At 69.5% G+C, this 114919-nt stretch carries 110 protein-coding genes and 1 pseudogene (2 of these 111 running past the window's edge); 68 read left to right on the forward strand and 43 right to left on the reverse strand.

Annotated elements, in window-relative coordinates; all coding sequences use genetic code 11:
- A protein-coding gene (gene ypfJ / locus AC1HFH_RS10640; RefSeq protein ID WP_480247263.1) for a KPN_02809 family neutral zinc metallopeptidase crosses the window boundary here: on the reverse strand, positions 1 to 126 show its beginning. 786 nt of this gene lie to the left of the window's left edge; the window shows 126 of its 912 coding nt (coding positions 1–126); it begins with the start codon at positions 124 to 126; the stop codon falls past the left edge of the window.
- A gap of 258 nt (positions 127 to 384) precedes the next feature.
- Here ypfJ and aspS point away from each other — a divergent pair, with 258 nt between their 5' ends.
- Together aspS and AC1HFH_RS10650 are read left to right on the forward strand one after the other, a co-directional pair.
- Entirely contained in the window at positions 385 to 2148 is a 1764-nt protein-coding gene (gene aspS / locus AC1HFH_RS10645) for an aspartate--tRNA ligase (protein WP_480247264.1), read from the forward strand.
- Between the two features lie 104 nt (positions 2149 to 2252).
- Positions 2253 to 3224: a DUF389 domain-containing protein gene (locus AC1HFH_RS10650; protein ID WP_480247265.1), complete on the forward strand. Its 972-nt coding sequence runs from the start codon at positions 2253 to 2255 to the stop codon at positions 3222 to 3224.
- Here AC1HFH_RS10650 and AC1HFH_RS10655 read toward each other — a convergent pair.
- Positions 3196 to 4179, reverse strand: a complete 984-nt coding sequence (locus AC1HFH_RS10655) for a DUF2189 domain-containing protein (RefSeq protein WP_480247266.1) — start codon at positions 4177 to 4179, stop codon at positions 3196 to 3198. The genes AC1HFH_RS10650 and AC1HFH_RS10655 overlap by 29 nt on opposite strands.
- 194 nt (positions 4180 to 4373) lie before the next feature.
- Here AC1HFH_RS10655 and AC1HFH_RS10660 point away from each other — a divergent pair, with 194 nt between their 5' ends.
- Positions 4374 to 5543 carry a phosphotransferase family protein gene (locus AC1HFH_RS10660; RefSeq protein ID WP_480247267.1) on the forward strand — a complete coding sequence of 390 codons (1170 nt, stop codon included), beginning with the start codon at positions 4374 to 4376 and terminating at the stop codon, positions 5541 to 5543.
- A gap of 12 nt (positions 5544 to 5555) precedes the next feature.
- Here AC1HFH_RS10660 and AC1HFH_RS10665 read toward each other — a convergent pair whose 3' ends face one another.
- Entirely contained in the window at positions 5556 to 7214 is a 1659-nt protein-coding gene (locus AC1HFH_RS10665) for an alkaline phosphatase D family protein (RefSeq protein WP_480247268.1), read from the reverse strand.
- Between the two features lie 223 nt (positions 7215 to 7437).
- On the opposite strand from AC1HFH_RS10665, the gene AC1HFH_RS10670 reads away from it, so the two are divergent.
- The 6 genes from AC1HFH_RS10670 to AC1HFH_RS10695 all read left to right on the forward strand — a co-directional run bounded on the left by AC1HFH_RS10670 (position 7438) and on the right by AC1HFH_RS10695 (position 14943).
- Complete coding sequence (locus tag AC1HFH_RS10670) at positions 7438 to 8784, forward strand: replication-associated recombination protein A (RefSeq protein WP_480247269.1); 1347 nt, start codon at positions 7438 to 7440, stop codon at positions 8782 to 8784.
- A gap of 90 nt (positions 8785 to 8874) precedes the next feature.
- Positions 8875 to 11541 carry an alanine--tRNA ligase gene (alaS, locus tag AC1HFH_RS10675; RefSeq protein WP_480247270.1) on the forward strand — a complete coding sequence of 889 codons (2667 nt, stop codon included), beginning with the start codon at positions 8875 to 8877 and terminating at the stop codon, positions 11539 to 11541.
- Positions 11541 to 12113, forward strand: a complete 573-nt coding sequence (ruvX, locus tag AC1HFH_RS10680; RefSeq protein WP_480247271.1) for a Holliday junction resolvase RuvX — start codon at positions 11541 to 11543, stop codon at positions 12111 to 12113. The genes alaS and ruvX overlap by 1 nt, the downstream gene beginning before the upstream one ends.
- A complete protein-coding gene (locus tag AC1HFH_RS10685; RefSeq protein ID WP_480247272.1) occupies positions 12110 to 13606 on the forward strand; it encodes an endolytic transglycosylase MltG in 1497 nt (498 codons plus the stop codon). Before ruvX ends, AC1HFH_RS10685 begins: the two co-directional genes overlap by 4 nt.
- The gene (locus tag AC1HFH_RS10690) at positions 13599 to 14423 is read left to right on the forward strand and encodes a shikimate dehydrogenase (protein WP_480247273.1); all 825 of its coding nucleotides are present in this window, start codon (positions 13599 to 13601) and stop codon (positions 14421 to 14423) included. Before AC1HFH_RS10685 ends, AC1HFH_RS10690 begins: the two co-directional genes overlap by 8 nt.
- Positions 14424 to 14499: 76 nt before the next feature.
- Positions 14500 to 14943, forward strand: coding sequence for a B-4DMT family transporter (locus AC1HFH_RS10695; protein WP_480247274.1), 444 nt, complete (start codon positions 14500 to 14502; stop codon positions 14941 to 14943).
- Positions 14944 to 14969: 26 nt separating this feature from the next.
- Here the strand turns inward: AC1HFH_RS10695 and AC1HFH_RS10700 are convergent, their stop codons facing one another.
- The 9 genes and pseudogenes from AC1HFH_RS10700 to AC1HFH_RS10740 all read right to left on the reverse strand — a co-directional run bounded on the left by AC1HFH_RS10700 (position 14970) and on the right by AC1HFH_RS10740 (position 22210).
- Positions 14970 to 15629, reverse strand: a complete 660-nt coding sequence (locus tag AC1HFH_RS10700) for a response regulator transcription factor (protein WP_480247275.1) — start codon at positions 15627 to 15629, stop codon at positions 14970 to 14972.
- Positions 15626 to 16774, reverse strand: coding sequence for a sensor histidine kinase (locus AC1HFH_RS10705; RefSeq protein ID WP_480247276.1), 1149 nt, complete (start codon positions 16772 to 16774; stop codon positions 15626 to 15628). The genes AC1HFH_RS10700 and AC1HFH_RS10705 overlap by 4 nt, the downstream gene beginning before the upstream one ends.
- 32 nt (positions 16775 to 16806) lie before the next feature.
- Positions 16807 to 17259 carry a hypothetical protein gene (locus AC1HFH_RS10710; protein WP_480247277.1) on the reverse strand — a complete coding sequence of 151 codons (453 nt, stop codon included), beginning with the start codon at positions 17257 to 17259 and terminating at the stop codon, positions 16807 to 16809.
- A complete protein-coding gene (locus AC1HFH_RS10715) occupies positions 17256 to 17759 on the reverse strand; it encodes an anthrone oxygenase family protein (RefSeq protein WP_480247278.1) in 504 nt (167 codons plus the stop codon). The genes AC1HFH_RS10710 and AC1HFH_RS10715 overlap by 4 nt, the downstream gene beginning before the upstream one ends.
- Positions 17760 to 17846: 87 nt before the next feature.
- Positions 17847 to 18194 (reverse strand): hypothetical protein, encoded by a 348-nt coding sequence (locus AC1HFH_RS10720; RefSeq protein WP_480247279.1) that lies wholly within the window; start codon positions 18192 to 18194, stop codon positions 17847 to 17849.
- Positions 18195 to 18320: 126 nt separating this feature from the next.
- Positions 18321 to 19439, reverse strand: a complete 1119-nt coding sequence (gene aroB / locus AC1HFH_RS10725; protein ID WP_480247280.1) for a 3-dehydroquinate synthase — start codon at positions 19437 to 19439, stop codon at positions 18321 to 18323.
- Positions 19440 to 19909: 470 nt separating this feature from the next.
- Positions 19910 to 20461 (reverse strand): annotated as a pseudogene (locus AC1HFH_RS10730) (shikimate kinase); the annotation flags it as partial.
- Positions 20458 to 21666 carry a chorismate synthase gene (gene aroC / locus AC1HFH_RS10735; RefSeq protein WP_480247281.1) on the reverse strand — a complete coding sequence of 403 codons (1209 nt, stop codon included), beginning with the start codon at positions 21664 to 21666 and terminating at the stop codon, positions 20458 to 20460. The gene aroC and the pseudogene AC1HFH_RS10730, both read right to left, overlap by 4 nt.
- A 109-nt stretch (positions 21667 to 21775) precedes the next feature.
- The gene (locus AC1HFH_RS10740) at positions 21776 to 22210 is read right to left on the reverse strand and encodes an A24 family peptidase (protein WP_480247282.1); all 435 of its coding nucleotides are present in this window, start codon (positions 22208 to 22210) and stop codon (positions 21776 to 21778) included.
- Between the two features lie 138 nt (positions 22211 to 22348).
- Between AC1HFH_RS10740 and AC1HFH_RS10745 the strand changes: the two genes are divergently transcribed.
- Genes AC1HFH_RS10745 through AC1HFH_RS10760 form a run of 4 tightly spaced genes read left to right on the forward strand, consistent with a single transcriptional unit; the run spans position 22349 to position 24917 of the window.
- Positions 22349 to 23518, forward strand: a complete 1170-nt coding sequence (locus AC1HFH_RS10745) for a M24 family metallopeptidase (protein ID WP_480247283.1) — start codon at positions 22349 to 22351, stop codon at positions 23516 to 23518.
- A gap of 50 nt (positions 23519 to 23568) precedes the next feature.
- Positions 23569 to 24132: an elongation factor P gene (gene efp, locus AC1HFH_RS10750; RefSeq protein WP_480247284.1), complete on the forward strand. Its 564-nt coding sequence runs from the start codon at positions 23569 to 23571 to the stop codon at positions 24130 to 24132.
- Between the two features lie 4 nt (positions 24133 to 24136).
- Entirely contained in the window at positions 24137 to 24646 is a 510-nt protein-coding gene (gene nusB / locus AC1HFH_RS10755; RefSeq protein ID WP_480247285.1) for a transcription antitermination factor NusB, read from the forward strand.
- A gap of 1 nt (position 24647) precedes the next feature.
- A complete protein-coding gene (locus AC1HFH_RS10760; protein WP_480247286.1) occupies positions 24648 to 24917 on the forward strand; it encodes a YciI family protein in 270 nt (89 codons plus the stop codon).
- A 58-nt stretch (positions 24918 to 24975) separates the two neighbouring features.
- On the opposite strand, the gene AC1HFH_RS10765 is transcribed toward AC1HFH_RS10760, so the two are convergent.
- The 4 genes from AC1HFH_RS10765 to AC1HFH_RS10780 all read right to left on the reverse strand — a co-directional run bounded on the left by AC1HFH_RS10765 (position 24976) and on the right by AC1HFH_RS10780 (position 30763).
- Positions 24976 to 25536: a hypothetical protein gene (locus AC1HFH_RS10765; protein WP_480247287.1), complete on the reverse strand. Its 561-nt coding sequence runs from the start codon at positions 25534 to 25536 to the stop codon at positions 24976 to 24978.
- 22 nt (positions 25537 to 25558) lie between these two features.
- Positions 25559 to 27721, reverse strand: a complete 2163-nt coding sequence (locus tag AC1HFH_RS10770; protein ID WP_480247288.1) for a hypothetical protein — start codon at positions 27719 to 27721, stop codon at positions 25559 to 25561.
- 176 nt (positions 27722 to 27897) lie between these two features.
- A complete protein-coding gene (locus AC1HFH_RS10775) occupies positions 27898 to 28536 on the reverse strand; it encodes an alpha-ketoglutarate-dependent dioxygenase AlkB (protein ID WP_480247289.1) in 639 nt (212 codons plus the stop codon).
- A 244-nt stretch (positions 28537 to 28780) separates the two neighbouring features.
- Positions 28781 to 30763, reverse strand: coding sequence for a UvrD-helicase domain-containing protein (locus AC1HFH_RS10780; protein ID WP_480247290.1), 1983 nt, complete (start codon positions 30761 to 30763; stop codon positions 28781 to 28783).
- Positions 30764 to 31075: 312 nt separating this feature from the next.
- Here AC1HFH_RS10780 and pyrR point away from each other — a divergent pair, with 312 nt between their 5' ends.
- The 7 genes from pyrR to pyrF all read left to right on the forward strand — a co-directional run bounded on the left by pyrR (position 31076) and on the right by pyrF (position 39972).
- Positions 31076 to 31705, forward strand: a complete 630-nt coding sequence (pyrR, locus tag AC1HFH_RS10785; RefSeq protein ID WP_480247291.1) for a bifunctional pyr operon transcriptional regulator/uracil phosphoribosyltransferase PyrR — start codon at positions 31076 to 31078, stop codon at positions 31703 to 31705.
- A complete protein-coding gene (locus tag AC1HFH_RS10790) occupies positions 31702 to 32655 on the forward strand; it encodes an aspartate carbamoyltransferase catalytic subunit (RefSeq protein WP_480247292.1) in 954 nt (317 codons plus the stop codon). Before pyrR ends, AC1HFH_RS10790 begins: the two co-directional genes overlap by 4 nt.
- Positions 32652 to 33956, forward strand: coding sequence for a dihydroorotase (locus tag AC1HFH_RS10795; RefSeq protein ID WP_480247293.1), 1305 nt, complete (start codon positions 32652 to 32654; stop codon positions 33954 to 33956). Before AC1HFH_RS10790 ends, AC1HFH_RS10795 begins: the two co-directional genes overlap by 4 nt.
- Positions 33957 to 34005: 49 nt before the next feature.
- Positions 34006 to 34509: a PH-like domain-containing protein gene (locus AC1HFH_RS10800; protein WP_480247294.1), complete on the forward strand. Its 504-nt coding sequence runs from the start codon at positions 34006 to 34008 to the stop codon at positions 34507 to 34509.
- A gap of 11 nt (positions 34510 to 34520) precedes the next feature.
- A complete protein-coding gene (carA, locus tag AC1HFH_RS10805; RefSeq protein ID WP_480247815.1) occupies positions 34521 to 35693 on the forward strand; it encodes a glutamine-hydrolyzing carbamoyl-phosphate synthase small subunit in 1173 nt (390 codons plus the stop codon).
- Between the two features lie 3 nt (positions 35694 to 35696).
- A complete protein-coding gene (gene carB / locus AC1HFH_RS10810) occupies positions 35697 to 39059 on the forward strand; it encodes a carbamoyl-phosphate synthase large subunit (RefSeq protein ID WP_480247295.1) in 3363 nt (1120 codons plus the stop codon).
- A gap of 73 nt (positions 39060 to 39132) precedes the next feature.
- Positions 39133 to 39972, forward strand: a complete 840-nt coding sequence (pyrF, locus tag AC1HFH_RS10815) for an orotidine-5'-phosphate decarboxylase (RefSeq protein WP_480247816.1) — start codon at positions 39133 to 39135, stop codon at positions 39970 to 39972.
- 34 nt (positions 39973 to 40006) lie between these two features.
- Here the strand turns inward: pyrF and AC1HFH_RS10820 are convergent, their stop codons facing one another.
- A complete protein-coding gene (locus AC1HFH_RS10820; RefSeq protein WP_480247296.1) occupies positions 40007 to 41137 on the reverse strand; it encodes a serine hydrolase domain-containing protein in 1131 nt (376 codons plus the stop codon).
- A 156-nt stretch (positions 41138 to 41293) separates the two neighbouring features.
- Here AC1HFH_RS10820 and AC1HFH_RS10825 point away from each other — a divergent pair, with 156 nt between their 5' ends.
- The 15 genes from AC1HFH_RS10825 (at position 41294) to AC1HFH_RS10895 (ending at position 56770) form a co-directional block, all read left to right on the forward strand.
- The gene (locus AC1HFH_RS10825) at positions 41294 to 41971 is read left to right on the forward strand and encodes a DedA family protein (RefSeq protein ID WP_480247297.1); all 678 of its coding nucleotides are present in this window, start codon (positions 41294 to 41296) and stop codon (positions 41969 to 41971) included.
- Entirely contained in the window at positions 41968 to 43098 is a 1131-nt protein-coding gene (locus AC1HFH_RS10830; protein ID WP_480247298.1) for a sensor histidine kinase, read from the forward strand. Before AC1HFH_RS10825 ends, AC1HFH_RS10830 begins: the two co-directional genes overlap by 4 nt.
- The gene (locus AC1HFH_RS10835; protein WP_480247299.1) at positions 43089 to 43745 is read left to right on the forward strand and encodes a response regulator transcription factor; all 657 of its coding nucleotides are present in this window, start codon (positions 43089 to 43091) and stop codon (positions 43743 to 43745) included. Before AC1HFH_RS10830 ends, AC1HFH_RS10835 begins: the two co-directional genes overlap by 10 nt.
- Before the next feature lie 364 nt (positions 43746 to 44109).
- Positions 44110 to 44430 (forward strand): integration host factor, actinobacterial type, encoded by a 321-nt coding sequence (gene mihF, locus AC1HFH_RS10840; RefSeq protein ID WP_480247300.1) that lies wholly within the window; start codon positions 44110 to 44112, stop codon positions 44428 to 44430.
- An 8-nt stretch (positions 44431 to 44438) separates the two neighbouring features.
- Positions 44439 to 45023 carry a guanylate kinase gene (gmk, locus tag AC1HFH_RS10845; protein ID WP_480247301.1) on the forward strand — a complete coding sequence of 195 codons (585 nt, stop codon included), beginning with the start codon at positions 44439 to 44441 and terminating at the stop codon, positions 45021 to 45023.
- A 26-nt stretch (positions 45024 to 45049) separates the two neighbouring features.
- On the forward strand, positions 45050 to 45328 hold the full coding sequence (gene rpoZ / locus AC1HFH_RS10850; protein ID WP_480247302.1) for a DNA-directed RNA polymerase subunit omega: 279 nt from the start codon (positions 45050 to 45052) through the stop codon (positions 45326 to 45328).
- 46 nt (positions 45329 to 45374) lie between these two features.
- The gene (coaBC, locus tag AC1HFH_RS10855) at positions 45375 to 46592 is read left to right on the forward strand and encodes a bifunctional phosphopantothenoylcysteine decarboxylase/phosphopantothenate--cysteine ligase CoaBC (RefSeq protein ID WP_480247303.1); all 1218 of its coding nucleotides are present in this window, start codon (positions 45375 to 45377) and stop codon (positions 46590 to 46592) included.
- Between the two features lie 221 nt (positions 46593 to 46813).
- Complete coding sequence (gene metK / locus AC1HFH_RS10860) at positions 46814 to 48025, forward strand: methionine adenosyltransferase (protein WP_480247304.1); 1212 nt, start codon at positions 46814 to 46816, stop codon at positions 48023 to 48025.
- Positions 48026 to 48086: 61 nt separating this feature from the next.
- On the forward strand, positions 48087 to 50336 hold the full coding sequence (locus tag AC1HFH_RS10865) for a primosomal protein N' (RefSeq protein WP_480247305.1): 2250 nt from the start codon (positions 48087 to 48089) through the stop codon (positions 50334 to 50336).
- Positions 50337 to 50671: 335 nt separating this feature from the next.
- Positions 50672 to 51328, forward strand: coding sequence for a PadR family transcriptional regulator (locus AC1HFH_RS10870; protein ID WP_480247306.1), 657 nt, complete (start codon positions 50672 to 50674; stop codon positions 51326 to 51328).
- 154 nt (positions 51329 to 51482) lie between these two features.
- Positions 51483 to 52457 carry a lipase family alpha/beta hydrolase gene (locus tag AC1HFH_RS10875; RefSeq protein WP_480247307.1) on the forward strand — a complete coding sequence of 325 codons (975 nt, stop codon included), beginning with the start codon at positions 51483 to 51485 and terminating at the stop codon, positions 52455 to 52457.
- Positions 52458 to 52529: 72 nt separating this feature from the next.
- Positions 52530 to 53075: a peptide deformylase gene (def, locus tag AC1HFH_RS10880; RefSeq protein ID WP_480247308.1), complete on the forward strand. Its 546-nt coding sequence runs from the start codon at positions 52530 to 52532 to the stop codon at positions 53073 to 53075.
- Positions 53075 to 53998 carry a methionyl-tRNA formyltransferase gene (fmt, locus tag AC1HFH_RS10885; protein ID WP_480247309.1) on the forward strand — a complete coding sequence of 308 codons (924 nt, stop codon included), beginning with the start codon at positions 53075 to 53077 and terminating at the stop codon, positions 53996 to 53998. The genes def and fmt overlap by 1 nt, the downstream gene beginning before the upstream one ends.
- A gap of 911 nt (positions 53999 to 54909) precedes the next feature.
- A complete protein-coding gene (locus AC1HFH_RS10890) occupies positions 54910 to 56256 on the forward strand; it encodes an RsmB/NOP family class I SAM-dependent RNA methyltransferase (RefSeq protein ID WP_480247310.1) in 1347 nt (448 codons plus the stop codon).
- A 160-nt stretch (positions 56257 to 56416) separates the two neighbouring features.
- The gene (locus tag AC1HFH_RS10895) at positions 56417 to 56770 is read left to right on the forward strand and encodes an MmcQ/YjbR family DNA-binding protein (protein ID WP_480247311.1); all 354 of its coding nucleotides are present in this window, start codon (positions 56417 to 56419) and stop codon (positions 56768 to 56770) included.
- A gap of 205 nt (positions 56771 to 56975) precedes the next feature.
- Here the strand turns inward: AC1HFH_RS10895 and AC1HFH_RS10900 are convergent, their stop codons facing one another.
- Positions 56976 to 57440, reverse strand: a complete 465-nt coding sequence (locus AC1HFH_RS10900) for a MarR family winged helix-turn-helix transcriptional regulator (protein WP_480247312.1) — start codon at positions 57438 to 57440, stop codon at positions 56976 to 56978.
- A 19-nt stretch (positions 57441 to 57459) separates the two neighbouring features.
- On the opposite strand from AC1HFH_RS10900, the gene AC1HFH_RS10905 reads away from it, so the two are divergent.
- Complete coding sequence (locus AC1HFH_RS10905) at positions 57460 to 58125, forward strand: SgcJ/EcaC family oxidoreductase (protein ID WP_480247313.1); 666 nt, start codon at positions 57460 to 57462, stop codon at positions 58123 to 58125.
- A gap of 21 nt (positions 58126 to 58146) precedes the next feature.
- Here the strand turns inward: AC1HFH_RS10905 and AC1HFH_RS10910 are convergent, their stop codons facing one another.
- Positions 58147 to 58950 (reverse strand): SigB/SigF/SigG family RNA polymerase sigma factor, encoded by an 804-nt coding sequence (locus AC1HFH_RS10910; protein WP_480247314.1) that lies wholly within the window; start codon positions 58948 to 58950, stop codon positions 58147 to 58149.
- Positions 58947 to 59372: an ATP-binding protein gene (locus AC1HFH_RS10915; protein ID WP_480247315.1), complete on the reverse strand. Its 426-nt coding sequence runs from the start codon at positions 59370 to 59372 to the stop codon at positions 58947 to 58949. Before AC1HFH_RS10915 ends, AC1HFH_RS10910 begins: the two co-directional genes overlap by 4 nt.
- A 96-nt stretch (positions 59373 to 59468) precedes the next feature.
- On the opposite strand from AC1HFH_RS10915, the gene rpe reads away from it, so the two are divergent.
- Positions 59469 to 60125: a ribulose-phosphate 3-epimerase gene (rpe, locus tag AC1HFH_RS10920; protein ID WP_480247817.1), complete on the forward strand. Its 657-nt coding sequence runs from the start codon at positions 59469 to 59471 to the stop codon at positions 60123 to 60125.
- A 4-nt stretch (positions 60126 to 60129) separates the two neighbouring features.
- Here rpe and AC1HFH_RS10925 read toward each other — a convergent pair whose 3' ends face one another.
- Positions 60130 to 60600, reverse strand: a complete 471-nt coding sequence (locus tag AC1HFH_RS10925) for a hypothetical protein (RefSeq protein WP_480247316.1) — start codon at positions 60598 to 60600, stop codon at positions 60130 to 60132.
- 470 nt (positions 60601 to 61070) lie between these two features.
- Here AC1HFH_RS10925 and AC1HFH_RS10930 point away from each other — a divergent pair, with 470 nt between their 5' ends.
- The 15 genes from AC1HFH_RS10930 to tpiA all read left to right on the forward strand — a co-directional run bounded on the left by AC1HFH_RS10930 (position 61071) and on the right by tpiA (position 75797).
- Complete coding sequence (locus AC1HFH_RS10930) at positions 61071 to 61694, forward strand: riboflavin synthase (RefSeq protein WP_480247317.1); 624 nt, start codon at positions 61071 to 61073, stop codon at positions 61692 to 61694.
- A gap of 93 nt (positions 61695 to 61787) precedes the next feature.
- Positions 61788 to 63038, forward strand: a complete 1251-nt coding sequence (locus AC1HFH_RS10935; RefSeq protein ID WP_480247318.1) for a bifunctional 3,4-dihydroxy-2-butanone-4-phosphate synthase/GTP cyclohydrolase II — start codon at positions 61788 to 61790, stop codon at positions 63036 to 63038.
- Between the two features lie 37 nt (positions 63039 to 63075).
- Complete coding sequence (ribH, locus tag AC1HFH_RS10940) at positions 63076 to 63558, forward strand: 6,7-dimethyl-8-ribityllumazine synthase (RefSeq protein ID WP_480247319.1); 483 nt, start codon at positions 63076 to 63078, stop codon at positions 63556 to 63558.
- Positions 63559 to 63560: 2 nt separating this feature from the next.
- On the forward strand, positions 63561 to 64076 hold the full coding sequence (locus AC1HFH_RS10945; RefSeq protein WP_480247320.1) for a PH domain-containing protein: 516 nt from the start codon (positions 63561 to 63563) through the stop codon (positions 64074 to 64076).
- Between the two features lie 829 nt (positions 64077 to 64905).
- Positions 64906 to 65226: a type VII secretion target gene (locus tag AC1HFH_RS10950; RefSeq protein WP_480247321.1), complete on the forward strand. Its 321-nt coding sequence runs from the start codon at positions 64906 to 64908 to the stop codon at positions 65224 to 65226.
- Positions 65223 to 65984 (forward strand): hypothetical protein, encoded by a 762-nt coding sequence (locus AC1HFH_RS10955; protein ID WP_480247322.1) that lies wholly within the window; start codon positions 65223 to 65225, stop codon positions 65982 to 65984. Before AC1HFH_RS10950 ends, AC1HFH_RS10955 begins: the two co-directional genes overlap by 4 nt.
- On the forward strand, positions 65984 to 66523 hold the full coding sequence (locus AC1HFH_RS10960) for a hypothetical protein (protein WP_480247323.1): 540 nt from the start codon (positions 65984 to 65986) through the stop codon (positions 66521 to 66523). The genes AC1HFH_RS10955 and AC1HFH_RS10960 overlap by 1 nt, the downstream gene beginning before the upstream one ends.
- A 273-nt stretch (positions 66524 to 66796) precedes the next feature.
- Positions 66797 to 67132 (forward strand): hypothetical protein, encoded by a 336-nt coding sequence (locus AC1HFH_RS10965; protein WP_480247324.1) that lies wholly within the window; start codon positions 66797 to 66799, stop codon positions 67130 to 67132.
- 348 nt (positions 67133 to 67480) lie between these two features.
- Positions 67481 to 69475 (forward strand): excinuclease ABC subunit UvrC, encoded by a 1995-nt coding sequence (uvrC, locus tag AC1HFH_RS10970; RefSeq protein WP_480247325.1) that lies wholly within the window; start codon positions 67481 to 67483, stop codon positions 69473 to 69475.
- 143 nt (positions 69476 to 69618) lie between these two features.
- Positions 69619 to 70578: an RNase adapter RapZ gene (gene rapZ / locus AC1HFH_RS10975; protein ID WP_480247326.1), complete on the forward strand. Its 960-nt coding sequence runs from the start codon at positions 69619 to 69621 to the stop codon at positions 70576 to 70578.
- A gap of 32 nt (positions 70579 to 70610) precedes the next feature.
- Positions 70611 to 71621 (forward strand): gluconeogenesis factor YvcK family protein, encoded by a 1011-nt coding sequence (locus tag AC1HFH_RS10980; protein ID WP_480247818.1) that lies wholly within the window; start codon positions 70611 to 70613, stop codon positions 71619 to 71621.
- On the forward strand, positions 71618 to 72595 hold the full coding sequence (gene whiA / locus AC1HFH_RS10985) for a DNA-binding protein WhiA (protein WP_480247819.1): 978 nt from the start codon (positions 71618 to 71620) through the stop codon (positions 72593 to 72595). The genes AC1HFH_RS10980 and whiA overlap by 4 nt, the downstream gene beginning before the upstream one ends.
- A 161-nt stretch (positions 72596 to 72756) precedes the next feature.
- A complete protein-coding gene (gap, locus tag AC1HFH_RS10990; protein WP_480247327.1) occupies positions 72757 to 73773 on the forward strand; it encodes a type I glyceraldehyde-3-phosphate dehydrogenase in 1017 nt (338 codons plus the stop codon).
- A gap of 4 nt (positions 73774 to 73777) precedes the next feature.
- Positions 73778 to 74992, forward strand: a complete 1215-nt coding sequence (locus AC1HFH_RS10995) for a phosphoglycerate kinase (RefSeq protein WP_480247328.1) — start codon at positions 73778 to 73780, stop codon at positions 74990 to 74992.
- Between the two features lie 55 nt (positions 74993 to 75047).
- Complete coding sequence (gene tpiA / locus AC1HFH_RS11000; RefSeq protein WP_480247820.1) at positions 75048 to 75797, forward strand: triose-phosphate isomerase; 750 nt, start codon at positions 75048 to 75050, stop codon at positions 75795 to 75797.
- A gap of 76 nt (positions 75798 to 75873) precedes the next feature.
- On the opposite strand, the gene AC1HFH_RS11005 is transcribed toward tpiA, so the two are convergent.
- Entirely contained in the window at positions 75874 to 76692 is an 819-nt protein-coding gene (locus AC1HFH_RS11005; protein ID WP_480247329.1) for an META domain-containing protein, read from the reverse strand.
- Positions 76693 to 76775: 83 nt separating this feature from the next.
- Here AC1HFH_RS11005 and AC1HFH_RS11010 point away from each other — a divergent pair, with 83 nt between their 5' ends.
- Positions 76776 to 78374 carry an MFS transporter gene (locus AC1HFH_RS11010; RefSeq protein ID WP_480247330.1) on the forward strand — a complete coding sequence of 533 codons (1599 nt, stop codon included), beginning with the start codon at positions 76776 to 76778 and terminating at the stop codon, positions 78372 to 78374.
- Between the two features lie 34 nt (positions 78375 to 78408).
- A complete protein-coding gene (secG, locus tag AC1HFH_RS11015) occupies positions 78409 to 78642 on the forward strand; it encodes a preprotein translocase subunit SecG (protein ID WP_480247331.1) in 234 nt (77 codons plus the stop codon).
- A 6-nt stretch (positions 78643 to 78648) separates the two neighbouring features.
- Here secG and AC1HFH_RS11020 read toward each other — a convergent pair whose 3' ends face one another.
- The 3 genes from AC1HFH_RS11020 to AC1HFH_RS11030 form a co-directional block, all read right to left on the reverse strand.
- Positions 78649 to 79128, reverse strand: a complete 480-nt coding sequence (locus AC1HFH_RS11020; RefSeq protein WP_480247332.1) for a carboxymuconolactone decarboxylase family protein — start codon at positions 79126 to 79128, stop codon at positions 78649 to 78651.
- Entirely contained in the window at positions 79125 to 80225 is a 1101-nt protein-coding gene (locus AC1HFH_RS11025; protein WP_480247333.1) for an NAD(P)H-dependent amine dehydrogenase family protein, read from the reverse strand. Before AC1HFH_RS11025 ends, AC1HFH_RS11020 begins: the two co-directional genes overlap by 4 nt.
- A 77-nt stretch (positions 80226 to 80302) precedes the next feature.
- Positions 80303 to 81151 carry an SDR family NAD(P)-dependent oxidoreductase gene (locus AC1HFH_RS11030; protein WP_480247334.1) on the reverse strand — a complete coding sequence of 283 codons (849 nt, stop codon included), beginning with the start codon at positions 81149 to 81151 and terminating at the stop codon, positions 80303 to 80305.
- A 55-nt stretch (positions 81152 to 81206) separates the two neighbouring features.
- On the opposite strand from AC1HFH_RS11030, the gene AC1HFH_RS11035 reads away from it, so the two are divergent.
- A complete protein-coding gene (locus tag AC1HFH_RS11035) occupies positions 81207 to 82202 on the forward strand; it encodes an alpha/beta fold hydrolase (RefSeq protein WP_480247335.1) in 996 nt (331 codons plus the stop codon).
- Positions 82203 to 82249: 47 nt separating this feature from the next.
- Here the strand turns inward: AC1HFH_RS11035 and AC1HFH_RS11040 are convergent, their stop codons facing one another.
- Entirely contained in the window at positions 82250 to 84424 is a 2175-nt protein-coding gene (locus AC1HFH_RS11040) for a thiamine pyrophosphate-dependent enzyme (protein ID WP_480247336.1), read from the reverse strand.
- A gap of 152 nt (positions 84425 to 84576) precedes the next feature.
- Here AC1HFH_RS11040 and AC1HFH_RS11045 point away from each other — a divergent pair, with 152 nt between their 5' ends.
- The gene (locus tag AC1HFH_RS11045) at positions 84577 to 85191 is read left to right on the forward strand and encodes a Uma2 family endonuclease (RefSeq protein ID WP_480247337.1); all 615 of its coding nucleotides are present in this window, start codon (positions 84577 to 84579) and stop codon (positions 85189 to 85191) included.
- Positions 85192 to 85230: 39 nt separating this feature from the next.
- Here the strand turns inward: AC1HFH_RS11045 and pgl are convergent, their stop codons facing one another.
- Genes pgl through tkt form a run of 5 tightly spaced genes read right to left on the reverse strand, consistent with a single transcriptional unit; the run spans position 85231 to position 91746 of the window.
- Complete coding sequence (gene pgl, locus AC1HFH_RS11050; RefSeq protein ID WP_480247338.1) at positions 85231 to 86004, reverse strand: 6-phosphogluconolactonase; 774 nt, start codon at positions 86002 to 86004, stop codon at positions 85231 to 85233.
- Complete coding sequence (gene opcA / locus AC1HFH_RS11055) at positions 85997 to 86905, reverse strand: glucose-6-phosphate dehydrogenase assembly protein OpcA (protein WP_480247821.1); 909 nt, start codon at positions 86903 to 86905, stop codon at positions 85997 to 85999. Before opcA ends, pgl begins: the two co-directional genes overlap by 8 nt.
- The gene (gene zwf / locus AC1HFH_RS11060) at positions 86902 to 88470 is read right to left on the reverse strand and encodes a glucose-6-phosphate dehydrogenase (RefSeq protein WP_480247339.1); all 1569 of its coding nucleotides are present in this window, start codon (positions 88468 to 88470) and stop codon (positions 86902 to 86904) included. Before zwf ends, opcA begins: the two co-directional genes overlap by 4 nt.
- Positions 88471 to 88473: 3 nt before the next feature.
- Positions 88474 to 89604 (reverse strand): transaldolase, encoded by a 1131-nt coding sequence (gene tal / locus AC1HFH_RS11065; RefSeq protein ID WP_480247340.1) that lies wholly within the window; start codon positions 89602 to 89604, stop codon positions 88474 to 88476.
- A 3-nt stretch (positions 89605 to 89607) separates the two neighbouring features.
- Positions 89608 to 91746, reverse strand: coding sequence for a transketolase (gene tkt / locus AC1HFH_RS11070; RefSeq protein WP_480247341.1), 2139 nt, complete (start codon positions 91744 to 91746; stop codon positions 89608 to 89610).
- Between the two features lie 394 nt (positions 91747 to 92140).
- On the opposite strand from tkt, the gene AC1HFH_RS11075 reads away from it, so the two are divergent.
- The gene (locus AC1HFH_RS11075) at positions 92141 to 93169 is read left to right on the forward strand and encodes a heme o synthase (RefSeq protein WP_480247342.1); all 1029 of its coding nucleotides are present in this window, start codon (positions 92141 to 92143) and stop codon (positions 93167 to 93169) included.
- Between the two features lie 221 nt (positions 93170 to 93390).
- Here AC1HFH_RS11075 and AC1HFH_RS11080 read toward each other — a convergent pair whose 3' ends face one another.
- Positions 93391 to 94356 carry a quinone oxidoreductase family protein gene (locus AC1HFH_RS11080; protein WP_480247343.1) on the reverse strand — a complete coding sequence of 322 codons (966 nt, stop codon included), beginning with the start codon at positions 94354 to 94356 and terminating at the stop codon, positions 93391 to 93393.
- A 66-nt stretch (positions 94357 to 94422) separates the two neighbouring features.
- Between AC1HFH_RS11080 and AC1HFH_RS11085 the strand changes: the two genes are divergently transcribed.
- Entirely contained in the window at positions 94423 to 94785 is a 363-nt protein-coding gene (locus AC1HFH_RS11085; RefSeq protein ID WP_480247344.1) for a hypothetical protein, read from the forward strand.
- Between the two features lie 89 nt (positions 94786 to 94874).
- Here the strand turns inward: AC1HFH_RS11085 and AC1HFH_RS11090 are convergent, their stop codons facing one another.
- The 6 genes from AC1HFH_RS11090 to mptB all read right to left on the reverse strand — a co-directional run bounded on the left by AC1HFH_RS11090 (position 94875) and on the right by mptB (position 100111).
- Complete coding sequence (locus tag AC1HFH_RS11090; protein WP_480247345.1) at positions 94875 to 95156, reverse strand: type II toxin-antitoxin system RelE family toxin; 282 nt, start codon at positions 95154 to 95156, stop codon at positions 94875 to 94877.
- Positions 95153 to 95437, reverse strand: a complete 285-nt coding sequence (locus tag AC1HFH_RS11095) for a type II toxin-antitoxin system Phd/YefM family antitoxin (RefSeq protein WP_480247346.1) — start codon at positions 95435 to 95437, stop codon at positions 95153 to 95155. Before AC1HFH_RS11095 ends, AC1HFH_RS11090 begins: the two co-directional genes overlap by 4 nt.
- Before the next feature lie 5 nt (positions 95438 to 95442).
- Positions 95443 to 96468 carry a COX15/CtaA family protein gene (locus tag AC1HFH_RS11100; protein ID WP_480247347.1) on the reverse strand — a complete coding sequence of 342 codons (1026 nt, stop codon included), beginning with the start codon at positions 96466 to 96468 and terminating at the stop codon, positions 95443 to 95445.
- A gap of 138 nt (positions 96469 to 96606) precedes the next feature.
- Positions 96607 to 97395, reverse strand: coding sequence for an ABC transporter permease (locus AC1HFH_RS11105; RefSeq protein ID WP_480247348.1), 789 nt, complete (start codon positions 97393 to 97395; stop codon positions 96607 to 96609).
- Positions 97392 to 98324 carry an ABC transporter ATP-binding protein gene (locus AC1HFH_RS11110; protein ID WP_480247349.1) on the reverse strand — a complete coding sequence of 311 codons (933 nt, stop codon included), beginning with the start codon at positions 98322 to 98324 and terminating at the stop codon, positions 97392 to 97394. The genes AC1HFH_RS11105 and AC1HFH_RS11110 overlap by 4 nt, the downstream gene beginning before the upstream one ends.
- On the reverse strand, positions 98321 to 100111 hold the full coding sequence (gene mptB / locus AC1HFH_RS11115; protein ID WP_480247350.1) for a polyprenol phosphomannose-dependent alpha 1,6 mannosyltransferase MptB: 1791 nt from the start codon (positions 100109 to 100111) through the stop codon (positions 98321 to 98323). The genes AC1HFH_RS11110 and mptB overlap by 4 nt, the downstream gene beginning before the upstream one ends.
- 73 nt (positions 100112 to 100184) lie before the next feature.
- Between mptB and AC1HFH_RS11120 the strand changes: the two genes are divergently transcribed.
- From AC1HFH_RS11120 to AC1HFH_RS11155, 8 genes are all read left to right on the forward strand, one after another.
- Positions 100185 to 100508 (forward strand): hypothetical protein, encoded by a 324-nt coding sequence (locus tag AC1HFH_RS11120; protein ID WP_480247351.1) that lies wholly within the window; start codon positions 100185 to 100187, stop codon positions 100506 to 100508.
- 113 nt (positions 100509 to 100621) lie between these two features.
- Complete coding sequence (locus AC1HFH_RS11125) at positions 100622 to 101443, forward strand: helix-turn-helix transcriptional regulator (RefSeq protein WP_480247352.1); 822 nt, start codon at positions 100622 to 100624, stop codon at positions 101441 to 101443.
- Complete coding sequence (gene sufB / locus AC1HFH_RS11130; protein WP_480247353.1) at positions 101440 to 102885, forward strand: Fe-S cluster assembly protein SufB; 1446 nt, start codon at positions 101440 to 101442, stop codon at positions 102883 to 102885. Before AC1HFH_RS11125 ends, sufB begins: the two co-directional genes overlap by 4 nt.
- On the forward strand, positions 102885 to 104063 hold the full coding sequence (sufD, locus tag AC1HFH_RS11135) for a Fe-S cluster assembly protein SufD (RefSeq protein ID WP_480247354.1): 1179 nt from the start codon (positions 102885 to 102887) through the stop codon (positions 104061 to 104063). The genes sufB and sufD overlap by 1 nt, the downstream gene beginning before the upstream one ends.
- 36 nt (positions 104064 to 104099) lie before the next feature.
- Positions 104100 to 104870, forward strand: coding sequence for a Fe-S cluster assembly ATPase SufC (sufC, locus tag AC1HFH_RS11140; RefSeq protein ID WP_480247355.1), 771 nt, complete (start codon positions 104100 to 104102; stop codon positions 104868 to 104870).
- 1 nt (position 104871) lies between these two features.
- Complete coding sequence (locus AC1HFH_RS11145) at positions 104872 to 106146, forward strand: cysteine desulfurase (protein ID WP_480247356.1); 1275 nt, start codon at positions 104872 to 104874, stop codon at positions 106144 to 106146.
- 4 nt (positions 106147 to 106150) lie between these two features.
- Entirely contained in the window at positions 106151 to 106615 is a 465-nt protein-coding gene (gene sufU, locus AC1HFH_RS11150; protein WP_480247357.1) for a Fe-S cluster assembly sulfur transfer protein SufU, read from the forward strand.
- Positions 106615 to 107001 (forward strand): metal-sulfur cluster assembly factor, encoded by a 387-nt coding sequence (locus AC1HFH_RS11155; protein ID WP_480247358.1) that lies wholly within the window; start codon positions 106615 to 106617, stop codon positions 106999 to 107001. Before sufU ends, AC1HFH_RS11155 begins: the two co-directional genes overlap by 1 nt.
- 120 nt (positions 107002 to 107121) lie before the next feature.
- On the opposite strand, the gene AC1HFH_RS11160 is transcribed toward AC1HFH_RS11155, so the two are convergent.
- Positions 107122 to 107760, reverse strand: coding sequence for a TetR/AcrR family transcriptional regulator (locus AC1HFH_RS11160; RefSeq protein ID WP_480247359.1), 639 nt, complete (start codon positions 107758 to 107760; stop codon positions 107122 to 107124).
- 241 nt (positions 107761 to 108001) lie between these two features.
- On the opposite strand from AC1HFH_RS11160, the gene AC1HFH_RS11165 reads away from it, so the two are divergent.
- Positions 108002 to 109066 carry an alpha/beta hydrolase gene (locus tag AC1HFH_RS11165; protein WP_480247360.1) on the forward strand — a complete coding sequence of 355 codons (1065 nt, stop codon included), beginning with the start codon at positions 108002 to 108004 and terminating at the stop codon, positions 109064 to 109066.
- Positions 109067 to 109102: 36 nt separating this feature from the next.
- On the opposite strand, the gene AC1HFH_RS11170 is transcribed toward AC1HFH_RS11165, so the two are convergent.
- The 4 genes from AC1HFH_RS11170 to AC1HFH_RS11185 all read right to left on the reverse strand — a co-directional run bounded on the left by AC1HFH_RS11170 (position 109103) and on the right by AC1HFH_RS11185 (position 114538).
- A complete protein-coding gene (locus tag AC1HFH_RS11170; protein ID WP_480247361.1) occupies positions 109103 to 110566 on the reverse strand; it encodes an MFS transporter in 1464 nt (487 codons plus the stop codon).
- A 277-nt stretch (positions 110567 to 110843) separates the two neighbouring features.
- Positions 110844 to 112697, reverse strand: a complete 1854-nt coding sequence (cysC, locus tag AC1HFH_RS11175; protein ID WP_480247362.1) for an adenylyl-sulfate kinase — start codon at positions 112695 to 112697, stop codon at positions 110844 to 110846.
- The gene (cysD, locus tag AC1HFH_RS11180; RefSeq protein WP_480247363.1) at positions 112697 to 113629 is read right to left on the reverse strand and encodes a sulfate adenylyltransferase subunit CysD; all 933 of its coding nucleotides are present in this window, start codon (positions 113627 to 113629) and stop codon (positions 112697 to 112699) included. The genes cysC and cysD overlap by 1 nt, the downstream gene beginning before the upstream one ends.
- A 9-nt stretch (positions 113630 to 113638) precedes the next feature.
- Positions 113639 to 114538, reverse strand: coding sequence for a helix-turn-helix domain-containing protein (locus AC1HFH_RS11185; RefSeq protein ID WP_480247364.1), 900 nt, complete (start codon positions 114536 to 114538; stop codon positions 113639 to 113641).
- A gap of 82 nt (positions 114539 to 114620) precedes the next feature.
- On the opposite strand from AC1HFH_RS11185, the gene AC1HFH_RS11190 reads away from it, so the two are divergent.
- A protein-coding gene (locus tag AC1HFH_RS11190) for a hypothetical protein (protein WP_480247365.1) crosses the window boundary here: on the forward strand, positions 114621 to 114919 show its start. It continues 865 nt past the right edge of the window; only the first 299 of its 1164 coding nucleotides appear in the window; it begins with the start codon at positions 114621 to 114623; its stop codon lies beyond the right edge, outside the window.

Below are 114919 nucleotides of genomic sequence, written 5' to 3' on the forward strand. Positions count from 1 at the left end.
GAGCAGCACCACGACCACCGCGATGAGCAGCCCGCCCAGGCCGCCGCCGACGGCGACCTTGCCGCCCATTCCGCCGCCGGACGAGGCCCGGCCCGGATCGAACTGCATCCCCTCGTTGAAGGTCATCGTCTTCGTTCCCGTCTCGTTCCCGGCCCGCCGACCATCTCCGCCGCCACGCTCGTCCGCGTCCGCCGCACGGCCGTGCCGCGCCCCGCGTCCGAGCGGGACAAGCTTGACATGTCCGGCCGCGCCGCGCCTGCTCCCCGGCCGGGTGTCGCAGCCGGGCCACGGTAAACCCGGTTCCGGATCCGCGCACGCGATCACTACGATGGAGCGGCACCCGGTCATCGGAGCCGGTGTGCGACTCGTCGAAAGGAATCGTCAGTGCTGCGCACCCACTTGGCTGGTTCGCTGCGAAGCGAGCACGCCGGTCAGACCGTCACCCTCACCGGCTGGGTGGCCCGGCGGCGCGACCACGGTGGCGTGATATTCATCGATCTGCGGGATGCCTCCGGAGTCTCGCAGGTGGTGTTCCGCGAGGGCGAGGCCGCCGAACAGGCGCATCGGCTGCGGGCCGAGTTCTGTGTGCAGGTCACCGGCGTGGTGGAGCAGCGCCCGGACGGCAACGAGAACCCGGAACTGCCCACCGGGCAGATCGAGGTGAACACCAGCGAGCTCGTGGTGCTGAACGAGAGCGCGCCGCTGCCGTTCCAGCTCGACGAGCAGCCCGGCGACGAGATCCGCCTCAAGTACCGCTACCTGGACCTGCGCCGGGAGGGCCCGGGGCACGCCATCCGGCTGCGGTCCAAGGTCAACGCCGCGGCCCGCGATGTGCTCGCCCGGCACGATTTCGTGGAGGTGGAGACTCCCACGATGACCCGCTCCACCCCGGAGGGTGCCCGCGACTTCCTGGTGCCGGCCCGGCTGCAGCCCGGGAACTTCTATGCGCTGCCGCAGAGCCCGCAGCTGTTCAAGCAGCTGCTCATGGTCGGCGGTATCGAGCGCTACTTCCAGATTGCGCGCTGCTACCGGGACGAGGACTTCCGCGCCGACCGGCAGCCGGAGTTCACCCAGCTCGACATCGAGATGAGCTTCGTGCGCCAGGAGGACGTGATCCTACTGGCCGAGGACATCCTGGTCGCGCTGTGGCGCCTGGTGGGCTACGAGATCCCGACGCCGATCCCGCATATGACCTACGCGGAGGCGATGCGCCGGTTCGGCTCCGACAAGCCGGATCTGCGGTTCGGGGTGGAGATCACCGAGCTGACCGATTACTTCAAGGACACTCCGTTCCGGGTGTTCCAGGCGCCGTACGTGGGTGCGGTCGTGATGCCCGGCGGCGCGAGCCAGCCGCGCCGCCAGCTCGACGCCTGGCAGGAATGGGCCAAGCAGCGTGGTTCCAAGGGCCTTGCCTACGTGCTGGTCCAGGAGGACGGCACGCTCGGTGGCCCGGTGGCGAAGAACCTGAGCGAACAGGAACGCAAGGGGCTGGCCGAGCAGGTCGGCGCCGAGCCCGGCGATTGCATCTTCTTCGGTGCCGGTGCAGTGAAGTCGACCCGGGCGCTGCTCGGTGCGGCGCGCGGCGAGATCGCCCGCAAATGCGACCTGATCGACGAGAACGCCTGGGCGTTCGTCTGGATCGTCGACGCCCCGATGTTCGAGCCGGTCGAGGAGGCCACCGCCGAGGGCGATGTCGCGCTGGGCCATTCCGCCTGGACCGCAGTGCATCACGCCTTCACCTCACCGAAGCCGGAATGCCTGGACAGCTTCGACACCGATCCGGGTTCCGCCCTGGCCTACGCCTACGACATCGTCTGCAACGGCAACGAGATCGGCGGCGGCAGCATCCGCATCCACCGCCGCGATGTCCAGGAGCGGGTGTTCGAGGTGATGGGCATCGGGCACGACGAGGCGCAGGAGAAGTTCGGCTTCCTGCTGGACGCCTTCGCCTACGGCGCGCCGCCGCACGGCGGTATCGCGTTCGGCTGGGACCGGATCACCGCGCTGCTGGCGGGCGAGGACTCCATCCGTGAGGTGATCGCCTTCCCGAAGACCGGTGGCGGCGTCGACCCGCTCACCGATGCGCCGGCGCCGATCACCGCCCAGCAGCGCAAGGAGTCGGGTATCGACGCCACGCCGCAGCAGTAGACACACCCCGGCGGATATACCGCCGGACCGGGGCCGGCCCCGCTACCTTCGGGTTGTTTCCCGTTCACGGCCGGTGAGCGGACCGGACAGGAGGTGGCGGGGCCGTGCTGCATCTGCGGGTGATCAGTCCGGCCACCCGGACCGAAGCGGTGCGGCAGCTGCTCACCTCCGCGGCCGGAGTCACGCACCTCACGATCGATGCCGGTGCTGCCTGTGAACCACCCGGGGATCTGGTGCAGGCCGATATCGTCCGCGAATCCGCCGACCCGGTGCTCGACGGCCTGGAGCGGCTCGGCATCCGGCACGGCGGCGCGATCACCCTGCAACCGGTGCAGACGGTGTTCTCCGACAGCGCCGACCGAGCCGCCCGGCAGGCGACGGGCGATGAGGACGACGCGGTGGTGTGGCAACAACTGCTGGCCGAAACGCACGAGGAGTCCACTCTCGGCGTCGGGTTCGTCACCTATCTGACCATCGCCTGCCTGCTGTCGGCGATCGGTGTGGCAACGAATTCGCCGGTCACCATTGTCGGCGCCATGGTCGTCGGCCCGGAATTCGGTCCGCTGGCAGCCCTTGCCGTCGGGCTCGTGACCCGGGATTTCCGGCTGGCGCGGCGGTCGGTCACCGCACTGCTGGTGGCCTTTCCGATTGCGCTGGCGGTGACGCTGGTGAGCGTGACGGCCTGGGAAATGTTCGGCTGGGTGACGGTCGAGCAGGTCCGCGACGCCGACCGGGTGGACTTCATCTATCAGGTCGGCCCGTTCTCGCTGATCGTGGCGCTGCTGGCCGGTACTGCCGGGATGCTGTCGCTGGTGACCGCCAAATCCGCGGCCCTGATCGGCGTGTTCATCTCGGTGACCACGGTGCCTGCCGCCGGTTATGCCGTCGTCGCGGCCACCCTGGGCGAGTGGCGGGTCGCGGCAGGCTCCCTCGGGCAGTTGGCGGTCAACCTGGTCGGCATCGTGGTCGCCGGGGTGGTACTGCTCGGTGTGTATCGCTGCCGCCCGGCGCACCCGCAGCGACACCGGCTGGCAGTGAAACGTCCGTTCATACCGGTGCGACGAGACCGCCGGTGAGGGTGCGGTAGGCGACGGTCACCGCGATCGTGCACACCGGTGCGGCCACGAACAGCCCCAGTCCGCACAGCAGGGCGCCGACGAAAGTGAGCAGCAGCACCGCCAGGGCCAGCAGCAGCACCTGCCAGATGTTGGCCAGCACCAGTTGCACGCTCGCCTTGATCGCCTCGAACGGGCCCATGTCCTGATCGATGACGAACGGGATGGCGAACATGCAGAAGAAGCCGACCACCAGGCCCGGCAGCAGGCACAACAGCGAGGCGATCAGAGTGAGTGCGAACGCGAGCAAGGCGGTGAGCAGCACATTGCCGGCATTCACGAACCGGAAGAAGGCCCCGAATGCGGGTGGCGTGCCGTCGGTTTCGTACAGCGCACCGCGCAGCAACGCCGCCTGCAGCAGCCAGACCGCGGTCATCACCACCAGGAACAGCATCAGCACCGAGAACAGCGAGGTGGGCTCGAATACGCGGACCGCGAGCACGTAGGTCAGGTAGAGCAGGAACCCGATCGCGGTGACACCCAGCCAGGCCAGCGGGTTGGCGCGGAACCGCTCCCATCCGTAGCTCAGGCAGCGGCCGACGTCGAGCGTACCGTCGGGGCCGACCGGCATCGCCGACACGCCGCCGGCGGGGGTGGCTCCGGGTGGTGGGGGTACCGGCGGGATACCGGGTCCGGTGCCGGGGGGGCCGTAGCCGGGCTGGGGGGCCGCGGGGCCCGGCAGCGGCGGTGGCGGGGCCACCGGCTCGGAGCCGTACTGCGCGGCGCCCGGGCCGTCGAACTGCGGGTACCCCGCGGCACCGGGCAAACCGTGCCGGGGCGGCCCGCCGGCGTCGCCACCGGCGGCCGGATCCGGGCCTTTCTGCTGGCCCGGTGGGGTGGCGGGAGGTCGGCCGCCGCCCGGGGCCGGGTGCTCGCCAGGTGAATCGCTCGATGCGGCAGACGGTGTGTCGGTCACTGTGGTAGACCTTTCGACTCAACTGGTTTGCGGTGTGGCGCACAGCAGTTGACGACGAGAAAACCCGACACCGGCCCGCGGTGTCAAGCGGACGGCGACCGTGTGCACCATCGGGTCCTCAACACGCCGGGCGACGCGGAAAGGTTGTGTAACCGCTCGCTAGAAGTGACCCGGACCGAGTAGCTTGAGAGGCGATGACCGCACTATTGGCCGAACGCGCCGCCGACGTCGTGTCCGCAGCACAACAGTTGCTCACAAAGCGAATGGGTGCTCCGGTGAAGCTGAGCGATCCGATGGAACTCAGCGGCAGTGGTAGGACGACCGTCCTACGGGTGCGTGTCGCGGAGAACACCTATTCGTTGCCGCGCACGCTGATCGTGAAACAGGTGCGCGGCGCTGCCCAGGACCGCCGCACCGGTGGTATGGCGCCGGGTGTCGCCAGCATCGACTCGGCATTCCTGCGCGAGGCGGTGTCCTACCAGTTCACCACCGCACTGAGCCGTGATCAGCGTCCCGGCGCCTACCTCGTCGCGCACAGCCTGCCGGACCGGCTGCTGGTGCTGTCGGACCTGGGGGAGAACACCCGGATGACGACGGTGCTCGCCTCGCGGGCCGAACCGGCCGGCCGCAACGCCCAGATGGCCTTCGCTCAGGCACTCGGCCGCATGCATGCGGCCACTGTGGGGCGGGAAGAGGATTTCGTCGCGTTGCTGCGCCGGGTCGACTCCGCGCATCGCGTCGACGGTATCGCCCAGCAGGCGCAGGCCGCGATCGCCGATGTGCCGGGCATGCTGGAACGGGAACTGGGCATCGATGTGCCGGGTGAGATCGCCGAACGCATCGTGCACGGCAACCGGTTGTTCACCGGCGGCCGGCAGCGGGCCTTCAGCCCGTCCGACCTGTGCCCGGACAACGTGATCCTCAACGACGAGGGCGCCCGGTTCCTGGACTACGAGTGGGGCGGTTTCCGGGACGCGACCCTCGACGTCGCGTACGCGCTGGTGTCGTTCCCGGGCTGCCTGTGCGATATGGAGCTGTCCCGGGACCGGGCCCGGCAGATGGTGCACGCCTGGCGCGCCGAGGTGGTCGGTGTCTGGCCGTGGCTGGCCGACGACGACGTGCTCGCCGACCGCATCCTGGAAGCCCGGCTGATCTGGGTCTGGCTGTCGACCTTCTGGTTCCTGCCGGCCGACCACTCGCGGATCGCGACCGCCCGGGAACACGGGCTGTCCGTACCGCGGTCGGCCGCCCTGATCAACCGCTGGGCAGCGCTCGCCGAGGATGCCCGGGTGATCGGCGACGACACCGTCGGCGATTTCGCGGAACGGGTGTCGGCGACGCTCGAGGAGCGCTGGGCCGACTGACCGGGTGCCGGTTCAGCTCATCGGGCTGTTCCGCGGTTCGATCCGGCCGCCGGCCGGCACGGCGAACGAGGCGCCGTGCCGGACACCGCCGGCCGGGTCGGTGACATCGGTGAGGTAGAACCAGTCCATCTGGGCCTGTTCGGTGGTGACGTCGAAGACGCCGTAGCCGTGCGAATCCAGCTCGGTATAGCGGAGATGATGATTGGCCGCGCGGATCGCCTGCTCGACCGGGACCGAGGCGGTGCGCGGTGGCACCTGCAGCAGATCACCGACACTCGACGAGGTGACCGACGGGACCACGAATTCGGCGCCCGCGGTCGGCCCGCCCGGGTAGTTCGCCGCATCCACCGGCAGGTCGGCGGCCCAGGACGTGTGGATGTCGCCGGTCAGGAACACGACATCGGTGACGCCGCGGTCGGTGATGGTGCGGAACAGGGCGTCGCGGTCGGCCGTGTATCCGTCCCACTGGTCACCGTTGACGGTGAGACCGCCGTGCGGAATGCCGAGCGCCGTGGTGATCGCGGTGGTCGTCGCCGGCTCCAGGGGCGGGAAGACGAGTGGGGCGATCATGACCGGGTTGCCGATCAGCTTCCATCGGGTGGGTGCGGAGGTCAGGCCGGCGGTGAGCCAGTCGAGCTGAGCCCGGCCGGTGATGCTGCGGGCCGGGTCGTCGGCGTGCCGCCAGCCGGCCACCGGACCTGCCTCCTCATCGCGGTAGCTGCGCAGATCCAGCATGGACAGTTCGGCAAGGGTGCCGAACCGCAACCGTCGATAGATCTGCACGCTGCCGTCGGTGCGGGTGGCACGGACCGGCATCCATTCCAGGTACGCCCGGGTGGATGCGGCCTTGCGCGCCTGCCACGGGCCCTGGGTCGCCGGATCGTGGTTCTGGGCGCCGTCCCGCCAGGAGTTGTCGGCCGATTCGTGGTCGTCCCAGGTGCAGATGAACGGGGCCGCCGCGTGCAGGGCCTGCAGGTCCGCGTCGGTCTTGTACTGGCCGTGCCGGATCCGGTAGTCCGCGAGGGTGACGATGTCGTGGGCGGGTTCGTGCGCGCGGACGGTGCCGGTGCGGCCGCCGTACTCACCGCGGCCGTATTCGTAGAGGTAGTCGCCGAGATGGACGACGCCGTCCAGGTCGCCGCGCGCGGCGAGGTGACGGTAGGCACCGAAGTAGCCCGCTTCCCAGTTGGCGCAGGAGACCACCCCGAACCGGAGCCGTTCCGGGTTCGTGTCCGGCGCGGGTGCAGTGCGGGTCCGGCCGGTCGGTGAGGTCTGGCCCAGGGCCCGGAACCGGTAGAAGTAGTGCTGCCCGGGGGCGAGCCCGGTGACGTCGACTTTCACGGTGTGGTCGGTCTCGGCGGCGGCGGTTGTGGTGCCGGCCGCGGCGAGGGCGGCGAAGTTCTCGTCGTCGGCGATCTCCCACTGCACGGTCGCCGGTGCGCCGCGTCCGGATCCGGGGCCCGCCTCGTCGGCGACGGTGATCCGGGTCCACAGCACGACGGCGTCCGGCAACGGGTCACCGGAGGCCACACCGTGCCGGAACACCGGTCCGGCGGCGCCGGCGGTCGCTGCGGGGAGCAGGGTCGCCGCGACCGCCGCAGCGGTACCGCCGCGGAACAGCGTGCGGCGGGCGAATCCGGCGGAACCGGGATGATGCACGTTCTCGGCCACGATCGTCGATCCCAGCCGATCCGTCGGCGTGACGCAACTCGGGCGGACGGCGCGTCGCGCGGGCCGAGCGGCACCGTGCCGGCCGAATCGGGCGCACGACGGGCGAGGCCCGAGGGACACGTGCCGCGGCTCCGCACGCCGGTGGCAGTCGGGTGGCGCGAACCGGGTGCGCCGGATGGCGGTGGTCCGCGCAGTGTCGGTGCGGCTCGGTACCCTGCAGCGAGTGAATGAGAGCCTGTTCGACGTGCCGGGGGAGACGTCTGCGCCCGGACACGGCGCGGACGCGGTGGTGCGGCGCGACGCCGGTGCCCCGCTGGCCGTGCGGATGCGCCCACGCACCCTGGACGAGGTGATCGGCCAGCAGCATCTGCTGGGGCCGGGTTCCCCGCTGCGCCGCCTGGTGGAGGGTTCCGGTGCGGCGTCGGTACTGCTGTACGGCCCGCCGGGGACCGGGAAGACCACCCTCGCCTCGTTGCTCTCCCAGGCCACCGGCCGCCGCTTCGAGGCGTTGTCGGCATTGTCGGCGGGTGTGAAGGAGGTGCGTGCGGTCATCGATGTGGCCCGGCGCCGGCTCACGGCGGGGGAGCAGACCGTGCTGTTCATCGACGAGGTGCACCGGTTCTCCAGGACTCAGCAGGACGCCCTGCTGGCCGCGGTGGAGAACCGGATCGTCCTGCTGGTCGGCGCCACGACGGAGAACCCGTCGTTCTCGGTGGTGTCCCCGCTGCTGTCGCGCTCGCTGGTGCTGCAGCTGCAACCGCTGGGTTCCGCCGAGATCCGCGAGGTGCTGGACCGGGCGATCACCGACTCCCGCGGCCTGGCGGGCCGGTGCACGGTCACCGAGGAGGCACTCGAACACCTGGTCCGGATCGCCGGCGGGGATGCCCGGCGCGCGTTGACCGCCCTCGAGGCCTCCGCGGAATCCGCGCCGGACGGCGCGATCGATCTGGCCCTGGTCGAGGCCAGCGTCGACCGGGCCGCCGTGCGCTACGACCGCGCCGGTGACCAGCACTACGACGTGATCAGCGCGTTCATCAAATCGATCCGCGGTTCGGATGTCGACGCCGCGCTGCACTACCTGGCGCGGATGCTCACCGCCGGCGAGGATCCCCGCTTCATCGCCCGCCGGCTGATGATCCACGCCAGCGAGGACATCGGCATGGCGGATCCGACCGCACTGCAGACCGCCACGGCCGCCGCCCAGGTGGTCCAGCTGGTCGGGCTCCCCGAAGCGCGGCTGGCCCTCGCCCAGGCCACGATCCATCTCGCCACGGCCCCGAAATCGGGTGCGGTGGTCGCCGCGATCGGCGCCGCGATGGCCGATGTCGCGGCCGGAAAGGCCGGTCCGGTGCCGCCGCATCTGCGCGACGGGCACTACGGGGGTGCCGCGGCGCTGGGCAACGCCCAGGGATACCGGTATCCGCACGATGCCCGCGACGGCGTGCTGGCCCAGCAGTATCCGCCCGACGACCTCGTCGGTACCGACTACTACCGGGCCACCGACCACGGTCACGAGCGGGAGATCGGCCCCCGGGTGGACAAATTGCGGCGGATCGTCCGCGGCGGCTGACGGGCGGTTCGCCGCGGCGTACCGGTCGGTGGCCGTCACCACCCCGGGCGATGGGGCGGCGCCGCGCAGCGCCCGGTAGGCTGGATAAACGTGCAGACCCACGAGATCAGACGGCGATTCCTGGACCATTTCGTCCGTGCCGGACACACCGAGGTACCGAGTGCCTCGTTGATTCTGGCCGACCCCAACCTGCTGTTCGTCAACGCAGGAATGGTGCAGTTCAAGCCGTATTTCCTGGGCCAGGAGGCGCCGCCGTACGCGCGCGCGACCAGCGTGCAGAAGTGTGTCCGTACCGGCGATATCGAAGAGGTCGGTGTCACCACCCGGCACAACACCTTCTTCCAGATGGCGGGCAACTTCTCCTTCGGGGACTACTTCAAGGAAGGCGCCATCACCTTCGCCTGGGAGCTGATCAGCACGCCCCAGGAGGAGGGTGGCTTCGGTTTCGACCCCGAACGCATCTGGGTGACCGCCTACGAGAACGACCCGGAGGCCGCCGAGATCTGGCACCGGGTCGCGGGCATCCCGCGGGAACGGATCCAGTTCCGGGACGGCAAGGACAACTACTGGGACATGGGTGTGCCCGGGCCCGGCGGTCCGTGCTCGGAGATCTACTACGACCGTGGTCCCGAATACGGCCGCGAGGGCGGCCCGGTAGCCGACGAGGACCGCTACCTCGAGATCTGGAACCTGGTCTTCATGCAGGACATCCGCGGTGAGCTGAGCCCGAAGCTGGGGCATCCGCCGGTCGGTTCGCTGCCGAAGAAGAACATCGACACCGGTATGGGTGTCGAACGGGTCGCGATGCTGCTGCAGGGCGTGGACAACGTCTACGAAACCGACCTGCTGCGTCCGATCATCGACAAGGCCGAGGAGCTGACCGGCCGGACCTACGGCGTCCGGCACGCCGACGATGTGCGCTTCCGCGTCATCGCCGACCACGCCCGCACCGGTTCGATGCTGATCGCCGACGGGGTGAACCCCGGCAACGACGGCCGCGGCTACGTGCTGCGCCGGCTGCTGCGCCGGATCGTGCGTTCCGCGCGGCTGCTCGGGGCCGACCAGCCGGTGATGGCCGAGCTGATGAAGGTCGTCAGCGAACTGATGTCGCCGTCCTATCCGGAGCTGGCCACCGATTTCGCCCGCATCGAGACGGTGGCGGTCGGTGAGGAGACCGCGTTCCTGAAGACGCTGAACACCGGCTCGGCCCTGTTCGACAACACCGCCACCGCGGTGAAGGCGCAGGGTGGCAGCACCATCGCGGGCTCGGATGCGTTCACCCTGCACGACACGTACGGTTTCCCGATCGATCTGACCCTGGAGATGGCCGCGGAGGCCGGGCTCTCGGTCGACGAGGAGGGCTTCCGGTCCCTGATGGCCGAGCAGCGGCAGCGGGCCAAGGACGACGCCGCCGCGCGCAAGCATGCGCACGCCGACCTGTCGATCTACAAGGAACTGGTCGATGCCGGTGCCACCGAGTTCACCGGTTTCGACGAGCTCACCTCCGAAGCGCGGGTGCTGGCGCTGATCGCCGACGGAGTCCGGGTGCCGGCCGCCTCGGCCGGACAGGATGTCGAGGTGATCCTCGATCGCAGCCCGCTCTACGCCGAGGCCGGTGGGCAGATCGCCGATCGCGGCAGCATCACCGCCACCGGGCTGAAAGTGGCGGTCGGCGACGTCCAGAAGATCGCCAAGAAACTCTGGGTGCACAAGGCGACCGTCGAACAGGGACAGATCACCGAGGGCGATGTGGTGCTCGCCCAGGCCGACCCGGCCTGGCGGCGCGGCGCCACCCAGGGCCATTCCGGTACACATATGGTGCACGCCGCGCTCCGGCAGGTGCTGGGGCCGAACGCGGTGCAGGCGGGTTCGCTGAACAAGCCCGGCTACCTGCGCTTCGACTTCAACTGGCAGGGTGCGCTCACCGAGGCGCAGAAGGCCGATATCGAGGCGGTCTCCAACGATGCCGTCGGCGCGGACTTCCCGGTCAACACCTTCGTCACCGACCTGACCCGGGCCAAGGAAATGGGCGCCATGGCGCTGTTCGGGGAGAACTACGGCGACGAGGTGCGGGTCGTGGAGATCGGCGGCCCGTTCTCGATGGAACTGTGCGGCGGCACCCATGTCGAGCATTCCTCGCAGATCGGGCCGATCACGGTGCTCGGCGAATCGTCGGTCGGTTCCGGTGTGCGCCGCGTCGAGGCCTTCGTCGGCCTGGACTCCTACAAGTACCTGGCCAAGGAGCGGGCGCTGCTGGCCGGTGTCGCCTCGGCGCTCAAGGTGCCCTCCGACGAGGTGCCGGGGCGCGTCGAGCAGCTCGTCGACCGGCTCAAGACCGCCGAGAAGGAGCTGGAACGCACCAAGGTGGCCGCTGTGTTGGCCTCGGCGGGCGCCCTGGCCGAACAGGCCGAGCGGACCGGTGCGGTCCGTCTCGTCGCCGCGGCTGCCCCGGAAGGGGTCGGCGCCGGTGATCTGCGCACCCTGGCCACCGATGTCCGCGGCCGGCTGGGCAGTGATCCCGCGATCGTGGTGCTGCTCGGCAACACCGACGGCAAGGTGCCGTTCGTGGTAACGGTGAACAAGGCCGCGCAGGATCTCGGCATCCGGTCCGGCGACCTGGTCGGCAGTTTCGGCCCGAGCATCTCCGGCCGCGGTGGCGGCAAGCCGGAGATGGCGCAGGGGTCCGGGTCGGATCCCGCCGGAATCCCGGCCGCGCTGGCGGCGGTCCGGGCCCGGGTGGCCGAACTGGCCGGCTGATGGCCGGACCGGAGGAACCGGACGCCACCCCCGAGCGGCCCGATCCGGCCGCCGACCCCGGCCGGGGGCGGCGGATCGGGATCGACGTCGGGAGCGTGCGGATCGGGGTCGCGGCGAGCGATCCCGACGGTATTCTCGCCACTCCGGTGGAGACGGTGGCCCGGGCCTCCGCGAAATCCAGGTCCCGGCAACCCGGCCCGGGCCCGGACATCGCCAGGATTGCCGAAATTGTGCGCGAGTACGAGGCAGTCGAGGTGATCGTCGGCCTGCCTCGGACATTGCGCGGGGAAAGCGGCACGTCTGCTGCCATGGCCACCTCGTTCGCCCGGCGTTTGCGGAAGGTGATCGGACCGGTTCCGGTGCGCCTTTCCGACGAACGTTTGACTACGGTGTCTGCTGCACGTGCGCTGCGCGAGAGTGGAGTTCGAGCCCGCGGTCAGCGCCGGGTGATCGATCAGGCTGCGGCCGTATCGATCCTGCAAGGATGGTTGGACGAGCGGAGTGCGGTGTTGAACGACTCGGTGCCGGAAGGCACGGCGGAAACCTCGGACACCTCGGAGGGTCGCGGATGAGTGACCGGTGGGCGCGGGCCGAGGAACGCTACCGGCAGAAAGAGGCCGAGCGTCGGTACCCGCGTCGTGGCGGTGACACCTGGGCCGCCGCGGACAACTACGACGACGACACCACCGTCATTCCCCGCTACGACGACGAGACCTACGGGGACGCCGGCTACGACGAGGCCGACTTCCCGGGCGGTTATGCCGCACCCGAGCCGCGACGTCCGGCGCCGGCGGGTCGCGCCCGGCCACGGTCCCGCACCGGTCGCGGACGGAGCGGTTCGCCGGAGCGCCCGGCGGCATCGCGGCGGGGCAAGCGCTCCCGGATCGCCTCCCGGCGCGCGGCCGAACGGAAACGCCGTCGCCGGGTGCTGTGGCTGGTGGGTGCCGCCCTCATGGTGCTGTTCGTCGCCGCTACCGCCTTCACCGGCTACAAGCTGATGGGCCGCCTGGCCCCGCCCGAGGACTTCGCCGGCCCGCCCGGCCCGCCCGTCGTGGTCGAGGTGCTGTCCGGGGAGACCGCCACCGAGATCGCCGACACCATGGCCGAACAGGGCGTGGTGGCCAGCTCCGCTGCGTTCTACCAGGCCGCCCTGCAGAACGAGGCGATGAGCAGTGTGCAGCCCGGCTACTACGCGATCGGTGCGGGCAGCCCCGCGGCCGATGCGGTCGCGGCGCTGGTCGGTGGTGATGCGCGGGTCGGCAATGTGACCGTCTCCGAGGGCCGGTTGCTGCACGACAAGTTCGATGTGAGTACCGGCGGGCGGTACGACGGCATCTATCGGAAGATCGCCGACGCCAGCTGTATCGGCACCGGCGCCGATCAGCGGTGTGTCACCTACGAAGAGCTCGACGCGGCCGGGGCGAGCCTGGATCTGGCTGCGCTCGGGGTACCCGACTGGGCCGTGCAGGGCGTGCAGGACTGCCCGGACCGGAATCGGCAGCTGGAAGGTCTGATCGCCGCCGGGACCTGGGATTTCGATCCGAGCGGGACACCCGAGCAGATCTTGCGTCAACTCGTCACGGCGAGCGTGCAGAGCTACGAGTCCACCGGCCTGCTGGAATCCGGCGGCGATACCGGTCTGACGCCGTACGAGACGTTGATCGCCGCGTCACTGGTGGAACGCGAGGCCAAGCCCGACGATATGAGCAGGGTCGCCCGGGTGATCGTGAACCGGCTGGAGGTCGGCCAGATGCTGCAGTTCGACTCGACCGTGAACTACACACTGGACCACACCGAGGTGGCGACCACCGATGCCGACCGCGCCCGGGAAACCGCCTGGAACACCTACGCGATGTACGGACTGCCCCGCACCCCGATCGCCGCACCCTCGCTGAACGCGCTGCGGGCGATGGAGAATCCGGAACCGGGGCCGTGGCTGTACTTCGTCACCGTCGACAAGGAGGGGACCACCCTGTTCACCGACAACTACTCCGAGCACCTGGGCCTGGTCGCCCAGGCGCAGCAGAGCGGCATCCTCGACAGCGGCCGGAACTACGGTGGCTGACCGGCGCAAGGCGGCGGTGCTGGGTGAACCGATCGCGCATTCCCGGTCACCGCAGCTGCATCTGGCCGCCTACCACGCGCTCGGGCTGGACTGGAGCTACGAGCGCATCGAATGCTCGGCCGAACGGCTGCCCGGCCTGGTCGACGGGCTCGGACCGGAGTGGATCGGGCTGTCGGTGACCATGCCGGGCAAAGAAGCCGCGCTGGCCCGTGCGGACATCCGGACCGATCGGGCGGTACTGGTCGGCTCGGCCAACACCCTGGTGCGCACGGACGCGGGCTGGCTGGCGGACTGCACCGATGTGGACGGGGTGCTCGGTGCGCTGCGGGGCGGCGGGGTGGACCGGGTGACCGAGGGGGTCGTGCTGGGCGCTGGTGGCACCGCTCGGCCCGCACTGCTGGCGCTGGCGGAACTGGGCGCGGAGTCGGTGACCGTGGTCGCGCGGGATGCCGGGCGGGCCCGCGGCGCACTCGATCTGGCCGAGCGCCTCGGTATGGCCGTGTCGACGACGGGCTTCGACGCCGCCGCCATCGCCGAAGTGTGTGCCCGGGCCGGTGCCGTGGTGAGTACGGTTCCCCCGGCTGCGGCCGCGATCGTCGCCGACGCGGTGGCCGCCGCGCCGGTGGTACTCGATGCGATCTACGACCCGTGGCCGACCCCGCTGGCCGAGGCGGTGACCCGGGCCGGGCACACGGTGGTCGGTGGACTGCAGATGCTGCTGAACCAGGCCTACGGTCAGGTCGAACTGTTCACCGGGCGACCGGCGCCGCGGGCCGCGATGGCGGCGGCGCTGGCCGAATCGCTGCCGGACGCGTGATCGCGGTCCGGTCCGGCCGCAGCCGATTTTCTGATACGTGTTTCAGTTCGGTTCCGGGGCCGTTAGAGTGACCGGCATGCATGCGTGGCTGTTGCGGGCCCTGGGCCTCGGTGTCCTGGTGGTCGGTCTGCGGGTGGTGCTGGGCTTCGCCGCCGGAGTGTGGCCGACGCAGGGCTGGTGGATGCGCGCGCTGTGCCTGCTGACGGTCGTGGGTGCCGCGGCCGCCTGGGGGTGGCTGGACGGCCGCCGCGATCCCGGTCCGGACACCACACTGCGCTGGCTCACCGCTGCCGTCGCCGCGGGTGTCGGCAGCGGACTGCTGGCCTGGGGTGTCGACCGGCTACCCGGTACCGACCTCGGCGACAATCCGCTGTTGTTCGAAGCGACCGCATCCGCCTCGTTCGTCGTCCTGCTGGTATTCCTGCCGGCGCTGGCCGGTGCGGCATTGAGCCGTCGCCGGTCCCGAGGCCGCGGCGAGATACCCGAACCCGCCACCGAGCCGGCTCCCGCACCGGCCTGATCGGCCGTCGCATCGGCCGTATCGGATCAGCCGCTGCCCGGGGTGACCAGCCCCGTCTCGTAGGCCAGCACCACCAGCTGGGCCCGATCGCGGGCGTCGAGTTTGTGCAGCAGCCGTCCCACATGGGTCCGCGCGGTGGCCGGGCTCATCTGCAGGACGGCGGCGATCTCGGCATTCGACCGCGCTGCACCGACCTGGGCCAGCACCTCCCGCTCCCGCCCGGTGAGACGCCCGAGCAACTCGGTGGCCCGCGGATGCGGCCCCGCGGCGGCCGCCCGCATCACCCGGCGGGTGACGGCGGGGGACAGCAGTGCATCGCCGCGAGCCACGGTGCGCACGGCGGCGCGCAGCTCGTCCGGATCGGTGTCCTTCAACAGGAATCCGGCCGCACCCGCCCGCAGTGCATCGAAGAGGTTGTCGTCGGTGTCGAACGTCGTGAGCACCACGACGTGCACGTCCTGCAGTTCCGGCCGGGTGGTGATCCGCCGGGTGGCGGCCAACCCGTCGCCGTCGGGCATCCGGATGTCCATCAGCACCACATCCGGCCGGGTGGCGGTGACGACGTCGACCGCGGCCGAGCCGGTGCCGGCCGCGCCGACGACCTCGATATCGGCGGCGCGGGACAGCAGCGCCTGCAGGCCCTCCCGGATCAGGTGCTGGTCGTCGGCCAGCACCACCCGGATCATGCCGTCTCCGGAACCGGTATCCGTGCCGTCACCTCGAAGCCTCCTTCCGCGCGGGGGCCCGCGGCCAGCCGCCCGCCCAGCAGCGCCACCTGCTCCCGCATGCCCATGATGCCCCAGCCGGTCCCGCCGGCCGGTCCACGACCGTCGTCGGCGATTCGGACGACGAGATCGGACCCCGCCCGCACCAGATCGACCCGGACCGAATCGGCCCGGGCGTGGCGGCGGACATTGCTCAATGCCTCCTGGATCACCCGGTACACGGTAGATCCGACCACGGCCGGCAGCCCGCCGATCTCGGTCGCGCCGGACACCGCCACCGTGATTCCCGCGGCCCGGGTGAGCTCGGCGAGCTCCTCGATCCGGGCCGGCCGGAGTACCGGGGCGCCGACTGCTTCGGGGTCCCGCAGGGCGTCCAGGGTGGCGCGCAGCTCCCCGGTGGCCGCCCGGCAGGCGGTGCGGGCGGCCTGCAGTGACCGTTCGGCCGTCGCCGGATCGTCGTGCAGGGCCTCCCGTGCCACATCGGTGTGCAACGCGATCACCGACACGGTGTGGGCGAGCAGGTCGTGCAGTTCCCGGGCCAGCCGGGTGCGTTGTTCCTCGACCCGGTATTCGGCCTCGCGTTCGTGGGCGGCGGCCACAGCGGCCGTCCGGGCATCGAACTCGGCCTGTCGGCCACGGCGCGCCCGCAGACCGTCACCGAGCGCGATCACCGCGGTCATCAAGGCCGCCGAGGTGGGCAGCTCCAGCCCGAGGACGAAACCGGTGTCGTCGCCCTCGCCCACGCGCACCGCCGTCGACACGACCAGCAGTGCCGACGCCACGCCCACGGCCCAGCGCAGCCGGCCCGCTTCGGCGGCCGAGAACAGCGCGGCCGCGACCGGGAGCGCCGGCCCGATCGGCGGCAGATCCATCATGTAGTACCCGAACAGGGCGAACACCGAGGCAATGAGGACCCCCACCGGCCACCGCCGCCGGAACAGCAGCACACCGGCGAAGAACAGCGCATATGCATAGGCCAGGGGCAGCTGACCGGCGCCCGCACCACCGACATCGGCGGTGATCGCAGCGCCGACGGCGACGAGCACGACGACGGCAAGAATCAGGTCGGTCCGGCCGGATCCGGCCGGTGCCTGCCGATTCGACACACCCGCCTCCGTTCGGCTCCGTGGACCGCCGGTCATCGGCGGATCGGTGGGATCCGGCGCACTGCCGTGGCGACCGCGCCGGCGACCCCGCCCACCAGTGTGCCGGTGATCAGGCTGCTGATCACGGAAGCACCGCGCAACACCACCAGTTCCGCGCCGTGCGGCAGGGCACCGTCGAGGGCGCCACCCAGCCGGGGCGGCCGGCCGTCGAAAGCGGTGTCCCACAGCAGCTGATGGGTGAGGGCGAGCAGAATCCCGTAGCAGACACCCACCGCGACGAGCGCGGCCAGCGGTCGTGGAATCCGCCGCACCAGCACGTATCCGAGCCAGATCGCCGGCGGCGCGAACACCAGTGCAGTGTTGGCGGTGGGCCCCACCAGGTCCAGATCGTGCGCGACCACCCGCGGCACACCCAGCGCCGCCAGGCCGACGAGCTCCGGCACCGACAGACCGGTGGTGCGCCGCAGCGCGCCCGTCCCGGTCATCGCCGGGCCGCCACGGACTGCTGCAGGCGGAGCACGGCGGTGAACGCCAGCACCGCGGTGACCCCGCTCATCGCCAGCCGTCCCCAGTGCCCGCGCTCGAACTGGTCGGCGGCCCGCTGCAGGGTCTCGGCCGAATGCACCGCGACCCCTTCGTCGAACATGATCTCGTTACGCGGCCAGAAGTACAGCACCGAGAACAGGAACTCGCCGAACACCAGCGTCGCGAGACTGCCCAACAGCAACCACCGGGCGCTACGGTGTCGCCACGCGGCCACGACAGCGGCCAGCCCGGTGAGGACGGTGGCCGCCCCGAGCGGTGGGAACAGATCGGCGGGGCCGGTCACGTCGAAGAAGTTCGATGCTTCGGTGAGCGAGGCCGGAACATCGTGGAAGACATTCGGATAGATGACGATCGTCTCCACCGCGATACCGCCGAACGCGACGATGGCGATCCAGGCGTAACCGATCGGGACGAGGGAACGGAGCCGGTGCATCTGCATATCGCCGACGGTAGGTGCGCCGCCGCCGGCCGGCGTCCGTCGAGAGGCGCGGGCCGCGTACGTCATTCGACGTACGCGGCCGCAGAATCAGGCGTGGCAGGGGGTCCGGTCGCCCAGGCGGCGCATGAGCAGGGCGGCGACCAGCAGGTAGACCGCCGCGATCGACAGGTTGAGGATTCCCTGGGCGGGCTGGTCCTGGTCGAAACGGTTCAAGGCCGCGACCGTGATGACGCCGGAGCCGAACACGTAGCCGGTGGTGAGGGCCGGAACGGCCCATCGGGCCGGCAGTGCGGCGGCGACCAGGAGCAGCAGCGAGAATGCCGCGTCCGGTAGCGCGAAGATGTTGTCGGAGCGGTAGTCGGCATCGAGCAGCAGCGCGGCGATCAGCCAGGCGCTGACCGGTACGGCCAGCACTCTGGCGAGGATGAGCAGCACGGAGACCTCCGGGGATAGGCGTTACCTGCCCATCCTGGCGGCGCCCGGGAGGACCGGCAACCGGACGGCTCGACCCGGCGCGGCATCCCGCCGGGGTCGGCATCGGCGTCCGGGAACAGCCCGGGATCAGAGCAGAATCGCCCCGTCGGTGGGGGATTCGTCCCGGGCGATCGCCGAGTAGGCGGCGGCCAGCAGGGACGGGTCCGGACCTTCCAGCCGGCCCGGCTTGGCCAGCCCGTCGAGAACGACGAAGCGGAGCATGCCGGACCGGGACTTCTTGTCGGTCTGCATCGTCTCCAGCAGCTGGGGGAGAGCAGCGGCGTCGTAGCCGGTGGGCAGGCCGACAGCGGCCAGCACGCTGCGGTGGCGGTCCGCCGTGGCGTCGTCGAGGCGGCCCGCCAGGCGGCCCAGTTCCGCGGCGAACACCAGGCCGACCGACACCGCGGCGCCGTGCCGCCAGCGGTAGCGTTCCCGGCGCTCGATGGCGTGGCCCAGAGTGTGGCCGTAGTTGAGGATTTCGCGCAGGCTCGACTCCTTGAGGTCGGCCGCCACCACATCGGCCTTCACCTGGATCGACCGGCGGATCAGTTCCGGCAGGACGTCACCGGCCGGGTCCAGGGCCGCTTCCGGATCGCGTTCGATCAGATCGAGGATCACCGGGTCGGCGATGAAGCCGGCCTTGATGATCTCGGCCATCCCGGCGACGATCTCGTTGCGTGGCACGGTTTCCAGCGTGGCCAGGTCCACCAGCACCGCGGCCGGTTCGTGGAAGCATCCGACGAGGTTCTTACCGGCGTCGGTGTTGATCCCGGTCTTGCCGCCCACCGCGGCGTCGACCATCGCCAGCAGCGTGGTCGGAACGTGCACGATCCGGACACCGCGCATCCAGGTGGCCGCGACGAACCCGGCGAGGTCGGTCGCCGCGCCGCCGCCGAGGCTGACGACCACATCATTGCGGGTCAGGCCGATCCGTCCGAGGACCTCCCAGCAGAAGCCGGCGACCGGAAGTTCCTTACCGGCCTCGGCGTCCGGGATCTCGATGCGGTGGGCGTCGACCCCGGTGTCGGCGATCGCGGCCCGCACCGCCTCGGCCGTCTCGGCGAGCGGTGGCTGGTGGAAGATCGCCACCGTGCGCACACCGCCCTTACCGGTGACGGATTCGACGAGATCGCCGAGCAGGCCCCGGCCGATGATCACCGGGTACGGGTCGGCGGTGCGGACCTGGATCGTGGTCGGCTCAGTCACGTGCGATGCTCCGAATCTTTCTGGTCGATCTGCGTGGTACGTGCACGGGCGCGGGCGCGGGCCCGCCGTGCTCGGGCCCGGCGCGACCGGGCACCGGCTCCGCTGTTGCCGCCGTTGGCCGAGGTCTGCTCACCGGTGGCCTCGCCGCCGGTCGGCGGTGGCGTAGCGGTCTCCGCCCCGGGCACCCGGCGTCGGCTGCCGCCGCGCCGCCCCCGGGCGCGCCGACTGCGTGTGCCGGCGGGTTTGCCGCCGGTCGGCTGCTCGGTCTCGGTGGTATCGCGGCCTGCTTGCTGTTCCGGCTGCGCAGCGCTCTGCGCTGCGGCCCGGGCCCGGCGAGCGGCAGCGCGGGCCCGGGACCGACGGCGGGCGCGGGATCGGTTGCTGCCGGAGCCCGGTTGCGCGGCGGTCGATTTCACCGCGGCCCGGGTGCTGCCGGATTGCTCGGCCGCGGTCCGCACCGAGGCCAGGCCGAGTTCGGCCAGAATCGTGCGTACCACCCGCCCGGGGCTCCGGCCGTCGGTACGGACCCGCACGGTGGCGACCTCGCGGTACAGCGGCCGCCGGATCCGCATCAGCTCCCGGTATTTGGCACCGGGGTCGTCGCCGGCGAGCAGCGGCCGGTTGTTGCTCGCCCCGGTGCGTCGCAGCCCTTCGGCCACGCTGATCTCCAGGTACACCACGGTCCGGTCCCGGAGCAGGGTACGTGTGTTCGCCGACAGCACCGCACCGCCGCCCAGCGACACGACACCCGGGTGGTCCCGGACCGCGTCCCGGACCACCTGTTCCTCGATCGCCCGGAAGCCGGCTTCGCCGTCGGCCGCGAAGATCTCCGGAATCGACCGTCCGGTCTGTTCCTCGATGCCCGCATCGGTGTCGAGAAGTGCGACGCCCAGTTCGCGCGCGAGCTTGCGCCCGATCGTCGACTTCCCGGCACCGGGCGGTCCGACCAGCACCAACCGGGGCTGCGGCGGCCCCGCCGGGCCGCCGGCAGAACCTCCCGCGGCCGGGTCCGGACCGCTCATGCCGGTGGCTGGGCTGCCGGCAGGTGCGGTCGCGCGTTGATCCGTTCCCGGTACCCGTCGATATTGGCGATCGTCTCGGCCAGCGAATCGCCGCCGAACTTCTCCAGCGCCGCCTGCGCCACGACCAGCGCGACCATGGACTCCGCGACCACGCCCGCGGCGGGCACCGCGCAGACGTCCGACCGCTGGTGGATCGCCACGGCTTCCGCACCGCTGGACATGTCGACGGTGCTCAGCGCCCGCGGCACGGTGGAGATCGGCTTCATGGCGGCCCGGACCCGCAACGCCTCACCATTGGTCATTCCACCCTCCAGGCCCCCGGCCCGGTTGGTGGAACGCAGTACGCCGTCGGGACCGGGCCGCATCTCGTCGTGCGCCTGGCTGCCGCGCCGCCGCGCCGTCTCGAAACCGTCGCCGACCTCGACGCCCTTGATTGCCTGGATGCCCATCAGTGCACCGGCCAGCCGGGAATCGAGCCGGTCCGCACCGCTGGTGAAGGAACCGAGGCCGACCGGCAGGCCTTCGACGACCACTTCGACCACACCACCCAGGGTGTCGCCGTCCTTCTTCGCCGCCTCGATCTCGGCGATCATCGCCTGCTCGGCCGCCGTGTCGAAGGCCCGGACCGGGCTGGCGTCCACGGCGGCGAGGTCTGCTGCCGTCGGCGTGACGCCCGTTTCGTTGGCGGCGGCGCCGATCGACACCACATGCGAGACGACCTCGACACCGAAGGCCTGGCGCAGGAAGTTGCGTGCCACGGTGCCCGCGGCGACCCGGGCTGCGGTCTCCCGGGCGCTGGCGCGCTCCAGCACCGGCCGGGCATCGTCGAATCCGTACTTGAGCATCCCGGAGTAGTCGGCGTGGCCGGGCCGCGGCCGGGTCAGCGGTGCGTTCCGGGCCATCCCGGCCAGGGCCGCCTCGTCGACCGGGTCGGCGGACATCACCTCGGTCCACTTGGGCCATTCCGAGTTGGCGATCTCGATCGCGACCGGGCCACCCATGGTGCGCCCGTGCCGGACCCCGCCGATCATGGTCACCTTGTCGGCTTCGAACTTCATCCGGGCGCCGCGCCCGTAGCCGAGCCTGCGGCGCGCGAGCTGCGCGGAGATCTCCTCCGATGTCACCTCGACACCGGCCACCATCCCTTCGAGGAGGGCGACTAGAGCGGGACCATGGGATTCTCCGGCAGTTATCCAGCGCAACACACCCCATATCCTTCCATGTCGGCACGGGTGTGCGGGCACGCGGCCCGCCGGGGCGGTGTCCGGACGGCTCTCCCGCCGTCCGATCGGGCGGCGGCACCTGCCTGCATCGTCATGCTGCGAGGACCGCGGCGAGTGTCGCCGCGCACATCGCCGGACCGTGTGGCAGTGCACGTCCCCCGGGGCCGGCGCGGGTTCGGATCAGCAGCACGAGCCCGGCCAGGGCGGTCCCGGTGGGTGCCGCCACCGCGGCCCACACCCAGGCCTGGGGTCCGGCCAGGGCCGCCGCGCCGCCGAGTCCGGCGGCCAACTTCACGTCGCCGGCACCCAACGCGGCCGGCTGTAGCAGGTGCACGACCAGGTAGCAGCCGGTGAGCAGGGCGGCCCCGAGCAGCGCCGGGACCGGCCGGCCGGTGCCCAGCGCGAATCCGAGCACCCCGGCGGCACCGGCGGCCGTCAGCGGATTCGGCAGCCGGCGCCGCTGGAAGTCGAAGGCGCTGCACAGCAGGCACCAGCCGGCGAAGAGGGCGAGGGCGACGGAGGTCATGGCCTCAGTCTGGGCCGATCCGGGCCGTGGATCCGCCGCACAGCGGCGAATGTGGATGACTCGCCGGAATGTGGATGCCCGGTCTTTCACCTGCGTTTCGGCTATGGCCGGGCCGTCATCCGGCGGTAGCGTTGGAGCATGTGTGCTGATCAGCGTTCCGGCCGGCCGAGTAGTTCCGGACAGTCCAGGGGCCCCGGGCCGCTCCGCCCCGACTACCCCGCGCGACGTGGCGCGTTGCGCAGCCTGCTGGTCGAGAACGGGGTGGATGCGCTGCTGGTCACGGACCTGGTGAACATCCGGTACCTGACCGGCTTCACCGGTTCGAACGCGGTCCTGCTGGTGCACTCGTGGGATATGCGCGGCGCCGAGGACCGCACGGTCATCGGGACCGACGGCCGGTATTCGGCGCAGGTCGCCGTTCAGGTTCCGGACCTGCGTGCCGAGATCTCCCGGGCCACCGCGGCTCGGATTCTGGAGCTGGCCGGCGAGTGGCAGCTGGGCCGGGTCGGCTTCGAGAGCCGGGTCCTCACCGTCGCGCAGCTCGAGGCGTTCCGGGATCAGCGCACCGGGCTGCAATTGGAATCCACCGCCGGGCTGGTGGAGCAACTGCGGATGGTCAAGGACGCCTACGAGGTGGATCGGCTGCGCGCCGCCTGCGCGGCCGGTGATGCCGGATTGCGGACTCTGCTGGAGCGGGGCGCGCTGCGGCCCGGGCGCACCGAACGTCAGGTGGCCCGGGATCTCGAATGGGCGATGTTCGAGCACGGCGCCGATGCGGTCGCCTTCGAGACCATCGTCGCCGCCGGCGCGAACTCGGCGGTCCCGCACCACCGGCCGACCGGTGCGGTGCTGGCCGCCGGCGATCTGGTGAAGATCGACTTCGGTGCGGTGGTGGACGGCTACCACTCCGATATGACCCGCACGTTCGTCCTGGGACCGCCGGCGGACTGGCAGCAGGAGATCTACGACCTGGTGCAGCGTTCGCAGACGGCCGGTCGCCAGGCCCTGGCTCCGGGCGTGAAGACCGCCCAGGTCGACGCTGCCTCGCGCACCGTCATCGAGGACGCGGGGTACGGCCCGCAGTTCGTGCACGGCCTCGGGCACGGCGTCGGACTGCAGATCCACGAAGCACCCGGAGTCGCCCGGAACGCAACCGGTACACTGCTTGCTGGCGTGGCGGTGACCGTCGAACCAGGTGTGTATCTTCCCGGCCGCGGCGGGGTCCGGATCGAGGACACGCTCGTGGTGCGCGAAGGGGGCCCGGAGTTGCTCACCCTCACCGGCAAGGACCTGACCGTCGTCGAATGACGCCGGAGCGGGCGGAACTGCAGTAACCGAAACTAGGAGATCCGAGGACAGTGGCGGACACCAGCGACTTCAAGAACGGCCTCGTGCTGAAGATCGACGGTCAGCTTCAGCAGATCGTCGAATTCCAGCACGTCAAGCCGGGTAAAGGCCCTGCCTTCGTGCGGACCAAGCTGAAGAACGTCGTGTCCGGCAAGGTCGTCGACAAGACCTTCAACGCCGGCGTCAAGGTGGAGATCGCCCTGGTCGACCGCCGCGATATGACCTACCTGTACCACGACGGCACCGACTACGTCTTCATGGACGGGGAGACCTTCGACCAGATCTCCATCCCCGAGGCCACCATCGGTGCGGGCGCCCGCTTCCTGCTGGAGAACATGACCGTCCAGGTTTCCATGCACGAGGGTGCACCGCTCTACGTCGAGCTCCCGGTCTCGATCGAGCTCATCGTCAAGCACACCGACATCGGCCTGCAGGGCGACCGCTCCACCGGTGGCACCAAGCCCGCCACCCTGGAGACCGGGGCCGAGGTGCAGGTGCCGCTGTTCATCAACACCGGGGACAAGCTGCGCATCGACTCGCGCGACGGCAGCTACCTCGGCCGCGTCAACGCCTGATCCGGTGCCCGATCAGCCGACCGACAAGAAGAGCGGGTACAAGAAGCTCGGTACCCGCCACAAGGCACGCCGCCGGGCCGTGGACCTGCTGTTCGAGGCCGAGGCGCGCGATGTCGACCCCGCCGACCTGCTGAGCGAGCGTGCCGACCTGGCCACCCGCGACCAGGCGGTGGCGCCCGTGCACGCCTACACGCACACCCTGGTGGAGGGCGTCGCGGACGATCTGGACCGGGTGGACGGCACCATCGAGTCGTATCTGCAGGACTGGACGTTGTCCCGGCTGCCCGCGGTGGACCGCGCGATCCTGCGGGTGGCGGTGTGGGAGCTGTTCCACGCCAACGATGTGCCACCGGTCGTCGCCGTGGACGAGGCAGTGGAGCTGGCGAAGGAGTTGTCCACCGACGATTCGCCGTCGTTCGTCAACGGGGTGCTCGGCCAGGTCGTGCAGGTGGCGCCGCAGGTGCGGGCCGCCGCCGCGGCCACCCGGGCACCGCGGCCGGAATCGGAGGACTGAGATGGCCGGCATCAAATATCTGGTGCTGGCCACCCGGACCCCGGACTACGATCCGGGCGTCGCCCAGCCGCACCGCGACTATCTCGACGAACTTCTCGAGCAGGGCCTGCTGGTGGAGAGCGGCCGGTACACCGACAGCACCGGTGGCGCCTACGTGATACGGGCCGACGATCTGGCCACGGCGCGGGAACTCGCACACGCGGATCCGTTGTACACCACCGGTTCGGCCGAGCTCGTCGTCCACGAGTGGGAGATCACCGTTACCGCCTGAACCGGCCGGTTGTCCTCGTGGTCCGCACCGGAACCCGAGGACAGCCGTGGCCCGGGACTCAGGTGCGTTCGAAACAGAACGTGACATCCGGGCGGCGCTGTGCGAGATACAGCGTGTTGCCGATGATCCCGCCACCGAGGGAGGCGCTGTCGGCGCCCGGTCCGCACGCCGCGCGGTCGTATCGGTCGACCCGATCGGTGACCCGCCAGGCGCCCTTTGTCGAACAAGCGACCTTCCGCAGCCGGGGGAAATGGGCGTACCGCAGTGTCGGGTCGTTGATGCAGTCCCCGGTCCGGGCGTTGAGCTGATAACAGCGGTAGTACGTGTCGCGGTGGCCGCGGCGGCCGTTCTTCTTGTAGGTGGATCGGGAATAGCTGTCCGGCCAGCATTTCTCGGTCTGCGAGTCCCGGACGACGACGAGGACGGCCTCCGGGTCGGCACAGCCGCGCGCTTCCCACAACTCGCCCGGACGATGGGGGTGGTCGCGGAGGAAACCACAGTCACCGGCACTGCTCCGGGAATCCCCCGAGCATCCGGCCACCACCCCGGCGCACAGCACCACCCCGGCCAGAGTGGCTATGAAACGTATTGCATTCCAACGTATTCCAGTTCTGGTCACGAGATCGGATCCTACGGGGTGGCTACCGTCGCACGGTGCCGTCGGCCACCAGGGGGTCGAGCACCCCGGCGACCTGGTCTGTGGACGGCCTGCTCGATCGGCGGCCCAGATCGTCCGGCGCGGCGGCTGCGGCCCGGCACGGATCGGGATCGGCCTGTCCGGGGCCGGCTGCGTACCGCTCGCCGATCAGATCGGCTGCGGCCACTTCCCGGCCGGTGCGCGCCTCGTACACGTGCAGCGCATAGGCCGTGCGGAACAGGTTCACCGTCCGGCCCGCCGGGTGGTCGGAGGACGGTGGATAGGTACAGGTGCGTTCCAGGGGGCCCAGTTCGGTGCGTTCGACACAGGCCACCAGCTGGACCGCTGCCGGGTCGGTGGGCCGCCAGGCCGGGGTCTCGTGCGGGACCAGCCCGGCCAAGCCACCGGACAGAAACACCGGCCGCGGACCGGCATCCGCGAACTCGGCGGCCTGCGCGAAACCGCGGGGCCCGGAACACATCGCGTCGTAGTCGCCGATATCGAAACGCTGGGCATGCCAGGCGGTCAACGCGAAGAAGCCGGCGGCGAACATGCCGAGGACCAGTACCAGGCCCAGGCCGGGGCCGATGTGTTCGCGCAGTCGCCGTGGTACCACCGGCCGGTGCGTTCGGTTTCTTCGCCACTGCTGCCATCGTTCGAATAGCGTCGGCGGCTCCGGTGGCGCGCCCGGTGCCCGGTGGGCGCCCAGATAGCGGGGTTCGTGGCGGGGTGCGATGTACCCGCTATCGGCGGGTGCGGCCGGGTGCGGACGTGGATACGACTCGGCGATCGGCGCTGCTGCGGACATGGCGGTCGGTACATCGTGGTCGATCGTCGCGGCTTCGATGGTGTCCGGGCCGGGGTCGGTGTATTCGGTCGTAGACGTGGGCCCGGCGGTATGAAACGCCTCCGAAGGTGTCGGCCGGCCCACGTCGACACGACCCCCGGGTGGTGTGGCTCCGGTGCGTTGCGGTGCCGGACGATCGGCGGCGTACTGTGCGGCCGACGGTTCGTCTGTCGGGGCACCGTGATCGGGGTTGCGCGTCGGCGGCGTGGCCGGTTCGGGGCTGCGGTCGGAGTGCTCGGCGTCGCCTGTCGGAGCCGAAGGCCATTGCGGGGTCGGTGCGACGGGCATGCCGGTGCTCTGTCGGTTCGACCGCCGGTCCTCGGTCGGGTCGGAGCCGGTATCGGAATCACCGGCCACCGCGATCTGAAGCTCGGTGTACCCAACAGGCGGGGCACCGGACCCGGCGGGATCGACGGGGTCGGATTCGGTTGGTTGTGGTTCGGTGGCCGGCTCGCCGGGAGCGGTAGGCGGGAGGACCGGTACGGCGTTGTCCGGCCCGGAAGAGCTGTTGTCGGGCGGCGGGGGAGGCTCGGGTGTTCGCTCGGGTGGTGCGGCGCCCGATGCCGTTGCAGGATCGGGTGCCATCGGCGGGGTGCTGCCGAGTCGGTCGAGTGCCGCGAGGAACGGCGGGATCTCGTGCCGGACCGTCATCGCGGTGTCGGCCGGGCTGGCCGCGGTGAAGGAGCGTTCGGATTCGCCGCCCGATGTGTCACGGAAACCCTGTTCCACCAGAGAATTCCGGTCCGGCCACAGTCCCGGCACCTTCAGCGTCCGGCAGATGTCCCACATCGTGCGGACGTCGAGCCGGGTCTCCCGGGCCAGGGCGTTGTGGAACAGGGCGCGCAGACTGCCCGTGCGACGTTCGGTGATGGTCACCAGTCGGCAGTCGCCGCCGACCCGGGTGGGGTGCGTCAGGTCGGCCGTAGGGGGTGTGAACAATGCGATCACCGCACCGATCGCCACCGTCTCGCCGAGCGCGTGCCGGACCGCCGCCGCCGATCGGTGCACCTGCACATAGGGATTCGGCGCCGTCTCGGACGATTCGACGGCTGCCGGTGCGTCCGCTACCTGCCAGGGCTGTGCCGTCGGCGTGTGCAACCGGCCCCGCTGTGGTTCCGCGAACTCGGCGACCGCCAGTACCGTCACCCGCTCGGGGGTGCAGACGATCGCATCGACCACCCGGCCCTCGCCCTCCGGATCGGCGATGCGGCAACCGAAGATCGCCACCCCGCCGATATCGGTACCCCAGTCGCGTAGCGCGTCGGCAACGACGCGCCCCGCGCTGCCCAGCACCGATTCGTCTGCAATGACGACGATCACGACCGACCCCCTGCGTACCCGGGCAAACCCTCACCATGATACCGGTACGTGGCTGCAGATGGCAGTCCGATTCCCTTGCCGAACAACGGATTAGCCGAGGTCTCGAGTTGCCGGTCCCCGGGTGTGCGTATCGGATCGGCTACCGGTGCCGGTATCCGACCGGCTACGCGTCGTGTTCAGCGCACACCGGGTGGGCGGAACTGGATACTGATCCTCGGCCCGGCCGGCCTGCGTGTCTTGGGGACGGCATGTTCCCATGTGCGCTGGCACGAGCCGCCCATCACCAGGAGGTCACCGTGCCCCAGCTCGAAACGGCGGCTCGGGCCTCCGCCGCGGGGGCGGAGCAACAGCCCGCGGGGTGCGCCGATCGAGACGATCGCCACCATGGTGTCGCAGGTGGCGCCCCGGCCGATGGTGTCGCCGTGCCAGGCGACGCTGTCGCGGCCGTCGCGGTAGTAGCACAGCCCGGCCGTGCGGAACTCCTCACCGAGCTCCTCGGCATAGTGGGTGCTCAGGGCGTTCCGGGCCGCGGTCAGGCGCTGATCGGGCAGTGATGTGCCGTCCGGATAGAAACAGACCAGCCGGGGTACATCGACCATCCGGTCGTACATCCGCCGCCGCTCGGCCCGCCACGGCACCTCGTCCGCGAGCCGGCGGAACAGCGTCTCTGCGCCGGTCAGCCAGCCCGGGAGGACGTCCACCCACGCGCCGTGACTCAGCACGGTGCGGCGCAACCCGGCCAGCGGCCGCAGCCCGATCTCGCTGCCGGGTTCGGTCAGCTCGTCGAGCAGTGATCCCTGCAGCGGTATCGACATGAGCCCGAGCATACGCCCCCTATCGAATATGTGTTCGATAGGGGGAGTCGGTTCCGCGGACCGGTGCCTGCTGTCGGACGGCCGTCAGGGCAGCCACTGCCCGGATCGGCCACTGCCGGTACTACAGCCGTTCGCGCAGAGTGGATACGCCGGTACCGGTCAGTTCGTCGCAGTAGACGGCGCGACCGGCCATCGCCATGGTCAGCGCGAGGATGGTGCCGCTGACCACAGGTCCGGAACCGTGCTACCGCCCCGCCGGGGCCGGTGGCTCGTCGCTGTCGACGATGCCGAGCCACACGTAGTCGCGGGCTCGCGTGACGGCGACGAACTGGCTGCGCAGGTCCAGGTCGTAGCGTTCTCGTTCGGCGTCGGTCACGGGTGGGCGGGGCTCGAAGAACGGGTGCAGGACGGCACGGAAATCCAGGCCTTTGGCGCGGTAGACGGTGCCGAGCTTGACGTGTTTGCTGTCCTGAGGGCCGGTGTAGTGCTCGAGGTCTTCGAAGGGGATGCCGGCGTCGCGCAGGACAGTAGCGATCCGGTGGGTGGAACCGACGGTGATGATGGCCGTATCGGCAGCCGGTATGTCCCGCTCGGCGATGCGCGCCAACTGGGCGATCAACTGCTCGCCGAGCGCTGCTCCGGTTCCTTGCCAGCGCTCGGCATAACCTCCGGGAAGGGCTTGTTCGGCGGATTCCAGCGTGAAGCGGTCCTCGGGGTCGAGGCTGCTCACCATCTTCGCCCCCGGCAGTGTCACTGCCAGGTCGAGGACGGCGCGCCGATTGCGGTAGTTCTTCTGCAGGGTTTCGCTGCGGCCTCGCAAGTCGATTCCGGCTTCGCGCCACGCCCAGCCACCGGCGTAGATACGTTGCTGGACATCGCCGACCAGCAGGAGTGCATTCGGGTTGTCCCCGGTCAATGCGTGTGCGAGCCGCAGCCCCTGTACCGACAGATCCTGGACTTCGTCGACGACGACCATGGCGTACGGGCGGTCCCGCGGCCGGTTGCGCAATTCGGCCAGGGCGGTCGAGATGATGTCGTTGAGGTCGATGACGTGCTTTGTACGGCGGAGCGTTTCGTAGCGGTGGTAGAGCCGCCACATCTCGAGTCGGTCGGTGCCTCGTCGGAGCCGGACTCGGCGGCCGACACGGTCCAGCGCCTGATACCGGTCGAGGTCATTCAGCCCGAGGCCGCGTCCCTTGATCACCCGGTCGAGCTCTTCGCGCCAGTAGTTCCGCTCGGGCACGATCCCCGGCAGCGCGGTTTCGCGTCTGGCCCAGGCCCAGGCGCGGTTGAAGATGGTGTCGGTGATCGTCGAGGTCCCGGGCACGGGATAGCCACGTTCGATCAGGAATTCACGGGCCCAGGAGTGCAGTGAGCAGAATGTCGCCCGATGTGCGGCGGCCGGTGCCAGCTGTGCGAAAGACGCTTCGTGGACCTTCGGCAGGTTCTTCACGAACGTCGTGAACAGCAGCGGTCCGGTGGTCCGCCGGGCCCGGTAGGCCATTCGGTGCAGGGCGAGCACTGTCTTTCCGGTCCCTGCCGGTCCGGCGATCCGGGCAGGTCCGTTGTAGTTACGCGAGACCTTCTCCTGCTGCGCCGGGTCCAGGAAAGTGAGCCAGCTGGGGAAGGGGCGGCCCAGCGCCTCGTCGAACTGGTCGTCGTGCAGTTCGGCCACCGACAGGAGCTCGGGGGCGGGCGGTGCGGGTGCGACCACCGGCGGCGATACGCGGACGAGATTTCCGTCCCGCTGAACGACCTGGTCGGCGATCAGGTCGATGAGATCGCGGGACAGCAGGTTTCGCCGCTCGAACAGGGTGCGGCAGGTGAGATCGTCGACCTGCCGGTAGCGGCCGTCGCCGGATTCGGGCCGGTGTGGTGGGGTGATCACGGTGAGTTCGACCGTGGCGCCGACGAAGGCCTGCCCGGCGGCGGACCGGATGTCGGCCAGGGTGTGTTCGGCGTCGGCGCGCAGCCGGCGCAGATCGAGTTCACCGGGTAACCCGGTCACGAAGGCCAGCGCGAAGACGCCGCCCGGCCCGATCAGCAGGCCGTCGATGCGCCCGGCGGAGGTGGGGCGGCGAGGTACCAGCAGCCGCCAACGCGGCGTCTGTTCGATCAACAGCCCGGTGAATACCGCGAGATGCCGTCCCGGCAGCCCCTCGGTCGCCGCGCTCAGTGCGTGCTCGGCACGCTGCTGCCGAATCTGCCGATCGGTGTTCGAAAGCACAGCAACCACCCCACTCGCTGTCCCGACAAGCCGCTTCGAGTCTATCCGGAACGCAATTTTCAAGTGACAGAAACGGATTCATCGATGCGGTGACGGGTGGGCCGGGACCGGGCCGATGCGCTGATCGGTGCGCTGTGATCCGGACCCCGGCGGCGGGCGGGCACCCGTCGTCCGTGGCGGTGCTCACAGTCGGCCATGCTGACCTGGGAAATGCGCCCTACCTGGTCAGAGGCGGTCTCGCGCGCTGTTAGGCTGCAAGGCGACAAGACATCCTTTAACGGACCGTCCGGTGAGGCGGGGAAGGAGGTCGGCATGGCTGTGCCCGGAGAATGGGCGGCCGGACCCGGCGTGGGCGAAACATCGCCGCGGCACACCCCGGAATGGGTGGCTGCCGGTCGCGAGCTGCTCTCGCCGTCGGACGTGCAGCGCACGATCGCGCGGATGGCGCACCAGATCATCGAGAAGACGGCGATCGACGCCGGGGAACCCCGAGTCGTGCTGGTCGGTATCCCCACCCGCGGCACCACCCTCGCGGCGCGGCTCACCGAGAAGATCGAGGAATTCGCCGGCGTCCGCCCGGCGCTCGGCTCCCTCGACATCACCCTCTACCGCGACGACCTGCGCAGCCGGCCGCATCGGCCGCTGGAGCGCACCTCGGTCCCCGAAGGCGGTATCGAGGACGCCCTCGTCGTCCTGGTCGACGACGTGCTGTTCTCCGGGCGCACCGTCCGGTCCGCACTGGACGGGTTGCGCGACCTGGGCCGACCCCGGGCGGTGCAGCTGGCGGTGCTGGTCGACCGCGGCCATCGGGAGCTGCCGATCCGCGCCGACTACGTCGGCAAGAACGTGCCGACCGCCCGCAGCGAGGACATCTCGGTGCTGCTCACCGAGCACGACGGCCGCGACGGGGTCTACCTGCATCAGGAGGAGCAGCAGGCATGAAGAATCTGCTGACGGTGACCGACCTGGACCGCGGCACCGCGACCGAACTCCTCGACGAGGCACAGCGCTTCGAGCAGGCCCTGCTGGGCCGGGAAGTCAAGAAGCTCCCGACCCTGCGCGGGCGCACCGTCATGACGGTGTTTTTCGAGAACTCCACCCGCACCCGGGTCTCGTTCGAGGTGGCCGGGAAGTGGATGAGCGCCGATGTGATCAATGTGAGTGCGTCCAGCTCCTCGGTGGCCAAGGGCGAATCGCTGCGGGACACCGCGCTGACCCTGCACGCCGCCGGCGCGGACGCGCTGATCGTGCGGCACCCGGCATCCGGAGCGGCGCACCAGATCGCCCGGTGGATGGAACAATGGGCGCGCGCCGAGGACCGCGCCGCCCCGGCGATCATCAACGCCGGTGACGGCACCCACCAGCATCCGACCCAGGCGCTGCTCGATGCCCTGACCCTGCGGCAGCGCCTCGGCGATATCGAGGGCAAGCGGGTCGTGATCGTCGGCGACATCCTGCACAGCCGGGTCGCCCGGTCCAATGTCTTCCTGCTGAACACGCTGGGTGCCGAGGTGGTGCTGGTCGCACCGCATACGCTGCTGCCGGTCGGGGTCGAGCAGTGGCCCGCGCGGATCTCGCACTCCCTGGACGCGGAACTGCCCGGCGCCGATGCGGTGATGATGCTGCGGGTGCAGGCCGAGCGGATGAACGGCGGATTCTTCCCGTCGCCGCGGGAGTACGCGGTGAACTACGGACTGTCCGAACGCCGCCAGGCGCTGCTCGGCGAGAACGCGGTGGTGCTGCATCCCGGCCCGATGCTGCGCGGGATGGAGATCGCGTCGGCGGTGGCCGACTCGTCGCAGACGGCGGTCCTGCAACAGGTGACGAACGGAGTACACATGCGAATGGCCGTGCTGTTCCGGCTGCTGGTGGGCACGGAGGTGGCCGCATGACCACGCCTGACCTGCTGATCACGAACGTCCGGCCGTACGGCGAGGGCGAGCCGTGCGATGTGCTGGTACGTGACGGCGTGATCGCCGAGATCGGCACCGGGCTGTCCGCGGCGGCAGCCGAGACGGTCGACGGCGCCGGCCAGGTGCTGCTGCCCGGGTTCGTCGACCTGCACACCCACCTGCGCGAACCCGGACGCGAGGACACCGAGACCATCGAGACCGGTTCCGAGGCCGCCGCACTGGGCGGTTACACCGCGGTGTTCGCGATGGCCAACACGAACCCGGTCGCCGATTCGGTGGTCGTCACCGACCATGTGTGGCGCCGCGGCCAGGAAGTGGGCCTGGTCGATGTGTACCCGGTGGGTGCGGTGACGGTCGGGCTGCGGGGTGAGCAGCTCGCCGAAATGGGCACCATGGCCGCCGGTGCCGGTGCGGTGCGGATGTTCTCCGACGACGGTCACTGCGTGTACGACCCGCTGATCATGCGCCGCGCGCTGGAGTACGCGAAGTCGCTCGATGTGCTGATCGCCCAGCATGCCGAGGAACCGCGGCTGACGAAGGGTGCGGTCGCGCACGAGGGTCCCACCGCTGCGCGGCTGGGCCTGGCCGGCTGGCCGCGGGCCGCCGAGGAGTCGATCGTGGCGCGCGATGCCCTGCTGGCGCGGGACGCCGGGTCGCGGGTACACATCTGCCACGCCTCCACGGCCGGCACCGTGGAGTTGGTGAAGTGGGCCAAGGCGCAGGGGATTTCGATCACCGCCGAGGTGACGCCGCATCATCTGCTGCTCGACGATTCCCGGCTGGAGACCTACGACGCGGTGAACAAGGTGAATCCGCCGCTGCGGGAGACCTCCGACGCCCAGGCGCTGCGCCGTGCGCTGGCCGAGGGCATCGTCGACTGTGTGGCGACCGACCACGCACCACATGCCGAACAGGACAAGTGCTGTGAGTTCGCGCAGGCCCGCCCCGGCATGCTCGGCCTGGAGACGGCTCTGTCGATCGTGGTCGAGACCATGGTGCGGCCCGGTTTGCTGGACTGGCGCGGGGTGGCCCGGGTGATGAGCGAACGCCCGGCCGAAATCGTCGGCCTCGACGGGCACGGCCGTCCGATCGCGGTGGGCGAACCGGCCAATCTGGCCCTCGTCGATCCGGATGCGACGTGGACGGTGCGCGGCGCCGATCTGGCGAGCATTTCGGACAACACCCCGTTCGAGGACATGACCTTCCCGGCCCGCGTCACCGCCACGGTGCTGCGCGGCCGGGTGACCGCCCGGGAGGGCGCTGCGGTGGGGACGGCGTGAACCCGGGCCGCGGGTGCCCGGGCACGCCTCGATAGAGAGAGGTCCGCAAGTGGAGAGAACGCTCTGGGTGGTCGGGTTTCTGGTGATCTTCCTGCTGAGCGTCTGGTTGATGTACCGGGCGTGGCGGAAGCGGACGGCCCGGCAGCAGGCTCGGGTCGGCGCCCTGCCGGCGGTCCCGGCCGAGCTCGGCGCTCAGTTACTGGAGCCGACCACGGGCCTGTATCTGGGCAGCACCTTCGCGCCCAGCTGGCAGGAGCGGGTGCTGGCCGGCGGGCTGGGATTTCGCTCGCAGGCCGAACTGACCCGCTTCGAGCGCGGCATCCTGCTGGAGCGGACGGGTGAGAGCCCGATCTGGATTCCCGGCGAATCCATCACCGCGGTCCGGACCGAACGCGGACACGCGGGCAAAGTGATGACGGAGAATGGTGTGCTGGTGATTCGCTGGACACTACCGACCGGAACCGAGATCGATACCGGATTCCGGGGTGACGACAAGACGGTGTACCCGGCATGGACAGCCCAGGCCTGGGCGAAGACGGGAGAAGACGAATGAGCGGCGATACGATGTCCGCCGGCGGGCGGGTGCCCGCCGCACTGGTACTGGAAGACGGCCGGGTGTTCCGCGGTGCGGCGTTCGGCGCCGTCGGGGAGACCCTCGGTGAGGCGGTGTTCTGCACCGCGATGACCGGGTACCAGGAAACCCTCACCGACCCGAGTTACAACCGGCAGATCGTGGTGGCGACCGCCCCGCAGATCGGCAACACCGGCTGGAACGACGAGGACGACGAGTCGGCCCGGATCTGGGTCGCCGGCTACGCGGTGCGCGATGCCTCGCCGATCGCCTCGAACTGGCGCAGCACCCGCACCCTGCCGGAGGAACTGCAGCGGCAGGACGTGGTCGGCATCGCCGGTATCGACACCCGCGCGGTGGTCCGGCATCTGCGCAGCCGGGGTTCGATGAAGGCCGGGATCTTCTCCGGGCCCGCCCTGGCAGCCGAGGCCGACCTGGTGGCCCGGGTGAACGGGCAGCCCGCCATGCTGGGCGCCGACCTGGCCGACGAGGTCAGCACCGACGGCCTGTACACGGTCGAACCCGACGGCGATCCGCGCTTCACCGTGGTCGCGGTCGATCTGGGCATCAAGACCAACACTCCGCGGATGTTCGCCGAACGCGGTATCCGCACCCATGTGGTACCCGCGAACACCACCCTGGACCAGATCCTGGCGCTGAACCCGGACGGGGTGTTCCTGTCCAACGGTCCCGGTGACCCGGCTACCCAGGACGGCGCGGTCGCCCTCACCCAGGGCATTCTCGGCGAGGGGCTGCCGATGTTCGGCATCTGCTTCGGCAACCAGATCCTGGGCCGGGCGCTGGGACTCGAGACCTACAAGATGAAGTTCGGCCACCGGGGCATCAACATTCCGGTCGTCGAACACGAGACCGGCCGGATCTCGATCACCGCGCAGAACCACGGCTTCGCCCTGGAAGGGGAGCGGGGCCAGCGGTTCGACACCCCGTTCGGCAAGGCCGAGGTCAGCCACGTGTGCGCCAACGACGGCACCGTGGAGGGTGTGCGGCTGCTCGACGGGCGCGCGTTCTCCGTGCAGTACCACCCCGAGGCAGCGGCGGGCCCGCACGATGCCGCGTATCTCTTCGACCGGTTCGCCGGCCTCATGCACAGCGGCTCCGCTGCGCAGCAGCCGAACAATGCCGCCGCGCAGCGGAAAGGAGTCTGATCCATGCCACGTCGCGAAGATCTGAACCACATCCTGGTGATCGGCTCCGGGCCGATCGTGATCGGCCAGGCCTGCGAATTCGACTACTCCGGCACCCAGGCGTGCCGGGTGCTGAAGTCCGAGGGCCTGCGGGTCTCGCTGGTGAACTCCAACCCGGCGACGATCATGACCGACCCGGAGTTCGCCGACTCCACCTATGTCGAGCCGATCACCCCGGAGTTCGTCGAGAAGGTGATCGCCAAGGAACGCCCCGACGCGATCCTGGCCACCCTGGGCGGGCAGACCGCGCTGAACACTGCGGTCGCCCTGCACGAGAACGGGGTGCTGGAGAAGTACGGTGTCGAACTGATCGGCGCCGACTTCGACGCCATCCAGCGCGGTGAGGACCGGCAGAAGTTCAAGGACATCGTCGCGAAGGTCGGCGGCGAGAGCGCCCGCTCCAAGGTCTGCTACACCATGGACGAGGTGCGCGAAACAGTCGACGAGCTCGGCTTCCCGGTCGTGGTCCGGCCCTCGTTCACCATGGGCGGGCTCGGCTCGGGCATGGCCTACAACGACGAGGATCTCGATCGGATCGCCGGCGGCGGGCTGGCCGCCTCGCCGACCGCGAACGTGCTGATCGAGGAGTCCATCCTCGGCTGGAAGGAATACGAGCTCGAGCTGATGCGGGACGGCCGCGACAACGTCGTGGTGGTCTGCTCGATCGAGAACGTCGACCCGATGGGCGTGCACACCGGCGACTCGATGACGGTCGCCCCGGCCATGACGCTCACCGACCGCGAGTACCAGAACCTGCGCGACCTCGGCATCGCCATCCTGCGGGAGGTAGGCGTCGACACCGGTGGCTGCAACATCCAGTTCGCGGTGAACCCGGAGAACGGCCGGCTCATCGTCATCGAGATGAATCCGCGGGTCTCGCGTTCCTCGGCGCTGGCCTCCAAGGCCACCGGGTTCCCGATCGCCAAGATCGCGGCGAAACTGGCCATCGGTTACAGCCTCGACGAGATCATCAACGACATCACCGGAGAGACCCCGGCCTGCTTCGAGCCGACCCTGGACTACGTGGTGGTCAAGGCGCCGCGGTTCGCGTTCGAGAAGTTCCCGGGCGCCGACGACACCCTCACCACCACCATGAAGTCGGTCGGCGAGGCGATGTCGCTGGGCCGCAACTTCACCGAGGCGCTCGGCAAGGTGCTGCGTTCCCTGGAAACCAAGGCGACCGGCTTCTGGACCGCAGCCGACGGCCCGTGGGCGCCCGCCGACCCGGCCGACCCGGCCTCGGTGCGGGCCGCGATCGACGCGATCCTGGCCGATCTGCGCGTCCCCACCGAGGGCCGGATCTACCAGGTCGAACGGGCACTGCGGTACGGCGCGAGCATCGCCGAGGTGGCCGAGGCCTCCGGTGTGGACCCGTGGTTCGTGGCCGAGGTGGCCGGTCTGGTCGCGCTCCGGCAGGAAGTCCTGGACGCGCCGGTGATGGATGCCGACCTGCTGCGCCGGGCCAAGCACTACGGCCTGTCCGACCGCCAGATCGCGGCGCTGCGGCCCGAACTGGCCGGTGAGGCCGGGGTGCGGGAACTGCGGCAGCGGCTCGGCGTGCGCCCGGTGTTCAAGACCGTGGACACCTGCGCCGCCGAGTTCGAGGCGAAGACGCCGTACCACTACTCGTCCTACGAGCTGGATCCGGCGGCCGAATCCGAGGTGGCGCCGCAGCGCGAGCGCGACAAGGTGATCATCCTGGGGTCCGGTCCGAACCGGATCGGTCAGGGCATCGAGTTCGACTACTCGTGCGTGCACGCGGCGCAGACGCTGTCGCAGGCCGGCTACGAGACGGTGATGGTCAACTGCAACCCGGAGACCGTCTCCACCGACTACGACACCGCCGACCGGCTCTACTTCGAACCGCTGACCTTCGAAGACGTGCTGGAGGTGTACCACGCCGAATCGGAGTCCGGCACCGTCGCCGGCGTGATCGTGCAGCTCGGCGGCCAGACCCCGCTGGGCCTGGCGCAGCGGCTCACCGAGGCCGGTGTCCCGGTGGTGGGCACCTCCGCCGCCGCCATCGACCTGGCCGAGGACCGCGGCGAATTCGGCGACGTGCTGGTCGCCGCCGGGCTGCCCGCGCCGAAGTACGGCACCGCGACCACCGTCGAACAGGCCAAGCAGATCGCCGCCGGGATCGGGTATCCGGTGCTGGTGCGGCCGTCCTACGTGCTGGGCGGGCGCGGGATGGAGATCGTCTACGACGAGCAGGCCCTCCAGGGCTACATCTCCCGCGCCACCGAACTGAACCCGGAGCACCCGGTGCTGGTGGACCGGTTCCTGGAAGACGCCATCGAGATCGACGTCGACGCCCTGTGCGACGGCGACGAGGTGTACCTGGGCGGCGTCATGGAGCACATCGAGGAGGCCGGCATCCACTCCGGCGACTCGGCCTGTGCACTGCCGCCGATCACCCTCGGCCGCAGCGATATCGAGGCGGTCCGCCGTTCGACGGTCGCCCTGGCCAAGGGCATCGGCGTCCAGGGTCTGCTGAATGTGCAGTACGCGCTCAAGGACGATGTGCTCTACGTGCTCGAGGCCAACCCGCGGGCCAGCCGTACCGTGCCGTTCGTGTCCAAGGCCACCGGCGTGCCGCTGGCCAAGGCCTGCGCCCGGATCATGCTCGGCGCCACCATCGCCGAACTGCGTAAGGAGGGTCTGCTGCCGGAGACCGGCGACGGCGGTCATGTGCCGTTCGATGCCCCGGTCGCAGTGAAGGAGGCCGTGCTGCCCTTCCACCGGTTCCGGCGCGCCGACGGCAGCGGTGTCGATTCGCTGCTCTCGCCGGAGATGAAGTCCACCGGCGAGGTGATGGGTATCGACGCGGACTTCGGTACCGCGTTCGCCAAGAGCCAGGCTGCGGCCTACGGCATGCTGCCGACCGAGGGCACCGTGTTCGTTTCGGTGGCGAACCGGGACAAGCGGGCCATGGTGTTCCCGATCAAGCGGTTGCACGATCTCGGCTTCCGGATCCTGGCCACCGTCGGTACGGCGGAAACGTTGCGCCGCAACGGTATTCCGTGCGAGCAGGTGCGCAAGCACTCCGACCCGGAGACCGTGGACCCGGAGACCGGTATGCCGGAGGCCTCCATCGTGGACCAGATCCGCGACGGCGAGGTCGACGTGGTGTTCAACACCCCGTACGGCAACTCCGGCCCGCGCATCGACGGCTACGAGATCCGCGCCGCCGCGGTGAGCGTCAGCATCCCGTGCATCACCACGGTGCAGGGTGCGGCGGCCGCGGTGCAGGGCATCGAGGCCACCATCCGCGGCGGCATCGGCGTGCGGTCCCTGCAGGAACTGCACACGGTGCTGCGTGGCTGACGCAGCCGGGCCGCCTGCGCTCGACGGTGCGGGCGGCCCCGGCGGTCGGCGGACGGCGACGGAGGACGAGACGATGAAACCGTTCGGGCAGCGGTTGCAGCACGCGATGCACCGGCACGGGCCGGTGTGTGTCGGGATCGACCCGCATCCGGGTCTACTGCAGGCGTGGGGGCTCCCCGAGGACGCCGACGGACTGGAGGCATTCGCGGAGATCTGCGTGGAGGCCTTCGACGGCCGCGTCGCACTGGTGAAGCCGCAGGTGGCGTTCTTCGAAACCTACGGGTCGGCGGGTCTGGCGGTGCTGGAGCGCACCATCGAGGTGCTGCGCGCCTCCGGCACCCTGGTGCTGGCCGACGCCAAACGCGGCGATATCGGTTCCACCATGGACGCCTATGCCCGGGCCTGGCTCGGGGACGGTCCGCTCGGTTCGGATGCCGTCACCGTCTCGCCGTACCTGGGCTTCGGTGCCCTGGCGCCGGCCCTGGACCTCGCCGAGGCGAATCATCGCGGCCTGTTCGTGCTCGCCGCCACCTCCAATCCGGAGGGGGCGGAGCTGCAGCGGATCACCGGGCCCGACGGGCGCACCATCGCCCAACGGATGGTGGACGAGGCCGCGGCCCGCAATACCGGTGCCTCCTTCGGCTCGGTCGGTGTGGTCGTCGGCGCCACCCTTACCGAAGGGCCCGACCTGTCCGGCCTGAACGGCCCGATCCTGATGCCGGGTGTCGGCGCTCAGGGTGGCGGACCGGAAACCATCCGTGCTCTGGTGTCCGCCGAGCAGCTCGCTGCGGTCGTGCCCAACGTATCCCGTGAGGTACTGCGTTCCGGTCGGTCGGTGGATGCGCTACGGGCCGCGACGGAACGCCTGCAGGAGCAGTTCGCCTTCCTGCAGGACCGGCCTGCCGGGATGTGACCACTGGGCTGTGATCGCTTCGGGCCGCAACGGGTCAGGTCAGGCAGTACGTGGCGGTGATCGTGGCGAGCAGCGGCAGCAGATCCGACGAGTCCGCCGAGCCGATCGCCATCGTCAGCGATCGGCCCTCGGCGGACCGCCAGGCGTAGCTGACATAGCCGAGCAGCTCGCCGCCGTGGCCCCACACCGGGGGGCCACACGGCGGATCGAATCGCTGCAGGCCGAGCCCGTAACCGAATCCCATCCCCATCGGCACGGTCCGTTTCATCTCGTCCAGCGCCCACGGGCTGGTCAGCCGGCCCGACAGCAGGGCGTCGAAGAAGGCGTCCAGGTCTGCGGTCGTGGAGATCATCTCTCCGGCGGCCCAGTCCAGGGACGGGTTCATCACCGTGACGTCGGTGGTGCCTCCGGCGCCCACGTCGACGTAGGCGGTCAGAGCCGGTCCGGGGACCGCTGGATCGTCGCCGGGGAGCGTCGTGCCGGTCAGGCGCAGTGGGACGAGGATGCGGTTGCGGATTTCGTCGCCGTACCGGCGACCCGTCACGTGCTCGATCAGCAGCCCGAGCACGATGTAGTTGGTGTTGGAGTAGCGGAACCGGGTGCCCGGAACGAAATACGGCTCGTGCGCGAACGCCGTCGTCAGGAGTTCGCGCGGCGCGAAGGAGTCGAACCGGTCCGCGCCGCGCCATCGGTTCGTGGACCGGCCCGGCTCCTTCATGTAGTCGTACAGGCCGCTGGTGTGGTTCAGCAGCTGCCGCACCGTGATCGTGTCGCCGCCCGGTATCCGGTCCGGAAGCTGCTCTGCGATCGGGGCGTCGAGCCGGATCCGGCCCTCGTCGACGAGTTGCAGCACTACCGTGGCGACGAAGGTCTTCGTGATCGACCCGACCCGGAACCGCGTGTGCGGCCCGAGCGCCGCCTGCGGACGTGGGCCACCGGCCGCGGCGAAATCCCGGTGGGCGGAACCGTCGGAGACGCGCGCAACGATGTCGGTTCCGGTCCCGGTGCCGACGAGCTGCACGGTGTCCGACAGCACCCGGTCCCGGGCTGCGATCAGCCCTGTTGCTGCGATCCCGGCGGCGACGATCGTGGTGGCGGTGAGGACGAACACCGCCCGCGCGAACTTGTCCCGGCGAGTTCGCGCCGGTGGTGCATTCTCGGTCACAGCGGTGACGCTAGGCGGCCGGCGGCGGTGTCCACGAGGGTGCGCACCCGAGGCGCCGGGTGCGGAAAACCGCAGTACGGGACCGGTGGCCGGACCGCCGAAACCGGAGGGTCGGCAGCACTGTGCGGACTCCCGCCGATTCCTAGCGTCGATGCCATGAACAGTGCACAAGGTGCCGTCACTGCGACGGCAACGGAATCCGAACTCACCGGTGTCGCCGGGTGGGCAGTGGACCTGATGGATCGACTCGGTGGCCTCGGCGCGGGCATCGCCATCGCCTGCGAAAACCTGTTTCCCCCGTTGCCGAGCGAGGTGATCTTGCCGCTGGCCGGCTTCGCCGCGAGTGACGGGCGGATGAGCCTCGCCGAGGTCCTGCTCTGGACGACTCTGGGGTCGGTCGTCGGGGCGCTCGCGCTCTACGCGCTGGGTGCGGGGTTCGGGCGGTCCCGGCTGCGACGGATCGTGGCCGCCCTGCCGCTGCTGCGGGTATCCGACTTCGATCGCACGGAGGCGTGGTTCGCCCGCCACGGGGACAAGGCGGTGTTCTTCGGGCGAATGCTGCCGATCTTCCGCAGCTTGATCTCGATTCCGGCCGGGGTGGAGCGGATGCCGATCATGCGGTTCACGGTGCTCACCGCCACCGGTAGCTTCCTCTGGAACACCGTGTTCGTGCTGGCGGGATATTCGCTCGGCGCCAACTGGCATCTGGTGGAGAGCTACGCCGGGCTGCTGCAGAAAGTGGTCATCATGGTGGTTCTGCTCGCGGCCGGTTGGTTTCTGATCCGGCGGCTGCGGCCCGGAGCAGCGCGCCGACAAGGCACAATGCCGTCGTGACGTCCTCGGGTTGGTTCTCGGGCGTGGCGCCCATCGCCCGCCCGGTGGCAGGGTGCCTCCTCGGCGTCGTCACCGTGCCGGCCGACTTGATCGGCGCCCTGACCGCCCGGGTCGCGCCGTTGCCTGCCCAGCGGCTGGTCGGAGTGGCGGGCCGCCGGCTGACCTGGCTGTCGACCGGCCTCGATCCGGGAGCCCCGGCCGCAGGCCGGGTGGCAGGCTATCTCGCGGGCCGGGTGCTGATCGGCGTGCTCACAGCGACGATCCTGGTGCTGCTCGGCGGCGCCGCAGTGATCGCCTGCGCGCTGGTCTACGGTGCGGCGACCGGTGCAGCCGTGCCGATCGTCGACGCCTCCGAACCTGGCCAGATCACGTGGACCACGGTGGCGATCCTTACCGTGCCGGGGTCGGTAGCAGGCATCCTGGGCTTACTCGGCCTGGTCGGCGCGGTACGGGTGGAACTGTGGTGGTGGGGACGGTGTGCCAGGCCCGGCGCCGGTGAGCTCGACCGCCGGGTCCGCGAATTGACCTCGGCCCGAGCGGACGTGGTGGCCGCGGTCGACGAGGAACGGCGCCGGATCGAACGAGATCTGCACGACGGGGTGCAACAGCGAGTCGTCGCGCTGTCGATCCTGCTGGGCCGGATCGACCGGGAGGAGGATCCGGATGGGCGGGCGAGCCTGCATCGGCAGGCGGTCGAGGAGACCGCACTGCTGCTCGGCGAACTCCGGGACGTGTCCTGGCGGATCTACCCGGCGATGCTGGACCGAGACGGTCTGCGCGACACACTGGAGGCACTGCTCGACCGCACACCGTTGCCGGCTCGGCTGCGCTACGACCTGCCCCGCCGGCCGCCCCGGCCGGTCGAATCGGCCTGCTACTTCGCCGCCAGCGAGGCCGTCACCAACGTGATCAAGCATGCCGGCGCCGAGCGGATCACCGTGCAGGTGGACCGGCACGGGCCGGCGGTGCGCCTGCGTATCCACGATGACGGCGCCGGCGGCGCAGACCCCGCCGGCCACGGGCTGGCCGGGCTCGCCACCCGAGTCTCCGCGCTCGATGGCACCGTGATGGTGGACAGCCCGCCGGGTGGTCCGACACTCGTCACCGTGGAGGTTCCGTGCGAATAACGCTGGCCGAGGACTCGACGCTGCTACGCGAGAGCCTGGGACAACTGCTGGCCGCCGAAGGTCATCAGGTCCTCGATGCAGTGGGCAATGCGACCGAACTGCTGGCCGCTGTGGCGGCACGGCCGCCACAGCTGGTGATCGCCGATGTCCGGATGCCGCCGGATCACATAGACGAAGGTATCCGCGCCGCCCTGGAGATCCGGCGGACCCGGCCGGATATCGGGGTGCTGGTGCTCTCCCAGTACGTCGAGCGGCGCCATGCTGCGGAGTTCCTCACCGGGACCGGCGGGGTCGGATACCTGCTGAAGGACCGTGTCGCGGCGATCGGCTCGTTCCTGGACGCAGTCGAGCGGGTGGGCACCGGCGGTACCGCCTTCGATCCGGAAGTGGTCCGGCAGCTGCTGGCGCACACCCGCGCCGACTCGCCGCTGGACCGGTTGACCGAGCGCGAGCGGGCCGTACTGGAACTGATGGCCCAGGGCTCGAGCAACAGCGCGATCTGCGCCGCGCTGTACATCACCCGCAGCGCAGTGGAGAAGCACATCAACGCGATCTTCACGAAACTCGACCTGCCGTCGAGCGGCGCGCACAACCGCCGGGTGCTGGCGATACTGGCGTACCTGCGCCGGGAAGGTGAGCGTGGATGAACCGCATCGACCGGCGACACGGAAGGTGCGTGCCCGGCGACACGCTGGAAATTTTGGAAAAGCTGCTGGTCGGAAGTGTGCGTGTTTGCCGTGCCTCGGCCCCGCCGCCCCGCAATCATTTCGCAAACCTGGAGCAAGATCGAATACTGCCTGGTGAGAGGCTGTTTTTCGGGGGTGGCGTAGGATCGCGGAGGGTGGCGCCGGAGGGGCTGAGCATCTGCCTCCACGCGCCTATACGGCATCCGGAATCATGCCCCTGACCTGGGGGTCGGGTTCGCAATCGCCGGGCGTCGTGGGTACGGTCGCACAGACCGACCGGGAAACCGGCGGTAGATCTAGCAATGAACGATGAGACGGAGGAACCGTGGCCCTTCCCCAGCTGACTGACGAGCAGCGCGCCGCTGCTCTGGAGAAGGCGGCTGCCGCGCGCCGTGCTCGGGCAGAGCTCAAGGAGCGCCTGAAGCGTGGCGGCACCAACCTGAAGCAGGTCCTCACCGATGCCGAGACCGACGAGATCCTCGGCAAGATGAAGGTGTCGGCTCTGCTGGAAGCTCTGCCGAAGGTGGGCAAGGTCAAGGCGGCAGAGATCATGACCGAGCTCGAGATCGCCCCCACGCGGCGACTCCGGGGGCTCGGCGACCGGCAGCGCAAGGCGCTGCTCGCCCGCTTCGACTTCGACGCCTGACCCACCAGGTGATCGAACACACGCGGAAGGGTCGGCTGGTTGTACTGGTCGGCCCCTCGGCCGTGGGTAAGTCCACGGTCGTACAGTGCCTGCGGGAACGCCTGCCGGAACTGGTCTTCAGCGTGTCGGCGACGACCCGGGCCCCGCGGCCCGGGGAAGTCGACGGCCGGGACTACCGGTTCGTCACCCGGGAACAGTTCGACGGCATGATCGAGGCCGGTGAACTGCTCGAGTGGGCGGACATCCACGGCGGCCTGCAGCGGTCGGGGACCCCTGCCGCGCCGGTGCGCGAGGCCCTCGACGCCGGACTCCCGGTGCTCGTCGAGGTGGACCTGGAAGGTGCGCGCTCGGTGCGCAAGGCGATGCCCGAAGCGCGCCTGGTGTTCCTGGCACCGCCCAGCTGGGACGAGCTGGTCGCGCGACTGCGGTCGCGGGGAACCGAATCACCCGAAGTGATCGAACGACGGCTGGCGACCGCCCGGGTCGAACTGGCGGCCCGTGACGAGTTCGACACGGTGATCGTGAACGACGAGGTGACGGCCGCCTGCGAGCAGTTGGTATCGTTGTTCGCTAGCACAAATTCGAATTCGTGACCCTCGATTCGCAGGAGAGCCCCCTAGTGAGTACGGACATCCGGACCGCCCCGGCCTACGACACCCCGGTCGGTCTGACCAACCCGCCGATCGACGAGCTGCTCGAGCGCACCTCGTCGAAGTATGCGCTGGTCATCTACGCGGCCAAGCGGGCCCGGCAGATCAACGACTACTACAACCAGCTCGGCGACGGCATCCTGGAGTACGTCGGCCCGCTGGTCGAGCCGGGTCTGCAGGAGAAGCCGCTGTCGGTGGCGATGCGCGAGATCCACTCCGATCTGCTCGAGCACACCGAGGGCGAGTGAGCCCGGTCACCCGAGCGACAGTGAAGAGCCCGGAGGCGTAGACACCATGCGGATCGTCGTCGGCGTCGGCGGAGGCATCGCCGCGTACAAGGCCTGCGCCCTGGTGCGCCGGTTCACCGAGACCGGCCATCAGGTGCGGGTGATCCCCACCGAATCGGCGTTGCAGTTCGTCGGCAAGGCGACCTTCGAGGCGCTGTCCGGGCAGCCGGTGCACACCGGCGTATTCGCCGATGTGCCCGAAGTACCGCATGTGCGGCTGGGGCAGGAAGCCGATCTGGTCGTCGTCGCACCGGCGACCGCGGATCTGATGGCGCGGGCCGCGAGCGGCCGGGCCGACGATCTGCTCACCGGGACCTTGCTGACCGCCCGATGTCCGGTGCTCTTCGCGCCCGCGATGCACACCGAGATGTGGGAGCATCCGGCGACGGTGGCCAATGTGGCCACCCTGCGCGCACACGGCGCCCACGTGATGGAACCCGCCTCGGGCCGGCTGACCGGCACCGACACCGGCCCCGGCCGGTTGCCGGAGCCGGAGGAGATCTTCGGCCTCGCCTCGCTGCTGCTGGAGCGCGACGACGCCATCCCGCGCGATCTGGAAGGCCGTCGCGTGGTGATCACCGCCGGCGGCACCCGGGAACCCCTGGATCCGGTGCGTTTCCTCGGGAACCGCAGCTCCGGTAAGCAGGGCTACGCGCTGGCCCGGGTGGCCGCCCAGCGCGGAGCCCAGGTGACCCTGATCGCGGGCAACACCATCGAGATGGCCGCGCCGGCGGCGGTGGACCTGGTGCACATCACCACCGCCGAACAGCTGCAGACGGCGGTGGACAAGCATGCGACCGGCGCCGACGCGGTGATCATGGCCGCGGCGGTCGCCGACTTCCGGCCCACCCAGGTGGCGGCCGCGAAGATCAAGAAGGGCGCCGGGGAACCGGATGTCATCCCGCTGACCAAGAACCCCGACATCCTCGCCGGCCTGGTCCAGGACCGCCGGGACGGCCGGCTGCCCGGTACCACCATCGTCGGATTCGCCGCCGAAACCGGTGACGAGAGCGGTGACGTGCTCACCCATGCGCGGGCCAAACTGGCCCGCAAGGGCTGCGATCTGCTCGTGGTCAACGCCGTGGGTGAGGGCAAGGCGTTCGAGGTGGACACCAACGACGGCTGGCTGCTCGGTGCGGACGGCACCGAGCAGGCCCTGGACCATGGGTCGAAGGCGCTGCTGGCCAGCCGCGTGCTCGATGCTCTGGTACCGCTGCTGCGCTGACCCGCCGGCGCCGAGAACCGTTGCGGCGCAACACGCCGAGCACTTCGAAGGGTAGTCGGCGTGGTGGGCACATGGCGGTGAACAAACCGGGACGGACCGGTCCTACTCGGACCAAGACGTCGGTGGTTTGGCCTAGGCTGGAATGCAGGGTTACGCAGTAGCGCCGAGAAGTTACTGTCGCAAGCCGAACCGAGTAACCCGTCGAGGGAGAGGGAAGAACTGTGCGCACGTCCGGCAGTCGTCTATTCACCAGCGAGTCCGTGACCGAAGGTCATCCGGACAAGATCTGTGATGCGATCAGCGATTCCGTCCTCGATGCCCTGCTGGCCCAGGATCCGGCCAGCCGGGTCGCGGTCGAGACTCTGGTCACGACCGGTCAGGTCCATGTGGCGGGCGAGGTGACCACCTCCGCCTACGCGGACATCCCGAAGATCGTCCGCGAGAAGGTACTCGAGATCGGCTACGACTCGTCGGCCAAGGGGTTCGACGGCAACTCGTGCGGGGTGAACATCGCGATCGGCGCGCAGTCGCCCGATATCGCGCAGGGGGTCGACACTTCCCACGAGGCCCGCGTCGGCGGCTCCGACGACGACATCGAACGGCAGGGCGCCGGTGACCAGGGCCTGATGTTCGGGTACGCCACCACCGACACCCCCGAGTTGATGCCGCTGCCGATCGCGCTGGCGCACCGGCTGTCCCGCAAGCTCACCGAGGTCCGCAAGACCGGGGTGCTGCCGTATCTGCGTCCGGACGGCAAGACTCAGGTCACCATCGAATACGAGGGTGACCGCGCGGTTCGGTTGGACACCGTGGTGTTGTCCACCCAGCACGCCGCCGATATCGACCTGGACAACCTGCTCGCACCGGACATCCGGGAGAAGGTCGTCGACGCGGTGCTGGCCGACCTCGACATTCCGACCCTGGACACCTCGGAGGTGCGGCTGCTGGTCAACCCGACCGGCAAGTTCGTCCTCGGTGGCCCGATGGGCGACGCCGGCCTGACCGGCCGCAAGATCATCGTCGACACCTACGGCGGGATGGCCCGGCACGGTGGCGGCGCCTTCTCCGGCAAGGACCCGTCCAAGGTGGACCGGTCCGCCGCGTACGCGATGCGCTGGGTCGCGAAGAACGTGGTGGCGGCCGGGCTCGCCGAGCGGGTCGAGGTCCAGGTGGCCTACGCGATCGGCAAGGCCGCTCCGGTGGGCCTGTTCGTGGAGACCTTCGGCACCGAGCAGGCCGATCCGGCCAAGATCTCCGCCGCGATCAACGAGGTGTTCGACCTGCGTCCGGGCGCGATCATCCGCGATCTGGACCTGCTGCGCCCGATCTACGCGCCGACCGCGGCCTACGGGCACTTCGGCCGCACCGATATCGACCTGCCGTGGGAGCACACCGACCGCGCGGAGAAGCTGCGCGCCGCCGCCGGCCTGTAGGCCGGCCGCTCGTATGGCCGAGCCCCGTTCCGACACCCCCGGGAACCCTGCGTCCCCGGGGGTGTCGGGCGTTCCGGAGGCGGGGCTCGCCGAGCCCATCGCCCGGGTGCTGCCGCTGCTCACCCCGGCGCATCTCGACCGGGATTTCGACTATCTGGTCCCGCCCGACCTCGATGCCGTCGCCCGGCCCGGGGTCCGGGTGCGGGTCCGGTTCGCCGGCCGTCTCGTCGACGGCTACCTGCTGGCCCGGCTGCCCCGCACCGAACACACCGGCAAACTGGTGAAACTGGAACGCGTCGTCTCCCCGGAGCGCGTGCTCACCCCGGAGATCCTGCGCTTGGTCGGCACCGTCGCCGCCCGCTACGCCGGCACCCGCGCCGACGTGCTGCGCCTGGCGATTCCGCCGCGGCACGCGCGTACCGAGAACGGTGGGAAGAAGTCGGCGCCGGTGACGGCGTCGACCGGGGACGCAGCCGCGGCCGAGCGCAGTCCGACGGAGCCGATATCGCCCACCGCCGCCGAGGACGGGCCGACGCTGTCTGCCGCCGAGCCGCCTGGCCCCGCCGGCTCGGCTCCCGAGGGCAGTGGCATCGAACCGGCCGCCACCGAGGGGGAGGGGCCACCTCTCGACAGAGTCGCAGGAGCGTCTGCTGCCGTCCCCGGAGCCGCAATGGGCGCATCAGCCGGCGACACCCGTACTGAGGCCGCGATCGACCCGGGCCCGTGGGAACGATATGTGCACGGTGGCGCCTTCCTCGATGCGGTGCGCACCGGCCGGGCCGCCCGCGCCGCCTGGCAGGCGCTACCCGGTGAGGACTGGGCGGCACGGCTGGCCGAGCTCGCGGCGAGCGCGGTGGCCGCCGGCCGCAGCGCCGTGCTGATCGTGCCGGATCAACGCGACCTCGACCGGTTGCTCGCGGAATGTGTTCGCCTGGTGGGGGATTCGGCGGTGGGACTGTCTGCCGGGCTGGGTCCGGCGGCGCGGTACCGGCGCTGGCTGGCGGTTCTGCGCGGCCAGGCCCGGGTGGTGGTCGGTACCCGGAACGCGGTGTTCACTCCGGCTCACGATCTGGGGCTGATCGTCATCTGGGACGACGGTGACGGCACCTACGCCGAACCGCGGGCGCCGTATCCGCACGCCCGCGAAGTCGCCATGCTGCGGGCGCACGAGACCGGATGTGCGTTCGTGGCCGGTGGATTCGCCCGCACCGCCGAGATCCAGGCCGCTGTCGAATCGGGCTGGATCCACGACCTCGTCGCCCCCCGTGCCGTGCTGCGTGAGGCGTGCCCGCGGATCAGTGCCCCCGGCGACAGCGATTTCGCCCTGGAACGCGACCCGGTCGCCAAGGCCGTCCGGATCCCCGGTGTGGCGTTCGGTGCGGCCCGGGCGGCCCTGCGTGAGGGCGCACCGGTACTGGTGCAGGTACCGCGGCGCGGCTACGTCCCGGCCCTGTCCTGCGCGAAATGCCGTACCCCGGCCCGGTGCCGACAGTGCAACGGCCCCCTCGCCCTGCCCGACGGCGGCGCCGACGGGCAACCGGCCAGCCCACACTGCCGATGGTGTGGCCGCACCGAGGCGGCCTATCGGTGCCCGTCCTGTGGGGGCCGCGCCCTGCGAGCCGTGGTGATCGGTGCCGCCCGGACCGCCGAGGAACTCGGCCGCGCCTTTCCCGGGGTACCGATCCGGGGGTCCGGTGGGGGAACGGTCCTGGATGCGGTCGAACCCGGCCCGCAGGTGGTGGTCGCGACCGTCGGCGCCGAACCCACCGTCCCCGGCGGTTACGGGGTGGCGCTGCTGCTCGACGGCTGGGCCCTGCTGGGCCGCGCCGACCTGCGCGCCGCCGAGGAAGCATTACGCCGCTGGATGGCCGCGGCCGCCCTGGTCCGCGCCCGCGGCACCGTGGTGGTGATGGCGGAACCGGGCCTGCCGACCGTACAGGCCCTGGTGCGCTGGGACCCCGTCGGCCATGCCGCCGCCGAACTGGCCGCCCGCGCCGAGGTCGGCTTCCCGCCGGTGGTGCGTCTCGCTGCCGTCGACGGCACCACCGACTCCATCGCCGACCTCCTCGCCGCCGCCGACCTTCCCGCCGGCACCGACCTGCTCGGCCCCGTCCCCCTCCCCGCCGGCGCCCGCAAACCCTTCGCCGCCGACACCGAAACCCCCGCCGAAGTCGAACGCATGCTGCTGCGGGTCCCCCGCCGCACCGGGGCCGAACTGTCCGCCGCCCTCACCGCCGCCCAAGCGGTCCGCAGCACCCAACGGTCCGACGCCCCCCTCCGCGTGCAGATCGACCCGGTCGATATCGGCTGACCAGCCGGGAGTTCCATCTGCCGCCGACTTCGCGCAGCGCTTTTCGGCGGTACCGATTGCGGTCGGGTGGGAGTCGAGCACCTCGCCGTGGTCGTATCGTCCTATTGGCCGCGTACGGCCGGCGGAGTGCCTTGCGTACCTCGATGATTCGTTCGAGTGGGTTGGCGTCGGCCGGTGCGTCACCGATCCGGACGGTGATTCCGTTTCTGTCGTGCGGAGCGGACCTCATGGTCGGTTCCGGGTCGGCTGTGTCTCGGTTCACCCTTGCCGTCGGCCTATTGTCGATATATCGTCGATAGTGTCCGATTGAACGAGAGTATGCCGAGGAGGCAGCTATGCATGACATGAGACATCGAGAGTTCGGGCCCGGGCACGGGCCGTGGCACGGCGGTGAGGGGTCGGATCGGCGGCAGTTCCGCCGGGGTGGCCGGCGGGGGCACGGGCCGGAGTTCGGGCCCGGTTTCGGTCCGGGGTTCGGTCCGCAGTTCGGCCGGGGGCGCGGGCGCGGTGGTCGCGGCCGGCGCGGTGATGTGCGGGCAGCGGTGCTGCTGTTGCTCACCGAGCGGCCGATGCACGGGTACGAGCTGATCCAGCAGATTCGGGAACGCAGCGAGGATGTCTGGCGGCCGAGTCCCGGATCCATCTATCCGGCGCTGGCCCAGTTGGAGGACGAAGGCCTTGTGGCGATCGAGAAGGTGGCCGGGCGTAAGACGGCGCGGCTCACCGACGAAGGGGCGAAATACGTCACCGAGCATCGCGCCGATCTGGGTGACCCCTGGGCGGAGGTGCGGCACGACGTCGGTGCACAGGCCATGGACCTGCGCGGACTGGTCGGCCAGGTGATGGGCGCGGCCGGGCAGGTCGCCGCCGTCGGCACCCCGGAACAGGCGGCCCGTGCGGCCGAGGTGCTCACCGAGACCCGGCGCTCGCTCTACCGCATCCTGGCCGAGGACGATCTGCCGGGCGACGAACCGGCTCCCGACGCCTCGTAGCGGGCGGGGTTCCGGCAGAGCTCGAACCTCGCAAATGTGACTCCCGTCGCGAAACACCCTGCGGCGGCGTGCGATCGGGGCGGTTTGGGTCCATGATTGGGTAATGGGACAACCACGGGGTATGTCGGGTAGGGGAACTTCACAATTCGGTCGGATGGTACTGGCCGGGTTGCTCGGGGCGGTGGCGGTGTGCGGGCCGGTGGCGGTGGGGGCTCCGGGGGTCGCGGCGCAGCCGGCGACGGTGTCGCATGCCGAAGTACCGATGGAGCCGGGGCCGCCGCAGTCCGATCATCTGGCTGCTGCCCGCTACCGTAAGGCACATCCGGACGCAGTGCCGCAGGGGGTCAACGACTTCGGGTGTCGGCCGGCCGCCGACCATCCGTATCCGGTGGTGCTGGTGCACGGCACCGATTCGAGTGCGTACTCCGACTGGTCGGCCATCGGGCCGCAGCTCGCCGCGGCGGGGTTCTGTGTGTTCGCGCCGAACTACGGGGGCGCTCCGGGCGCGGACACCTTCGGTACCGAGGACATCTGGCAGAGCCCCCACCAGGTCGGTGCCTTCGTGGACCGGGTGCTGGCGACCACCGGTGCGGACCGGATTGACCTGGTCGGGTTCTCGCAGGGCGCCTCGGTCAGCCGATTCTGGGTGAACAAGCTCGGCGGCGCCCCGAAGGTGCATCGGTGGGTCGGTATCGCGTCGCCGAGCTACGGCGGTGTGATGTACGGCCTGGTTCCGGTCGCGCAGGCGGTGCCGGGCGCCCTGGAGATCGCGGCCAAGGTCACCTCCACGGCCGCGGTGCAGCAGGGGGAAGGGGAACCGTTCATGGTGGAACTCAACGCGGGCGGCGATACCGTGCCCGGTCCCGAATACACCACCATCGGCAGCCGGCTCGACGAGATGATCCAGCCGTTCGAGAACATCGCCCTGCACGGCCCGGGCGCACAGAATCTGGTCCTGCAGGACCTGTGCCCGGAGGACCTGACCGGGCACTTCCAGATGGTGTACGACCCGTTCGTGCAGCAATTGCTGCACCAGGTGCTCGACCCGGCGGGTGCGCCGGAGCCGGTGTGCCGTCCGGTACCGCTGGGCACCGGAATTCCGCAGGTGATCATCGCCGGAAACTCCTGACCGCACCCGGTGGATCGGCGCCTCCTAGAATGAGAGGTCCGCATTCTTACGATCTGTCTTCCGGGAGCCGCCGTGACCATTCAGCCCGTTCGCCTGTTCGGCGACCCGATCCTGCGTTCCCGCGCGGATGAGGTCACCGTGTTCGACGCCGAACTCGGGCAGTTGGTCGACGACCTCACCGACACCATGTACGACGACGACGGTGTCGGGATGGCGGCCCCGCAGATCGGCGTCGGCCTGCGGGTCTTCGTCTACGACGTCGGCGACGGTCCGGGGCACGTCGTGAACCCGGTGTTCGAGGTCGTCGGGGACGAGGAACAGATCGGAGCGGAAGGCTGCCTGTCGATTCCGGGGGTGCGCCACGATGTCCGCCGCGCGCTGCGGGTCCGCGTTCGCGGCAACGACCGGTTCGGCGCCGCAGTCGAATTCGAGGCCGACGAACTGTTCGCCCGGTGCGTCCAGCACGAGACCGATCACCTCGACGGGGTGCTGTTCCTGGACCGGCTCGACCCGGCCGACCGGAAGGCGGCGATGCGGACCATCCGGGAGTCGGACTGGTTCACCGCCGGGATCACCGTGCGCTCCTCGCGTGGCGCCGAGAACGAGGGGGTGCGCTGATGCGGCTCGTCTTCGCCGGCACCCCGGAACCGGCCGTACCGTCGCTGCAGCGGTTGATCGACAGCGCGGCCCATGAGGTCGTCGCCGTGGTCACCCGCCCGGATGCGGTGGCCGGCCGCGGTCGCAAGGTGCGTCGCTCGCCGGTGGGTGAACTGGCCGATGCGCACGGCATCCCGGTGCTGACGCCCCGGCGCCCCGCCGACCCGGAGTTCGTCGCGGCCTTCACCGAACTCGCACCCGATTGCTGCCCGGTCGTCGCCTACGGTGCGCTGTTGCCACAGGAACTGCTCGACATCCCCCGGCACGGATGGATCAACCTGCACTTCTCGCTGCTGCCCGCCTGGCGCGGGGCGGCGCCGGTGCAGGCCGCCATCGACGCCGGTGACGAGATGACCGGCGCCTCCACCTTCCGGATCGAGGCGGGGCTGGACACCGGGCCGGTGTACGGGGTGGTCACCGAGCCGATTGCGGTCACCGACACCGCCGGTGAACTGCTGGGCCGGCTCGCCGAATCCGGTGCGGTGCTGCTGGAGAAGACCCTGGACGGGGTCGCCGACGGGTCGCTGCAGGCAGTGCCGCAGTCCACCGACGGTGTCTCCTATGCACCGAAGGTGACCGTCGCCGCCGGACACGTCCGGTTCGATCAGCCCGCCCTGGCGATCCAGCGCCGTATCCGGTCCGTCACGCCCGCGCCCGGCGCCTGGACCGAGATCAACGGTGTCCGGGTGAAACTCGGGCCGGTCGAAATGGTGCCGGACGAACTGCCGGTGCGGGCGGTGGAGGTGCGCAAATCCGGCGTGTTCGTCGGGACTGCCACCACTGCGGTCCGGCTGGGGCAGGTGCAACCACCCGGTAAACGGATGATGGCCGCCCTGGACTGGGCCCGCGGCGCCCGCCTGGCCGAGGGCACGGTGGCCGGATGAGCCGCGCGGACGACCGGCGCACCGGCAGGATCGACCCCAAGACCGTCGACGGCGGCTGGGCGGCGCGGGCCGCGAAGAAGCGCTCTGGGAAGGCGGCACCGGACGGGGAACGGGAAGCCGATATCGACGGCGGCTGGGCCGCCCGGCGGCGTGGTGCCCGATCCGGCGAACCCGGCCGTGGCGAGTCCGGTCGCGGCGAACCCGGCCGGGCCGAGGGCGGCCGCGGACGAACCGGGTCGCGTGCCGTCCGGTCGGACCGGGACCCGAATCCCCGTGAACGGCGCGCCCGCAGCGGGTCCGGCCGGCTCGAGGGCGGCCGCGGCGGACGGGCCGGGTCGGGGGCCGGCGGGTCGGACCGGGACCCGAATCCCCGCGAACGGCGCGCCCACAGCGGGACGGACACCGGCGGCAGCCGGTCCACGGGCGCCGGGCGCAGTGCCGACCGACGCGACATCGACCGGACGAACCGGTCCGGCGCCGCCGGCGGGCCCCGCCGTGCTGCGGCGTCCGATCGCACCGGCCGGACATCGCAACGTCCGGGCTTCGATTCGCGGCGCGGCGGTAGATACCCGGATGACGGCCCGCAGTCCCGAGACACTGATGCGCAGTCCCGCAACCGCCCTCGGCCGGCCCAGGGTGCCGGTGCCGGGCGCCGAGGACGTCCCGATACCGGTCGTCCCGAACGTTCGGAAACCGGGCGCACCCGGCCTGCTCGCCCCGGCAACCCGCGCGGTGGCGCGGAGGGAGTCGGTCCCGATCGTCGTCACGGCTCCGCCGGCCACCGCCCCGGCCGGCCGAACCGTTCGGCGGACCGAGAGCCCGCCGGACCTTCCCGGCGCGGCCGGTCGGACACCGGTCGCGATACCCGCGGCGCAGCCGGAAAACACCGGCCCGACCGCACGGAGACCGGCGTGCCGCGCGGCATCGTGGACCCGGCGCGTGAGGTCGCCCTCGAGGTGCTGCGGGCAGTGCGGGAGCGCGACGCCTACGCCAACCTGGTCCTGCCCGCCCTACTGCGGGAGCGCCGGCTCGAGGGCCGGGATGCCGCATTCGCCACGGAATTGACCTATGGCGCCTGCCGGGCACAGGGGCAACTGGACGCGGTGATCGCGCACTGTGCGAAGCGCCCGGTCGACGAGATCGACGGCCCGCTGCTGGACATTCTGCGGCTGGGTGTCTACCAGCTGCTGCGCACCCGCACCGGCGCCCATGCGGCGGTCGATACCGCCGTCGAGCTGGCCCGTGCCGAAGCGGGCACCGGCCGCGCCGGGTTCGTGAACGCGGTACTGCGTCGGGCCGGCGCCCGCGATACGGCAGACTGGGTGGCCGAACTCGCCCCGGCCGATCCGGTCGGCCGGCTCGCCTTCGAATATGCTCACCCCGTCTGGATTGCGCAGGCCTTCGCCGATGCGCTCGGCGCCCGCGCCGGGGAACTGGGTGATCTGCTCGCCGCCGACGACGAACGCCCGGCGGTGCACCTGGTAGCGCGCCCCGGCGAGATGACCGCCGAGGAGCTGGCCCTGCTCACGGGGGGTACCGAGGGTCGGCTGTCGCCGTACGCGGTACACCTGGACGGGGGCGACCCGGGACAGTTCGAACCGGTCCGCGAGGGCATGGCCGCGGTGCAGGACGAGGGCAGCCAGCTCGTCGCGGTCGCACTCACCCGCGCCCCGCTGGAAGGTGCGGACGGCGGCCGCTGGCTCGACCTGTGCGCCGGCCCCGGCGGCAAGGCCGCTCTGCTCGGCGCGCTGGCCGCGATCGACCGCTTCGACGTGGATGCGGTCGAGCCGGCCGAGCACCGCGCCGACCTGGTCCGGAAGGCGACCACCGATCTGCCGGTGCATGTGCACGTCGCCGACGGCCGAGACAGTGGACTCACCCCCGGCTACGACCGGATCCTCGTGGATGCACCCTGCACGGGTCTGGGGGCGCTGCGCCGCCGCCCGGAAGCACGCTGGCGCCGCACCCCGGCCGACGTCGCCGATCTGGTCACGCTGCAACGTGAACTGCTGACCGCGGCATGGGATCTGGTGCGGCCCGGCGGCGTGGTGCTGTACTCCACCTGTTCACCGCATCTGCCGGAAACCGTGGCCGTGGTGGCCGACCTGGTGCGCCGCACCGGCGCGATCCAGCTCGACACCCGCGAGTACCTGCCCGGCGTCACCGATCTCGGCGACGGTCCCGGTGCGCAACTGTGGCCGCACCGGCACGGCACCGACGCCATGTTCCTGGCGGCCCTGCGCAAGCCCGTCGATTGACCCGGCCCGGTCCCGGAACAGCATCCGCGGCGCGGCCGGGTTCGCACGCCATGCCGACCCCGGCCCGTGCCCCGGCCGGTCGGGTCGGCTCCGTCCGAGAGCGGTCGGCAGGTGCCATTCGTCCAAGCGGCACCTGCCGAGTTCCGGGCACACTCGAACCATGGCGATGACATGGGACGAGGTCGTGGCGGCAGCGCAGCGGCTGCCCGGCGTCGAGACGAGCACCTGGTGGCGGACTCCGGGACTGAAGGTGGGCGGCAAGGGGTTCGCCCGGCTGCGCACCGAGGCCGACGGCGGCCTCGCCATGCTGTGCGAGATGACCGAGAAACAGGCACTGCTGGCCTCCGGTGATCCGGCGTTCTACACCACACCGCATTACGACGGCCACCCGTTCGTCCTCGTCGACCTGGCGCTGGTGGATCCGGTGCAGCTGACCGAACTGCTCGACGCCGCCTGGTGGCTGCGCGCGCCTGCCGGCCTACGGCGATCCCGCTCCGGCGGCGTGCCGGGCTGACCGGACCCGGCACAAAGGACTCGGACGTGGACGACCGTCGCCGGTGCGCGGCTCGCGATCCAGCTCACGGTGGCGGCTACCTGCGGTGTTGTCGGCTGCTACGGCAGTTCCGGTACACGGTCGGAATCGGAGATGCACCGACCTTGCCGGGCCGTTGTGCCGGTGGTGAGCGTGGCACCCGATCGCGCCGCGGGAGCGCTACGGATCAGCGTTCGCTCATGGTCTGGGTAGCGTGGCTGTAGGCGGTGGCGGCGTCCTCGAAGTAGGTGGCCAGCCCGGTCTGCTGGTCCGCCGTCAGCGCGCCGATGGTGGCGGCGATCGGCGCCTGCACCGTCGCGAGGATTCGGTCCAATCCCGCGGGTTCACGGCCGGTGTGCCGGACCAGTACCCGGCGGCGATCCGCCGGATCGGGAATGCGCTCGGCCAGATCGGCTGCCGTCAATCGATCGACGGCGCGTGTCGTCGCGCTCGGGGACAGGCCGAGCCGGCTCGCGAGCTGTCCCGTCGTCATCGGCCCGTCGACCGCCAGCAGGCTGGCTGCCTGGTAGTCGGTCACGCCGAGCCCGCACGCTTCGGCTGCCGCGAGATGGAACTGCACCACGGCGGCGAGGTAGCGCCGATACACGGCCGGCGTGATGGTGGCCTCGGGTTCCTTGCCAGAATCCTGCATGAGTGCAATCATTGCACACATGCAAATAAAAGGGAATCAGAACTCGCCTGCCGGACACGAACCGGCCGATGTCAGACCGCGGCGTCGCCGCTGGCCGTACCTGGTCGCGGCGGGGGTCGGACTACTCGGGCTCGCCGGTGGCGGTGTGTACGCCTGGCTGAATGCCACCTCGACGGTCAGTGAAACCGGGGTCACTGCCTGTGCGCAGGTCCCGGCGGCCGGTCCCGGCGGCGGTGCGCCCGATGATCGTGCGGTGGCGGGCGTCTGCGCGACCATGGCGGGGCTCGAGGCCGCCTGGGGCGACAACGACGCCGACACCTACGGTGCTCTGTTCACCGAGGACGCCACCTATGCCACCTGGGTCGGCACCTACTACACCGGCCGCGACGACATCGTCGCCGGTCACCGCGCCCTGTTCGACGGGCCGCTCGGCGGGACCCGGCTGGCCTCCCGGTACCTGAACCTTCGATTCGTCACCGACGACGTGGCGGTGCTGATCACCCGGGGCGACACCTACGAGGGCGAGCCGCCCGAATCACCTGGGAAGGTCCAGTCCTACACGCTGGTCCGCGAGGACGGCACCTGGCTCGTCGCCGCGTTCCACAACACGCAGCGCAGCAAGGTGATGGAGCGGATCCAGTTCCTCTGGTACCCGGATTCCCGTCCGGCCGCCGAGGCCGGTTGATCGCCGCCACCTCGCACCGGATCACTCCCGGCCGGATTGCTCGCGCAGCCGGGCGAGGGTTTTCGCGAGAATCCGGGAGACGTGCATCTGGGAGATGCCCAGGCGCTGGGCGATCTGGGTCTGGGTCATCGATTCGAAGAAACGCATGGTGAGGATCCGGCGTTCCCGTTCGGGGAGGCCGGCCAGCAGCGGGCGCACCGCGATGTACTCCTCGACCCGATCGAACTGGGTCTCCTCCTCGCCGAGGGTGTCCAGCAGCGAGGCATCGGTGTCGCGGCCGATGGTGGCGGCATCGATGGAACCGGGCTGATAGGCGTTTCCGGCGATCACCGCCTGGGTGACCTCATCGGGTTCGACGCCCAGTTCGGCGGCGATCTCCTTGGCGGTGGGGGAGCGACCCAGCGTCTGCGACAGTGAGTCGACGGCGGCGCCGATCCGCAGATGCGTCTCCTTCACCCGCCGCGGCACCCGCATCGCCCAGGTGTTGTCCCGGAAATAGCGGCGGACCTCACCCATGATCGTGGGTACGGCGAAGGACAGGAAATTGGAGCCGCGGCTCACGTCGAACCGGTCGACCGCGTGTACCAGGCCTACCCGGGCCACCTGGGTGAGGTCGTCGTACGGTTCGCCCCGGCCGCTGAACTTGCGCGCGATGTGGTCGGCGAGCGGAATGCACCGGTTGATCAGCCGGTCCCGGGCGGCGGCGTGCTCGGCGCTGCCCGGTGCGGTGGCCGCCAGCCGTTCGAAGAGCTCACCGACATCGTCGTAGCCGGGCACCGGCGTCGGCTCGGCCTTCGCGGTCGGTGCGGTGCGGTCCTCGGTCACTCCGCTTTCCCCCGGACCCGACGGAACCGCACTGTCGTCGGATATCCGGAAGTCGCTGCGTCGAAACCGTCCTGGCGGGCGGTGACCTCATCGGTGAGGGTGCGCAGCACATGCCAGCCGAAGCTGTGCTGGTCGGGCAGTCCCGCGCGGCCGGCGACACCGTCGACCTCGACCTCCAGTTCGGTGTCCCCGACGACGAACCGGCAGGTGAGCATGGAGTCCGGGGCGGCGATGCCCACGATGGTGGAGCACACCTCGTCGACCGCCAGCCGGGTGTCGGCCACCTCGTCGAGGGTGAATTCGCTGAGCAGGACCAAGGTTTCGGCGAGCCCGCGCACGATCGGCAGCTGGGTCACGGATGCGGCCACACGAATCTCCACCGGGGTGCTGCGCAGCCCCTGTTCCGCCGAAATGTTGGTCACGCTATGCAGGCTACCCACATCCGGGCGGGGGAATCAGCTTTGTCGCTACACTGCCACGCTGTGTCCACTCCGACGTTCACCCGCCCGGCCCAGCCGATGATCGCCCCGTCCATCCTGTCCGCAGACTTCGCTCACCTGGCCGAGGAGGCCGCCGCCGTCGAGGGTTCCGACTGGCTGCATGTGGACGTGATGGACGCCCATTTCGTGCCGAATCTCACGCTGGGGCTCCCCGTGGTGGAGAGCCTGCTGAAGGCGACCGACATCCCTCTCGATTGCCATCTGATGATCGATGACCCGGGCCGGTGGGCACCCGGCTACGCCGAAGCGGGCGCCTACAACGTCACCTTCCATGCCGAGGCGACCGACGATCCGATTGCGGTGGCCAAGGACATCCGGGCAGCGGGTGGCAAGGCCGGGCTGTCGGTCAAACCGAACACCCCGATCGAGCCGTACCTGGAGATCCTGCGCGAATTCGACACCCTGCTGGTGATGAGCGTGGAACCCGGATTCGGCGGCCAGTCGTTCATCCCGAACGTGCTGGAGAAGGCGCGGGTGGTCCGCCGCCTCGTCGATGCCGGGGAGCTGCGCCTGGTCGTGGAGATCGACGGCGGGATCAATGCGGACACGATCGAGCAGGCCGCCGAGGCCGGAATCGATTGCTTCGTGGCCGGGTCGGCGGTGTACAACACCGAGGATCGCGGCGCCACGGTGCAGCGGCTGCGGCATCAGGCCGCGGCGGTATGGCACCGCTGATCGGTTACGGACGGCGGCGGTCGCCGGAGCCGAGGGTGCGAGTCGCCTCGATCACCGCGGACAGTGGTGGCCGATCGGTGGCCCGCTCCGGCGGCTGCACCCAGGTGCGGTAACCGGTGCGCTCGTCGTCCGCGGACGGCAGCACGATCCGGCTGCCGTTGGCAGCCACCGTGGCGTAGAGCCGGAACAGTTCGGCCGCCGCAGCCACCGATACGGTGTCGGGCCGGTAGGGGCCGGTGAGGAAGGTCCAGCTCGCGGCCCGCGGATGGGCCAGGACCGGACCGGCGATACCGGCCTGGAGCAGCCGGTGCTGAACCTGCTCGCCGAGCCGGTCCGGCATGGTCACGGCGCCGTGGTGGGCGCCGATCTGCAGCATGATGCGGCGCGATTCGGCTTCGACGGTCGCCGGGAGCCGGCACTCCTGCCGGTACCGGGCGCACTGCCGCTCGAGTGCGGATTCGAGCAGTGTGGTCACGCGGCACCCCCGATTGTCTCGAACTCTGATCGACCCACAGTGATGTCTTCCTGACGGTGATGGACTTGACCTGGGCCCAGCACCCGGGGCGGGTTCGCTCCGGGACGAAACATGTCGTCTTCGAACAGTTCGCTGCGGGTCCGGCGGCAACGATCCGGACTCGGTGACCGAACGGTGGGAATCGGCGACATAACAATATTGCGTCGATATTCGACGCAACGCAAGCGTTCGCAACAGTGAGTTTCGGCGATTCGGATTGACGGTCGATCCGGATGGGTAGAACGCGCCGACCCGTACCGCGGCCCACCGCAAACGGTCCACCGTCCGGACACCGGCGATCACCACCCGGTGCCGCGCGGCTAGGGTTGCCTCGGATCCGGCGCCACAGTGCGGGAATCGCCGGGAATAGCCACCGGGTCCGGGCTGTTCCGCAAGCCGGAAGACACGACGCGAGGACGAGGGAGTCGGGCATGTTCACAGGCATCGTCGAGGAACTGGGCGAGATCGTCGCGGCCGAGGAGCTGGCCGACGCCGCCCGGTTGACCATCCGCGGCGCCACCGTGACCTCCGATGCCCGGCACGGTGATTCGATCGCCGTGAACGGCGTGTGCCTGACCGTCGTCGACGTCGTCGACGGGGACTGCTTCACCGTCGACGTGATGGCCGAAACCCTGGACCGATCCAGCATCGGCGGCCTGGGCCCCGGATCCCGGGTGAATCTCGAACGCGCCGCAGCCCTGGACAGCCGCCTCGGCGGCCACCTGGTGCAGGGCCACGTCGACGGCACCGGCACCGTTCTCGCCCGCACCCCGTCGGAGAACTGGGAGATCGTCCGGATCTCGTTGCCGGACGCACTCGCCAGATATGTGGTGGAGAAGGGATCGATCACCGTCGACGGGGTGTCGCTGACCGTCTCCGGGCTGGGCCGCACCGAGGAACCCGCCGCCGATGGAACGCGCGACTGGTTCGAGGTGTCCCTTATCCCGACGACGCTCGCCCTCACCGTGCTCGGGACGGCACCGGTCGGCCGCCGCGTCAATCTCGAAGCCGACGTGATCGCCAAGTACGTCGAGCGCCTGCAGCAGCGCGGTTGACGCCGTGCCGGCCGGCGGGGTGGCGGCGCGGCCGTCCGTCCCGGCAAGCCGTAGGGTAGATGTGCACCGATATCTCAGATGGAGCAAGCTGACGTGACCAGGTTGGACAGTATCGAGCGTGCGGTCGCCGACATCGCCGCCGGTAAAGCGGTTGTCGTGGTCGACGACGAGGACCGGGAGAACGAGGGCGACCTCATCTTCGCGGCCGAGAAGGCGACCCCGGAGCTGGTCGCCTTCATGATCCGGTACACCTCCGGCTACATCTGTGTCCCGCTCACCGGCGACGACTGCGACCGGCTCGGCCTGCCCCCGGCCTACGCGATGAATCAGGACAAGCACGGCACCGCCTACACGGTCTCGGTGGACGCCCGCGAAGGCATCACCACCGGCATCTCCGGTGCCGACCGGGCCACCACCATGCGCCTGCTGGCCGATTCCGCGGCCGCGGCCGGCGACTTCACCCGGCCGGGGCACGTGGTCCCGCTGCGCGCGAAGGACGGTGGTGTACTGCGCCGGCCCGGGCACACCGAGGCCGCCGTCGACCTGGCCCGGATGGCCGGGCTGCGGCCGGCCGGCGTGATCTGCGAGATCGTCAGCCAGAAGGACGACGGGCATATGGCCCGCACCGACGAGCTGCGGGTGTTCGCCGACGAACACGAGCTCGCGATGATCTCCATCGCCGATATGATCGCCTGGCGGCGTAAGCACGAGAAGCACGTCGAGCGGGTCGCCGAGGCCCGGATCCCGACCACGCACGGCGACTTCAAGGCGGTCGGCTACCAGAGCATCTTCGACGAGGCCGAGCATGTGGCGCTGGTCCGGGGCGATATCGGCGACGGCGAGGACGTGCTGGTCCGGGTGCATTCCGAATGCCTGACCGGTGACGTGTTCGGGTCGCTGCGCTGCGACTGCGGCCCGCAACTGGACGCCGCCCTGGACATGGTGGATCGCGAAGGCCGCGGTGTCGTGCTGTACATGCGCGGGCACGAGGGCCGCGGCATCGGCCTGATGCACAAATTGCAGGCCTACCAGCTGCAGGACTCCGGCCGCGACACCGTCGACGCGAATCTCGACCTGGGCCTGCCCGCCGACGCCCGCGACTACGGCACCGGTGCGCAGATCCTGGTCGATCTGGGCATCCGGTCGATGCGGCTGCTGACCAACAACCCGGCCAAGCGGGTCGGCCTGGACGGCTACGGGCTGCGGATCACCGATCGAGTGCCGATGCCGCTGCGGGCCAACGCCGAGAACCTGCACTACCTGCGCACCAAGCGGGACCGGATGGGGCACGACCTGGTCGGTCTCGACGATCTCGATCTCGACCTCGGCGAGACCGCCCAGTGAACCGGCCCGTACCGATCCCTCGAAAGGTGACCTACTGATGAGCGGTACCGGGGTACCGACCTTCGCCCTGTCCGACGCCCGCGATCTGCGGCTCGGAATCGTGGCCTCGCGCTGGCACACCGAGATCTGCGACACCCTGGTCGCCAACGCCGAACGGGTCGCGAAGGACGCCGGCGTGGCGAACGTGACGGTGGTGCGCTGCGCCGGTGCGATGGAGCTGCCGGTGGTGGCCCAGGAATTAGCCCGCACCCATGATGCGGTCGTCGCGCTCGGTGTGGTGATCCGTGGCGGCACACCGCACTTCGAGTACGTGTGCGATGCCGTCACGGCCGGGCTGACCCGGGTCTCGCTGGACGCCGCGACCCCCGTCACCAACGGGGTGCTCACCACGAACACCGAAGAACAGGCGCGGGACCGGGCCGGGCTACCCGGTTCCGCCGAGGACAAGGGCGAGCAGGCCTGTGCCGCCGCGCTGGACGCCGCACTCACCCTGCGCTCGCTCCGGTCCGCATCGGCCTGACCATGCCGGTGGTACGGATGTGGCGGCGCGACGCCGGGGAACCCGCGGACCAGGGGTGGGAACTGGAGGTACGGCCCCGGCGTTCGGTGTGGACCGCCCGCGCGGTGGCCGTCCTGGTGCTCGTCGTCTTCTGTCTCGGCGCGGTCGTCCTGCGCATCGGTGATTCGGGAGTGAACTTCCGGATGGCCGACCAGATTGCCATGGTCGGCATCGGCGTGCTCGGCGCCGCCGCTGTCCTGCTGCTCACCCGCCCCCGGCTGCGCGCCGGCCGCTCCGGTGTCACCGTCCGCAACATCCTCGGCGACCGCGAATTCGCCTGGGACACCATCCGTGGCGTCTCCTTTCCGGACCGCAAGGCCTGGGCCCGTCTCGAACTCGTCGACGACGACTACGTACCCATCCTCGCCCTGCGAGCCAATGACAAACTGCACGCGGTGCAGGGGATCGACCGGTTGCGGGAGCTGGGGGCGAAGTATGCGCCGCCGCGGGAGAATGGAACCGGCCGGACAGGGTCCTGACCCCACCCAGTGGCCCACCTCAAAGAGTTGCGTCCTGGCCTTGAACGATGATCCGGATCTGTATGCCTTCGATCCTTGGCGGTCGGCGATCCTGCTGGTCGGTGGCGACAAGACCGGAGAGTGGAACGCCGGGTATCGGAGAGCGATTCCACGAGCCGAAGCGCTCCATGAGATGTGCCTGAAGGAAGAACGGCAGAGGAGCGGAAGCGGCTGAACTTCACCCAGGCGGCCTTTGCCGAGCTGACGCCACATCGCCATGAGGTCGGCACGCCGGGCAGCATACTCGTCGGCCATTGGCGCGGTGCCGTCGGCGAGTCGTACACACGGTCCCTCGGGGCGAAGACCGGGTGGCGCTTCGGCCGGTTCGAGTTTGCCTGTGTAGGGCGGGCCGGCAACCCGCCATCGAACCGTGAGACCGGACACCTTGACAGCTGCGAACTGGTGCGCAATTCGACTGACCAAGTGGTGCCGTCCGTTCCGGACGGCGTGTAGTTGATACGCTGATGCGCGTTGGACCAGGGAGGGAATGCAAGTATGACCGGGGATGATCAGGGCGGGGCCGGGACACCTTGTCCGATGGCGAATCTGCTGGAAGCACAGTCGGGGCGGCTGATAGGCCCCCTCGACACCAACGCGCCGCCCGGTCGGTCACCCAGTGTTACGACTCCACCGAGGACGGCCGCTGCACCGAACGCTGCACTTCCGACGCGGTTACCTTCCGCCCGGCCACGACCGAGTCTTTCACGACTGGTTTCGGCGATTGGCTTGGTCGAGGCAGAGAAGAGATTGCCGAGCCCACCCCCCGAACTGCGGGTTGAGGAATGATTGGATGACTGAAGAATTCAAAGTTGAGCCGGACGACATTGATTCTGCCGCTCGAATCTTATGGAAGCTTTCCGAAGACAACATCCAGGCTGTCAACTACGCTAAAGAGTGGGTAGAAGTTCAGGAGCACGGGGGGATAATTCTGTCCCCCGTGCTGGATCAGCTTCAGAAGGCGTGTGACGATCTGGTGGCCAACTATGAGAGGCTGGGGCGAGTAACAGATGATTCTCAGCTGGAGCTGACGAATGCCGCGAAGATGTATCGGACAACAGATTATGACTGGGCCAAGGCGCTGGATGCTGGTTATGAAGGTGTTGAAGAGTGAGCGCGTTGAGTGAGTATCCGGTAGAGAAGCTTGCGGAACCGGAATACTCTGACCCGGTGCACGACTATGTTGAGTTGGTTCTCAGTGGTAATGGGGTCAGTTTGACTTACCACTTGAACAATTTGATTTCAATGGCCACGGCTCCATTTATGGGAGGCGAGGGATTCAATTGCATTGGAACGATTACAAATCATCTTTCGGGGGACTGGGTGGCGCTGCAAAAGTCAGGCGATGCAATCCGGAAACTGTCTGAATACAACACTGCGTACCAGGCTGCTATAGAAGCGGCGATGGGACGTTCCAGCGAGTCGTGGCAAGGGAATGCAGCGGAGGCTGCGCGTGCTTACTTTTCTACCCTGTGTAGTGCGCTGGAAGGTCAGAAGGAGGCCATGGAAAATGTGGCCAACGAGATCGAAGGCTATGCACTCGCCTCATATGGCATGGCAAACGGCATTGCGGATCTGGTGCAATACCTCGGTGACTTGGCGATCCAGTGGCTCGTGGAATTTCTAGCGGCAAAGGCTGCGGCGTCCTCGGGTGTCGGTGTGGGTGTTGCTGTGGCGTTGGAGGCTGCTGCAGCGGCAATTGCGGCCTTGATGGCGTCTAAGGTGGTGGAACTCATCGGGAACCTTGGACACATAGCGAACGGTAGTGAGGCAGTACTGGGACTGATCAGCGCGGGCATGCACGCGGCGCTCGAGGCATCGGCGATCCCCGAACTACCTCGATCCACTTACGATCACCCTGGAGTGTGGTAATGGAACGCAAGGAAGAGCCGATGCTCGACACTGTAAACGGAGACGTCGGGGTGTCACGCCATTTGGCCAAAGCGCTGAAGACGCTGATCGGGAGCCCGATGGTAGACGCTGATTTGCAACGTCAGATAGGGGACATTCTAAACGGCAAAGGCACTCTCCGTGATTTGGCCAAAAGTGACAGCTTTGTGCGTCTGAGTGACAACATGCTTCCGCAGATTTCTGCTGATTTGGCATCTAGAACACCGGAGGAGATGAGTCGCCTTGCTGCACAGGGTGAGGAGATTATTGCTCGATACCGCAGTGGCGAATTCGTTGATTCCGGTAAAGTGGACGTCGGTGATGGGACTGCCAATAATTCGGACTCTTCGAGTAGACCTTCTGGTGGGTTGAATGATGCTGGATCCAGCAGTCGCGCGATGGGGCACGTGTTGTCCGGTACCCGAAAACCGAACCGTGAGCAGGTTGTTACGCCGATCGATGACGAAGACGAAGACGATCGGTACTTTCAAGAGCGGAACCAGCGCGGCTGGCTGGTGTGAGTCCCCGTGAATACGCGTACAATCGCCAAGATCAGTCTTCGGCACTGCGAGGACCCTCTCCCACGTACTCGGCTTCTGTACCAGAAGAGCCGGTTCCGAACGGTTGAGCCGCTGGAACTCGAGATCGCCGATCGCCTACCGGATGTATGCAGTCGGCATGGCTGGCCAGCTGTACACCGGCAGGCGTTCCGAACATGGTTCCATGACACACCGAAACATCCGCGGTCGCACGGGTGGGGGGTCAGTGGGTTCTTCGCCCGTCATAGTCCACCGATGTCGACGATCGTGGTGGGTGCTTGGCCGGTGTGTGCACGGTGTGAGTGGACAGGGCGATGGCTTCGTCGCGCTGCGCTGCTGCTGGCAGCCGTGATGGCGATCAACTTCATCGCTCTGGCGGCCGTGACCGTCCTGGCGTGGGCGGGAGTCGATGTCGGGGCACCCGTTGCACTTGTGTGGGGATTCTTCCCGGGAACCTTGCCGCTCGGAATGGCAGCCGCTGTGTTTCTGCTCAAGATGCGAGACAGGCTGGGTGACTGGGATGTTGTCGACGATGAGCTCTACCTCATCGTGAAGGTCGATCCCGGATTCGCCGCTGCGACAGCGACGTAGCTGGCGGGTCCGACTGTCGGTCTTGCGGTCGTTGATAGGGCACGACGGACCCGGGAAATGGCAGGAAGTGAGCGAGCAGTACGAGTGCTGGGGTTGTGGGCAGGTTTGCCGGTAAATCGTACTGTGCGCAATCGGTGCGGCTCGGCCGTCGGTCTACTGGCACTGACGTTCGGCGTTGGGGCGGTCCTGGGACGAGATTCGGGACGAGGCATGGGTGGCTCAGTGGCGCGATGCCGAGGGGTGAGGCGGCCCGGTGCTGAGGATAGTGCCAGGTCAAGACTGTCGCGCGGGTGCTGGTACCGGGTGCTCGGCGCATCGCCTGTCGGTTGCCGTCGATAGGCTGGACCCGTGGCAGATCCCGCGACGTACCGGCCGAAGCCGGGCACCATCCCTGTCGAACCCGGCGTGTACAAGTTCCGGGATGCGCACGGGCGGGTCATCTATGTCGGTAAGGCGAAGAGCCTGCGCAGCCGGCTGAACTCGTACTTCGCGGATGTCGCCGGGCTGCATCCGCGGACCCGGCAGATGGTGACGACGGCGGCGAGTGTCGAGTGGACGGTGGTGTCCACCGAGGTGGAGGCGCTGCAGCTCGAGTACAACTGGATCAAGGAGTTCGACCCGCGGTTCAACGTCCGCTACCGCGACGACAAGTCGTACCCGGTGCTGGCCGTCACGCTGAACGAGGAATATCCGCGACTGTTCGTCTACCGGGGCGCCCGGAAGAAGGGCGTCCGGTACTTCGGGCCCTACGCACACGCGTGGGCGATCCGGGAGACCCTGGATCTGCTGCTCCGCGTATTCCCGGCCCGGACCTGCTCGAACGGCGTGTTCAAACGGCACAACCAGATGGGCCGGCCCTGCCTGCTCGGCTATATCGACAAGTGCTCGGCGCCCTGTGTCGGCCGGGTCGGCGCGGACGAGCACCGGGAGATCGTGGACGAGTTCTGCGACTTCCTGTCCGGGCGGACCGACGCCATGGTCCGGTCGCTGGAGCGGCGAATGCAGGAGGCCGCCGACGAGCTGGATTTCGAGACCGCGGCCCGGCTGCGTGACGACGTCCAGGCGCTGCGTCGGGCCCTGGAGAAGCAGGCGGTGGTGCTCGGGACCGGCGCCGATGCCGACGTGATCGCCTTCGCGACCGACGATCTGCAGGTCGCGGTGCAGATCTTCCACGTCCGGGACGGCCGCGTCCGTGGCCAGCGCGGCTGGGTGGTGGACAAATCCGGTGACGCCGTCGACGCCGGATCGGGAACCGGCGAGACCGCGGCACTGGTGGAACAGTTCCTCACCCAGTTCTACGGCGAACAGGTGGCGGTCGCCGAACAGGGCGGGGCCGCGGAAACGGGGGCCGTGGTGCCGCGGGAGGTGCTGGTTCCGGTGTTGCCCGAAGACGCCGACGAGATCCAGCAGTGGCTGTCCCGGCTGCGTGGTTCGGCGGTGTCGCTGCGGGTACCGCAGCGCGGCGACAAGAAGGCCCTCGCCGAAACGGTGCAGCGCAATGCGCAGGAGGCTCTCGCCCAGTACAAGCTGAAGCGCGCCGGCGATCTCACCTCGAGATCGCAAGCCCTGCAGGACATCCAGGACGCCCTGGAGCTCGACAGTGCCCCACTGCGGATCGAATGTGTCGACATCAGCCATGTCCAGGGCACCGATGTCGTCGCCTCCCTGGTGGTGTTCGAGGACGGGCTGCCCCGGAAATCGGACTACCGGCACTACGGAATCAAGGAGGCCGCCGGCGACGGCCGCTCCGATGATGTGGCCAGCATCGCCGAGGTCACCCGCCGCCGCTTCGCCCGGCTGGCCCGCGAGCGAGGGCAGGCCGGCGACGACACTGCGGCCGCCGACACCGACGAGCCCGGGTCGCGGCCCGGAATCGACCCGGCGACCGGCCGGCCCCGGCGGTTCGCCTACCCGCCGAACCTCTACGTCGTCGACGGCGGTGCTCCGCAGGTGGCGGCCGCGGCCGCGGTGCTGGACGAGCTCGGTATCACCGACGTCGCGGTCGTGGGCCTGGCCAAACGGCTCGAGGAGGTGTGGGTGCCGGGGGAGCCGGATCCGGTCATCCTGCCCCGCAACAGTGAGGCGCTGTTCCTGCTGCAACGGGTGCGGGACGAGGCCCATCGGTTCGCCATCACCTTCCATCGCAGCAAGCGCTCCCGCCGGATGACGACCTCGGCGCTCGATGCGGTCAAGGGGCTCGGCGAGACCCGGCGCACCGCCCTGGTGACCCATTTCGGATCGGTGGCCCGGCTGCGCAAGGCCAGCGTGGACGAGATCACCCAGGTACCGGGTATCGGAGTCACCACGGCGAAGGCGGTCCTCGCGGCGCTGAACGAACGGTGACCCCGGTCCGGCGGCGCCGCCGGTGACGGCATGTCGACCGCCCGGCCGAGATATTCGCCGTGGCGTACGTTGTGTGTCGGCGCCCGAACGCGGGCCCGGTAGTTCATGATCGGAAGGGCACTCGGAAACGGATCCGGTAGGACATGAGAAGAGTCGAATCGAACAGCCTGGGCGGCGCCCGGGGACACGCTGCTGCCGAGCGCAGTGATGCGGGGGCGCAGCAGCCGGTGGAGGTCGTCGTCGTGACCGGCCTGTCCGGTGCGGGCCGCGGTACCGCGGCGCGCGTACTCGAAGATCTCGGCTGGTACGTGACCGACAACCTGCCCCCCGAACTGATCGGCCGGATGGTCGAACTGGGCGCCGGCACCGAGCCGCCGATCCGGCGCCTCGCGCTGGTGATGGATGTGCGGAGCCGGTTCTTCACCGGCGACCTCTCCGGGGTCACCGAGGAGCTGCGCGAACGCGGGGTCCGCACCCGGGTGCTGTTCCTGGAGGCCTCCGACGATGTGCTGATCCGCCGGTTCGGGTTCGCCCGCCGGCGGCATCCGTTGCAGAGCGAGAGCAGTGACGGCACGCTGTCGGCCGGGCTGGCCGCCGAACGGGTCCGGCTCGCGTCGGTCAAAGCCGCTGCCGATCTGGTCATCGACACCACCGAGCTGTCCATCCACCAGCTGCACCGCAAGCTGGAGGAAGCGTACGGCGGCGGTGCTCCGGCGGCCCTGCAGCTGACCGTGCAATCGTTCGGATTCAAATACGGGGTTCCGCTCGACGCCGACATGATGTTGGATGTGCGTTTCCTACCCAATCCGCATTGGGTACCGGAGCTCCGGGAACACACCGGATGCGAATCGGAGGTCAGCGACTACGTGCTGGCGCAGCCGGGCGCGCGGGACTACCTGCGTACCTGCCGTCATCTGGTGGACCTGACCACGGCCGGATACCGCCAAGAGGGGAAGCGATACATGACGGTGGCAGTGGGGTGCACCGGTGGACGGCACCGCAGTGTGGCGATCGCCGAGGCGCTCGGCGATCTGCTCGGTGCCGACGCCGGGGAATCGGTCGATGTGGTCCGGGTGGTGCACCGGGATCTGGGGCGCGAGTGACGGGCTGGGAAGCCGAGCCCGCGGTGGTGGCCATGGGCGGCGGGCACGGTTTGTACGCGACGCTGACCGCACTGCGGCGGCTGACTCGCCGGATCACTGCGGTCGTCACGGTCGCCGACGACGGCGGGTCCTCGGGCCGGTTGCGGGCCGAGCTGGGCGCGGTACCGCCCGGCGACCTGCGGATGGCCCTCGCCGCATTGGCCGCCGACGATGAGGACGTCTGGACCCGGACCGTGCAGCACCGGTTCGGCGGCAGCGGTGCGCTGGCCGGTCATTCGGTGGGCAATCTGATGCTCGCGGGTCTCACCGAGGTGCTCGGCGACCAGGTGGCCGCCCTGGCGGAGCTGGGCCGGATCCTGCGGATCACCGGCCGGGTGCTGCCGATGGCCCCGATACCGCTGGATATCGAGGCCGATGTGGCGGGCCTGGAGGCGGACCCCCGGGTGAGCCGGTGCATCCGTGGCCAGGTCGCGGTGGCCACCACGCCAGGGAAGGTCCGCCGGGTGCGGCTGCTGCCTGCCGACCCGCCCGCGGCGCCGGCCGCCACCGCGGCGGTCGAACACGCCGATGTGGTGGTGCTCGGACCGGGTTCGTGGTTCACCAGTGTGATCCCGCATGTGCTGGTGCCCCGGCTGTGCGAGTCGCTCACCTACGCCCGGGCCCGTAAGATCCTGGTGCTCAATCTGGCTGCCGAGCCGGGCGAGACGGCGGGCTTTTCCGCCGAGCGTCACCTGCATGTATTGTCCCAGCACGCACCGGATTTCGCTGTCGATCAGGTGCTGGTGGATTCCGCCTCCGTACCGGAGGGCAGACAGCGCGAACACGTGGCGAGAGCTGCGGAACAGTTGCGGGCACGGGTAACCTTCTGCGATGTCGCCGAACCGGGTACGGACCGGCATCATCCCGGAAAGCTTGCTGCCGCACTGGATCAGCTGATCCGGGAGCCCGAGCCGCAGTCGGCGGGGCTTCGAGTCGAGGGACGGCACATGGGCCAGGATGTGCGTTCCGGGTTGGGTGGAAAGGAGCGCGTCTCGTGGCGATGACAGCCGAAGTGAAGGACGAACTGAGCAGGCTGGTGGTGTCGCAGGTCAGCTCCCGCAAGGCGGAGCTGTCGGCGTTGCTGCGGTTTGCCGGTGGCCTGCACATCGTCGGTGGCCGGGTGATCGTCGAGGCCGAGGTGGACATGGGTTCCATCGCGCGGCGGCTGCGCCGGGAGATCTTCGAACTGTACGGCTACGGATCCGATGTGCATGTGCTCGGCGCCGGCGGACTGCGCAAGACGTCCCGGTATGTGGTCCGGGTATCCAAGGAGGGTGAAGCGCTCGCCCGGCAGACCGGGCTCCTGGATGTCCGTGGGCGGCCGGTCCGCGGCTTGCCCGCGCAGGTCGTCGGCGGCACCATCACCGACGCCGAGGCCGCCTGGCGCGGTGCATTTCTCGCGCACGGCTCGCTGACCGAGCCGGGACGTTCCTCGGCGCTGGAGGTCAGCTGCCCGGGCCCCGAGGCGGCGCTCGCGCTGGTCGGCGCCGCCCGCCGGCTCGGCATCACCGCGAAGGCTCGCGAGGTGCGTGGCACCGACCGGGTGGTGGTCCGCGACGGTGAGGCGATCGGCGCGCTGCTGACCCGGATGGGCGCCCAGGACACCCGCCTCACCTGGGAGGAACGCCGGATGCGCCGGGAGGTGCGGGCCACCGCCAACAGGCTCGCCAACTTCGACGACGCCAACCTGCGCCGTTCCGCCCGGGCGGCCGTCGCCGCCGCCGCGCGCGTGGAGCGGGCCCTGCAGATCCTGGGCGACGAGGTACCCGACCATCTGGCGGCCGCCGGCCGGCTGCGGGTGCAGCACCGCCAGGCCTCCCTGGAAGAGCTCGGTCAGCTCGCCGAGCCGCCGATGACCAAGGACGCCGTCGCCGGGCGCATCCGCCGGCTGCTGTCCATGGCCGACCGGCGGGCCAAGGACCAGGGCATCCCGGACACCGAGTCCGCGGTCACCGCGGAATTGCTCGACGAAGCGTGAGGAAACCGGCGCTCCGGGCGATTCCGGCCGGGTACCCTGGCTGCCGGGGAGGTGTACAGCCGGGTGACTCACAGGGGGTGGCCGTTGTCGGTGAGGTGACGGCTTGCGATTAATGTGGGTGCCGTCGGAATGAATCCGCTGGAAAGCTGAGGAGCGATAACGTGACTGTCCGGGTAGGCATCAACGGCTTCGGTCGTATCGGACGAAACTTCTTCCGGGCGGTGGAGGCGCTGAAGGCGGCCGGCACCACCGATATCGAGATCGTCGCGGTCAACGACCTCACCGACATCGATACGCTCGCCACTCTGCTCAAGTACGACTCGATCCTCGGCCGGCTGCCGAAGGATGTGCGCGTCGAGGGCGACACCATCGTCGTCGGCGACCAGCCGATCAAGGCGCTCGCCATCAAGGAGGGCCCGGCGGCCCTGCCGTGGGGCGACCTGGGCGTCGACATCGTGGTCGAGTCGACCGGCATCTTCACCGACGCGACCAAGGCGAAGGGGCACCTGGCCGCGGGCGCCAAGAAGGTGATCATCTCCGCGCCGGCCAAGGGCGAGGACATCACCATCGTGATGGGTGTCAACGACGACAAGTACGACGGCAGCCAGAACATCATCTCGAACGCCTCGTGCACCACCAACTGCCTCGGCCCGATCGCCAAGGTGCTCAACGACGAATTCGGCATCGTCGAGGGTCTGATGACCACCGTGCACGCCTACACCCAGGACCAGAACCTGCAGGACGCGCCGCACAAGGATCTGCGCCGCGCCCGCGCCGCCGCCCTGAACATCGTGCCCACCGGCACCGGTGCCGCCAAGGCGATCGGCCTGGTGCTGCCGGAGCTGCTCGGCAAGCTGGACGGTTACGCGCTGCGGGTCCCGGTGCCGACCGGTTCGGTCACCGACCTGACCGCCAACCTGGCGAAGACGGCCACCCTCGACGAGGTGAACGCGGCGATGAAGGCGGCCGCCGAGGGCCCGATGAAGGGCATCCTCAAGTACAACACCGACCCGATCGTCTCCAGCGATATCGTCACCGACCCGCACTCCTCGATCTACGATGCACCGCTGACCAAGGTCATCGGCAACGAGGTCAAGGTGGTGTCCTGGTACGACAACGAGTGGGGCTACTCCAACCGCCTCGCCGATCTGGTCGGCCTCGTCGGCAAGTCGCTCTGATCCGATGACCGTTCAGACACTTCAGGATCTGCTGAACGAGGGCGTCGAGGGCCGGGGCGTGCTGGTGCGTTCCGACCTCAACGTCCCCCTCGACGAGAACGGCGACATCACCGATCCCGGCCGCATCATCGCCTCGGTGCCGACCATCTCCGCGCTGGTCGAGGCCGGTGCCAAGGTGGTCGTGATGGCACACCTGGGCAGGCCGAAGGGTGAACCGGACCCGAAGCTGTCGCTCGCGCCGGTTGCGGCGAAGCTGGGCGAACTGCTCGGCCGTAATGTGCAGCTGGCCGGTGACGTCGTCGGCTACGATGCACTGTCCCGGTCCGAGGGGCTCACCGACGGTGATGTGCTGCTGCTGGAGAACGTGCGGTTCGATCCGCGTGAGACCAGCAAGGACGACGCCGAGCGGGCCGCACTCGCGGCCGGCTACCAGGAACTGGTCGGCGACGACGGTGCCTTCGTCTCGGACGGCTTCGGTGTGGTGCACCGCAAGCAGGCCTCGGTGTACGACGTGGCGAAGCTGCTGCCGCATTACGCGGGCACGCTGGTCGCGGCCGAGGTCGAGGTGCTGCAGAAGCTGACCCGGGACCCGGAGCGGCCCTATGCGGTGGTGCTCGGTGGTTCCAAGGTCTCCGACAAGCTGGCCGTCATCGAGGCACTCGCCCCCAAGGTCGACACCCTGGTGATCGGCGGCGGCATGTGCTTCACCTTCCTCGCCTCCCAGGGCGTCCCGGTCGGGTCGTCGCTGCTGCAGGAAGAGATGATCGACACCTGCAAGGACCTGCTGGAGCGCTACGCCGATGTGATCCACCTGCCCCGCGACATCGTGGTGGCCGACAAGTTCGCCGCGGACGCCGAGACACAGGTCGTCGCGGCCGACGCCATTCCGGACGGCTGGATGGGCCTGGACATCGGCCCGGCCGCGGCGGACCGGTTCGGTGCGCTGCTCACCGAGGCGAAGACGGTGTTCTGGAACGGGCCGATGGGCGTGTTCGAGTTCGAGAAATTCGCCGGCGGTACCCGGGCGGTGGCCGAGGCCATCGTGACCGCCACCGGGAAGGGTGCGTTCACCGTCGTCGGTGGTGGCGATTCGGCGGCCGCCGTCCGCACGCTCGGCCTGCCCGAGGACGGTTTCTCGCACATCTCCACCGGTGGCGGCGCGTCGCTGGAATACCTGGAGGGCAAAGAGCTGCCGGGTATCTCGGTCCTGGAAGGATGATCCGATCGTGACACAGTCATCGCCCCGGAAGCCGCTCATCGCCGGCAACTGGAAGATGAACATGAACCACCTCGAGGCCATCGCGCTGGTGCAGAAGGTGGCGTTCGCGCTGCCCGAGAAGTACTTCGCGAAGGTCGACGTGGCGGTGATCCCGCCGTTCACCGATCTGCGCAGCGTCCAGTCGCTGATCGACGGGGACAAACTGTTGCTGACCCTCGGCGCGCAGGACGTCTCGGTGCACGACCAGGGTGCCTACACCGGTGAGGTCAGCGCGGCCATGCTCGCCAAGCTGGGCTGCAGCTTCGCCGTGGTGGGGCATTCGGAGCGGCGGCAGTACCACAACGAGGACGACGCCACCGTGCTGGCCAAGGCCAAGCAGGCGCTGAAGCACGAGATCACCCCGATCGTGTGCATCGGCGAAGGGCTCAACGTCCGGGAGGCCGGTACCCACGTCGAGTACAACCTCGAGCAGTTGCGTGGTTCGCTGAAGGGCCTGACGGCCGAGGAGATCGCGAAGGTGGTGATCGCCTACGAGCCGGTGTGGGCGATCGGCACCGGCAAGGTCGCCACCCCGGCCGATGCCCAGCAGGTGTGCGGTGCCATCCGCGCCGAGCTCGCCGAGCTGGCCTCCCCGGAGGTCGCCGCCGGTGTGCGGGTGCTCTACGGCGGTTCGGTGAATGCCAAGAACGTCGGTGAATTGGTCGGCCAGGCCGATATCGACGGCGCGCTGGTCGGCGGGGCCTCGCTCAAGGGCGACGAGTTCGCCACCCTGTCCGCGATCGCGGCCGGTGGGCCGCTGCCCTGAGGTAGCTCTCCGGAACAACGGGCCGCCGCACCGAGCATTCGGTGCGGCGGCCCGTCCGTATTCCGGGTGCGTCCGGTTATTCGGCCTGCAGGGTGAGCCCGGTGCCGTTGTCGTTGCGCAGGGTGAGGGTGTCGGCATCGACCAGTGCGGTAGCGGTGCCGTCCAGCGTGCGCAGCACCGTCTGCTCGATCGCCATGACGTCCTCCGGGCAGGCCATCTTCGTGGTGGTCGCGGTGAACGTCACCCGGGGTCCGTCGGGTGAATCGGCGAGCTCGGCGGTGCCACCCATCTGGTTGCAGCCGGTGAAGCCGGTGAGCGAGCCGTCCGCGCCGATGGTCAGGTTCGGGGACACCTCGGTCAGCAGCTGTGAACGGGTGCGGGCCTGGTCGGTGATCAACTCGGTCACCACCCAGGAGGTGCCGGTCAGCGGCTTGTCCGGCATCACCACCTTCTTGTCGGTGAGCCGCACCGTCATGGTGTCGTTGCTGAGGGTGAGGTCGTCGCCGTCGAGCTGCCAGGTGGGTTCCGAAGTGAGGAACTCCTCCTGCCAGGCGTCGGCCTGCGCGCGGTCACCCGGGCAGCCCATCAGGGTGGTCGCCAGCGCCTCCACATGCAGCACGCCGTCGGTGAAGTCGACGGGGCCGGTTCCGGTGTTGCAGCCGGAATTCGCGCTGATCCGGTCCTCGGTGAAGATCAGCGTCATCGGTCCGCCGCCCGGGATCTGCCCACCCTCGACGGCGGTGGACAGATAGGTGTGCCCCACCGGGGTCGCCGAGGGGGTACTCCCGTCGTCGCCGTCGCCGGAACACGCCGACAGGGCCGCGGCGAGTACCGCCGGGACCAGCAGGAACGGCGCGGCGCGGACCGGGGACCTGCGCAGGAGATCGGTAAGCATGCCGCCGATGGTACGGCGTGCGCTCCCGGCTACCGGGCTGCCGCGGCCGGTGGCGTGCCGCACCGGCGCTATGCTCGGCTGCGATGAGCACCGCGCAGGCGAGCACTCCGATCTCCACCTGGGCGCCGTTGCATTCCCGGATCTATCGGGCGCTGTGGATCACGCAACTGGCTTCCAACCTCGGCACCTGGATGCAGATGGTCGGCGCACAGTGGCTGCTGGTGGACGAGCCGAATGCGGCCACCCTGGTTTCCTTGGTGCAGACGGCGCTGAGCCTGCCGGTGATGCTGCTGGCCATCCCGTCCGGTGTCCTCGCCGACCTGGTGGATCGGCGCCGGCTGTTACTCGCAGCCCAGTCCGCGATGGCGGTCGTTGCAGCGGTGCTGGCCCTGCTCACCGCGACCGGGCACACCACCCCGGCGGTACTGCTGACCCTGCTGTTCCTGCTGGGCTGCGGCCAGGCCCTGACCGCACCGGCCTGGCAGGCGATCCAGCCGGAACTGGTACCCCGGGAACAGATCCCCTCCGCCGCCGCACTGGGCAGTATGGCCTTCAATGTCGGCCGGGCGGTCGGACCGGCGCTGGCCGGTGTCCTGGTCTCGTTGTCCGGGCCGACGCTGGTGTTCGCACTGAACGCGGTGTCGTTCGGCGGCATCGTCGCGGTGCTGGCGGTCTGGCGGCGTCCGGCGCACGACACCGACCTGCCCTCGGAACGGCCCCTGGCCGCACTGCAGGCGGGCACCCGGTTCATCCGTGCCGCCCCGGCCATCCGCCGGGTGCTGATGCGGGTGATCCTGTTCGTCGGCCCCGCGAGTGCGGTGTGGGCGCTGCTGCCGGTCGTCGCGCACGATCGGCTCGGGCTGGCGGCCGACGGATACGGGCTGATGCTGGGGGCACTCGGGCTCGGTGCGGTCGCCGGCGCGTTCGGGCTCGCCAGGCTGCGGAACCGGTTCACGCCCACCCAGCGGCTGGCGCTCGCCGCGGTGGTTTTCGCGGCCGGTTCGGTCGGTGCCGCACTGGCGCCGTACCTGGCGGTCGTGCTGATCCTGCTGGTCGCCTCGGGAACGGCCTGGATGCTGGCGATGTCCACTATGAACGCCACGGTGCAGTTGCTGCTGCCCGGCTGGGTGCGGGCTCGCGGGATGTCGGTCTATCTGCTGGTCTTCATGGGGTGCCAGGCGCTCGGCGCCCTGGTCTGGGGTCTGGTCGCCGGGGCGACCGGACCGGCGACCGCCCTGCTGATCGCCGCGGTGCTGTTGGTCGGCTGCGCGATCTCGACCGGATGGTTGCCGATCCGGCACAACGTCGAGGAGATCGACCTGTCTCCGGCGATCTTCTGGCCCGAGCCGCAGTTGGCCGTCGAACCGGATCCGGCAGACGGCCCGGTACTGGTACTGCGCACCTACCGGGTGGCGCCGGACGATCTTCCCGAATTCACCGCGGCCATGGCACTGGTCGGCCGGTCGCGGCAGCGCACCGGCGCGATGGAGTGGCGGCTCTACCGCGATGTCGGCGCGGTCGACCGGTTCGTCGAGGCCTTCGTGGTGCGCTCCTGGGCCGAACATATGCACCAGCATCAGGTCCGGCTGACCGCGCGGGACCGGGAGATCGAGTCCGCGGTGGTGAAATTCTCCGATGGGGCGGTGACGGTGACCCATCTGGTCGCAGTCGAGCCCGGTTAGACCACGGCGGTGCCCAACCCATAGGATGGTCGGCATGCGGATGTTCCTGGATGTCCTCCTGATTGTCACCAGCGTGCTGCTGGTGCTGCTGGTGCTGCTGCACCGCGCCAAGGGCGGAGGCCTGTCCAGCCTGTTCGGTGGCGGTATGCAGTCGAGCCTGTCCGGCTCCACCGTCGTCGAGAAGAACCTCGACCGCATCACCATCTTCACCGGTATCGTCTGGTTGATCGCCATTCTCGGCATCGGCCTGGAGATCAAGTTCTCCTGACCTTCGTCAGTGCCCGGGCAGCCGGCACGCGCCGTCCAGCCCGAGGACGTGGTTGAGGCGGCCGAAGGCCAGCCACGATCCGATGCTCATCGACAGCTCCACCACCTCGGCCTGGCTGTAGTGCGCGAACATTCGCGCCCAGAACGCGTCGTCGAGCCCGTGATGGTCGAGTGCATAGCGTTCGGCGTACTCGGCCGCGAGCCGGGTACGTTCGTCGAAGGCGTCCGTGCCACGCCAGTTCGCCACCGCCTCGTCGAACCCGTCCTCGACCTTCGATCCGTCGCGTTCGGTGCGCCAGTCCTGGCAGAAGAGGCATCCGTTGATCTGGGCGATGCGTAACCGGGCCGCCTCGAATGCGCGCAGGTCGATCGTCGAATGTTCGTAGACCGACAGCGAGAACTGTGCGGCGGCGATCCCGATGCCGGGCACCAGTTCGCCCCACACGTAGCCGATCGGATCCTTGTCCTCGGGAATGTCGATGATCATGTCGTGGTCCCTTCTGCTGGTCGGGGCGATCCCCAGATGCCGACTGCCGGACGCAGCGGCACGTCGAGTGCGTCGTAGAGACCCGGTTCGGCGTCGATGAGCCACCCGATCGCCCCGACGAGGCGGCCCACCGCGGTCGCATTGCCGCCCGCGGCCCGGTTGCCGCCCTCGTCGGTCGCCTCGACACAGACCTCGATCCGGGGCCGCCCTTCGAGGATCACGCGGTGCACGCCCGCGCCACCGTCCGGCGGGGTCGGCCAGTCCGGTGCGCAGTCCGGGTCGATGCGGGTGACGTGTTCGATGACGATCCGCGGTACACCGCCGACGATGCCCTGTACCTCGAACCGCACCGCGCCCTGGGTACCGGCCGCGAAGTCGCCCATGCCGGTGGTGCGGACGGTCGCCGCCAGCGCCCGGCGATCGCAGGTCTCCCGGATCTCGTCCAGTTCGGCACCCAGCGCTCGCGCGATCATCCGCACCTGGCCACCCCACACCATCGTCGGGATCGACGGCGCGATCATCGGGGGCAGATAGTCCATCGGCCGGCCCATGCCGACCAGGTCCCGAACCGAATCGGGCTGATCGTAGGTCGAGTAGTCGAAGATCTCCTGGCAGCGGATCGCCTCGACCGTCGTACCGAGGCCGCTGAGCAGCAGCGGCAGCACATCGTTGCCCCAACCGGGATCTACACCGGAGGCGAACAGTGAGCCGCCGCCTTCGGCGATCGCAGCCAGCACCGGATCGCGCAGTTCGGGGGGTGCGCCGGGCGGGTCGTACAGGGGGTACAACGCGGGGCTCACGACGACGGCGCCGGCGCGGATCGCCCGGCAGATGTCGGCGAGCGCCGCCTCCGGGCGGGTATCGCCGGTGGCCGCGTACACCACGGCGGCCGGACCGGCGGCCAGCACCGCCTCGATCTCGGCGGTCGCCGCGACACCGAGTTCGTGTCCCAGGTCGGCGAGCTCACCGGCATCCCGGCCGACCTTACCGGGATGGTGGACGAGCACAGCGGTGAGCTCGAGTGCGGGGTGCGCTGCCACGGCGCGGATCGCCGCCCGGCCGACGTTTCCGGTACCCCAGACGACGGTGCTGATCATGGCTGCGCACGCTACCGAACTGAAACAGGTTCTCGTGACGGAATGCCGCCGATCGCCGCGTAACCGGAATCGCAGCGTCAGTCGACGCGGGGTACCCGGCCGTCGATATCGGTGAAGCCGTAGGCATCGGCGAGGTCGGCCACCCGCCATGCCTTGCCGGTGCGCTGCAGTCGGTCGGCGTCGACGGCCAGCGCAGCGACGGCACGCCCGGGGAATCGCGGTGTCTCGGCGGCATCGAGGTCGAAGGTGCCCTCGCCCGGCAGCGTGACCCGCCGCTTGCCGTCGGCGTCGGCGGGAATCAGCTGCAGCAGTTCGGTGTTCACGATGCCCGGCCACAGCGATACGACGGTGACGCCGGAATCGGCCAGGTCGTGGGCCATATCGGCGGTCAGTCGATCCAGTGCGGCCTTGGCGACACCGTAGACGGCATTGTGTGAATAGCGTTGCGCACCGGGGGAGGAGATGTTGACGATCAGACCACCCGATTCGCGCAGCAGCGCTGCCGCGTACACACCGGCCGCATAGTGCGACCGGACACCGACATCGAAGGTCTCGTCCCATGCCGCGGGCGGCACTTCCCAGAACGGTTTGCCCAGCCAGCGGGCGGCCGCGGGGGAGTTGTAGACATTGTTCACCAGCACGTCCAGGCGGCCCTGTTCGGTGCGCACCCGGTCGAACAGAGCCGCCACCGCAGCGTCGTCGCGGTGATCGCAGACGTATGCAATGCCGGTGCCGCCGAGCTCGTCGATCTGCGCGGCCGTCTCCCGGACCGTGCCCGGGAGACGGTCCGGCGTGGTCGACCGCCCGGTGACGTACACCGTGGCTCCTGCGGCGCCGAGTTCCAGTGCGATGCCTTTGCCGATGCCGCGGCCGGCTCCCGTGACCACCGCGACCCTGCCGTCGAGTTCTGGGGGTATTCCGCTCACAGTCCCGGGACATTACCGTGAAACCTGCAACACGTTCTAGTATTTGGAGGTTGTCGTGGATGTAGTGCATCGGTTCGTCACGACCGACGGCGTGCGGATGCACGTCGCCGATCAGGGGCAGGGGGATCCGGTGGTGTTCTGCCACGGATTTCCGCACACCTGGTTCGTCTGGCATCGGCAGATGGCGGCGGTGGCCGGCGCCGGGTTCCGGGCCCTGGCACCGGATATGCGCGGGTACGGCCGCACCGATATCCCCGACGATGTGGACGCCTACACGAACCGAGCCGTGATCGGTGATCTGCTCACCCTGCTCGACGATATCGGCGCGGAGCAGGCCGTGTTCGTCGGACTCGATTTCGGTGCGGCCCTGCTGTGGGAGCTGGCGCTGCGGGCGCCGGAACGGGTTCGCGGCCTGGTCGTGCTGAACAACCCGTTCACCCCACGGCCGCCGCGCCCGCCGTCGCAGCTGTGGGCCCGGATGGCGGAGCAGCATTTCCTGCATCTGCAGTACTTCCAGGAACCCGGCGTCGCCGATGCCGCACTCGCCGCCCGGCCCCGCGAATTCCTGTCCCGCGTCTACTATGCCCTCAGCGGCGACTACCACTACCTGGATACCTGGCGGAATCCACCGGGTATCAGCTATCTGGACGCCCTGCCCGAGGCGCCACCGCTGCCCTGGACGTGGCTGTCCACCGAGGAATTCGACACCCTCGCCGGTGAGTTCGAACGCACCGGCTTCACCGGCGGCCTGAACTGGTATCGAGCCCTCGACCGCAACTGGGAGCTCACCGCCGAGTACGCCGGGGCCACCGTCCCGGTCCCGGTGTACTTCGGGTACGGCGAGAACGATCCGGATATGGAAGGGTTCAGCGGCCGGGATCCCCTGGCCGTGCTGCGGGCGCATGTGCCCGAGCTGCGGACGGTGACGCAGGTGGCCGGAGCCGGCCACCTGGTGCAGCTGGAACGCCCGGAGCAGGTGAACGATTTCCTGCTCGGCAGCCTGCGCGATCTCGGCGCGGACCGGCGGGAGGTCACGACACCGAACCCGTGATGATCGGTGTCCGAACGGCCGGGGCCACCCGGATGATCGGTACCGTCTCAGGTCAGCAGTGCTCGGGCGGCCGCTTCGATATCGGACTCGGCCAGCAGCACGGCAGCCGCGGACGGGCCGAGCGGAACGAAACTGTCCGCGCTCGTCACCCGGCCCGTCCGGCCCGAATATCCGGCATCGACGAGGGTGGCGATCACCGATTCGGCGACCCCGCCGGTGCGCCGGGATTCGTCGGCGACCAGGACCACGCCGGTCGCCTCGGCATTCCGCAGCAGATCCTCGACGGGCAGCGGCGCGAGCCAGCGCAGGTCCAGTACCCGAGCGTGAATACCCTCGCCCGCCAACCGGTCTGCGGCGCGCAGGCTCATCGGTACGCCGTTGCCGAAGGTGACGATGGTGAGATCGGTCCCGTCGCCGTACACCCGGGCGCTGCCGATCGGGATGTGCTCCGCGGTGGGCGAAGCGCGCCAGGCATCATCGCCCGGATGGAGATCCCTGGTGTGGTACAGGGCGATCGGTTCCAGGAACACGCACACCCGGCCGTCCACCCGGGCCGCCGCGACGCAGGTCCGCAACATCCCGGGTGCGTCGTCGGCGCGCGCCGGTACGGCCAGCACCAGCCCGGGGATATCGCGCAGGGCCGCAACGGAATTGTCGTTGTGGAAGTGCCCGCCGAAGCCCCGCTGATAGGCCAGCCCGGCAATCCGCACGACCACGGGGTTGCGGAACTGTCCGTTCGAGAAGAACGACAGGGTCGAGGCCTCGCCGCGCAGCTGATCGGCGGCATTGTGCACATACGCCAGATATTGGATCTCCGGTATCGGCAGGAACCCGGCAAGGCCCGCCCCCAGCGCGGTACCGAGAATGCTCTGTTCGTCGAGGAGCGTGTCGAACACCCGTCGCGCCCCGAATTGCGCCTGCAGCCCCTTGGTCACCCCATACACACCGCCCTTGCGTCCGACATCTTCACCGAAGACCAGGAGGTCAGGAGTGGCGGTGAGCAACTCGCCCAATGTATGGCCGATGGACTGGGCGAGTGTCAGCCGCAACGACGCCTCGGGGCGCACGCCCGCGGCCTGGCCACGGGCATCGTCGGCGATTCGCTGCGGGTGGTACGGGGCCAGCGGTGCGCACACCTCGGCGGCGGAACCGAGGGACGGTGCGCCTGCGACGTCGGCGGCGATATGGGCAACCCGGTCGGCGATGTCGTCGTAACGGGTGAGTAGTTCCCTCGGAGTGGCGAAGCCGGCGCCTACCAGATGGCGAGCGGTGTTCAGCAGCGGGTCGTGGGCCGAGTCGGCGGCGATGTCCGCCGGGCGGCGGTAGGCGGATTCGACATCGGAGCCGGCGTGGCCGAGTAGGCGCACGGTGCGCAGGTGCAGAAAGACCGGCGCACGGTCGGCGCGGCACCGGTCGGCGGCTTTCCGGGCGGCGTGAAAGGTTTCGGGGAGGTCGCAGCCGTCGGCGGCGAGGTAGTGCAGGCCGGTGCGGGTACCGTAGGCTGCGGCGATCCAGTCCGGGGGAGTGGGGACACTGATCCCGAGGCCGTTGTCCTCGCAGACGAACAGGATCGGCATCCCGATGCCCTGGTGCGCGGTATGCACCGCGGCATTGATCGCCCCCGCCGCGGTGGAATGGTTTGCCGAGGCATCACCGAAACTGCACACCACGATCGCGTCCGCGGGCCATTCGCGGGGTACACCGAGCCGCGTCCCCCGGTCCAACGCGAACGCCAGCCCCACCGCCCGGGGCAGATGTGAGGCGATGGTCGATGTCTGCGGAATGATCGCCGCCGCCTTGCTCCCGAACACCTTGTGCCGCCCACCGCACAGCGGATCCGCCGCCGCAGCCACCACGCCGAGCAGTACATCGCGTACCGGGTCGGCCCCCGGTACCCGCCGCATCCGTTGTACGAAGAACGCCCCGGATCGATAGTGCAGCAGCGCCGGATCATCCACCCGCAGTGCCGCCGCCACCGCCGCGTTTCCTTCGTGCCCGGCCGACCCGATGCTGTAGAACCCCCGTTGCGCCGCCCCGAGGCGCCGCGCCGCCGAATCCAGCTGCCGGCTGATCACCTGGGATTCGAACAGCTCGAGCGCGGTGGCCCGGTCCAGTCCTGTCGCCGTGTCGGCGTCCCCCGCCGACACCGGCAGCACGGCCACGCTGTGCCGGAATCGTTCGTCGAGATCCGTCCTGCGATCCCCTGTCGGTCCCGCCGCCATCGCGCCTCCTGTTCTCGATCGTAGGATGCCGCCTGGATCGTGGGGTCGTGCCACGCCAATGCTGCGGGGTGCATCCACGAAGTCGAGTGGAGCCTGTTTCGCGGCGGCCGATGGCCACCGCATCGGGAACGGACGGGCTTAGGGTGGTAGCCATGTCCGTACCGCACAACTCGCCCGTTCGTATCGTCACGGTCGAGGAGTTCCTGGCAGGGCCACCGGAAGACTTCGGCGAAATCCACGATGGCGTTCTGGTGGAGTGCATGGCACAGTCACCGGAACACGATCTCGTGGTTCGGCGACTTGCGGCAGCTCTCGAGTACGCAGTCGATCCGGACGGTCCGTGCCGTGAGGTGCACAGCGACACACCGATGCGCCTGGCCGATGCCGAAACAGAGGACCCGACGCGGCGTCTGCGCGCACGCTACCCGGACGTAGTGCTCCGGGACTGCAGCGACGGTGGTTACGACGTGCAGACCGTGGCCGGACAGACACTGCTGGTCGTCGAGGTGACATCGGAAGGCACCGTCGACGCCGATATCGGCATCAAACGTCAGTTGTACGCGCGGGCGGGGATCCCGGTGTACCTGATCGTGCATTTCGACAAGGATTGGCAGCAGATCACCGAGATCGAGGAGTGCCGCCTCGACTGGTCGGGTCGCAGGTATGTCACCCGGCACACCCACACCGATGCGCTCGTGCTGACGAACCCGGTGAGTCTCGCGGTGACCTTCGCCGAATTGCAGAGCAGGCTGCCGCGCCGCCGATAGTGCGTGTTGCCGGGGCCCGGAAACCGCGCCGCGGCTGTCTCAGCGCAGTTTCTCGGCCGCCGGTTCGGCGAGGACCCACGTGGTGGATTCGCTGCCGCGGGCGCCGGCGGCGGGGACCTCGTCGGGGCTCGCCCCGTTGACGGCGGCGGCGACGGCATCGGCCTTGTCGGCGCTGCTCACCACGAGAGCCACGTGCCGGGCGCGGTGGACCGCGGGGAGGGTGAGGGTCACCCGGACCGGCGGCGGCTTGGGGGAGTTGTGCACCGAGACGACCAGTTCGTGCGTTTCCCGGACGGCGGCCGAATGTGGGAACAGGGAGTTGATGTGGCCTTCGCCGCCCATACCGAGCAGGTGCAGGTCGAAGGCACCGTGCTCGGCGAGATACCGGTGCACGGTGGCCGAGTAGGCGGCGGCCGCTTCCTCGGGCGAACCGTATTCGTTGTCGGAGGGCGCCATCGGGAACACCCGGGCCGGGTCGAGCGGGACGTGGTCCAGCAGCGCTTCCCGGGCCTGGAGTTCGTTGCGGTCGGGATCGTTGACCGGCACATACCGTTCGTCACCCCAGAACACGTCCAGGGCGGACCAGTCGATCGAGCCGGGCGCGCGGCGGACCCGGTCGAGCAGGCGGATACCGTCGCTGCCGCCGGTCAACACCACCGCGGCGCTGCCGCGTTCGGCCTGCGCGGCGACCACGACACCGACGAACCGGGCCGCGGCGGCATCGGCGACCGCATCGGCATCGGCATGGACTTCGACGGTGTTGCCGGGAAACTCGGTGCCGAGGTGGTTGTGCACGTCGATTCGCTCACTCATAGGTCACCTTTTCTATTCCGGCGAGCGCCTCGGCGTAGATCTCGTCGGCGTCCAGGCGCCGCAGTTCCTCGGCGAGACAGTCGCGTGTTTCCCGGCGGGCCAGCGCGACACGCTGGTCGGGATCGCCGGTGCGGGTGAACGTCGCTGTCCTTCCTAGTTGCGGTCGGGAGATGGCGATGGAACCGGTGCCGCGATGCAGTTCGACGCGGAGTTCGCCGGTGCTGCGGGTCACCGGGCAGCCGAGCCGGGCCGCCAGCCAACCGGCCAGGATGTCCAGGGCCGGTTCGGTGGCGAGACCGGAAACGGTTGCGCCGGTCACCGCATCGTAGGGCGGCTCGTCCAGTGCCGCGGCGAGCAACGCGCGCCAGTAGGTGACCCGGCTCCAGGCCAGATCGGTATCGCCGGGGGAGTAGGACTGCCGACGGCGCCGGATGGTGGCCTGCGGGTCCGGTGCGAAGGTGGCATCGGTGATCCGGCGGCGGGCCAGCCGCCCCACCGAGTCCTGGGCCGGGTCCTCCGGTGCGCCGCGCGGCCACCAAGCCACCACGGGGGTGTCCGGCAGCAGGAAGGGGGTCACCACGCTGCTCTCGTGGCTGATCAACCGGCCCTGCAGCCGCAGCACGATCACCTCACCGGTACCGGCGTCGCCGCCGACCCGGATCTGCGCGTCGAGCCGGGTCGGGGCCTCCCGGTCACCCCGTGCCAGGACGATCACCCGGCACGGATGTTCGTGGCTGGCGTCGTTGGCAGCATCGATGGCGTCCTCGGCCTCGGAGCTGTCCAGGGTGCACACCACCAGGGTGAGCACTCGGCCCTGGGCGATGACCCCGTTGCGTTCGGCCAGCTGCACCATCCGCTTGCTGACCTCACCGGTGGTGGTGTCCGGGATGTCGACGATCACGGCCGCCGCCATTCCCGCCCGGTGCGGGCGAGCATCTCGTCGGCGCTGCCGGGGCCCCAGGTGCCCGCGGCATAGGGTTCCGGTTTGCCGTGCTCGGCCCAGTGCGCCAGCACCGGATCGAGGATCCGCCAGGACAATTCGACCTCCGCGTTCACCGGGAACAGGGACGGCACCCCGAGCAGTACGTCCAGGATCAGGCGTTCGTAGGCCTCCGGGGAGGACTCGGTGAACGCTTCGCCGTAGCTGAAATCCATGTTGACATCGCGCACTTCCATACCCGATCCCGGCACCTTCGAGCCGAACCGGATGGTGATGCCCTCATCGGGCTGCACCCGGATGACGAGGGCATTCTGGCCGAGCTCCTCGGTCATGGTGCGATCGAAGGGCAGGTGCGGTGCCCGCTTGAACACCACGGCGATCTCGGTGACCCGCCGGCCCAGCCGCTTTCCGGTGCGCAGATAGAACGGCACGCCCGCCCATCGGCGGGTGTCGACGTGCAGGCTGATGGCGGCGTAGGTCTCGGTCCGGGATTCCGGGTCGAAACCGTCTTCCTCCAGCAGCCCCGCCACGTGCTCGCTGCCCTGCCAGCCCTCGGTGTACTGCCCCCGGGCTGTGGTCTCGTCGAGCGGTTCGACGAGTTTGGTCGCCGAGAGCACCTTGATCTTCTCGGCCTGCAGCTGATCCGGTTCGAAAGAGATCGGCTCCTCCATGGCGGTCAGCGCGAGCAGTTGCAGCAGATGGTTCTGGATGACGTCGCGTGCCGCACCGATCCCGTCGTAATATCCGGCGCGGCCACCGAGCCCGATGTCCTCGGCCATGGTGATCTGGACGTGGTCGACGTAGTTGGCATTCCAGATCGGGTCGTACAGTTCGTTCGCGAACCGCAGGGCCAGGATGTTCTGCACCGTCTCCTTGCCCAGGTAGTGGTCGATGCGGAACACCGACTCTTCGGGAAAGACCCGGTTCACCAGCGCGTTGAGCTCGCGGGCGCTGTCCAGATCGTGGCCGAACGGCTTCTCCACCACCACGCGCCGCCACGGCCGTGGGCCGCTGCCGTCCGCGGCGGGGGGTTCGGCCAGCCCGTGCCGGGACAGCTGGTCCAGCACGGTGGGGAACATCTTCGGCGGAATCGACAGGTAGAAGGCGTGGTTTCCGCCGGTGCCCCGTTCGGCATCCAGGGTGGTGAGGGTGTCGACCAGGGTGTCGAACGCGGCGTCGTCGTCGAAACTGCCCGGGACGAAACGGAATCCCTCGGCGAGGTGATCCCAGACCTCCTGCCGGAACGGGGTCCGGGCGTGCTGCCGCACCGATTCCAAGGCGAGCTGCGCGAACTGCTCCGAGGCGTAGTCGCGCCGGGCGAACCCGACCAGGGCGAAACCAGGGGGCAGCAGCCCCTGGTTCGCCAGGTCGTAGATGGCCGGCAACAGCTTCTTCCGGGACAGGTCGCCGGTGACTCCGAAGATCACCATGCTGCACGGTCCGGCGATGAACGGGACGCGCTTGTCCCGTTCATCGCGCAGCGGGTTGCGCTGCAGTCCGTGAACCGCTGCTGCGGTGCCGGCCATCGATCAGCGTCCCGCCGCGTTGTCCAGGGCGGCCGTGGTGGCGGTGAGCAGTTCGTTCCAGGAGGTCTCGAACTTGTCCACCCCCTCCCGCTCCAGCTGGGCGAACACGTCGTCGAGATCGATCCCGACGGCGGCCAGGTCGCTGAACACCTGGGCGGCCGCCACAGCATCGCCGGAGACCGTGTCGCCGCGCAGTTCGCCGTGGTCGGCGAAGGCCTGCAGGGTCTTCTCCGGCAGGGTGTTCACCGTGTTCGGCCCGACCAGCTCGGTGACGTACAGGGTGTCCGGGTAGTCCGGATTCTTCACCCCGGTCGACGCCCACAGCGGCCGCTGCCGGTTCGCGCCGACGGCGGCGAGATGGTTGTACGTCGAGGTGTGGTTGCCACCGTCGAACACGTCCTGGTACTCGGCGTACGCCAAGCGCGCGTTGGCGACACCGGCCTTGCCGCGCAGCGCAAGCGCCTCGGGGGTGCCCACGGCTTCGAGCCGCTTGTCGATCTCGGTGTCGACCCGGGAGACGAAGAACGACGCGACCGAATGGATCCTCGCCGGATCGTGCCCGGCGACCTTGGCCTTGCGCAATCCGTCCAGGTAGGCGCCCATCACCGACCGGTACCGCTGCACCGAGAAGATCAGCGTCACGTTCACGCTGATCCCCTCCGCGATCACAGCGGTGATCGCGGGCAGGCCGGCCTCGGTGGCCGGGATCTTGATGAACAGATTGGGCCGGTCGACGATCTTCCACAGTTCGACCGCCTGCGCGACGGTGGCATCGGCGTCGAACGCCAGTCGCGGATCGACCTCGATCGATACCCGGCCGTCCACGCCGCCGGTCTCCTCGAACACCGGCGCCAGCACATCACAGGCCGCGCGGACGTCGTCGGTGGTGATGGTGCGGATCGCCGCATCCGCATCGGCACCGCGGGCGGCGAGCTCGGTCACCTGGGTGTCGTAGGAATGTCCCTTGCTGAGCGCACCCTGGAAGATCGTCGGGTTGGTGGTGACCCCGACGACGCTGCAGGTGGCGATCAGCTCGGCCAGGTTGCCCGACTCGATGCGCTCGCGCGACAGATCGTCGAGCCACACCGATACGCCCGCGGCGGAGAGCGCGGCGAGCTTCTCGTTCTGTGCCATGGGTTATCCCTTCACCTTGTCGAGCGAACGCCGCGCGGCGTCCGTCACTGCCTCGGCGGTGATGCCGAACTCACGGAACAGGGTCTTGTAGTCCGCGGAGGCGCCGAAGTGCTCGATGGACACGATCTCGCCGGCATCGCCGACGAACCGGTACCACGGCATCGCGATCCCGGCTTCCACCGCGACCCGGGCGCGGACCGCCGGCGGCAGCACCTCGTCCCGGTAGGCCTGGTCCTGAGCGTCGAACCACTCCACACAGGGCATCGACACCACGCGGGCTCCGATGCCCTGCTCCTCCAGCGTAGTGCGAGCGGCGACGGCGAGCTGCAGTTCCGAACCGGTCGCGATCAGGATGACGTCCGGGGTGCCGGTGGACGCCTCGGCCAGGATGTAGCCACCCTTGGCGACGCCCTCGTAGCTGGTGCCCGCCAGGACCGGCAGGTTCTGCCGGGTCAGTGCCAGTGCGGACGGGCCGTCCTGATGCGGGGGCTCGGACACCGAGAAGTGCGAGGTGTGTTCGCTGGAATCCCGCTCCAGGATGGTGCGCCAGGCATACATGGTCTCGTTGGCGTCGCCGGGACGGACGACGTTCAGGCCCGGGATGGCCCGCAGTGCGGCCAGGTGCTCGATCGGCTGATGGGTCGGGCCGTCCTCGCCGAGGCCGATCGAATCGTGCGTCCAGACGTACAGGACCGGCAGCCGCATCAATGCGGCCAGTCGGACCGCCGGGCGCATGTAGTCGCTGAACACCAGGAAGGTGCCACCGTACGGGCGGGTCGGGCCGTGCAGGGCGATACCGTTGAGCGCCGCGCCCATGGCGTGCTCGCGGACACCGAAGTGCAGGGTGCGGCCGTACGGCTGGGCCTTCCACATACCGGTCGAGATGGCTTCCGGCCCGAAGCTGGGCTGGCCGGGCATGGTGGTGTTGTTGGACTCGGCGAGGTCGGCGGAACCGCCCCACAGTTCCGGCAGCACATCGGCCAGCGCGGCCAGCACCTTGCCGGACGCCTTACGGGTGGCGACCTCGGCGCCCGCCTCGAAGGCCGGCAGGTCGGTGGTCCAGCCCTCGGGCAGGCGCCGCTGTTCGAGCCGGTCGAACAATTCCTTGTTGTCCGGGTGGGCGGTGGCCCATTCGTCGAACTGCTGCTGCCAGGCGGCGTGCGCGGCCGCGCCGCGCTCGACGGCCTTGCGGGCGTGCGCGAGTACCGCCGGGTCCACGTCGAAGCTCTTGTCCGGGTCGAAGCCCAGGGCCTTCTTCGCGCCCGCGACCTCGTCGGTGCCCAGGGCCGCGCCGTGCGAGGCGCCGGTGTTCATCTTGTTCGGCGCCGGGTAGCCGATGACGGTGCGCAGCACGATGATGGACGGCTTGCCGGTCTCGGCCTTGGCCGCCGCGAGCGCGGCCTCGATGGCCACGACGTCCTCGCCGCCCTGCACGGTCTGCACATGCCAGCCGTAGGACTCGTAGCGTGCGGCAACGTCCTCGGTGAACGCGATGGTGGTGTCGTCCTCGATGGAGATCTTGTTGTCGTCGTAGATCACCACCAGGTTGCCCAGCTGCTGGGTACCGGCCAGCGACGACGCCTCGGAGGTGACGCCCTCTTCCAGGTCACCGTCGGAGGCGACGACATAGATGAAGTGGTCGAACGGGCTCTCGCCGGGCGCTGCGTCCGGATCGAACAGGCCACGCTCCCGGCGGGCCGCCATCGCCATGCCCACCGCGGACGCCAGGCCCTGGCCGAGCGGTCCGGTGGTGATCTCGACGCCGTCGGTGTGCCGGAACTCCGGGTGCCCCGGGGTCAGCGAGCCCCATTTGCGCAGATGCTCGAGGTCGGTCAGCTCCAGGCCGAAACCGGCCAGGTAGAGCTGCACGTACAGGGTGAGGCTGGAATGGCCGCAGGACAGCACGAACCGGTCCCGGCCGACCCAGTGCGGATCGCTGGGGTCGTGCCGCATCGTGCGCTGGAACAGGGTGTAGGCCAGCGGGGCGAGGCTCATCGCGGTGCCGGGGTGGCCGTTGCCGGCGTTCTGCACCGCATCCGCGGCCAGGATCCGGGCGGTGTCGACGGCCTTGGTGTCCAGGTCCGTCCAGTCGCTGGGGTGGTTCGGCTGAGTGAGCGCGCGGATGTCGTCTGTGACTGACACGACCGTGGTTCTCCTGACATAGTTTCGTCGTCGACGGCGGGCCACTGGCGGCACACGGGAGGCACCGCAGTGCAGAGGGGGACGTACCGATGTACGTCTCCACCCTAGATGGGCCGATACGCGGGCAGGCGTGAACCCTGGCTGTGAGTCGAAATCGCGACCGATCCGGTGCCCGCCGGCGGTCCGGTCCGGACACCTTCCGGTCCGCCCCGGTTCACGGCCGCGACGGACCGGATTCACCCGGGGCGCCGGATGTGATGCCTCCCACCGCAGCCGAGGCCGGTTCGGGAGCGGGCGGGCATGGGTCTACCATCGTGTGTAGTAGTGGCCGCGCCGCAGCCGCGCGCTGCTCGTTCCAATGCCGGATGCGATGCACAGCGTGCGAGGAGAAACAGTGCCGATCGGTCATCAGCCGGGAAGTGGCAGCGCGCACGGTCTGTCCTCGGGATCTGCCGGGGTCGGCGCCGCGCCGGAGGAGGGCTCCCGGGCGGGTACGGAACCGGCCGGCCTGGTCCGCCGGTTGTCCCGGCGTCCGCTGGCCTACATTGCGCTGACCAAGCCGCGCGTGATCGAACTGCTGCTGGTTGCCACCATCCCCACGATGCTGCTGGCCGGCCGATCGCAGGACAGTATCGACATCTGGCTGATCCTGGCGACACTGTTCGGTGGCTGGATGGGTGCCGCCAGCGCCAACACCCTCAACTGCGTCGCGGACGCCGATATCGACAAGGTCATGAAGCGGACCGCCAAGCGGCCGCTGGCCCGGGACGCGGTGCCGACCTCGCATGCGTTCGTATTCGGTGTGCTGCTCGGGATGGCGTCGTTCGCCTGGCTGTGGTGGCAGGCCAACCTGCTCAGCGGCGTACTGGTGGTCGCGACCATCCTGTTCTACGTCTTCGTCTACACCAAAGGCCTCAAGCGCCGGACCGCGCAGAACGTGGTGTGGGGCGGCGCCGCAGGCTGCATGCCCGCGCTGGTCGGCTGGTCGGCGGTGACCGGGACGGTCGGCTGGCCCGCCGTGGTGCTGTTCCTGGTGATCTTCTTCTGGACGCCGCCGCACACCTGGGCGCTGGCCATGCGCTACAAGGAGGACTACCGCGCGGCCGGGGTGCCGATGCTGCCGGTGGTGGCCACCGAGGAGGCGGTCACCAAGCAGATCGTGATCTACACCTGGCTCACGGTGCTGGCCACCCTCGCCCTGGTACCGGCGGCCGGTGTCGTGTACGCCGCGGTCGCCGTGGTGGCCGGCGCCTGGTTCCTGCTCATGGCGCACCAGCTCTACAGCGGCGTGCGCCGCGGCGAGTCGGTGAAACCGCTGCGCTTGTTCCTGCAGTCGAACAACTACCTCGCCGTGGTGTTCTGCGGTCTCGCGGTGGACTCGGTGCTCGGCTGGGACACCGTCGGCAGCTTCTTCGGCCTGTAGATCCGGGGTCGCCCGGGTGGCGAGAACACCCGGTGACCGGTTACGTAGGTTCCCGCCTATGAGCGACAAATCGTGGACCGATCAGTCGGATCCACTGGTCGGCGCTCATCGGCGGGCGTTTCGATCAGGTACCTCTGTTTCTCTCCGGTCCGCGACCCGGTCTCCGGGGGCGATGGGCTGTGGCGGCATGACCGGCACCCCGAAGCAGGCGCCGGGACGGGTCAGGGGATCAATACGATCGAGCCGGTCGTGCGGCGGCCCTCCAGATCGCGATGTGCTTGGGCGGCGTCGGCCAGCGGGTAGGTGGCGCCGACCCGCAGGGTCAGCGTGCCGTCCGCGAGGCCGGCGAACACGTCCCCGGCTCGCCAGGTGAGTTCGGTCCGGTCCCGGGTGTAGTCGCCGAGCGTGGGGCGGGTCAGGAACACCGAACCGGCCCGGTTGAGTCGCTGCGGGTCGAACGGGGGTACCGGGCCGCTCGCCGCCCCGAACAGGGCCAGCATGCCCCGCACCCGCAGCGAGTCCAGGCTCGCGTCGAAGGTCGCGGCGCCGACGCCGTCGTACACGGCCGCTACGCCCGCGCCGTCGGTGAGGGCCCGGACGCGCCCGGCCAGGTCGTCGCCGTAGAACAGCACCTCGGCGGCGCCCGCATCGCGCGAGAGCGCCGCTTTGGCTTCCGTGGACACCGTGGTGATCACGCGGGCGCCGTGCCGTACCGCCATCTGCGTCAGGAGCAGTCCGACACCGCCGGCGCCCGCATGGACCAGCACGGTCTCGCCGGGCTGCGGCCGATGGATCGATTCGGTCAGATAGTGCGCCGTCATGCCCTGCAGCAGTGCGGCGGCAGCCACCGGCGCCTCGACACCGTCGGGCACCGCGACGGCGACGGCCGCGTCCACCGCAACCAGTTCGGCGTAGCTGCCGGGTGCGGCCGCCCAGGCCACCCGGTCGCCGACGGCGAACCCGGTGACCTCGGGTCCGGCGCCGACCACCACACCGGTGCCTTCCGAGCCGGGTACGTACGGCGTCGGCTGCGGGTAGGTGCCGGTGCGGAAGTACGTATCGATGAAGTTGACGCCGATCGCCTCCGTCCGGACCAGCAACTGTCCCGGTCCGGGGACCGGATCGGGGCGTTCGGTGTAGGTCAGGACATCGGGACCGCCGTGCTCGGAAACCTCGATCGCATGCATGACATCACTTTCTACACCCGGTCCTGGTCTTGGCCGGGAATCTACCCATCGGTAAACTCCTCGTTCATGAGTGCAACAGCCGCCCCCGCCGCAGTGAAGCCGGCCGGTCCGCTGGTCGATTCGGTGAAGAGCTTCGTCGCCGCCCACGGCGGTGCCGCGACGGCCGTTCTGCAGACCATCGGCGAGACCGGTGTCCGCGTGACCCTGGTCGGATCCGACGGCATCCTCGGCGATCGAGTGGTCGACGATATGGATACCGCCAAGGCCCTGGTCGAAGCCGTCGACGGTCTCACCGAATCCGACGAATGGTCGCGCGAACTCACCTCCGTGGTCACCCCTGCGCAGAAACACTGGTGGAAGATGGCCGGCTGGATCGCCAAACAGAAGCGCTTCCCCAAGGCCCGCAACTGGAAGATCGCGGGGGAGTAGGCTCGCTCCATGTGAACGCCGCACTCCGCCGGGGTGCGGCGTTCGTCGTCCGGGGGCGTCCTCCGGCTGGAGCTGCCGGTTCTGCATCCCTACGGCCGGTAGGCGTCTCGTCTGTGGCGAATCGAGTGGATTTCGACGGTGCGCTTATCCTCGTTGATGCGGTACACGATCCGGTAAGTGCCCCGTCGTGCGGAATAGAATCCGTCGAATGGCTCGTCCAGGGGCTTGCCTACTCGACGTGGGTTGGTTGCGATCGGTCCCCTGATGGTCTCCATGGCGGCAAATGCGACATCGGAGGGCAGATTCTCATGGATGTTGCGGCGAGCCTGAGCCGACATGATCACCGAGTAGGGTTCGGCGGGATCGGTCATGCTGCACCGCGGCGCTGCTTCTTCAGTTCGGCGAGGACATCGTCGGCGTCGAAGGTGTCGCCAGCGGCGAATTCTTCCGCGGAGTGCCGCAGGTCGGACATGGTGTCGCTGTCGCTCAGGATCTCCAATGTCTCCTGCATGGATTCGTACTCGGCGACGGAAATCAGCATCACATCGGCCCGGCCGTTGCGCGTGATCGTGAAGTGATCGTGTTCGCGTGCCACGCGGTCCGCGAGTTCGGCTATGCGCGTCTTGGCCTCGGTGATGGGGATGATCTCCATATGCCTCAGGGTATCAGTCGGTCATAATTGCGACCAGTACTCTGACCAGGATGATCGGCGGGTGCGGCCGTGGCCGATCCGGTGGCAGGTGCCGGGACCGGTTCGCGGGTGCGCAGGCTCGCCCAGAGCGCGGCAGTGCCGGCAGTACACGCGGCGGCGCCGGCGACGTGGATCGCGACCAGGGCTGCTGGGACGTCGGTGAAGTACTGCACGACGCCGACCAGGCCCTGGGCGCAGACGAGGCCGAGCAGCCAGAACAGGCGTCTGCGGATGGCGGGGGTGATGCCGACCGCGAACAGGCCGAAGGCGAGGCCGACGAGCAGCGCCAGGTAACCGACGAGCAGCTGGGAATGCAGGTGCACCAGAGTGACGATCTCCACCTGCAGCCGTTCCACCGGGCGGTCGATGCTCTTGTCACCGGCGTGCGGTCCGGCGCCGGTCACCAGGGTGCCGGCGATCAGGACGGCGGCCAGGGCGACCCCGCTGAATGCGGTCAACCAGCGGAGCGGGGCAGGCACCTGATCGACCGGCACGCCGTCGTCGGGCTGATCGATCTTCGCGTAGAGCAGGACCGCGAGCCACACCATCACCATCGAGACCAGCAGATGCACCGCGACGGTCCACCACAGCAGCCCGGACAGCACGGTCAGGCCGCCGATCACCGCCTGCAGCACGGTTCCGCCCGGCATCAGCCAGGCATAGGCCAGGACCTCGCGCCGCCGTCGGGCCCGGGTGACGGCGAGGACCACCAGCCCCGCGCACAGGGTCACGACGAAGGTGAGCAGCCGGTTACCGAATTCCACGGCCTGGTGCAGCACCGCGACCTCGGATACGCCGACCGGGGTGAAGCTGCCCGGGAAGCACTGCGGCCAGGTAGGGCAGCCGAGCCCGGAGGCGGTGACGCGGACGATCGCGCCGGTGACCGAGATACCGGCCTGCGACAGGATCACCGCCAGCGCGATCAGCCGCTGCGTGCGCAGCGAGGGCAGCGGGAGGCGATCGACGAGTCGCAGGAAGGCGCGATACAGCACGCTCCGATGGTAGCCGCCGCCGGTCCGGCCCCTGCAGGCGGTCTACTACACGCCGTCGTGGCTCGGCCCAGGGGCCGGCGGGCGGAGTGCGCCGGCCTGCTCGGCGGGAAGCCGACCGCGCGTGGTGGCAGCCGGGGCTCAGGTGAACCGGAAGTACCGGGTCGCCAGCCAGCCGCATCCGGTACCCCAGGCCGCCAGGACCACCACCCCGAACCAGTCGACCGCCCCGGCCAGGGCGTCCTCCAGGGCCACGGTCAGCGCCGCAGACGGCACCAGCTGGGCTCCGGTCGCCACCGCGCCCGGCAGGTCGTCCCCGACGAAGACCAGGCTGGCCACACCCAGCATCACGAACCACAGAATATTGGCCAGTGCGAGCACCACCTCGGCCTTGAGGGTGCCGCCCAGCAGCAGTCCCATGGCCGCGAAGGCCGCGGTGCCCAGTGCGATCACCAGGGCGCCGAGCAGCAGGCCACCCGGCCCAGGGCGCCAGCCGAGCGCGACACCGATCACACCGAGCAACAGCGCTTGGGCGACCACTACCAGGCACACCGCACCCGATTTGCCGGCGATGATGCCCCACCGGGGCAGCGGGGTGGCACCGAGCCGTTTCAGCGCGCCGTAACGCCGGTCGAAACCGACCGCGATCGCCTGTCCGGTGAATGCCGTCGACATGATCGCGGTCATCATCACCGCCGGGACCACCGTGTCCACCCGGTCGGTGCCGAGATCCCCGAACGGCAGTAGGGTGAGCCCGATCAGCAGGGTGATCGGAATGAACATCGTGAGCAGCAGCTGTTCGCCGTTGCGCAGCAGCAGCACCAGCTCCAGGCGGGTCTGGGCCGACAGCATCGCGGCCCGGCCCGCCGGTCGCGGCCGCGGGGTGAAGGTGCCCGGGGTGAACCGGTTGGTGGTCAGATCGCCGGTCATGTGCGCAGATCCCGTCCGGTCAGCTCGAGGAACACTTCTTCCAGGCGCCGCTGGTCGATCCGGATATCGGTGGCGAGTACGTCCATCCGGGCACACCATGCGGTGACCGTGGCCAGCACCTGCGGGGTGATCTCACCCGCTACGAGGTAGGTGCCGGGAGTGGTCTCGTGGGGTGCGAACCCTTCCGGCAGCGCGGCGGCGAGCAGCGTGAGGTCGAGCTTCGGCGGCGCGCTGAACCGCAGCTGGCCGGCCGCGCCGTGCGCGGTGACCTCGGCCGGGGTTCCCGCGGCGACCACCTGCCCATGGTCGATGATCACCAGATGGTCGGCGAGTTGCTCGGCCTCGTCCATCAGGTGGGTGGTGAGTACGACGGTGACGCCGTCGCGGCGCAGGGCGTCGATCAGCTCCCATACGATCAGCCGGGCCTGGGCGTCCAGACCGGCGGTCGGCTCGTCGAGGAAGACGATTTCCGGGCGCCCCACCAGCGCGCAGGCCAGCGCCAGCCGCTGCTGCTGACCGCCGGACAGCCGCCGGTACGGGGTCCGGCGCACATCGCTGAGACCGAGAGTGTCCAGCAGCCAGCCGGGCTCCAGGGGATCGGCCGAATAGGAAGCGACCAGGTCGAGCATCTCCCCGGCGCGGGCACCGGGATAGGCGCCACCGCCCTGCAGCATGACGCCGATCAGCGGGCGCAGCCGCTCGGAGTCGGCGATCGGATCCAGCCCGAGGATCCGGACGGTGCCCGATTCGGGCCGGACGAAGCCCTCACACATCTCCACGGTCGTCGTCTTGCCGGCACCGTTGGGGCCGAGCAGGGCGAGCACCTGGGCACGTTCGACATCGAAGGTGATCCCGTCGACCGCGGTCGTCGTGCCGTAACGCTTGACCACGCCGTCGACCCGGACGGCGGGGCCGGTGGGGACGTTCACGTCTGCGCTCCGCTGCGTTCGGCTCCGTCGTGGCCACGGGGCGCCGTGCCCGCGGTTCGCTCACTGCGCTCCCTCACGGTGCCACCGTAGGTCGTGCCCCCCTGTGACCCAGCCGACACCCCCGTTTCGGCCCGCCAGGGCAGCCGGGTCCGGGTGAGGGCATAGAACACGGCGAAGCAGACCCCGGCGGCCACGGCGGCGCCGACGATCTGGAACACCTGGAACTCCGCACCCCGGGGCATCACCAGCAGCGATACCACCGCAGAGAACGCCACCGCCGGGACCCGGAACACCGGCTGGGTGGCCCAGGCCGCCAGTGGGACGATCGCCCACAGCAGGTACCAGGGCTGCACCACCGGGAAGAGCAGCACGATCGCGGCGAGCGAGACACCGAGCGCGCCCACCGGATGCAGGCGCCCGATCCCGGTCGCCACCAGCATGCGCAGCGCGATGAACCCGGCGGCGAGCCCGGCGATCGGCCGGGTGATGCTCAACAGGGCGGTGGTGTGGTCGCCGAGCCCCAGCAGCACACCGCCGAAACCGGTGATGATGCCGAGCACCGTGGGCAGCGACATCCAGCTGCGCACCGCGCTCGCGGTGTTGAGCGTGTAGAGCCAGCCGAATCCGAGACCGCTGAGGGTGCTGACCACGACGGTCACCGTGAGCGCGACCACGCCCAGCAGCAGCGCGGATCGGGTGACGGCCCAGAGCGTGCCGCCCCAGCGGCGGGCGAGGGCCATGCCGACGAAGCCGAGGGCCAGGATCGAGGTGAACTTGATCGAGGACGACAGGGTGATCAGTACGGCCCCGCCGAGGAGTAGCCGCCAGGCCCGCGCGTCGAACGGGGGCCGCACCGCGTTCAGCCGGTCGCTGCCGCCGCCCTCGCCGTAGATGGCTCGCAGGCAGAATTCCAGCCCCGCCAGCATCAGGCCGAGCATCAGGGCATCGTTGTGCACACCGCCCACGAGGTGGAACAGCACCAGTGGGTTGGCGGCGCCCAGCCACAGCGCGCTGACCGGGGCGACACCGCAGCGCACCGACAGGCGGGGCAGCGCCCACACCATCAGGGCCACCCCGGCGAGTGCCAGCATCCGGTGCACCCAGACCCCGGCGATGATGTTCTCACCGGTCAGCTCGGCGATCCAGCGCCCGGCCCACAGGAACAGCGGCCCGTACGGTGCCGGGGTATCGCGCCAGATGGTCGGCACGTTGTTGGTGAGCACATTGTCGATACCGAGCCCGGCCACCGGGCCCTCGGCGTACGGATCGGTGCCGCGGGCGGCGATCTCGCTCTGCGCCAGATACGAGTAGACGTCGTTGCTGAACATCGGCGGTGCGACGCTGAGCGGGATGATCCACAGCAGCAGGGTGCGGTCCAGCTGGACCCTGGTCAGTCGCCGGCGCGGCGCGCCGGACAGGCCGCCGACGGCGAACCGGCCCAGCAGCAGCCAGGCGCCGATCACCAGGACGGTCCCGAACATGCACATCGCCAGCGAGCCGGTGTGCGCCCGGGCGAAGATGCCGAACACCCGCATCCCGGAGACCGGGTTCTGATGCACCGGCTGCGCGCCGATCCCCAGCGCGGCGATGGCCATCAGTACCGCGCCGGTGGCGCCCATCAGTCGGATCCGGTCCAATTGGACGAGATCCTTGCGATCCAGCCCGGGCACCGGCGCCTCGTCACGATGCAGTACGGCGACGGAATGATCGGCTGTCGGCGGGTCCACGCCGAGAACCCGACGTCCCACGCCGATCACCCTGCGCCGCGCGCCTTCCAGTACCGCCACGAACCCGAAGCCTATCGGGCGCTCCGACGGGCACCTACGGTGGAACGGGAGACCACACGACGGAAGAGGCGTGATGGCATCGATGATCTGGCTCGCGGCGCTGGTGGCGGCCGGGTTCGCGCTGGACCGGATCGGCGTGTGGGCCGAGCGGCGGGGCTGGGTCCACTGGCGCCGTCGCCCGCCCGTGAGCGCGGGAGCGAGTGCGCTGGGGCAGGTGGAGCAGTTGTTCCAACCGGCGCAGCAGCACGTCGCCGAGCATGTCCAGCAGCAGCGGATGCGTCGGTCGACCGGCGCGATCGGGGAGGGGTTCGATCCGGTGATCGTGCTGGATGTCCCGGACCGCACGACACCGGAACGACCCTCGGTGTGCGATGGGTCACCGCCGGACCGGGGGTGACGGTCGGCGCGGGTGCTTTGTCCTGGGGGTTCGCGGATTCGCCGCAGGTCACGCCGGGGCTGGTCAGGGCACCCTTATTAGATTTCGGGAAGTAATTCCGCCACACTGATGTTGTGAAAACCGTGGGTTTGCCGGAGGAGACCGAAGGGGCCGGGCGCAAGGCCGGTGCCGCGGTCGGTGCTGTGCAGACTCCGGGTGGGCACGAAGGGCAGACCCGGGCGGCGATCGTGCAACTGCTGCTGGAAGAGGGGCCGATCACGGCGACCGCGATCGGTACCCGGCTGGGCCTGGCTCCGGCCGGTGTCCGGCGGCATCTGGATGCGCTGATCGATTCCGGAGAGGCCCGGGCGAGTCGGTCGGCGCCGTGGCAGCAGAAGGGTCGGGGCCGGCCCGCCAAGCAGTATCAGCTGACCGCCGCCGGGCGCGGCCGGCTCGGGCACGCCTACGACGACCTGGCCGGAGCCGCCATCCGGCAGCTCCGCGAGATCGGCGGCCAGCGGGCGGTCACCGAATTCGCCCGCCGGCGGGCCGAGACCGTACTGGGCGACGTCGCGCCGGTGGCCGAGCACACCGCACCGGCGCTGTCGGCCAAGGTGGACGAGATCGCCGCGGCGTTCTCCGACGCCGGCTTCGCGGCCACCACCCGCGAGGTCGGCAACGGTGTGCAGATCTGCCAGCACCACTGCCCGGTCGCGCACGTGGCGGAAGAATTTCCGGAACTGTGCGAGGCCGAACTGACCGCGTTCCGGGACCTGCTCGGCACGCATGTGCAGCGGCTTGCGACGATCGCCAACGGCGATTGCGCCTGCACCACCCACGTTCCGCTGCTGCTGCCCGACCCGACCGTCCGCCCCGACCACCCGTCAGCTTCCACCCCGGCCGCCGCACAGCCCGCGGCGGCTCGAACGAACGACTCCGGAAGGAGTGCCGAATGACGACCACCGAAGCAGGCTCCGTCGCTCCAGCGCCACTGACCCAGGAAGAGACCATCGACTCCCTGGGCAGATACGAGTACGGCTGGGCCGACTCGGACTCGGCCGGCGCCAGTGCGCAGCGCGGCCTGTCCGAGGACGTGGTGCGCGACATCTCGGCGAAGAAGAGCGAACCGGACTGGATGCTCGATCAGCGCCTCAAGGCGCTGCGCATCTTCGACCGCAAGCCGATGCCGCACTGGGGCTCGAACCTGGACGGAATCGACTTCGACAACATCAAGTACTTCGTGCGCTCGACCGAGAAGCAGGCCGAGAGCTGGGAAGACCTGCCCGAGGACATCAAGAACACCTACGACAAGCTGGGTATCCCGGAGGCGGAGAAGCAGCGCCTGGTCGCCGGTGTCGCCGCCCAGTACGAGTCGGAGGTCGTGTACCACCAGATCCGCGAGGATCTGGAGGCCCAGGGCGTGATCTTCCTGGACACCGACACCGGGCTCAAGGAGCACCCGGAGATCTTCCAGAAGTACTTCGGCACTGTGATTCCCGCCGGTGACAACAAGTTCTCCGCGCTGAACACCGCTGTCTGGTCGGGTGGCTCGTTCATCTACGTGCCGCCGGGCGTGCACGTCGACATTCCGCTGCAGGCCTACTTCCGGATCAACACCGAGAACATGGGCCAGTTCGAGCGGACCCTGATCATCGTCGACGAGGGTGCCTATGTGCACTACGTCGAGGGCTGCACCGCGCCGATCTACAAGTCCGACTCGCTGCACTCGGCTGTCGTCGAGATCATCGTCAAGAAGGGCGGCCGCTGCCGCTACACCACCATCCAGAACTGGTCGAACAACGTCTACAACCTGGTCACCAAGCGGGCCAAGGCCGAAGAGGGCGCGACCATGGAGTGGATCGACGGCAATATCGGCTCCAAGGTCACCATGAAGTACCCGGCGGTCTGGATGACCGGTGAGCACGCCAAGGGTGAGGTGCTCTCCATCGCGTTCGCCGGTGAGGGCCAGCACCAGGACACCGGTGCGAAGATGCTGCACCTGGCGCCGCACACCTCCTCGACCATCGTGTCGAAGTCGGTGGCGCGCGGCGGTGGCCGGGCTTCCTACCGCGGCCTGGTCCAGGTGAACAAGGGCTCGCACGGGTCGAAGTCGACCGTCAAGTGCGATGCGCTGCTGGTGGACACCGTCAGCCGGTCCGACACCTACCCCTACGTCGACATCCGTGAGGACGACGTGACCATGGGCCACGAGGCGACGGTCTCGAAGGTCTCCGAGGACCAGCTGTTCTACCTGATGAGCCGTGGTCTCACCGAGGACGAGGCGATGGCGATGGTGGTCCGCGGCTTCGTGGAGCCGATCGCCAAGGAACTCCCGATGGAATACGCCCTGGAACTGAACCGCCTGATCGAACTGCAGATGGAAGGAGCCGTCGGCTGATGGCTGTCGACAATGTTGCTGCTGCCGCCGAGGCTCGTACTCCCGCTGTGAACAAGGGCGAGGTGTTCGCCTCGTTCGACGTGGATGCTTTCGAGGTGCCCTCGGGCCGGGACGAGGCGTGGCGGTTCACCCCGCTGCGTCGGTTGCGCGGCCTGCACGACGGATCTGCGGTGCGCGACGGTGCCGCCGCCGTCGAGGTCGCCCCGGTAGCCGGTGTCACCGTGGAGACCGTCGGCCGCGACGATGCCCGCCTCGGCGAGGCCGGGATCCCGACCGACCGGGTCGCCGCCCAGGCCTACTCCGGATTCGAGCAGGCCACCGTGGTGTCGGTGGGTGCCGAGACCGAGGTCGGCGATCCGGTCACGGTGCGCATCACCGGCCCGGGTGCCGGGCACACCGCCTACGGGCATCTGCAGATCCGGGTCGGGGCCTTCGCCGTCGCCACCGTGGTGATCGACCAGCGTGGCAGCGGAACCTACGCCGAGAACGTCGAGTTCGTACTGGGGGACAGTGCGAAGCTGACCGTTGTCGCGGTGCAGGACTGGGCCGACGACGCCGTACACGCCACCGCCCATCACCTGCGGCTGGGCCGGGACGCCACGGTGCGGCACACCGCGGTCACCCTCGGTGGCGACCTGGTGCGCCTGACCGGCACCGTGCGCTACTCGGGCCCCGGTGGCGACGCCGAACTGCTCGGCCTCTACTTCGCCGACGCCGGTCAGCACTTCGAGCAGCGGCTGCTGGTCGACCACTCGGTACCGCACTGCAAGTCCAATGTGCTGTACAAGGGTGCACTGCAGGGCGATCCGAAGTCGCCGAAGGGCGACGCCCGCACCGTCTGGGTGGGCGATGTGCTGATTCGCGCCGCGGCCGAGGGCACCGACACCTTCGAGGTGAACCGCAACCTGGTGCTCACCGACGGCGCCCGTGCCGATTCGGTGCCGAACCTGGAGATCGAGACCGGCGAGATCGCCGGCGCCGGCCACGCCAGCGCGACCGGCCGGTTCGACGACGAACAGCTGTTCTACCTGCGGGCGCGCGGTATTCCGGAAGATGCCGCCCGCCGGCTCGTGGTGCGCGGGTTCTTCCACGAGATCATCCAGAAGATCGCGGTGCCCGAGATCCGCGAGCGCCTCGACGCGGCCGTCGAGACCGAGCTCGCCGCCATCGGTGCCTGACCTCAGACTTTCACTCCCGTAAAGGAATTCGATTCGATGACCACCCTGGAAATCAAGGACCTGCACGCCGAGGTCGCCAACCCGGACGAGTCCGGCGAGCCGATCAAGATCCTCAACGGTGTGAACCTGACGGTGAAGTCGGGCGAGACGCACGCGATCATGGGCCCGAACGGTTCCGGCAAGTCGACGCTGTCCTACGTGATCGCCGGCCACCCCAAGTACATCGTCACGCAGGGCACGATCACCCTCGACGGCGAGGACGTCCTGGAGATGTCGGTCGACGAGCGGGCCCGGGCCGGGCTGTTCCTGGCCATGCAGTACCCGGTCGAGGTGCCGGGTGTGTCGATGTCGAACTTCCTGCGCACCGCCGCCACCGCGGTGCGTGGCGAGGCCCCGAAGCTGCGGCACTGGGTCAAGGAGGTGAAGGAGTCGATGAAGGAACTCGAGATCGATTCCGCCTTCGCCGACCGCAGCGTGAACGAGGGCTTCTCCGGCGGTGAGAAGAAGCGGCACGAGATCCTGCAGCTCGGCCTGCTGAAGCCGAAGATCGCCGTGCTCGACGAGACCGACTCCGGCCTGGACGTCGACGCGCTGCGAGTCGTCTCCGAAGGCGTCAACCGGTACTCGGAGCGGGAGGACGGCGGCGTCCTGCTGATCACCCACTACACCCGGATCCTGCGCTACATCGAGCCGGACTATGTGCACGTGTTCGTGGGCGGCCGGATCGTCGAGGAAGGCGGCCCGGAGCTGGCCGACGAGCTCGAGGAGAACGGTTACGTCCGGTTCACCGCCGCCGCGGGAGCCTGAGATGACCGCTGCACCTGTCCGTACCGTCGACGTGGCCCGGGTCCGCGCCGATTTCCCGATCCTGAACCGCACGGTCCGGGACGGTAAGCCGCTCGTGTACCTGGATTCCGGGGCGACCTCGCAGCGTCCGGTACAGGTGCTCGATGCCGAGCGGGAGTTCCTGCTGCACAGCAACTCCGCCGTGCATCGGGGTGCACACCAGCTGGCCGAGGAGGCCACCGACGCCTACGAGGACGCGCGCGCCGAGATCGCCCGGTTCGTGGGGGTCGATGCCGGGGAGATCGTGTTCGGCAAGAACGCGACCGAATCGCTGAACCTGGTCACCAATGCGTTCGGCGACGACCGCTTCCCGCATCGGGTCGGCCCCGGCGACGAGATCGTGATCACCGAGCTCGAGCACCACGCCAATCTGGTGCCCTGGCAGGAACTGGCCCGCCGCACCGGGGCCACCCTGAAGTGGTACGGCGTCACCGACTCTGGGCGCATCGACCTGGACTCGCTCGAACTGACCCCGGCGACCAAGGTCGTGGCGTTCACCCACCAGTCCAACGTGACCGGGGCCATCGCTCCGGTGGCCGAGCTGGTGCGCCGGGCCCGGGAGGTCGGTGCGCTGGTGGTCCTCGACGCCTGCCAGTCGGTACCGCACATGCCGGTGAACTTCCGCGAGCTGGATGTGGACTTCGCGGCGTTCTCCGGGCACAAGATGCTCGGACCGTCCGGCGTCGGCGTCCTCTACGGCAAGCGGGCGCTGCTCGAGGAGACACCGCCGTTCATCACCGGTGGCTCCATGATCGAGACCGTGTTCATGGACCGCAGTACCTACGCCCCGCCGCCGCAGCGGTTCGAGGCCGGCGTGCCGATGACCTCGCAGGTGGTCGGCCTCGGTGCCGCGGTGCGGTACTTGGACCGGATCGGTATGGATGCGGTGGCAGCGCACGAGCACACCCTGGTCGAGGCCGCGCTCGCCGGGCTCGGTGCGATCGACGGGGTCCGGATCGTCGGCCCCACCGAAGGCACCGACCGCGGTGGTGCCGTGTCGTTCGTGGTGGACGGTGTGCACGCCCACGATGTCGGCCAGATCCTCGACGACGAGGGCGTGGCGATCCGCGTCGGCCATCACTGCGCCTGGCCGCTGCACCGGCGGTTCGGGATCGCCGCGACCGCCCGCGCCTCCTTCGCCGTCTACAACACCGTCGACGAGGTGGATGCGCTGGTCGCCGCGGTGCGCCGGGCCCAGTCTTTCTTCGGTGTCGACTCCAGAGGAGAGTTGTCGTAGCGCCATGCGTATGGAGCAGATGTACCAGGAAGTGATCCTGGACCACTACAAGCACCCGCACCACCGCGGACTGCGCGAACCGTTCGGCGCCGAGGTGCACCACGTCAACCCGACCTGCGGTGACGAGGTGACCCTGCGGGTGCACATCGGCGCCGACGGTGCGGTCGCCGATGTGTCCTACGACGGCCAGGGCTGTTCGATCAGCCAGGCCGCCACCTCGATCCTGACCGATCAGGTGATCGGTCTGCCGGTGCAGCAGGCGCTGAAGGTGGTCGACTCGTACGACGAGATGATCACCAGCCGCGGTACCGTCGAGGGTGACGAGGACGTCATCGGGGACGGCATCGCCCTGGCCGGCGTCGCCAAGTATCCGGCCCGGGTGAAATGCGCGTTGCTGGGCTGGATGGCGTTCAAGGACGCGGTCGTGCAGATTGCCGGTGATCGTGCCATGGGAAACGGGGAGAGCTGATGAGCGAGGAAACCACCACCACGGCCGACGAGCAGTCGGCCGCCGCGCCGGCCGAGCCGACGCCCGAGCAGGCGCAGCACCTGGAGGACATCGAGGAGGCCATGCGCGACGTGGTCGACCCCGAGTTGGGGATCAACGTAGTCGACCTGGGTCTCGTGTACGGGATCAGCGTGGACGACGACAACGTCGCCATTTTGGACATGACCCTCACCTCGGCGGCCTGCCCGCTCACCGACGTGATCGAGGACCAGTCCCGGAATGCCCTGGTGCGGGCCGGTCTGGTCGAGGACCTGAAGATCAACTGGGTCTGGATGCCGCCGTGGGGTCCGGACAAGATCACCGAGGACGGGCGCGAACAGTTGCGCGCCCTCGGCTTCACCGTCTAGCACCCGGGAATCTCCGGCCGGCCCGGCACCCCTCGGGGCCGGGCCGGCGTTTTCACGAGTTCCGCTCCGTCGCAAGGGGCGGTCGGGCAGCGTCGCGGCCGGCCCGAGTTCTGTGTGCGGCTACCTGGATCCGGGAACGGACTCGCCGGCGACCTTGTCGATCCAGGCGCCGATCATGTCGGCCGTTTGTTCGATCACGTAGTTGCGGTCGAGGCCTTCCTCCTCCATCTCCACCGAGCGCAATGCGGTCGCAAAACCGGCGTTGAGCAGGATGAACGCCATGGTGTCGACATCGGCCTCGGTGCCCGCGTCGAGCAGGTGGATGAGATAGATGCGGATCAGGAAGCGCAGCCTGGGCTCGAATTCCGGGATCCCGCTGCCGTAGAAGTGCAGGTCGGCCACCAGCGCCCGGACCAGATCGGCGTTGGCGACCAGGATCTCCACGGCCGTATGGATCACCTGGGCGACTGCATCCCGGGTGGACATCGTGGGCGCGACCTTCAGCAGATCGCTGTAGCGCTGTTCGACCTGCAGAAAAAGGCCGTCGGTCAGTTCCTTGACGATTTCGTCGCGGTCGTTGAAGTACCGGTAGAGCGTGCCGATGCTGATCTCGGCTTCCTCGGCGATCCGGTTGGTCGAGGTGTTGCCGATGCCCCGGGTGCCGAAAAGGTGAGCGGCTGTCGCGAGAATATGAGCGCGCGTCTCTTTCGCCCTGTTCTGTGTCGGGCGTTTGCGCTGCTTATCGGGCTTGGTGGCCATGACGAATCCCGGAGTGGTGAGCAGGGCAGAAGATGAGCACCAGCTCACTCTAGAGACCGTCGGCGCCGACGTTGCCGGTTCTGCAGAAGTTCCGGCGATTCGCCTGCGCACCCTTGTGGCCGGTACCAGCCGGATGGGGCCGGTTCGAGGACCGTGCCCAGACCTCCCGTAAAAGCGCGATGGCGCGTGCTGTGCCGGACTTAGCCTGGCGGCCTGCACGATTCCGGGAAGGAGGTGGCCGATGCCGGGTGCGGCAGTGCGCGGACTGCTCGTCGCCGCACTGACCACGGTGGCAATGATGCCCGGTGGTGCGATGGCGAGTCCCGCACCCGGCAGTACGGCGGCGGTGGCGGACCGAGTGGCCGCCGCCGCGCCGTCGGAACCCGGTGGCTCCCGGCTGCTGGCCGCGGTCGCCCGGGAGCGGGTGGTCGACCTCACCGTGTATTCGGCGGCGATGGACCGGCCGATCACCGTCGCGGTGGCACCGGCCGCGGATCCGACGGCACCCGCCGACGTGCTTTATCTGATCAACGGCGTCGACGGGGGCACCGACACCCTCGATTGGGCCGAGGGCAGCAACTGGTTCACGAAGACCCGGGCGCTGGATGTGCTGTCCGGCGAGCAGGTGACGACGGTCATGCCGATCGGAGGGGACGGCACCTTCTACGCCGACTGGCAGCGCGACGACCCGGTCAAGGGCCGCAATCGCTGGGTGACCTTCCTGACCGGCGAACTGCCGCCGCTGATCGATGCCGCATTCCACGGCACCGGCCGGCAATCCATCGCCGGGCTGTCGATGGCCGCGTCCTCGGTGCTGCGGCTGGCGATCGCGGCACCGGGCCACTTCGATGCCGTCGGAGCCTTCAGCGGATGCGTCCGCACCGACGATCCACTGGGCCAGTTGATGATCAACTCGATCGTGGCCAACCGCGGGGGCAATCCGCTGAACATGTGGGGCCCGCCCGGCGACCCGGACTGGGCCGCCAACGACATCTTCCGGCACGCCGAGCGGCTGCGCGGCACCGTCCTGCACATCACCACCGGCAACGGCCTGCCCGGACCGCTGGACACCCTGAACGGGCCCGGAATCGGCAACAACGCGCTGAAGCTGGCCGATCAACTGGTGATCGGCGGCCTGGTGGACGCGCTGGCGGTCGCCTGTACCCGGGAGATGCAGGCCCGTTTCGCCGCCCTGGACATTCCGGCCACCTTCCACTTCCGGCCGTCCGGAACCCATTCGTGGGGTTACTGGGGACAGGACCTGCAGGAGTTCTGGCCGGTGGCCCGCGCGGCCATGCGGCCGTGACCGCGGGCTCCGGCGCACCCGCCGGTCGGCGGGCAGCTACCGCGGTATCACGGGTTCGGTGAGCGGTGGTGGCTCGGGCAGTGCGCGCGCCAGCACCCCCATGCCGAGCGCGACCACGGCGATCGCGGCGAACAAGGCGATCGCCCCGGTCAGCGTGTGGGCGCGGAAGAAGGTGGCGCTGAGTACGGCGAGGCCGACGCCGCTGCCGACCTGTTCGACGGTGGGCAGCAGGCCGGACGTGGCGTCGAGCCGGCGCCGGTCCAGGGCGGCCAGCATCAACGGCTGCACCTGAACGGCGAACACCCCGACGGTGGTGCCGGCGACGAACACCGGGCCGACCGCCAGCGGCACCGAGATCGCGCCGTCCACCAGGTACAGGTAGCCGGCCCCGATCGCGACACAGCCGCCGAACCCCGCGATCGCGACCGCGAGCATTCGGGCACCCCAGCGCCGGATGAGTATCGGCGACAGCAGCGCACCGGCCGCCGCCCCGCAGGCGAAGGGCGTCATCAGCATCCCGGTCCGCAGCGCAGTGAAGCCGAGCGTCTCCTGCAGCAGGATCGAGATCCCGAACACGAAGGTGGTGAACAGTCCGAAGAACAACGCCACCAGCAGCGAGCCGACGGCGAAGGCCCGATCGGTGAACACGTCCAAGCGCACCAGCGGATCGCCACCCCGGCGTGCCAGACGCCGTTGCTGGGCGAGGAACAGCGCCCCCACCGCGAGTGCCCCGAACACCGCCGCCACCGGCACCGGCTGCCACCCCCGTTCCTGTACCGCGGCGAGGGCGGCGAGCAGCGCGAACAGGGTGAGCGCGGACAGCACCGTACCGGCGGGATCGGGCCGGGCTCGGTGCTCGGGCCGACCGACGTGCAGGAACCGCCAGGCCAGGGCGAAGGCGATCAGCCCCAGCGGCAGGTTCATCCAGAAGATGGCATGCCAGCCGAGACCGAACGGATCCACGGTCACCAGCAGCCCGCCCAGGATCGGCCCGGCCAGCCCGGCCAGGCCCGCCATCGCGCCGTACACGGCGAACACCTCGGCATGCCATCGGCGCGGGAAGAGCGCGGTGAGGATGCCGATCGTCTGGGCGGCCATCCCGGCCCCGGCGGCGCCCTGCACCACCCGGGCGACGACGAGTTCGGTCGCCCCGGACGCCGCACCGCACCACAGCGATGCGGCGGTGAACGCCACCACCGCGCCGAGGAACACGGTCCGGCGGCCCGCCGTCTCACCCAGGCGGGCGGCGGGCAGCAGCGTGCAGGCGAACGCGACCGAGAAGCCCGCGACCCACAGCAGCTGCTGAGCCGGGGAGGCAGCCAGATCGACGGTGATCGGCGGCAGCGCGGTATTGATGATCGTGACGTCGATCATCTGCATGAAGACGCTGATCATGCAGCCGGTGAAGGCGAGCCACGCGGCGGGGCCGACCCCCCGTTCGGATCGGTCCGCCGCATCGGCGGTGGTTCCGGGGGCGTCCGCCGGATCGGTGGCCGTCATCGGATGCCCACCGCTGCGGGCGTACCGTCGATTCCGATATCCGACATGAGGATGCCTCCCTGTCCGCCGGCTCCGAAGCGAGCGTTCTCGCCGGTGGTACGGGTACGGGTAGCCGCCGCCGGGGCCGGACGAATTCCGGTTCGGGGCAGTGATTCCGCCCGAATCGTGCCGAGAGTAGTGCGCCTCCGCAATCCGTCCGGGCGCCGTCGGTGTTCCCTCACGCAGCGCATAGTGGATCGCCGCCGCAGTTGTGATCGGTGCCAGCAGCACGCGACCACTACCTGCCGGGGTCGGCCCGTTGTTCCCGTTCGGTGAGGGTTTCGATGACGGTGTCCGCCATGACCGCCGGGTCGCCGTCGCCGGGGCGCAGCACCAGCCCCGGGGTGAGTGGATGCTCGTAGGGTGCATCGACCCCGGTGAACTCGCGGATCTCGCCGGCCCGGGCCTTCGCGTACAACCCCTTGGGGTCGCGCGCCTCACACACCTGCAGGGGAGTGTCCACGAAGACCTCCAGGAAGTCGATGCCCGCCGTCGCATGGGCGGCTCGGGCCCGGTCCCGGTCGGCCCGGTACGGGCTGATCAGCGAGACGATCGCGACGACACCGGCCTCGGCGAACAGCCGCGCCACCTCACCGACCCGGCGGATGTTCTCGGTCCGGTCCGCGGCCGAGAAGCCGAGGTCGGCATTGAGGCCGTGCCGCAGATTGTCGCCGTCGAGCAGGAAGGCCGGCCGCCCCGCCGCCACCAGCCGGCGTTCGAGTTCCACCGCCACCGTCGATTTCCCGGAACCGGACAGCCCGGTCAGCCACACCGTCGCGCCGCGGGTGGCACGTTCGGATCGTCCGACCGCGGTGCCGTGCCACACCACCTGGGTGGGCGGCAGGCTCGGGCCGGTGATCATTCCGGCGCCGACGGTGTCGCCGGTCGCATCGTCGATCAGCAGGAAGCTGCCGGTGGTGCGATTGCGCCGGTAGGCGTCGAACAGCAGCGGCTGCCGGGTGTTCAGCCGGATCCGGCCGATCTCGTTGAGCGACAGCGTCTCCGCCTGTTCGTCGCGGTGCAGGGTGTTCACGTCCAGGCGATAGTCGAGCGAACGAACCTGCGCCGGTACCGAACGGGTGGTGTGCCGGAGCGTGTAGCGGGTGCCGGGGGAGAGCACCGAATCGTCGGCGAACCAGCACAGCATGGCATCGAGTTCGGTACCGGTGTGCGGCCGATTCGCCGGTCGGCAGATCAGGTCGCCCCGGGCGATGTCGATCTCGTCGGCCAGTTGGACGGTGACCGCCTGCGGCGGGAACGCTTCCGCGATCGGCACGCCACCGGGACCCCAGATCGCCCGGACCGAGGTGGTCCGCCCGGCCGGCAGCACCGTGACCTCGTCGCCCGGTTTGAACACGCCACCGGCCACGGTGCCCGCATAGCCGCGGAAATCCCGGGCCCCGCTGCGGATCACATACTGCACCGGCAGGCGGGCATCGATCAGATTGCGGTCCGAGGCGATATGCACCTCCTCCAGGTGGTGCAGCAGGGGCGTGCCTTCGTACCAGGGCATGGCGGTGCTGCGGTGCACGATATTGTCGCCGTGCAGCGCCGACACCGGGATGAAGGCGAGATCGGGAATCTCCAGTTTGGCGGCGAAACCGCTGAATTCGTCCCGGATCTCGGCGAATCGCCGGGCCGACCAGTCGACCAGGTCCATCTTGTTCACGCAGAGCACCAGGTGCCCGATGCCGAGCAGGCTCGCCAGGAAGGCGTGCCGGCGGGTCTGTTCGACGACACCGGCACGTGCGTCGACCAGGACCAGCGCCAGGTCGGCGGTGGAGGCTCCGGTGACCATGTTGCGGGTGTACTGGATATGGCCGGGGGTGTCGGCGATGATGAATTTGCGTCGCGGGGTGGTGAAATAGCGGTGGGCGACGTCGATCGTGATGCCCTGTTCGCGTTCGGCGCGCAGGCCGTCGGTGAGCAGCGCGAGGTCGGGTTGGTCGGCCCCGCGGTCGCGGCTGGTGCGTGCGACGGCATCCAATTGGTCGGTGAACAATGTCTTGGAGTCGAAGAGCAGCCGGCCGATCAGGGTCGACTTCCCGTCGTCGACGCTGCCGGCGGTCGCCAGGCGCAGCAAGGTCGTCATCAGAAGTAGCCCTCTCGCTTGCGGTCTTCCATTCCGGCCTCGGACACCCGGTCGTCGGCGCGGGTGGCGCCGCGTTCGGTCACCCGGGCGGTGGCGACCTCGGTCACCACCTCGGCCGGCGTGGCCGCGGTGGACTCGATACAGCCGGTGCAGGTGGCGTCGCCGACGGTGCGGAACCGGACCGTCGCTTCGTAGGGATCTTCGCCGTCCAGGAGCTCCAGGAAACGGGTGTGCGCCAGGAGCATTCCGTCCCGCTGCACCACCGGACGCCGATGCGCGTAGTAGAGCGGCGGCAGTTCGACGTTCTCCGTGGCGATGTAGTTCCAGATGTCGAGTTCGGTCCAGTTCGACAGCGGGAACACCCGGATGTGCTCACCGGCGCGGTGCCGTCCGTTGTAGAGGTTCCACAGTTCGGGGCGCTGCCGGCGCGGGTCCCACTGCCCGTGCTCGTCCCGGAAACTGAACACCCGCTCCTTGGCACGGGCCTTCTCCTCGTCGCGCCGGGCGCCGCCGAACACCGCGTCGAAGCGGCCTTCCCGTAGGGATCGCAACAGCGTGGTGGTCTGGAGCCGGTTCCTGGTGGCCCGCGGCCCGGTGGGCTCGGTGACCCGGCCGGCATCGATATCGTCCTGGACCCGGCCCACGAGCAACCGGAGCCCGAGCCGGTCCACGGTGTTGTCGCGGTATTCGATCACTTCGTCGAAATTGTGTCCGGTATCGATGTGCAGCACCGGGAAAGGTAGTGGTGCCGGCCAGAAAGATTTCGCTGCAAGGTGCAGCATGACTGCGGAATCCTTACCGCCGGAGAAGAGTAGTACCGGCCTTTCGAAGGTTGCCGCGACTTCTCGGAAAATGTGTGCAGACTCGGCCTCGAGCGCCTCGGTATGGGAGAGCTCGTAGGTGTTCGCCGCCGACTTCGCGTACTGGCTCACGAATCAAAATTAGAACACGTTGCTGTGATTGGTCAACGGTTTCCTGCCGCCGGTGGCCGCGGTGACGGCATCGGCGGCGGCGACGAGTGCCGCACCGCGGCGGGCGATCTCGGCGCCGGTGATCGATGTGCCGACGTACATGGTGAGCACCAGGTGCTGCCGGCCGTCGGCGTCGAAGGTCGGCGCCGCCAGCAGGCTCACGGGATGCTGTTGGCGGGGGCGCAGATCGGTGTCGAGATACACCCGCTCGCCCAGGCTGGTGACCAGTTCGGCGACCACCTCGCGCAGTTCGTCGGGGAGTTCCCGCCCGGCCATGCCTGCCAGCAGGGCGTACAGGCGCCGGCCTGCCGCGGTGAGGGATTCCACCAGGTAGCCGCGCTGCCGGCATTCGGCGACGATGCGCCGCAGTCGCGCCTCGTCCTGTTGCAGCGGCACCGTCGGCGGCGTGGCCAGCCAGGCGTCGAATGCCCGGGGGGTGTCCCAGAGTACGTACATCAGGCCGACCGGCGGGGCGAAGTGGTAGGTGGCGCCGACCCGGACCAGGCCCGGCCCGGTGCTCTCCAGCACGATGATCTGCCCGTCCACCAGGGCGGAAGCGGTGCAGGTGGTGCGGTAGGTGTCGCTGAGCCGGTTCAGCTCCGGGTGTGCCGCGCCGGCGGCGGCGAATCCGTCCTGGGCGACCCGGCCGGCGGCGATCAGTGCCGGGCCGGGGCCGTAGGTCCGGGTGCGCGGATCGCGCACCAGATAGCCGCCTTCGGTGAGCTCGGTCAGGATGCCGAGGGTGGTGGGTTTGGCCAGCTCGAGGGTGCGGGCCAGCTCCGAGAGGCCGACCCGGCGGCCCCGTTCGGTGACGAAGAAGTCCAGTACCTGCACCACCCGGCGGGTGGGTGCGGATCGCCGTTCGACCATTGACCACTCCTGAAACGTGTTCTACTCTCGGCTCACAAGGAATGTACCAGAGCGGTACATATATGGACCACCGGAGAATGTGTTGCTGACCCAGCCGTTCGCAGACGCCATAGCCGCCGCGGAGAAGATCATCACCGATGCTCCGCATATTCGGACCGAACAGGACCTGATCGAGGGATACGACTATCTCGCCGGAAGTATTCGCGCCGCGCTCCAGATGGCCTGGGCCTATGAACGTGACTTCCCGTTCTTCGTTCGCTCGACCGGCCCCTATACGAAAATGGGTCTGGATAATCCGGACACCCTGTATTTCCACGCCTATCTGCGGCCCGACGCCGAATACGTGGTGACCGGAACTCGCGGCACCACCCGGGATCTGAG

It is taken from the genome of Nocardia sp. KT25-26 (assembly GCF_056627695.1).

Bases quoted from the DNA above. Each gene is read 5' to 3' on its own strand.
- coaBC (WP_480247303.1), top strand. From the start codon at position 45,375: ATGCGGATCGTCGTCGGCGTCGGCGGAGGCATCGCCGCGTACAAGGCC.
- AC1HFH_RS11010 (WP_480247330.1), top strand. From the start codon at position 76,776: ATGAGCACCGCGCAGGCGAGCACTCCGATCTCCACCTGGGCGCCGTTG.
- whiA (WP_480247819.1), top strand. From the start codon at position 71,618: ATGACAGCCGAAGTGAAGGACGAACTGAGCAGGCTGGTGGTGTCGCAG.
- ruvX (WP_480247271.1), top strand. From the start codon at position 11,541: ATGGCCGGACCGGAGGAACCGGACGCCACCCCCGAGCGGCCCGATCCG.
- zwf (WP_480247339.1), bottom strand. From the start codon at position 88,470: ATGGCCGGCACCGCAGCAGCGGTTCACGGACTGCAGCGCAACCCGCTG.
- AC1HFH_RS11170 (WP_480247361.1), bottom strand. From the start codon at position 110,566: ATGACGGCCACCGATCCGGCGGACGCCCCCGGAACCACCGCCGATGCG.
- rapZ (WP_480247326.1), top strand. From the start codon at position 69,619: ATGAGAAGAGTCGAATCGAACAGCCTGGGCGGCGCCCGGGGACACGCT.
- AC1HFH_RS11025 (WP_480247333.1), bottom strand. From the start codon at position 80,225: ATGATCAGCACCGTCGTCTGGGGTACCGGAAACGTCGGCCGGGCGGCG.
- AC1HFH_RS10700 (WP_480247275.1), bottom strand. From the start codon at position 15,629: ATGATCCGGGTGGTGCTGGCCGACGACCAGCACCTGATCCGGGAGGGC.
- AC1HFH_RS10875 (WP_480247307.1), top strand. From the start codon at position 51,483: ATGGTACTGGCCGGGTTGCTCGGGGCGGTGGCGGTGTGCGGGCCGGTG.
- carA (WP_480247815.1), top strand. From the start codon at position 34,521: ATGTCCGCCGGCGGGCGGGTGCCCGCCGCACTGGTACTGGAAGACGGC.
- AC1HFH_RS11155 (WP_480247358.1), top strand. From the start codon at position 106,615: ATGAGCGAGGAAACCACCACCACGGCCGACGAGCAGTCGGCCGCCGCG.
- secG (WP_480247331.1), top strand. From the start codon at position 78,409: ATGCGGATGTTCCTGGATGTCCTCCTGATTGTCACCAGCGTGCTGCTG.
- AC1HFH_RS10710 (WP_480247277.1), bottom strand. From the start codon at position 17,259: ATGACCGGGACGGGCGCGCTGCGGCGCACCACCGGTCTGTCGGTGCCG.
- AC1HFH_RS10965 (WP_480247324.1), top strand. From the start codon at position 66,797: ATGTCGACGATCGTGGTGGGTGCTTGGCCGGTGTGTGCACGGTGTGAG.
- tpiA (WP_480247820.1), top strand. From the start codon at position 75,048: ATGAACATGAACCACCTCGAGGCCATCGCGCTGGTGCAGAAGGTGGCG.
- carB (WP_480247295.1), top strand. From the start codon at position 35,697: ATGCCACGTCGCGAAGATCTGAACCACATCCTGGTGATCGGCTCCGGG.
- fmt (WP_480247309.1), top strand. From the start codon at position 53,075: ATGCGGCTCGTCTTCGCCGGCACCCCGGAACCGGCCGTACCGTCGCTG.
- AC1HFH_RS10795 (WP_480247293.1), top strand. From the start codon at position 32,652: ATGACCACGCCTGACCTGCTGATCACGAACGTCCGGCCGTACGGCGAG.
- AC1HFH_RS11045 (WP_480247337.1), top strand. From the start codon at position 84,577: ATGTCCGTACCGCACAACTCGCCCGTTCGTATCGTCACGGTCGAGGAG.
- sufU (WP_480247357.1), top strand. From the start codon at position 106,151: ATGCGTATGGAGCAGATGTACCAGGAAGTGATCCTGGACCACTACAAG.
- AC1HFH_RS11090 (WP_480247345.1), bottom strand. From the start codon at position 95,156: ATGACCGATCCCGCCGAACCCTACTCGGTGATCATGTCGGCTCAGGCT.
- pgl (WP_480247338.1), bottom strand. From the start codon at position 86,004: ATGAGTGAGCGAATCGACGTGCACAACCACCTCGGCACCGAGTTTCCC.
- AC1HFH_RS10950 (WP_480247321.1), top strand. From the start codon at position 64,906: ATGACTGAAGAATTCAAAGTTGAGCCGGACGACATTGATTCTGCCGCT.
- AC1HFH_RS11145 (WP_480247356.1), top strand. From the start codon at position 104,872: ATGACCGCTGCACCTGTCCGTACCGTCGACGTGGCCCGGGTCCGCGCC.
- AC1HFH_RS10775 (WP_480247289.1), bottom strand. From the start codon at position 28,536: ATGTCGATACCGCTGCAGGGATCACTGCTCGACGAGCTGACCGAACCC.
- AC1HFH_RS10825 (WP_480247297.1), top strand. From the start codon at position 41,294: ATGAACAGTGCACAAGGTGCCGTCACTGCGACGGCAACGGAATCCGAA.
- AC1HFH_RS10740 (WP_480247282.1), bottom strand. From the start codon at position 22,210: ATGACCTCCGTCGCCCTCGCCCTCTTCGCCGGCTGGTGCCTGCTGTGC.
- pyrR (WP_480247291.1), top strand. From the start codon at position 31,076: ATGGCTGTGCCCGGAGAATGGGCGGCCGGACCCGGCGTGGGCGAAACA.
- AC1HFH_RS11105 (WP_480247348.1), bottom strand. From the start codon at position 97,395: ATGACCGGCGATCTGACCACCAACCGGTTCACCCCGGGCACCTTCACC.
- AC1HFH_RS11095 (WP_480247346.1), bottom strand. From the start codon at position 95,437: ATGGAGATCATCCCCATCACCGAGGCCAAGACGCGCATAGCCGAACTC.
- AC1HFH_RS10790 (WP_480247292.1), top strand. From the start codon at position 31,702: ATGAAGAATCTGCTGACGGTGACCGACCTGGACCGCGGCACCGCGACC.
- AC1HFH_RS11165 (WP_480247360.1), top strand. From the start codon at position 108,002: ATGCCGGGTGCGGCAGTGCGCGGACTGCTCGTCGCCGCACTGACCACG.
- AC1HFH_RS10930 (WP_480247317.1), top strand. From the start codon at position 61,071: ATGTTCACAGGCATCGTCGAGGAACTGGGCGAGATCGTCGCGGCCGAG.
- AC1HFH_RS10695 (WP_480247274.1), top strand. From the start codon at position 14,500: ATGCATGCGTGGCTGTTGCGGGCCCTGGGCCTCGGTGTCCTGGTGGTC.
- pyrF (WP_480247816.1), top strand. From the start codon at position 39,133: ATGAAACCGTTCGGGCAGCGGTTGCAGCACGCGATGCACCGGCACGGG.
- AC1HFH_RS11005 (WP_480247329.1), bottom strand. From the start codon at position 76,692: ATGCTTACCGATCTCCTGCGCAGGTCCCCGGTCCGCGCCGCGCCGTTC.
- AC1HFH_RS10945 (WP_480247320.1), top strand. From the start codon at position 63,561: ATGCCGGTGGTACGGATGTGGCGGCGCGACGCCGGGGAACCCGCGGAC.
- AC1HFH_RS11040 (WP_480247336.1), bottom strand. From the start codon at position 84,424: ATGGCGGCGGGACCGACAGGGGATCGCAGGACGGATCTCGACGAACGA.
- AC1HFH_RS10745 (WP_480247283.1), top strand. From the start codon at position 22,349: ATGTGTGCTGATCAGCGTTCCGGCCGGCCGAGTAGTTCCGGACAGTCC.
- AC1HFH_RS10895 (WP_480247311.1), top strand. From the start codon at position 56,417: ATGGCGATGACATGGGACGAGGTCGTGGCGGCAGCGCAGCGGCTGCCC.
- AC1HFH_RS10660 (WP_480247267.1), top strand. From the start codon at position 4,374: ATGACCGCACTATTGGCCGAACGCGCCGCCGACGTCGTGTCCGCAGCA.
- AC1HFH_RS10980 (WP_480247818.1), top strand. From the start codon at position 70,611: ATGGGCGGCGGGCACGGTTTGTACGCGACGCTGACCGCACTGCGGCGG.
- tal (WP_480247340.1), bottom strand. From the start codon at position 89,604: ATGGCACAGAACGAGAAGCTCGCCGCGCTCTCCGCCGCGGGCGTATCG.
- rpe (WP_480247817.1), top strand. From the start codon at position 59,469: ATGATCGCCCCGTCCATCCTGTCCGCAGACTTCGCTCACCTGGCCGAG.
- AC1HFH_RS11020 (WP_480247332.1), bottom strand. From the start codon at position 79,128: ATGATCATCGACATTCCCGAGGACAAGGATCCGATCGGCTACGTGTGG.
- AC1HFH_RS10905 (WP_480247313.1), top strand. From the start codon at position 57,460: ATGCAAATAAAAGGGAATCAGAACTCGCCTGCCGGACACGAACCGGCC.
- AC1HFH_RS10995 (WP_480247328.1), top strand. From the start codon at position 73,778: ATGACCGTTCAGACACTTCAGGATCTGCTGAACGAGGGCGTCGAGGGC.
- sufD (WP_480247354.1), top strand. From the start codon at position 102,885: ATGGCTGTCGACAATGTTGCTGCTGCCGCCGAGGCTCGTACTCCCGCT.
- cysC (WP_480247362.1), bottom strand. From the start codon at position 112,697: ATGACGACCTTGCTGCGCCTGGCGACCGCCGGCAGCGTCGACGACGGG.
- AC1HFH_RS11085 (WP_480247344.1), top strand. From the start codon at position 94,423: ATGAGTGCAACAGCCGCCCCCGCCGCAGTGAAGCCGGCCGGTCCGCTG.
- AC1HFH_RS10900 (WP_480247312.1), bottom strand. From the start codon at position 57,440: ATGCAGGATTCTGGCAAGGAACCCGAGGCCACCATCACGCCGGCCGTG.
- AC1HFH_RS10960 (WP_480247323.1), top strand. From the start codon at position 65,984: ATGGAACGCAAGGAAGAGCCGATGCTCGACACTGTAAACGGAGACGTC.
- AC1HFH_RS11120 (WP_480247351.1), top strand. From the start codon at position 100,185: ATGGCATCGATGATCTGGCTCGCGGCGCTGGTGGCGGCCGGGTTCGCG.
- AC1HFH_RS10685 (WP_480247272.1), top strand. From the start codon at position 12,110: ATGAGTGACCGGTGGGCGCGGGCCGAGGAACGCTACCGGCAGAAAGAG.
- ribH (WP_480247319.1), top strand. From the start codon at position 63,076: ATGAGCGGTACCGGGGTACCGACCTTCGCCCTGTCCGACGCCCGCGAT.
- AC1HFH_RS10870 (WP_480247306.1), top strand. From the start codon at position 50,672: ATGCATGACATGAGACATCGAGAGTTCGGGCCCGGGCACGGGCCGTGG.
- sufB (WP_480247353.1), top strand. From the start codon at position 101,440: ATGACGACCACCGAAGCAGGCTCCGTCGCTCCAGCGCCACTGACCCAG.
- AC1HFH_RS10760 (WP_480247286.1), top strand. From the start codon at position 24,648: ATGGCCGGCATCAAATATCTGGTGCTGGCCACCCGGACCCCGGACTAC.
- AC1HFH_RS11185 (WP_480247364.1), bottom strand. From the start codon at position 114,538: ATGGTCGAACGGCGATCCGCACCCACCCGCCGGGTGGTGCAGGTACTG.
- AC1HFH_RS11160 (WP_480247359.1), bottom strand. From the start codon at position 107,760: ATGGCCACCAAGCCCGATAAGCAGCGCAAACGCCCGACACAGAACAGG.
- AC1HFH_RS11080 (WP_480247343.1), bottom strand. From the start codon at position 94,356: ATGCATGCGATCGAGGTTTCCGAGCACGGCGGTCCCGATGTCCTGACC.
- sufC (WP_480247355.1), top strand. From the start codon at position 104,100: ATGACCACCCTGGAAATCAAGGACCTGCACGCCGAGGTCGCCAACCCG.
- AC1HFH_RS10715 (WP_480247278.1), bottom strand. From the start codon at position 17,759: ATGCAGATGCACCGGCTCCGTTCCCTCGTCCCGATCGGTTACGCCTGG.